Annotated in this window: 114 protein-coding genes, 1 rRNA gene and 2 riboswitches (1 of these 117 running past the window's edge); of the genes, 85 read left to right on the plus strand and 30 right to left on the minus strand. The window is 40.7% G+C overall.

The annotated features are described in order from the left end of the window. The 12 genes from rrf (at position 1) to ung (ending at position 9,816) form a co-directional block, all read left to right on the plus strand. A 5S ribosomal RNA gene (rrf, locus tag PAARA_RS17135) occupies positions 1-115 on the plus strand. Positions 116-621: 506 nt separating this feature from the next. Further along, a complete protein-coding gene (locus tag PAARA_RS17140; RefSeq protein ID WP_062570223.1) occupies positions 622-1,050 on the plus strand; it encodes an FKBP-type peptidyl-prolyl cis-trans isomerase in 429 nt (142 codons plus the stop codon). Between the two features lie 83 nt (positions 1,051-1,133). Continuing rightward, the gene (locus tag PAARA_RS17145) at positions 1,134-1,751 is read left to right on the plus strand and encodes a histidine phosphatase family protein (protein WP_062570224.1); all 618 of its coding nucleotides are present in this window, start codon (positions 1,134-1,136) and stop codon (positions 1,749-1,751) included. A 45-nt stretch (positions 1,752-1,796) separates the two neighbouring features. Further along, a riboswitch (adenosylcobalamin-variant (AdoCbl-variant) riboswitch) is annotated at positions 1,797-1,887 on the plus strand. A 96-nt stretch (positions 1,888-1,983) separates the two neighbouring features. Continuing rightward, positions 1,984-2,814, plus strand: a complete 831-nt coding sequence (locus PAARA_RS17150) for an ABC transporter ATP-binding protein (RefSeq protein ID WP_062570780.1) — start codon at positions 1,984-1,986, stop codon at positions 2,812-2,814. Next, positions 2,807-3,796, plus strand: coding sequence for a FecCD family ABC transporter permease (locus tag PAARA_RS17155; RefSeq protein WP_245219989.1), 990 nt, complete (start codon positions 2,807-2,809; stop codon positions 3,794-3,796). The genes PAARA_RS17150 and PAARA_RS17155 overlap by 8 nt, the downstream gene beginning before the upstream one ends. Before the next feature lie 3 nt (positions 3,797-3,799). Further along, positions 3,800-4,861: a nicotinate-nucleotide--dimethylbenzimidazole phosphoribosyltransferase gene (cobT, locus tag PAARA_RS17160; RefSeq protein WP_062570226.1), complete on the plus strand. Its 1,062-nt coding sequence runs from the start codon at positions 3,800-3,802 to the stop codon at positions 4,859-4,861. 1 nt (position 4,862) lies between these two features. Next, positions 4,863-5,669, plus strand: a complete 807-nt coding sequence (locus PAARA_RS17165; protein ID WP_062570227.1) for an adenosylcobinamide-GDP ribazoletransferase — start codon at positions 4,863-4,865, stop codon at positions 5,667-5,669. After that, the gene (gene cobU, locus PAARA_RS17170; protein WP_062570228.1) at positions 5,666-6,196 is read left to right on the plus strand and encodes a bifunctional adenosylcobinamide kinase/adenosylcobinamide-phosphate guanylyltransferase; all 531 of its coding nucleotides are present in this window, start codon (positions 5,666-5,668) and stop codon (positions 6,194-6,196) included. The genes PAARA_RS17165 and cobU overlap by 4 nt, the downstream gene beginning before the upstream one ends. Continuing rightward, positions 6,193-7,677 carry a cobyric acid synthase gene (locus tag PAARA_RS17175; protein ID WP_062570229.1) on the plus strand — a complete coding sequence of 495 codons (1,485 nt, stop codon included), beginning with the start codon at positions 6,193-6,195 and terminating at the stop codon, positions 7,675-7,677. The genes cobU and PAARA_RS17175 overlap by 4 nt, the downstream gene beginning before the upstream one ends. 9 nt (positions 7,678-7,686) lie before the next feature. Beyond that, positions 7,687-8,286 (plus strand): cob(I)yrinic acid a,c-diamide adenosyltransferase, encoded by a 600-nt coding sequence (gene cobO / locus PAARA_RS17180; RefSeq protein ID WP_062570230.1) that lies wholly within the window; start codon positions 7,687-7,689, stop codon positions 8,284-8,286. Position 8,287: 1 nt separating this feature from the next. After that, positions 8,288-9,145: a cobalamin-binding protein gene (locus PAARA_RS17185; RefSeq protein ID WP_062570231.1), complete on the plus strand. Its 858-nt coding sequence runs from the start codon at positions 8,288-8,290 to the stop codon at positions 9,143-9,145. Continuing rightward, complete coding sequence (ung, locus tag PAARA_RS17190; RefSeq protein ID WP_062570232.1) at positions 9,142-9,816, plus strand: uracil-DNA glycosylase; 675 nt, start codon at positions 9,142-9,144, stop codon at positions 9,814-9,816. Before PAARA_RS17185 ends, ung begins: the two co-directional genes overlap by 4 nt. 34 nt (positions 9,817-9,850) lie before the next feature. Here the strand turns inward: ung and PAARA_RS17195 are convergent, their stop codons facing one another. Beyond that, positions 9,851-10,042, minus strand: coding sequence for a DUF3545 family protein (locus PAARA_RS17195; RefSeq protein ID WP_062570233.1), 192 nt, complete (start codon positions 10,040-10,042; stop codon positions 9,851-9,853). Between the two features lie 187 nt (positions 10,043-10,229). Beyond that, positions 10,230-11,180: a transaldolase gene (gene tal, locus PAARA_RS17200; RefSeq protein ID WP_062570234.1), complete on the minus strand. Its 951-nt coding sequence runs from the start codon at positions 11,178-11,180 to the stop codon at positions 10,230-10,232. 221 nt (positions 11,181-11,401) lie between these two features. On the opposite strand from tal, the gene yaaA reads away from it, so the two are divergent. Together yaaA and PAARA_RS17210 are read left to right on the plus strand one after the other, a co-directional pair. After that, positions 11,402-12,181 (plus strand): peroxide stress protein YaaA, encoded by a 780-nt coding sequence (gene yaaA / locus PAARA_RS17205; protein WP_062570235.1) that lies wholly within the window; start codon positions 11,402-11,404, stop codon positions 12,179-12,181. Between the two features lie 128 nt (positions 12,182-12,309). Then, positions 12,310-13,245 (plus strand): mechanosensitive ion channel family protein, encoded by a 936-nt coding sequence (locus tag PAARA_RS17210; protein ID WP_062570236.1) that lies wholly within the window; start codon positions 12,310-12,312, stop codon positions 13,243-13,245. A gap of 268 nt (positions 13,246-13,513) precedes the next feature. Here PAARA_RS17210 and PAARA_RS17215 read toward each other — a convergent pair whose 3' ends face one another. Next, positions 13,514-14,068 (minus strand): AAA family ATPase, encoded by a 555-nt coding sequence (locus tag PAARA_RS17215; RefSeq protein ID WP_062570237.1) that lies wholly within the window; start codon positions 14,066-14,068, stop codon positions 13,514-13,516. Between the two features lie 12 nt (positions 14,069-14,080). Next, complete coding sequence (locus tag PAARA_RS17220; protein WP_062570238.1) at positions 14,081-14,827, minus strand: hypothetical protein; 747 nt, start codon at positions 14,825-14,827, stop codon at positions 14,081-14,083. A gap of 765 nt (positions 14,828-15,592) precedes the next feature. Between PAARA_RS17220 and PAARA_RS17225 the strand changes: the two genes are divergently transcribed. From PAARA_RS17225 to PAARA_RS17235, 3 genes are all read left to right on the plus strand, one after another. Then, complete coding sequence (locus PAARA_RS17225; protein ID WP_062570239.1) at positions 15,593-16,240, plus strand: hypothetical protein; 648 nt, start codon at positions 15,593-15,595, stop codon at positions 16,238-16,240. A 27-nt stretch (positions 16,241-16,267) separates the two neighbouring features. Further along, positions 16,268-16,651: a hypothetical protein gene (locus PAARA_RS17230; protein WP_062570240.1), complete on the plus strand. Its 384-nt coding sequence runs from the start codon at positions 16,268-16,270 to the stop codon at positions 16,649-16,651. 68 nt (positions 16,652-16,719) lie between these two features. Then, positions 16,720-17,385: a dTMP kinase gene (locus PAARA_RS17235; RefSeq protein WP_062570241.1), complete on the plus strand. Its 666-nt coding sequence runs from the start codon at positions 16,720-16,722 to the stop codon at positions 17,383-17,385. A 539-nt stretch (positions 17,386-17,924) separates the two neighbouring features. On the opposite strand, the gene serA is transcribed toward PAARA_RS17235, so the two are convergent. The 5 genes from serA to PAARA_RS17260 form a co-directional block, all read right to left on the minus strand. Next, complete coding sequence (serA, locus tag PAARA_RS17240; RefSeq protein ID WP_062570242.1) at positions 17,925-19,154, minus strand: phosphoglycerate dehydrogenase; 1,230 nt, start codon at positions 19,152-19,154, stop codon at positions 17,925-17,927. Positions 19,155-19,168: 14 nt separating this feature from the next. Then, positions 19,169-19,822: a ribose-5-phosphate isomerase RpiA gene (gene rpiA, locus PAARA_RS17245; protein ID WP_062570243.1), complete on the minus strand. Its 654-nt coding sequence runs from the start codon at positions 19,820-19,822 to the stop codon at positions 19,169-19,171. 54 nt (positions 19,823-19,876) lie between these two features. Continuing rightward, positions 19,877-20,473, minus strand: coding sequence for a 5-formyltetrahydrofolate cyclo-ligase (locus PAARA_RS17250; RefSeq protein ID WP_062570244.1), 597 nt, complete (start codon positions 20,471-20,473; stop codon positions 19,877-19,879). 13 nt (positions 20,474-20,486) lie between these two features. Further along, positions 20,487-21,050, minus strand: coding sequence for a hypothetical protein (locus PAARA_RS17255; RefSeq protein WP_062570245.1), 564 nt, complete (start codon positions 21,048-21,050; stop codon positions 20,487-20,489). A 116-nt stretch (positions 21,051-21,166) separates the two neighbouring features. Beyond that, a complete protein-coding gene (locus PAARA_RS17260; protein WP_062570246.1) occupies positions 21,167-22,684 on the minus strand; it encodes a S10 family peptidase in 1,518 nt (505 codons plus the stop codon). A 241-nt stretch (positions 22,685-22,925) separates the two neighbouring features. On the opposite strand from PAARA_RS17260, the gene PAARA_RS17265 reads away from it, so the two are divergent. The 5 genes from PAARA_RS17265 to mrcB all read left to right on the plus strand — a co-directional run bounded on the left by PAARA_RS17265 (position 22,926) and on the right by mrcB (position 28,796). Next, positions 22,926-24,155 carry a response regulator gene (locus tag PAARA_RS17265; protein WP_062570247.1) on the plus strand — a complete coding sequence of 410 codons (1,230 nt, stop codon included), beginning with the start codon at positions 22,926-22,928 and terminating at the stop codon, positions 24,153-24,155. 331 nt (positions 24,156-24,486) lie between these two features. Continuing rightward, the gene (locus PAARA_RS17270; RefSeq protein WP_054554260.1) at positions 24,487-24,825 is read left to right on the plus strand and encodes a P-II family nitrogen regulator; all 339 of its coding nucleotides are present in this window, start codon (positions 24,487-24,489) and stop codon (positions 24,823-24,825) included. 9 nt (positions 24,826-24,834) lie between these two features. Then, a complete protein-coding gene (locus tag PAARA_RS17275; protein ID WP_062570248.1) occupies positions 24,835-26,064 on the plus strand; it encodes an ammonium transporter in 1,230 nt (409 codons plus the stop codon). A 160-nt stretch (positions 26,065-26,224) separates the two neighbouring features. Then, on the plus strand, positions 26,225-26,386 hold the full coding sequence (locus PAARA_RS20460) for a YqaE/Pmp3 family membrane protein (protein ID WP_083515349.1): 162 nt from the start codon (positions 26,225-26,227) through the stop codon (positions 26,384-26,386). An 85-nt stretch (positions 26,387-26,471) separates the two neighbouring features. Continuing rightward, positions 26,472-28,796, plus strand: coding sequence for a penicillin-binding protein 1B (gene mrcB / locus PAARA_RS17280; protein ID WP_062570249.1), 2,325 nt, complete (start codon positions 26,472-26,474; stop codon positions 28,794-28,796). On the opposite strand, the gene PAARA_RS17285 is transcribed toward mrcB, so the two are convergent. The 6 genes from PAARA_RS17285 to PAARA_RS17310 form a co-directional block, all read right to left on the minus strand. Further along, entirely contained in the window at positions 28,759-30,618 is a 1,860-nt protein-coding gene (locus PAARA_RS17285) for a methyl-accepting chemotaxis protein (RefSeq protein WP_062570250.1), read from the minus strand. The genes mrcB and PAARA_RS17285 overlap by 38 nt on opposite strands. 99 nt (positions 30,619-30,717) lie before the next feature. Further along, positions 30,718-31,998, minus strand: coding sequence for a glutamate-1-semialdehyde 2,1-aminomutase (hemL, locus tag PAARA_RS17290; RefSeq protein WP_062570251.1), 1,281 nt, complete (start codon positions 31,996-31,998; stop codon positions 30,718-30,720). Positions 31,999-32,070: 72 nt separating this feature from the next. Next, positions 32,071-33,087: an aspartate carbamoyltransferase gene (locus tag PAARA_RS17295; protein WP_062570252.1), complete on the minus strand. Its 1,017-nt coding sequence runs from the start codon at positions 33,085-33,087 to the stop codon at positions 32,071-32,073. 104 nt (positions 33,088-33,191) lie between these two features. Further along, the gene (locus tag PAARA_RS17300; protein WP_062570253.1) at positions 33,192-33,626 is read right to left on the minus strand and encodes a CopD family protein; all 435 of its coding nucleotides are present in this window, start codon (positions 33,624-33,626) and stop codon (positions 33,192-33,194) included. A 21-nt stretch (positions 33,627-33,647) separates the two neighbouring features. Further along, positions 33,648-35,330, minus strand: a complete 1,683-nt coding sequence (locus PAARA_RS17305; protein ID WP_062570254.1) for a chloride channel protein — start codon at positions 35,328-35,330, stop codon at positions 33,648-33,650. 102 nt (positions 35,331-35,432) lie between these two features. Beyond that, entirely contained in the window at positions 35,433-37,814 is a 2,382-nt protein-coding gene (locus PAARA_RS17310) for a diguanylate cyclase domain-containing protein (protein WP_062570255.1), read from the minus strand. 178 nt (positions 37,815-37,992) lie between these two features. On the opposite strand from PAARA_RS17310, the gene erpA reads away from it, so the two are divergent. Together erpA and PAARA_RS17320 are read left to right on the plus strand one after the other, a co-directional pair. Continuing rightward, positions 37,993-38,331 carry an iron-sulfur cluster insertion protein ErpA gene (erpA, locus tag PAARA_RS17315; protein ID WP_062570256.1) on the plus strand — a complete coding sequence of 113 codons (339 nt, stop codon included), beginning with the start codon at positions 37,993-37,995 and terminating at the stop codon, positions 38,329-38,331. 718 nt (positions 38,332-39,049) lie between these two features. Next, entirely contained in the window at positions 39,050-39,289 is a 240-nt protein-coding gene (locus PAARA_RS17320; RefSeq protein ID WP_054562310.1) for a helix-turn-helix domain-containing protein, read from the plus strand. A gap of 104 nt (positions 39,290-39,393) precedes the next feature. Here the strand turns inward: PAARA_RS17320 and PAARA_RS17325 are convergent, their stop codons facing one another. The 4 genes from PAARA_RS17325 to PAARA_RS17340 are packed head-to-tail and all read right to left on the minus strand — an operon-like array spanning position 39,394 to position 43,137. Further along, positions 39,394-40,773, minus strand: coding sequence for an AmpG family muropeptide MFS transporter (locus PAARA_RS17325; protein WP_062570257.1), 1,380 nt, complete (start codon positions 40,771-40,773; stop codon positions 39,394-39,396). Positions 40,774-40,815: 42 nt separating this feature from the next. Further along, the gene (locus PAARA_RS17330; protein WP_062570258.1) at positions 40,816-41,436 is read right to left on the minus strand and encodes a peptidylprolyl isomerase; all 621 of its coding nucleotides are present in this window, start codon (positions 41,434-41,436) and stop codon (positions 40,816-40,818) included. Positions 41,437-41,438: 2 nt separating this feature from the next. Then, positions 41,439-41,990, minus strand: coding sequence for a YajG family lipoprotein (locus tag PAARA_RS17335; protein WP_062570259.1), 552 nt, complete (start codon positions 41,988-41,990; stop codon positions 41,439-41,441). 13 nt (positions 41,991-42,003) lie between these two features. After that, on the minus strand, positions 42,004-43,137 hold the full coding sequence (locus PAARA_RS17340) for a methyltransferase (protein ID WP_062570781.1): 1,134 nt from the start codon (positions 43,135-43,137) through the stop codon (positions 42,004-42,006). Between the two features lie 42 nt (positions 43,138-43,179). Between PAARA_RS17340 and PAARA_RS17345 the strand changes: the two genes are divergently transcribed. The 11 genes from PAARA_RS17345 (at position 43,180) to nqrM (ending at position 53,033) form a co-directional block, all read left to right on the plus strand. Then, the gene (locus PAARA_RS17345) at positions 43,180-43,767 is read left to right on the plus strand and encodes an alpha-ketoglutarate-dependent dioxygenase AlkB family protein (protein WP_062570260.1); all 588 of its coding nucleotides are present in this window, start codon (positions 43,180-43,182) and stop codon (positions 43,765-43,767) included. Positions 43,768-43,840: 73 nt separating this feature from the next. Continuing rightward, the gene (locus PAARA_RS17350) at positions 43,841-44,152 is read left to right on the plus strand and encodes a BolA family protein (RefSeq protein WP_062570261.1); all 312 of its coding nucleotides are present in this window, start codon (positions 43,841-43,843) and stop codon (positions 44,150-44,152) included. Between the two features lie 110 nt (positions 44,153-44,262). Beyond that, entirely contained in the window at positions 44,263-45,456 is a 1,194-nt protein-coding gene (gene fabV, locus PAARA_RS17355; protein WP_062570262.1) for an enoyl-ACP reductase FabV, read from the plus strand. Positions 45,457-45,805: 349 nt separating this feature from the next. After that, positions 45,806-47,149: a Na(+)-translocating NADH-quinone reductase subunit A gene (locus PAARA_RS17360; RefSeq protein WP_062570782.1), complete on the plus strand. Its 1,344-nt coding sequence runs from the start codon at positions 45,806-45,808 to the stop codon at positions 47,147-47,149. A 4-nt stretch (positions 47,150-47,153) separates the two neighbouring features. Beyond that, complete coding sequence (locus tag PAARA_RS17365) at positions 47,154-48,356, plus strand: NADH:ubiquinone reductase (Na(+)-transporting) subunit B (RefSeq protein WP_062570263.1); 1,203 nt, start codon at positions 47,154-47,156, stop codon at positions 48,354-48,356. Further along, the gene (locus PAARA_RS17370) at positions 48,349-49,101 is read left to right on the plus strand and encodes a Na(+)-translocating NADH-quinone reductase subunit C (protein WP_062570264.1); all 753 of its coding nucleotides are present in this window, start codon (positions 48,349-48,351) and stop codon (positions 49,099-49,101) included. Before PAARA_RS17365 ends, PAARA_RS17370 begins: the two co-directional genes overlap by 8 nt. Beyond that, a complete protein-coding gene (locus PAARA_RS17375; RefSeq protein WP_054554281.1) occupies positions 49,101-49,733 on the plus strand; it encodes an NADH:ubiquinone reductase (Na(+)-transporting) subunit D in 633 nt (210 codons plus the stop codon). Before PAARA_RS17370 ends, PAARA_RS17375 begins: the two co-directional genes overlap by 1 nt. A gap of 10 nt (positions 49,734-49,743) precedes the next feature. Continuing rightward, the gene (gene nqrE, locus PAARA_RS17380; protein WP_016708692.1) at positions 49,744-50,352 is read left to right on the plus strand and encodes an NADH:ubiquinone reductase (Na(+)-transporting) subunit E; all 609 of its coding nucleotides are present in this window, start codon (positions 49,744-49,746) and stop codon (positions 50,350-50,352) included. A gap of 19 nt (positions 50,353-50,371) precedes the next feature. Next, positions 50,372-51,598, plus strand: a complete 1,227-nt coding sequence (gene nqrF, locus PAARA_RS17385; RefSeq protein WP_062570265.1) for an NADH:ubiquinone reductase (Na(+)-transporting) subunit F — start codon at positions 50,372-50,374, stop codon at positions 51,596-51,598. Positions 51,599-51,709: 111 nt separating this feature from the next. After that, on the plus strand, positions 51,710-52,741 hold the full coding sequence (locus PAARA_RS17390; RefSeq protein WP_062570266.1) for an FAD:protein FMN transferase: 1,032 nt from the start codon (positions 51,710-51,712) through the stop codon (positions 52,739-52,741). A gap of 79 nt (positions 52,742-52,820) precedes the next feature. Further along, positions 52,821-53,033, plus strand: coding sequence for a (Na+)-NQR maturation NqrM (gene nqrM, locus PAARA_RS17395; RefSeq protein WP_055020649.1), 213 nt, complete (start codon positions 52,821-52,823; stop codon positions 53,031-53,033). A gap of 39 nt (positions 53,034-53,072) precedes the next feature. Here nqrM and PAARA_RS17400 read toward each other — a convergent pair whose 3' ends face one another. Then, positions 53,073-54,425, minus strand: coding sequence for a M14 family metallopeptidase (locus PAARA_RS17400; protein ID WP_062570267.1), 1,353 nt, complete (start codon positions 54,423-54,425; stop codon positions 53,073-53,075). 412 nt (positions 54,426-54,837) lie between these two features. Here PAARA_RS17400 and PAARA_RS17405 point away from each other — a divergent pair, with 412 nt between their 5' ends. From PAARA_RS17405 to PAARA_RS17440, 8 genes are all read left to right on the plus strand, one after another. Beyond that, positions 54,838-55,257 (plus strand): hypothetical protein, encoded by a 420-nt coding sequence (locus PAARA_RS17405; RefSeq protein ID WP_062570268.1) that lies wholly within the window; start codon positions 54,838-54,840, stop codon positions 55,255-55,257. A gap of 237 nt (positions 55,258-55,494) precedes the next feature. Then, on the plus strand, positions 55,495-56,409 hold the full coding sequence (gene cyoA, locus PAARA_RS17410) for a ubiquinol oxidase subunit II (protein ID WP_062570269.1): 915 nt from the start codon (positions 55,495-55,497) through the stop codon (positions 56,407-56,409). Positions 56,410-56,411: 2 nt separating this feature from the next. After that, complete coding sequence (gene cyoB / locus PAARA_RS17415; protein ID WP_062570270.1) at positions 56,412-58,400, plus strand: cytochrome o ubiquinol oxidase subunit I; 1,989 nt, start codon at positions 56,412-56,414, stop codon at positions 58,398-58,400. Next, a complete protein-coding gene (gene cyoC, locus PAARA_RS17420; RefSeq protein WP_062570271.1) occupies positions 58,397-59,032 on the plus strand; it encodes a cytochrome o ubiquinol oxidase subunit III in 636 nt (211 codons plus the stop codon). Before cyoB ends, cyoC begins: the two co-directional genes overlap by 4 nt. Further along, positions 59,032-59,391 carry a cytochrome o ubiquinol oxidase subunit IV gene (gene cyoD / locus PAARA_RS17425; protein WP_062570272.1) on the plus strand — a complete coding sequence of 120 codons (360 nt, stop codon included), beginning with the start codon at positions 59,032-59,034 and terminating at the stop codon, positions 59,389-59,391. Before cyoC ends, cyoD begins: the two co-directional genes overlap by 1 nt. Positions 59,392-59,533: 142 nt before the next feature. Next, the gene (gene cyoE, locus PAARA_RS17430; RefSeq protein WP_062570273.1) at positions 59,534-60,418 is read left to right on the plus strand and encodes a heme o synthase; all 885 of its coding nucleotides are present in this window, start codon (positions 59,534-59,536) and stop codon (positions 60,416-60,418) included. Between the two features lie 624 nt (positions 60,419-61,042). Then, positions 61,043-68,356, plus strand: a complete 7,314-nt coding sequence (locus tag PAARA_RS17435; RefSeq protein ID WP_062570274.1) for an RHS repeat-associated core domain-containing protein — start codon at positions 61,043-61,045, stop codon at positions 68,354-68,356. Positions 68,357-68,370: 14 nt separating this feature from the next. Continuing rightward, entirely contained in the window at positions 68,371-68,964 is a 594-nt protein-coding gene (locus tag PAARA_RS17440; RefSeq protein WP_062570275.1) for a hypothetical protein, read from the plus strand. A gap of 733 nt (positions 68,965-69,697) precedes the next feature. On the opposite strand, the gene PAARA_RS20465 is transcribed toward PAARA_RS17440, so the two are convergent. Then, positions 69,698-70,658, minus strand: a protein-coding gene (locus PAARA_RS20465) for an IS630 family transposase (protein WP_420806961.1) whose coding sequence is annotated in 2 segments (ribosomal slippage) — positions 69,698-70,258 and positions 70,260-70,658 — 960 coding nt in all. Because the reading frame shifts where the segments join, the coding sequence is not laid out codon by codon here. 352 nt (positions 70,659-71,010) lie between these two features. Between PAARA_RS20465 and PAARA_RS17455 the strand changes: the two genes are divergently transcribed. The 3 genes from PAARA_RS17455 to PAARA_RS17465 all read left to right on the plus strand — a co-directional run bounded on the left by PAARA_RS17455 (position 71,011) and on the right by PAARA_RS17465 (position 72,969). After that, a complete protein-coding gene (locus PAARA_RS17455) occupies positions 71,011-71,658 on the plus strand; it encodes a hypothetical protein (RefSeq protein WP_157066231.1) in 648 nt (215 codons plus the stop codon). A 2-nt stretch (positions 71,659-71,660) separates the two neighbouring features. Beyond that, positions 71,661-72,065 carry a hypothetical protein gene (locus tag PAARA_RS17460; protein WP_062570278.1) on the plus strand — a complete coding sequence of 135 codons (405 nt, stop codon included), beginning with the start codon at positions 71,661-71,663 and terminating at the stop codon, positions 72,063-72,065. A 391-nt stretch (positions 72,066-72,456) separates the two neighbouring features. Continuing rightward, positions 72,457-72,969 carry a hypothetical protein gene (locus PAARA_RS17465; protein ID WP_157066232.1) on the plus strand — a complete coding sequence of 171 codons (513 nt, stop codon included), beginning with the start codon at positions 72,457-72,459 and terminating at the stop codon, positions 72,967-72,969. Positions 72,970-73,019: 50 nt separating this feature from the next. On the opposite strand, the gene PAARA_RS17470 is transcribed toward PAARA_RS17465, so the two are convergent. The 4 genes from PAARA_RS17470 to ettA form a co-directional block, all read right to left on the minus strand. After that, a complete protein-coding gene (locus PAARA_RS17470) occupies positions 73,020-73,928 on the minus strand; it encodes a histone deacetylase family protein (protein ID WP_062570280.1) in 909 nt (302 codons plus the stop codon). A gap of 53 nt (positions 73,929-73,981) precedes the next feature. Beyond that, entirely contained in the window at positions 73,982-74,347 is a 366-nt protein-coding gene (locus PAARA_RS17475) for a PilZ domain-containing protein (protein WP_062570281.1), read from the minus strand. Between the two features lie 35 nt (positions 74,348-74,382). Beyond that, on the minus strand, positions 74,383-74,874 hold the full coding sequence (locus tag PAARA_RS17480; RefSeq protein WP_062570282.1) for a TlpA disulfide reductase family protein: 492 nt from the start codon (positions 74,872-74,874) through the stop codon (positions 74,383-74,385). A 116-nt stretch (positions 74,875-74,990) separates the two neighbouring features. Beyond that, complete coding sequence (gene ettA, locus PAARA_RS17485) at positions 74,991-76,664, minus strand: energy-dependent translational throttle protein EttA (protein ID WP_062570283.1); 1,674 nt, start codon at positions 76,662-76,664, stop codon at positions 74,991-74,993. 383 nt (positions 76,665-77,047) lie between these two features. Between ettA and PAARA_RS17490 the strand changes: the two genes are divergently transcribed. Genes PAARA_RS17490 through metH form a run of 3 tightly spaced genes read left to right on the plus strand, consistent with a single transcriptional unit; the run spans position 77,048 to position 81,692 of the window. Beyond that, positions 77,048-77,995, plus strand: a complete 948-nt coding sequence (locus tag PAARA_RS17490) for a homoserine O-succinyltransferase (RefSeq protein WP_062570284.1) — start codon at positions 77,048-77,050, stop codon at positions 77,993-77,995. Beyond that, a complete protein-coding gene (locus PAARA_RS17495; protein WP_062570285.1) occupies positions 77,985-79,052 on the plus strand; it encodes a homocysteine S-methyltransferase family protein in 1,068 nt (355 codons plus the stop codon). The genes PAARA_RS17490 and PAARA_RS17495 overlap by 11 nt, the downstream gene beginning before the upstream one ends. 9 nt (positions 79,053-79,061) lie before the next feature. After that, entirely contained in the window at positions 79,062-81,692 is a 2,631-nt protein-coding gene (gene metH, locus PAARA_RS17500) for a methionine synthase (protein ID WP_062570286.1), read from the plus strand. A 112-nt stretch (positions 81,693-81,804) separates the two neighbouring features. On the opposite strand, the gene PAARA_RS17505 is transcribed toward metH, so the two are convergent. The 5 genes from PAARA_RS17505 to flgA form a co-directional block, all read right to left on the minus strand. Then, positions 81,805-82,155 (minus strand): 5-carboxymethyl-2-hydroxymuconate Delta-isomerase, encoded by a 351-nt coding sequence (locus PAARA_RS17505; protein ID WP_245219991.1) that lies wholly within the window; start codon positions 82,153-82,155, stop codon positions 81,805-81,807. A 124-nt stretch (positions 82,156-82,279) separates the two neighbouring features. After that, positions 82,280-82,549, minus strand: coding sequence for a hypothetical protein (locus PAARA_RS17510; protein WP_062570287.1), 270 nt, complete (start codon positions 82,547-82,549; stop codon positions 82,280-82,282). 309 nt (positions 82,550-82,858) lie between these two features. After that, positions 82,859-83,287 (minus strand): flagellar export chaperone FlgN, encoded by a 429-nt coding sequence (gene flgN, locus PAARA_RS17515; protein WP_245219993.1) that lies wholly within the window; start codon positions 83,285-83,287, stop codon positions 82,859-82,861. Continuing rightward, positions 83,284-83,586: a flagellar biosynthesis anti-sigma factor FlgM gene (gene flgM, locus PAARA_RS17520; RefSeq protein WP_062570288.1), complete on the minus strand. Its 303-nt coding sequence runs from the start codon at positions 83,584-83,586 to the stop codon at positions 83,284-83,286. The genes flgN and flgM overlap by 4 nt, the downstream gene beginning before the upstream one ends. A gap of 76 nt (positions 83,587-83,662) precedes the next feature. Next, the gene (flgA, locus tag PAARA_RS17525) at positions 83,663-84,325 is read right to left on the minus strand and encodes a flagellar basal body P-ring formation chaperone FlgA (RefSeq protein WP_062570289.1); all 663 of its coding nucleotides are present in this window, start codon (positions 84,323-84,325) and stop codon (positions 83,663-83,665) included. A 203-nt stretch (positions 84,326-84,528) separates the two neighbouring features. On the opposite strand from flgA, the gene flgB reads away from it, so the two are divergent. The 36 genes from flgB to PAARA_RS17705 all read left to right on the plus strand — a co-directional run. Beyond that, positions 84,529-84,900 (plus strand): flagellar basal body rod protein FlgB, encoded by a 372-nt coding sequence (gene flgB / locus PAARA_RS17530; RefSeq protein ID WP_062570290.1) that lies wholly within the window; start codon positions 84,529-84,531, stop codon positions 84,898-84,900. Between the two features lie 2 nt (positions 84,901-84,902). Beyond that, positions 84,903-85,319, plus strand: coding sequence for a flagellar basal body rod protein FlgC (gene flgC / locus PAARA_RS17535; protein WP_062570291.1), 417 nt, complete (start codon positions 84,903-84,905; stop codon positions 85,317-85,319). A 4-nt stretch (positions 85,320-85,323) separates the two neighbouring features. Next, a complete protein-coding gene (locus PAARA_RS17540) occupies positions 85,324-85,980 on the plus strand; it encodes a flagellar hook assembly protein FlgD (protein WP_062570292.1) in 657 nt (218 codons plus the stop codon). Positions 85,981-85,997: 17 nt separating this feature from the next. Beyond that, positions 85,998-87,359 (plus strand): flagellar hook protein FlgE, encoded by a 1,362-nt coding sequence (locus tag PAARA_RS17545; protein ID WP_062570293.1) that lies wholly within the window; start codon positions 85,998-86,000, stop codon positions 87,357-87,359. Between the two features lie 11 nt (positions 87,360-87,370). Then, entirely contained in the window at positions 87,371-88,111 is a 741-nt protein-coding gene (locus PAARA_RS17550) for a flagellar basal body rod protein FlgF (protein WP_062570294.1), read from the plus strand. Positions 88,112-88,126: 15 nt separating this feature from the next. Beyond that, positions 88,127-88,912, plus strand: a complete 786-nt coding sequence (gene flgG / locus PAARA_RS17555; protein WP_062570295.1) for a flagellar basal-body rod protein FlgG — start codon at positions 88,127-88,129, stop codon at positions 88,910-88,912. Between the two features lie 5 nt (positions 88,913-88,917). Next, positions 88,918-89,637 carry a flagellar basal body L-ring protein FlgH gene (locus PAARA_RS17560; protein ID WP_062570786.1) on the plus strand — a complete coding sequence of 240 codons (720 nt, stop codon included), beginning with the start codon at positions 88,918-88,920 and terminating at the stop codon, positions 89,635-89,637. A 9-nt stretch (positions 89,638-89,646) separates the two neighbouring features. Then, positions 89,647-90,756 (plus strand): flagellar basal body P-ring protein FlgI, encoded by a 1,110-nt coding sequence (locus PAARA_RS17565; protein WP_062570296.1) that lies wholly within the window; start codon positions 89,647-89,649, stop codon positions 90,754-90,756. A 15-nt stretch (positions 90,757-90,771) separates the two neighbouring features. Further along, positions 90,772-91,248, plus strand: coding sequence for a rod-binding protein (locus tag PAARA_RS17570; RefSeq protein WP_062570297.1), 477 nt, complete (start codon positions 90,772-90,774; stop codon positions 91,246-91,248). 5 nt (positions 91,249-91,253) lie between these two features. Continuing rightward, positions 91,254-92,588, plus strand: coding sequence for a flagellar hook-associated protein FlgK (flgK, locus tag PAARA_RS17575; RefSeq protein ID WP_062570298.1), 1,335 nt, complete (start codon positions 91,254-91,256; stop codon positions 92,586-92,588). A gap of 9 nt (positions 92,589-92,597) precedes the next feature. Beyond that, a complete protein-coding gene (flgL, locus tag PAARA_RS17580; RefSeq protein WP_062570299.1) occupies positions 92,598-93,497 on the plus strand; it encodes a flagellar hook-associated protein FlgL in 900 nt (299 codons plus the stop codon). Between the two features lie 24 nt (positions 93,498-93,521). Continuing rightward, positions 93,522-94,550 (plus strand): hypothetical protein, encoded by a 1,029-nt coding sequence (locus PAARA_RS17585; protein WP_062570300.1) that lies wholly within the window; start codon positions 93,522-93,524, stop codon positions 94,548-94,550. A gap of 188 nt (positions 94,551-94,738) precedes the next feature. Beyond that, positions 94,739-95,578 (plus strand): flagellin N-terminal helical domain-containing protein, encoded by an 840-nt coding sequence (locus tag PAARA_RS17590; protein ID WP_062570301.1) that lies wholly within the window; start codon positions 94,739-94,741, stop codon positions 95,576-95,578. A 100-nt stretch (positions 95,579-95,678) separates the two neighbouring features. After that, entirely contained in the window at positions 95,679-96,971 is a 1,293-nt protein-coding gene (gene fliD / locus PAARA_RS17595; RefSeq protein ID WP_062570302.1) for a flagellar filament capping protein FliD, read from the plus strand. A gap of 11 nt (positions 96,972-96,982) precedes the next feature. Further along, entirely contained in the window at positions 96,983-97,375 is a 393-nt protein-coding gene (gene fliS, locus PAARA_RS17600) for a flagellar export chaperone FliS (protein ID WP_062570303.1), read from the plus strand. Positions 97,376-97,642: 267 nt separating this feature from the next. Then, a complete protein-coding gene (locus tag PAARA_RS17605; RefSeq protein WP_130151052.1) occupies positions 97,643-97,954 on the plus strand; it encodes a hypothetical protein in 312 nt (103 codons plus the stop codon). Then, the gene (locus tag PAARA_RS17610) at positions 97,954-99,369 is read left to right on the plus strand and encodes a flagellar hook-length control protein FliK (RefSeq protein ID WP_062570305.1); all 1,416 of its coding nucleotides are present in this window, start codon (positions 97,954-97,956) and stop codon (positions 99,367-99,369) included. Before PAARA_RS17605 ends, PAARA_RS17610 begins: the two co-directional genes overlap by 1 nt. A gap of 16 nt (positions 99,370-99,385) precedes the next feature. Further along, on the plus strand, positions 99,386-99,823 hold the full coding sequence (locus PAARA_RS17615; protein WP_062570306.1) for a flagellar basal body-associated FliL family protein: 438 nt from the start codon (positions 99,386-99,388) through the stop codon (positions 99,821-99,823). A gap of 9 nt (positions 99,824-99,832) precedes the next feature. Then, positions 99,833-100,555, plus strand: a complete 723-nt coding sequence (locus PAARA_RS17620) for a FliA/WhiG family RNA polymerase sigma factor (RefSeq protein WP_062570307.1) — start codon at positions 99,833-99,835, stop codon at positions 100,553-100,555. A gap of 18 nt (positions 100,556-100,573) precedes the next feature. Further along, the gene (gene motA, locus PAARA_RS17625) at positions 100,574-101,437 is read left to right on the plus strand and encodes a flagellar motor stator protein MotA (RefSeq protein WP_062570308.1); all 864 of its coding nucleotides are present in this window, start codon (positions 100,574-100,576) and stop codon (positions 101,435-101,437) included. Next, on the plus strand, positions 101,438-102,430 hold the full coding sequence (locus PAARA_RS17630; RefSeq protein ID WP_062570309.1) for a flagellar motor protein MotB: 993 nt from the start codon (positions 101,438-101,440) through the stop codon (positions 102,428-102,430). Continuing rightward, entirely contained in the window at positions 102,423-102,812 is a 390-nt protein-coding gene (locus PAARA_RS17635) for a PilZ domain-containing protein (RefSeq protein ID WP_062570310.1), read from the plus strand. Before PAARA_RS17630 ends, PAARA_RS17635 begins: the two co-directional genes overlap by 8 nt. A gap of 27 nt (positions 102,813-102,839) precedes the next feature. Continuing rightward, positions 102,840-103,724, plus strand: coding sequence for a FliM/FliN family flagellar motor C-terminal domain-containing protein (locus tag PAARA_RS17640; protein WP_062570311.1), 885 nt, complete (start codon positions 102,840-102,842; stop codon positions 103,722-103,724). A 7-nt stretch (positions 103,725-103,731) separates the two neighbouring features. Beyond that, entirely contained in the window at positions 103,732-104,061 is a 330-nt protein-coding gene (locus tag PAARA_RS17645) for a FliM/FliN family flagellar motor switch protein (RefSeq protein WP_062570312.1), read from the plus strand. Between the two features lie 3 nt (positions 104,062-104,064). Then, positions 104,065-104,817 carry a flagellar type III secretion system pore protein FliP gene (gene fliP / locus PAARA_RS17650; RefSeq protein ID WP_062570313.1) on the plus strand — a complete coding sequence of 251 codons (753 nt, stop codon included), beginning with the start codon at positions 104,065-104,067 and terminating at the stop codon, positions 104,815-104,817. Then, a complete protein-coding gene (locus PAARA_RS17655; protein ID WP_062570314.1) occupies positions 104,814-105,083 on the plus strand; it encodes a flagellar biosynthetic protein FliQ in 270 nt (89 codons plus the stop codon). Before fliP ends, PAARA_RS17655 begins: the two co-directional genes overlap by 4 nt. Beyond that, positions 105,080-105,862 carry a flagellar biosynthetic protein FliR gene (gene fliR / locus PAARA_RS17660; protein WP_062570315.1) on the plus strand — a complete coding sequence of 261 codons (783 nt, stop codon included), beginning with the start codon at positions 105,080-105,082 and terminating at the stop codon, positions 105,860-105,862. The genes PAARA_RS17655 and fliR overlap by 4 nt, the downstream gene beginning before the upstream one ends. Continuing rightward, a complete protein-coding gene (gene flhB / locus PAARA_RS17665) occupies positions 105,863-106,993 on the plus strand; it encodes a flagellar biosynthesis protein FlhB (protein WP_062570316.1) in 1,131 nt (376 codons plus the stop codon). Between the two features lie 15 nt (positions 106,994-107,008). Then, positions 107,009-109,081 carry a flagellar biosynthesis protein FlhA gene (gene flhA, locus PAARA_RS17670; RefSeq protein WP_062570787.1) on the plus strand — a complete coding sequence of 691 codons (2,073 nt, stop codon included), beginning with the start codon at positions 107,009-107,011 and terminating at the stop codon, positions 109,079-109,081. A 132-nt stretch (positions 109,082-109,213) separates the two neighbouring features. Continuing rightward, a riboswitch (cyclic di-GMP riboswitch) is annotated at positions 109,214-109,299 on the plus strand. Between the two features lie 98 nt (positions 109,300-109,397). Beyond that, the gene (locus tag PAARA_RS17675; protein WP_062570788.1) at positions 109,398-110,282 is read left to right on the plus strand and encodes a MotY family protein; all 885 of its coding nucleotides are present in this window, start codon (positions 109,398-109,400) and stop codon (positions 110,280-110,282) included. 15 nt (positions 110,283-110,297) lie between these two features. After that, positions 110,298-111,608, plus strand: coding sequence for a sigma-54-dependent transcriptional regulator (locus tag PAARA_RS17680; RefSeq protein WP_062570317.1), 1,311 nt, complete (start codon positions 110,298-110,300; stop codon positions 111,606-111,608). A gap of 16 nt (positions 111,609-111,624) precedes the next feature. Then, entirely contained in the window at positions 111,625-111,948 is a 324-nt protein-coding gene (fliE, locus tag PAARA_RS17685; protein WP_062570318.1) for a flagellar hook-basal body complex protein FliE, read from the plus strand. Positions 111,949-111,956: 8 nt separating this feature from the next. Next, positions 111,957-113,684 carry a flagellar basal-body MS-ring/collar protein FliF gene (gene fliF / locus PAARA_RS17690; protein ID WP_062570319.1) on the plus strand — a complete coding sequence of 576 codons (1,728 nt, stop codon included), beginning with the start codon at positions 111,957-111,959 and terminating at the stop codon, positions 113,682-113,684. Next, positions 113,662-114,693 carry a FliG C-terminal domain-containing protein gene (locus PAARA_RS17695; protein WP_228074418.1) on the plus strand — a complete coding sequence of 344 codons (1,032 nt, stop codon included), beginning with the start codon at positions 113,662-113,664 and terminating at the stop codon, positions 114,691-114,693. Before fliF ends, PAARA_RS17695 begins: the two co-directional genes overlap by 23 nt. Before the next feature lie 5 nt (positions 114,694-114,698). Further along, positions 114,699-115,331: a FliH/SctL family protein gene (locus PAARA_RS17700; protein WP_062570320.1), complete on the plus strand. Its 633-nt coding sequence runs from the start codon at positions 114,699-114,701 to the stop codon at positions 115,329-115,331. Further along, on the plus strand, positions 115,324-115,343 hold the beginning of the coding sequence (locus tag PAARA_RS17705) for a FliI/YscN family ATPase (protein ID WP_062570321.1). It continues 1,336 nt past the right edge of the window; only the first 20 of its 1,356 coding nucleotides appear in the window; it begins with the start codon at positions 115,324-115,326; its stop codon lies beyond the right edge, outside the window. The genes PAARA_RS17700 and PAARA_RS17705 overlap by 8 nt, the downstream gene beginning before the upstream one ends.

Consider the following 115,343-nt stretch of genomic DNA (forward strand, 5'->3'; position numbering starts at 1 on the left):
CTTGGTGACAATAGCGTTTTGGACCCACCTGACCCCATGCCGAACTCAGTAGTGAAACGAAACAGCGCCGATGATAGTGTGGCATTTGCCATGTGAAAGTAGGACATCGCCAGGCTCCTAATTAGAGAAACCCGATTCGAAAGAGTCGGGTTTTTTGTTGCCTGTAGAAAAATAAAACACCCAACCAAGACCCTACTACTTCTATCCTTGTAGGCATAGTGTGGCATTTGCCATGTGAAAGTAGGACATCCTACTGCGTAGCGCACCATGGCTCCTAATTAGAGAAACCCGTTGCAGTAATGCAACGGGTTTTTTCGTGTGTGGCGCGCTTTTACATCGCGCGCCACCCGCGAATAGACACCCCATGACACGGAATAAACCCGCTGCTACGCGATAAGCTCGCCCCAACACGTGTGTCGTCGCGATTTTACATCGCGTGATAGACTTTTAGCCGCAGGCTATCAGCCGAAACACAGAGACATTAAGTGTCAGCTGACCTGTGTGGGTGTTAGGTGCTGAGTCTCTCAGCACTTGCCCTGCTCATTCTTCACACCTCCACTTGCTTCAGTTACGTTGTTATGCGATAAAGCGTTTATATTTGTAATACAATTTAGGTTTGCTGTGTCTCGTAAGAAAACTACTAAGTCAAAAGGCTCCTCAGGTTTAAACCGTAAAAATAGTGAAGCATTCATCGTTAAGTTCTCATCTCATCCAGATACGCATCAGTGCCCATCGGGTTTAATGTATAAAGTGATTGATGATGTTGAGGGGGAGCGCATAACGGAGTTTGATACTGTGGTGATTAATCAGCGCATTATGCTTGCTGATGGCAGTGTGATTGCCGATAGTTACAAAGCGGGTATGCCAGAGGTGTTCGCTTTATCTGAAGCAATTGAAGGATTAAAAGAAGGCTTGTTGCTAATGAATATTGGTTCTCGCTATGAATTTGTGGTCCCCCCAGAGCTTGCTTGGGGTAAAAAAGGTAACGGTGGCAAGATTGGCGCAAACGCAGTGCTGCATTTTGATGTTCGATTAATGCGTTTAGCTTAACTCTCTTCGCATGAGTTCCTTAGCATAAGTCGACAGTGTATTTAAAACGCGTTAACGTTGACTATTGGTTACTGAGGAATATTATGGACGCATTTACTTCACGAGTTTACTTTCTTCGCCATGGCGAGATAGCTACGCTAGGCATTCTTGCTGGGCAAATCGATATTGTTTTATCTGAGCAAGGCCTTGAACAAATGCGCCAAGCCTCTGCTGAGCTTATAAATTTAAATGCCATATATAGCTCACCGCTAAAACGTTGCTCAGTCCATGCAGATTATTTAGCCAACCAACATAACTTGAATGTACAGTACAATAACGCGCTGAAAGAGTTTAATTTCGGTGATTGGGACGGCCAAGACTATCAGCAACTTTGGCAGCAAACTAGTAAACCTCATATCGGTGATTTTTGGCAGCATCCTTGGCAAGTAAAAGTACCTAATGGTGAGTCTATGGCAGACTTTTATGCACGAGTAGAGGCATGGTGGCAAACGTTTTTACAATCATTGTGCGAATCTAAGCATGAACAGTCATTGGTAATTAGTCACGCAGGTGTGATTAAACAAATCCTTGCTATTGTTTGCCTGATGCCAAAACAATCAGCTACGCATTTAAATGTTTTCCATCTCCCTTATGCAGGGCTAATTACACTCGATGTATATATAGATGAACAAGGGCAAGCTTGGCCAAAAATTGTTTTTTAGCCATCTAGAGCGATATTCATTGAATTATTTACTTAGCCCGCCATAATACTCATATGCTATGGAATGGAGTGAAATTCTCCAGCTGTTCCCGCAACTGTAATCCATATAAATATATGGTCAGCCAGATACTTAGTACTAACAATTAATCATCGAGCGGGTCAACTCACGTCATTTTCTGGTACTTAGCAGTACTTTCTTGTGCGTTGTGCTTACTCGCCAAGAGAGAAAAAGCTTGCAACAAAATAGCCTTAGCGCTGCGCCATTGATATCAGTGTCTGATTTAAGTTGGGGTACTGCGAATAAAACCATACTTGAATCAATTAACCTTGAGTTAAAGGCAGGGCAGTTTATAGGTTTACTCGGCCCTAATGGGGCTGGTAAATCAAGCCTGCTGCGTTGTCTTTATCGTTACTTGAAACCTCAGCAAGGAGCTGTGCTGCTAAGCGGTCAAGATATCTGGCAAATCAGTGCTGATGAGTATGCAAAGCAGGTTGCTGTGGTTTTACAAGAATCACCATCGCAGTTTAATTTGTCTTTATTCGATGTGGTGAGTTTAGGCTTAACACCTCATAAGCGACTTTTTAGCGGTACGTCTGCCAATGATAAGCAACGAATATATCAAGCGATAGAGCAGGTTGGTTTATCTCATCATAGTGAACAAGCATTTGATTCGCTTTCAGGCGGCGAAAAGCAAAGAGCGCTCATTGCACGCTCTATTGTACAGCAGCCTAAGTTGCTCATCATGGATGAGCCAACTAGCCATCTTGATGTTAAATACCAAATTCAAATTATGGAATTAGCGAAGTCCCTCGATGTAACTGTGCTTGCCTCTTTCCATGATCTAAATCTCGCAGCGAGTTTATGTGATGAGCTACTGGTGATTGATGAAGGTCGCTTGGTTTGTCAGGGGCAACCAAAAGCGGTGCTAACAGAGCAGCTGTTGAGCGATGTATTTGACGTCTGTGCAGCGGTATCTGCTCATCCGCAATCAAGCACTGAAAAGTTTATTCCGCATATAACTTATTTCTATGGTTATCAGACACAGGAGCATCAACATGACTGATACAATGCGTTTAAGTATATGTGTTGTCGTTGGAGTTATTAGTTGCTTTTTAGCACTGAGCTTTGGTGCTGCAAATACACCGCTGAGTGAGGTTTTCAATGGCTTGTTTAGCCAAGGTAGCGATGAATTTGTGCAGCGCATTATTTGGCAGTTGCGTATGCCAAGAACAGTGCTGGCATTTTTAGCGGGATCTGGACTTGCTCTCGCGGGATTAATTTTGCAGACCGTAACCCGAAACCCACTTGCTGATCCTTACTTGTTTGGTATTTCTTCCGGGGCTTCATTTGGTGTGGTGTGCTTTATAGCCCTAACAGGTGTGAGTTTTGGCTTTAGTATGTCAGTTGCAGCATTTGCCGGAAGCTTACTTTCTATGCTGTTGCTTATTGCTATTGCAGGGCGTCGCCATGTTGGCCAAGTTGAAGCCATGTTACTTGCTGGTGTTGCTCTATCTTTTTTATTTAGTGCTCTGACTAGTCTGCTGCTTTATTTTAGCGATCCTCAAGCCATAACCGCTATTTTGTTTTGGACTATGGGCAGTTTTTCTCGTGCCCAGTGGGACACTCTTTGGTTGCCATTTGCCGTTATTATTGCCTGCATGACGCTGATGATTGCATTTCGTCGTCAGCTCAATGCAATGCTGCTTGGTGATGAAAGTGCTGCGACCTTGGGGATTCATGTACAGCGCTTTCGAATCATGATGCTGCTGCTAAGCTCATTAATTACAGCAGTGCTTGTTGCCATGTGTGGGGGCGTTGGTTTTGTCGGCCTGATGATCCCACATATTGTGCGCTACTTTTCACCGCAAGGCAGCAGCCATAACTTAGTTATGACATCCTTGGTCGGTGGTATTTTTATGGTGTGGGTAGATGTGTTATGCCGAACCCTATTGAATACCCAAGAACTACCCGTTGGTGTGATCACCGCAGCTATCGGTAGCGTGTTCTTTTTATTTTTACTTTACTTTCGTAAACAGAGCAGGTAGCTGATGTTTAATATCATGCCAATTAACCAACAATTTTCAGCTGTTATTCAACAAAAAATAGACCTTAAAACAAAGCCGCTTGGTGCCTTAGGTCAGCTTGAGAATTGTGCTAAACAATTAACGCTTATTTTTTCAAAGCAGCTTGATAGTGAGCAGGCACTAGTTGCCTTTAAACCGGTTATTTCAACCCCCTCTTTGGTTGTATTTGCAGGCGACCATGGTGTGGCAAGCCAAGGGGTGTCAATTGCTCCTAGCAGTGTTACATCACAAATGGTGGCAAACTTTGCAGCAGGAGGTGCAGCGATCAATGTTTTTTGTCGCCAGCTTGGCTGGCAGCTAGAAGTTGTTGATGCTGGAACACTCACTACGGCACACGATAAAAGTGTGCATAACCAGCGTTTAGGTGAAATCACTGCACCACTGCATACTGAAATGGCTATGTCACTTAATCAGGTTGAAAAAGGGTTTGAATTAGCCAAGCAGCGAGTTCATTCACTCTATGAGCAAGGCTGCAATACCATCGCCTTTGGTGAGATGGGCATTGGCAATACCACAAGTGCTGCAGCACTAATGGCTGCTTTGTTGTCTTTACCTGCCAGCCAATGTGTTGGTAAAGGCACTGGTGTGAGTGACGAGGTTATTGCTAAAAAAATCAAGGTTGTTGAGCTAGCCCTTCAATTACATCAAGCCCATTTTGACGACCCTTTAATGACGCTAGCGGCATTAGGTGGGTTTGAAATTGTACAGATCACCGGTGCCATTTTAGCTGCTGCTGAGCTTGGTATGGCTGTGATCGTTGATGGCTTTATTTGTACCGCAGGGGCGCTTGTTGCAACTCGTATTAATGCAAACGCTCGTGATTACATGTTATTTGCCCATGTCTCTGATGAGCAAGGACACAAAATAATGCTCAATGCCTTGCATGCATCACCTTTATTACAGCTCGATTTACGTTTAGGAGAGGGCACTGGGGCTGCGCTTGCCTTACCTTTACTGCAAGCATCTTTGGCGTTTTACAATGACATGGCAAGTTTTGCCGATGCTAATGTTAAGCAAGTAGTTTGATATGAGCGTTGAACATCACACTTCAAACACGACCCCAAGCCAGCTTCAGTTATTTTTGCTGGCGCTTAGTTTTCTAACGCGTATCCCCGTTAAATTAAACTTTGAGGTATCGAGCACGGCACTCAATCAGGCCAGCCGTTATTTTGCATTAGTTGGAGTGTTATTAGGTGTACTTTTAGCGCTGAGCTTTTTACTGCTAAGTTGGTTATTCCCTGTAGCCATTGCAGTCGCGTTAGTTATGGCGTTTAGCTTGGTAATCACAGGGGCCTTTCATGAAGATGGTCTAGCTGATGTGTGGGATGGCTTTGGTGGCGGTTGGCAAGTTGCAGATAAGCTGAGCATTATGAAAGATAGTCGCTTAGGTACCTATGGTGCTGCGGCGTTAATGATGGCCTTATTAATTAAGTACCAAACACTCGTCGCACTTAGTGAAGTAACCAGTACTCTGATTATTGCACTTGTTTTAGGGCAAAGCTTAAGCCGTGTTGTCGCAACAAGTTTAATTGCAGACATGGACTATGTAAGTCAGGACGCCACATCTAAAGTAAAACCAATAGCGATGCATTTAAGCACGCAAAGTTATCAAATACTGCTAGCAACGGGCGGTGCGGTGTTAGCAATTGCATGGTTGTTTTTTGGCTACACCCTAGGGCAAATATTAATACTCGTCAGTGTGCTTTTTGTTACTCGTTTACTATTAAAGCGCTGGTTTGAAAAACAGTTATCTGGCTATACCGGTGATTGCTTAGGAGCAGCCCAGCAAGTGTCAGAGCTTGCTACCTACCTTTACTTGGTGAGTTTATTATGAGCCAACAACATACTTTAATTTTAGGTGGTGCGCGCAGCGGTAAAAGCCGTTTTGCTGAGCAGCAGGCAATAAATTCAAACAAGCCGCTTATCTACATTGCCACAGCAAATGCAGGTGATGAAGAAATGACAGCCCGAATTAATAGGCATCAAGCAGAGCGTGCTAAGCATTGGCAACTTGTTGAAGAGCCTTTGTATTTAGCCAAAGCATTACAACAGTATAGCCAAGCTGAAAACTGTATTTTAGTGGACTGTTTAACCCTGTGGTTGAGTAATTGCTTATGCCAGCATGGTGAAACATTTTGGCTTGAGCAAAAAGCGGCCTTACTTGATGTGCAAGCAAAATTGCTTGGTGAAGTGATTTTTGTTAGTAACGAAGTAGGTCATGGTATTGTGCCGCTCGGTGAATTAAGTCGTCAGTTTGTTGATCATTCTGGCTGGTTGCATCAAGCCTTAGCACAGCAAGTTACACGTGTTGAGTTTGTGATTGCAGGCCTTGCACAAACCTTAAAAAGTGAAAAATCATGAAAACAATAATGGTGCAAGGCACGACCTCAGATGCAGGTAAAAGTACTCTTGTCGCAGCACTTTGCCGAATCTTTGCTGAGCGAGGCGTTAAGGTTGCGCCCCTTAAGCCACAAAATATGGCATTAAATAGCGCTGTAACCGCCGATGGTGGCGAGATAGGTCGAGCACAAGCTCTACAAGCTATAGCAGCAAAAGTGCCCGCAGAAGTCGATTTTAACCCTATCTTATTAAAACCTAACAGCGATACCGGGGCGCAGGTCATTGTTCATGGTAAAGCGCTGTCGAATATGGAAGCGGGCAGTTATCATGACTACAAAAAAGTGGCGATGGATGCGGTTCTTACTTCGCAGCAGCGCTTAAGTGAGCGTTTTGAATTACTTATTGTTGAAGGAGCAGGGAGCCCTGCAGAAATTAATCTGCGTGAAAATGATATTGCCAATATGGGCTACGCCGAGGCGGTAGATTGCCCAGTGATCATTATTGCCGATATCGACAAAGGTGGTGTGTTTGCCCATTTAGTCGGTACATTAGCGTTATTATCAGAATCAGAGCAAGCGCGAGTAAAAGGCTTTGTGATTAATCGTTTTCGGGGTGATATTGCGTTATTGCAAGGTGGCCTTGATTGGTTAGAGCAATACACCAATAAGCCAGTGCTTGGGGTGTTACCTTATTTACATGACTTAGCACTAGATGCTGAAGATGCCGTTGCTATAACTAATCAGGTCGATAAACCGCAATTACGCATAGCAGTGCCGTTACTCCCTCATATTAGTAATCACACAGATTTTGATGCTTTGCGATTACAACCCGAAATCGATTTACAGTATGTACGTCATACTCAGGCTATTCCAAGTGTTGATCTGATTATTATTCCGGGTAGTAAAAATGTACTTAGCGACTTAGCGTTTTTAAAAAATGAAGGTTGGCATAAACAAATAACACGTCATCTACGCTATGGTGGCAAAGTGCTCGGAGTATGTGGTGGGCTGCAGATGTTAGGTAACTACCTTGCTGATCCACATGCTGTTGAATCTAATTTAGGTAGCGCAGAAGGACTAAGGCTTGCTGACTTTGAAACCCAATTAGGGCAACAAAAAGTACTAAGCCAAGTCTCTGGCACTCTTCATTTAAACAATAGCAATAAAGCAATTTCAGGTTATGAAATTCACGCAGGGATAAGCCAAGGGCCGGCATTTGAAAAGCCATTTTTGAGTTTTAATAATCACCCAAGTGGATTCAAAGTAGATGGCTTTATTAGTAATGATAACCAAATAGCAGGTACTTACTTACATGGCTTGTTCGATACCCCTGAGGGCGTATCTGAGCTAATAACTTGGCTTGCACCAAATAGCCAAATAAATCCCATTGATATTAATTTAAACCGTGAACAGCAGTTAAGCCGTTTAGCAAACGTGGTAGCAGAGAATCTCGATATTGAACAAATCATCAATATTTATGAGAATTTCAATTTAGAGGCATAAGGAACAATAATGAGCGAACAGAATCAAGATAAGCACCAACAACGCCAGCAAAAAGTTAAAGAAAAAGTCGACGAACGGATTGCTGCTGCACAAAAAGAACAGGGTATTTTTCAGGTTATAACTGGCAATGGCAAGGGTAAATCGACTTCTGGGTTTGGTACTGTTGCACGTGCGGTTGGTCACGGAATGAAAGCGGCTGTGTGTCAGTTTATTAAAGGGACTTGGGAGTGCGGTGAGCGTAACCTATTGGAAAAAGCAGGGGTTGAATTTGTTATTATGAACACCGGTTTTACTTGGGAAACACAAAACAAAGAGTCAGATACCGCTGCTGCGCAGGTGACATGGCAAGAAGCAAAAAGAATGCTGAAGGATGACTCGATTAACCTCGTTATGCTAGACGAAATAACCTACATGATCACCTACGGCTATATTGATTTAGATGAAGTGCTAGAGGCAATTGGCTCTCGCCCTGCTATGCAATCGGTGATTATTACTGGGCGTGGAGCGCACCGAAAATTGACCGACTTAGCTGATACAGTCAGTGAAGTCAAAAATGTAAAACACGCTTTTGATGCAGGAATAAAAGCGCAAAAAGGGTTCGATTATTAACATGAAGGCCATCAAGTTTGCACTCTTAGGTGTTTTATTTTATTTACCAGCATTGGCTCAGGCTCATGAAATAAAACAGCCTCAGCGTATTGTTGCTTTAGCACCGCATATCGTTGAAAACCTATTTGCGATTGGTGCAGGAGAGCGCATTGTTGGTACCGTTGATTATGCAGACTTCCCTCAGCAAGCGAATGATATCGAACGGGTAGGCGGTTATTACGGCATCAACATGGAAAAACTGTTGTCGTTAAAACCAGACCTTGTTTTGGCTTGGAAAACGGGCAACAAAGCCGACGATCTTGCTTACATTGAAAAATTAGGCATTCCGGTAGCGTACAGCAACCCAAATCAGGTTGATAATGTTGCTGATGAACTACGTAAACTAGGCACGCTTACGCATTTGCAAACAAAGGCAAATAAAGTGGCTAAAGAGTTTGAAGCTAAGCTGAGTGCTATTCGTGCAGCCCAAGAGGGTAAAACGACCGTTTCGGTGTTTTATCAATTATGGCCAGAGCCGATGATGACAGTTGGCGGAAATACTTGGATCAATCAGCTATTAACCATTTGTCATGCGGATAATGTGTTTGCTAATAGCGATACAGACTACCCGCGCATTAGTATTGAAAATGTATTGGTAGCAGAGCCAGAAGTCATCATTATCCCAGATGAAAAATCGAAAAAGCCTCAGCCTAAAATTGATTGGCGACAATGGGCAGAAATGCCAGCGGTGCAGCATAACCAGTTTATTAGTGTGAATGCAGATTTATTGCACCGCTTTACAACCCGCATGCTTGATGGTTTGACTGATATGTGTGGTAAAATAGACGTTTCTCGTCAGCAAATACAGGCTTCAAAATGAACGATTGGCAAACACTTCTAGATACCGAGCTTGCTAAACCCTACATGCAAGAAACCTTGCAATATGTGGCAGATAGACGTGCAGCAGGCGTTAGCGTTTATCCAAAAGATGAACAGGTATTTTCAGCTTTTGATGCCACACCATTAAGTGAAATCAAAGTGGTTATTTTAGGGCAAGATCCTTACCACGGAGAAGGCCAAGCCCATGGTTTGTGCTTTTCTGTATTGCCTGAAGTTAAAAAGTTACCTCCCTCTTTGAAAAATATGTATAAAGAGTTGGCAACCGATATTGATGGTTTTGAAGTACCTCACCATGGCTATTTGCAAAGTTGGGCCGAGCAAGGTGTGTTTTTACTTAACACCGTACTGACGGTCGAGCAAGGGCAGGCTCATTCTCATAAGCACCTTGGCTGGGAGCAATTTACCGATGCAGTGATTGCGTTTATCAATCAGCATTGTGAGGGGGTGGTGTTTATATTATGGGGCGCACATGCTCAGAAAAAAGGTAAACATATTGATACCTCGCGTCATCATGTGATTCAAGGTCCGCATCCATCACCGCTTTCTGCTCACCGTGGCTTTTTTGGTTGTCAGCACTTTTCAAAAGCAAACCAGCTACTTAGCGATCAAAATAAAACGCCAGTAAATTGGTCTTTACCACAAATTCTATAACAGAAATGCAAAAGGCCCAATTGGGCCTTTGAATTTACAAAAAGTCTAGCTCATCAATAGCAATACTGTCTGTAAAGTAGTCTAACTCCTGTAGTTCTTTGCGTAATCTATGCTTATCTTTTAACGCTTCGATTTCACGCCATTTTCTCTTTTTATTTTTTGTAGAGGTCTTTCTTGTTTTATTAGGACCTTCTAATATTTCTAAAATATCGTCTAGGCTATCCATGAACTTCTCCTATTGATTTTTTGAACCTCGGAAATACCTATACCACAGGCTGCTTAAAAATAGAATAAAAAAGTGACAATACTGTTACAGAACTGTGATTGATAGATGAATAGATCAATGATTTAGTTATTTTAGAAACAAAAACGCCACCGAGCGGTGGCGTTTCAAAAAAATGCTGTTGTGCAAATTACATCGCTTTAAAGCGAGCTTCTAATTCAATTTGAGCTTGAGCGAACGAGCGGATACCTTCAGCTAGTTTCTCTGTTGCCATAGCATCTTGGTTGTGTAACCAACGGAACTGGCTTTCAGTTAGCGGTGCTGGTTTTTCTTCAACAGTAAAGTCGCTCTCTAGTAAGTACTCTTGTGCATCAGTTAATTGGCCTAACTCTTCTAAAAGAGCAGGGCTAATCGTTAACTTATCACAGCCTGTAAGCGCGATGATCTCGCCTGTGTTACGGAAGCTTGCGCCCATAACAACCGTTTTGTAACCGTGGCGTTTGTAGAATTCGTAAATACTACGTACTGATTGCACACCAGGATCGTTTAGCGGATCAGTTGGTTTTTCCATGCCATTAGCAACGTGCCAATCTAGAATACGGCCAACGAATGGTGAAATTAAAAATACATTTGCATCGGCACATGCGCGGGCTTGTGCTTCAGAGAATAACAGCGTTAAGTTACACTTAGTGCCTTCTTTTTCAAGCTGTTCTGCGGCTTTGATACCTTCCCACGTTGATGCAACTTTGATTAGAATTTTATCTTTGCTCACGCCTTCTTTTTCGTAAAGGCTCAGTAAAGTGTGAGCTTTGTCGATAGTCGCTTGGGTATCAAATGATAAACGAGCGTCTACTTCTGTTGAGATATAGCCCGGTACGATTTCGCTAATTTCTTTACCGATTAATACAGCGAAGTAATCACATGCTAACTCAAGTTGTTTAGCTGCATCTTGCTCGGTCTCTTTAGCGTATTGCCACGCTTTATCTAAATAAGGCTTATACGCTTCAATTTCACTGGCTTTTAAAAGTAAAGATGGGTTTGTTGTTGCATCTTCTGGTTGGTGCTTTTTGATAGCTTCGATATCACCTGTATCTGCAACAATAGATGAATGCTGTTTAAGCCTTTGTAGTGCTGAAGTCATTTGCTTTCCTCATTCCAAGCAAGTTAAAAGAAAATCCATTATAGCGGCCTTAATACTGCAACACTATGACAGTGTTTAATAGGTTATATGTCCTTAATTTAGAAAACCAAGGCATTAGGTGTAAAAATGCAGTGTATCAAGGCAGGATGAAACAAAACGTGCATTTTGATTCAATTAATGTTGAAATTGACATCAAACAAATTACAAGTCAATAGCTAACTATGATCACTGTTATTTCACCAGCAAAAAATTTAGATTACGAAACACCAGCCACGACCGATAAATTCACTCAACCTGAATTACTCGAGCACAGCGAAGAGTTAATGTCAGTTTGCCGTGATTTAACACCTGCGCAAATTGGTAGCTTGATGAAAATCAGCGATAAACTAGCTGGTTTAAACGCAGCACGATTCGCAGAGTGGTCACAGCCCTTTACTACCGATAACGCAAAACAAGCGGTGCTGGCTTTTAATGGTGATGTGTATGGTGGTTTAGATGCAGCAACATTGACGAGTTCAGAGCTAGATTATGCACAATCTCACTTACGTATTTTGTCTGGTCTTTACGGTGTGCTGAAGCCACTTGATTTAATGCAAGCTTATCGCCTTGAGATGGGCACCAAGCTTGAAAATCCACGTGGTAAAAACCTCTATGAATTTTGGGGCAGCGTGATTGCCGAAAAGCTTAATACTGTGCTTGCTGAGCAAGATAGCAAGTATTTAGTTAATCTTGCTTCTAATGAGTATTTTAAAGCGGTTGATAAAAAAGCCTTAAATGCACAAATTATCACGCCACACTTTAAGGACTGTAAAAACGGCCAATATAAAGTGATCAGCTTTTATGCGAAAAAGGCCCGCGGCATGATGGCGCGTTACATCATTGAAAATAAAGTTACCCAATTGAGTGATTTAAAAGATTTCACCGTTGCAGGTTATTACTTCAGCAGCGATGCAACAGCAAAAGAATTAGAGCCCGTTTTCTTACGCGAAGAGCAGAACTAATTTTTAGTAAAATGAATTAGAAGAGCCGTGCTAAGCACGGCTTTTTTATGGTTTTAATATACTAAATTAGAAATGGCGTTCATTTTGCTAAATACTTTGTTGAGCAATTAATTCAACAAGGTATAAAAATGTTAAAAATTCCGTCAGTAAGTGAAGCTGAAAAGCTGATAGAAGAAAAACTCGGTGGCTGGGTTGATATCATCATAAGCCATATTCCAAACTTTATTGTCGCAGTAATAATCACTATCGTGTTTTCATTGCTGGCGCGTATTGTTGGTTCAATGCTCAGAAAGCTATTACGCCGCTCGCTAGAGTCTTCGCAAATAGCCGATTTAATGTCGTCGATAGTAAAAGTCATCGTGTTATGTGTAGGCTTATTTGTAGCCCTTGATTTCTTGGGGCTTAGAGGTACTGTCACCTCATTACTCGCGGGTGCTGGTATAGTTGGCCTTGCCATTGGTTTTGCCTTTCAGGATATGACAGAGAACCTTATAGCAGGTATTGCTATGGGTATTCGCAAACCATTTAAAACAGGTGATGTAATTCGCACCGAAAGTGTGTTTGGTACCGTCAAGGCGATTAACCTTAGAAACACTCTTATCGAAAACTTTTATGGGCAACTTATCTTGGTGCCTAATAAGATTCTGTTTAGAAATATACTCAGCAATTACAGTACATTAGGTGTGCGTCGTATTGAAGTGCCTGTGGGTATTTCGTATGCTGACGACCCAGAGCAAGCGGCAGAAGTTATAGTTAAAAAAATCAATGAGTTTGATTTTGTCATTAAACAAGAAGAAACCGCTGTGTACGCCGAAAGTTTTGGTGATAGCAGCGTTAACTTATTGGTTTGGTTTTGGATTAAATACCCAGGCGAAGCAGATTTCATGACCGTTCGTCACAAGGCAGTTGTGGCAGTCAGAAGCGCGCTGAGCGAAGCTGACATGACCATCCCATTCCCAATCCGCACGTTAGATTTTGGTATCAAAGGCGGCGAGAAATTAAACGCCATGATAAGCGAAAAGCACCAAGATAAAGACGCTGAGGCACCGCAAACCGATGAGTAAAATTTACTGACTCACCGGCGTGATTTACACAGGGAAGTGTGTTTGAGTGGCTAGGGCGTTGCATGGTATTTGTTTCTAGTTTATTTTCGCCTAGATAAAATGAATCGCTTTTGCCTTTAGGAGGTGTTAACGTAAATGCTCTTAAGTTCTGCTTTAAGCGATCAAGAGATGGTCGTCAAACAGAACGTGTATTAAAATCTATATAGCAGATGTTCGCTAATATGAATCTAAAACAATGGTTAATTTTACTTGAACGCTATAGTTTTAATTATATTTCAAAAATGATTTCCAATATTTGAGTAAGTCTAGATTCATTATCTTCATCAAGTGGAATAAAGTATTTACCAGTGCTTTTTAAGTACTCAACATGAATATCCTCAAGACTCTTTTGATAACCAATATCATCGACTCGTATCTCATCTTCTTGAATGACGTATTTATCAGATCTCTTAGAAAGAAAAATATAATCAAAGTTTTCTAAGCTAACTTTACCTAAATCCTCTAGTTTTTTATAGAATAGAAGGTCATTGTTATCATTTTTTAACACTATCTTGGTATGGGCTATGATATCTGGTAATCCCCTATCATAAATGATGAAATCAAAATTTTCATTTGCATATTTTAGCTCATTTTCCATTTGTCTCATGATTAGCCACGACGTAGAAAAAGCGTTTTGTTCATGGTTCAATTTAAAAGGACATTCTCGAGCTACTTCGCTGATAGTTTTTACATTTTTATTAAGTGTTTTCAGTCGCTTTTCAACCATATTTATTAGGGTGGTTTTCCCCGTCCCAAAGACGCCGGTTACCAGTATTTTTTTCATTCTTAAACCTAATTAAATTGGTGATACTGTCTTGTCGTCATTCCATATATCTTCGAAATACTTCTTGTAATATTCATATCCAATACCACCTTGTTTATATTGATATGACATTGTTAGCTGGCTCTTCTTTTTTACCATAAAGGGACCTGTGAATAAGTTACTATCAATTCTCATTATGGAGTCTATAGGTAAGCAAGAATATTCTCTTATTTGAATTGTAGAATCTGATAGGTTCAGTTCTTTCTGGGTGCTTTCAACCCATTCAACTAAATCTGAAATAGCTTTTTTTATAGAACCTTCTTGAGCCATTTCATCTATTTCTCTTTGAACTATAAAGTTAGACTCTTTGTTTGGAATAAGAAATCTTATTTTTAATCCTTTTTTTAATCTTTCCTTCAATATATCTCCTTGATAATTAATAAAGCCACTTGCTCCTAATGCTGCGATGTCTAACTCTTCTGATTTCAACAATAATTTATTGGTTACTGTATTCATTTCCTGTCTCGTTTTGAATATTGAAACCAATTTCCAAGAGTTAATTACTTTCATGAAATTAACTTCTGGTAGTGTTATGTGATACTCTACAAAATTAATAATAACGACTGCTAATATTGAGCAACCAATACTTAGTAGTACTGTGTTAATGCTAATTTTCTCTATATTATCAATAGAAGAATTTGTGGGGTAAAAATTAGCAAATAGAATAAGGATTATACTGAGGAGCAGTATTAGTAATTGAACAATGTTTTCTCTTTTCATTTATATCGCCTTATTTGATAGGGGGTAATTTTATTAATGTTATATATCCACTTTTATTGGCAGTGTGGTTTTCAAAAATATAGTATACTCCTTGAGTATAGGTGTTTACACAACAAAAGTTTGCTTTACTCTCGGACTTGAGTGAACTAAATTTGAAAATTACGTTTAAGAACAGCCATATTCACTCACCAGCCTATTAGTCTATGCCAAAAAAAGCTATAAAACCACTAACCGGCACCATTACAATAACTTTCTGTTTTAACGTAGCTCGATTGCATTGAGAATTGACAAAGAAGTGCTCAAAAAGTGTAACTAATCTAATACGTGTCGTGTGAAGTAGCCACTTGGAGTCTTGTCAACTTGTGCGTCATGGTTAGGGTATTAAGCAAGCCGAAATGTCTCGGTATACTATATTTTTAAATCAATTGGTTACAGTTATTTAAAAGCGAATGTGGTAGTTTATCTTAAAGAAAATTGAACAATAGGAGATAGTTTCAAGAACTCATTTTAGTGATGTCGAACTGTGGAAGTTATCCTAACTAAGTGGTGAGAAACTTTAAATTTCTTTCAAGGAATGCAGAACTTACGGAAATCAAGTATCATCTCGAGAATACGTAACAAAAACTGATACTATAGGATAGCGAAACTGTGTATGTCTATGGATCCAAAAACAGATTATTCATAAACACGACATTAGGTTGCAGATCAAGATGTTCGTACTGTTATCTGCCATCACTTGATTATGAGCTGGGTGCATCAAATCTTATGATTAAGAACAGTGATTATGTAATTGGAATGGTTGAAGCTAGAACTGATTTTATTAAAGGTAAGAAAGGTACTATCATCTCTCTGGGGTGCTACTCAGAGTGTTGGGATGAGCCTGTTCGTGAATCGACTTTAGCATTGATAAAGTACTTTCTCCGAAAGGGTAACCCGGTTCAGTTCGCAACGAAGCGTTACGTAGCTTGTGAGGATATAGAACAAGTGAGCAAGCTAATATCTTGGAGAGGACAACTGAGCATTTTCATATCTTCAACTACTCTTACTAAGTGGAATTCGATAGAAAGGGGAACTGATTCTCCTGAAATTAGGTTTGGAAGCTTCGATTTGACAAAAAAAACTGGAGTGCCTGTGTATTTGTATATTAAGCCAATAATAAAATCCGTAACTATATCTGATTTGAATAAATATGTAGATATTGTAAAAAATAAAGATGTATCAGGTGTGATAGTTGGCAGTAAGTTTATTATGAATAATGATAATAATAGCAAGTTAGCTCCTATAAGTAATGGAAAGTTGAAATATAATGAAAAGAGCCTAGAAGAAGAGTACATGTATGTGACACTTTCCCAAGAGGTGCAGACTTTTACTGAAAGTGTTCAAGCTATAGATTATTGGAGAAATCATGCATAAGGAAAAATAGACGAGTTAAGTGAGCTATTGAATTCCAATGGTTTCTTGTCAACAACTCTTGTTGATACATTGGATATGAATCTGTCTAAAGAAATTATTAAAGATCTAGTTTTTGTTGTTGGATATAACTATATAGAACTAAATGAACAAGGTACTGGAGATATTATTATAACAGCGGGAGTAGTACCAGAAGATTTACGAGAAGTACTAACTATTCGAAATAAAAAGCTTAATGGTAAATTATCAAAAAGGGTTGAAACCACCTTCAACACTTTATTAGATATTAAAAGGCAATCAAATATTCTAGAACTTTATCCTAGAGAGATGAGGAAGAGCATTAATGAAAAAATTATGAATAATAATATTGATACTTTTTTCTTTAACCAAATCAAGTCAAGAATTATTTGTTGAAAAATTTTAAAAAAATCATGGTTTTTAACATGGTTTTATTGTTTGTAACTAAGTTGAGAATATAAAGAATGATTATCGCTATTGAAGGCATCGATGGGAGTGGTAAAAATACTCAGGCTAAGCTTTTGGCAAAAAAACTATCGGAAATCGGCCACGATGTCGTACTTTTTGGGTTTCCGTGTTACTCGGAAACTTTTTTTGGTGAAGAAGTAGGCCACTACTTAAATGGTGAGTTTGGAGGATTGGATGAGGTTCCACCTAAACTTGCCTCGATGCTCTATGCTGGTGATAGATTCGAAAAGAAAGGGGATATTCTGAAAGCCCTGAATAATGGTACAGTGATTATCATTGATAGATATGTATCTTCAAATATCGCACATCAGTCGGCAAAATTAGTAGGGGCTGAGAGAGTGAAGCTCCAGCACTGGATAGAAAAACTTGAATATGATGTATATGGATTACCAAAAGCCAATATCAATATCTTACTAAATCTAGATGCAGTGAATTCATCTAAGTTAGTTCAACTTAAAGACACTCGTGATTACACTGCGAAAAGTCATGACTTGCATGAGGAAAACTCTAGTTATTTAGAAGAGGTTGCAGTAGTTTATTACTCCATTGCAAAAAATGCTGGTGATTGGAAAGTTATTAATTGTTTAGAAGGGAATTCACTGAGATCTATCGAAGATATATCAAATGATGTTTTTTCAACAGTTTTGGAAACGTTAGATTAGTGCTAATTACATTCTCATTTTGTCTTTGATAGAGTCTTACTGTGTCAGAGATATCTAACTCTAAAAGAAATACAATATATACAACCCGTTAAGAAGATATTCAGTATTCTACCCCAGTTAGGGGTAGACCGCCTAATACATATGTCTTGTTTGAAGCGAATATACTGTACGGTTGTTAGTAGAGTGGCTAGGGTAAATTTTGTTGATTTCGTATTTCTGACCTCTTGATGTTTTTAACCTTATGCCTGAAATTATCCGTACTTTTCTAATCTACATAATTAATCTAAGAAGATTTTGTCTAAAAATCAGCTTACTCTCACGTCTGCTGTTTACTAAAAACAATGGTGTTGTGCTTTTAGATAACTTCTTCGTGCGTTCACGCGAAATAAATTTCACGCCTACGGTGAGGTATTTTTGACTTAGCGATCAAGCTTGATGCTGGTGGCTTTCGCTTTGCTTAGAGCAACCTACAAAGTTACAACAAAAAAGCGCAAGCAGTTTAACTGGTTGCGCTTTTTGATTATTTGATATGCCAATGATTAGTGGAGGATACGTGCTCTGATTGTACCTTCAACGGCACTTAGTTCTTTAAGGGCTACTTCAGAGTGATCGGTATCTACATCGATGACCACGTAACCAATCGCTTCGTCAGTTTGTAAGTACTGGGCAGCGATATTAATACCGTGCTGTGCAAACGCTTGGTTAATTTGCGTTAGAACACCTGGGCGGTTGTGGTGTACGTGTAATAGGCGGCTACGGTTTGCAAGCTCAGGTAGTGATACTTCAGGGAAGTTAACCGCAGTAATGGTTGAACCATTATCAGAGTATTTAGCGAGTTTACCTGCTACTTCAATACCGATATTTTCTTGTGCTTCTTGTGTTGAACCACCAATATGTGGAGTCAAAATTACGTTATCGAACTCGCGCAGTGGTGATACAAATTCTTCATCATTTGATTTTGGTTCGACAGGGAACACGTCGATTGCTGCGCCGCTTAGCTTTTTATCACGTAGTGATTCTGCTAGTGCATCGATATCAACAACCGTACCGCGAGACGCATTGATCAAGATGGCGCCTTGCTTCATTACTTCAAGCTCAGCCATACCAATTAGGTTCTTCGTTTGCGGTGTTTCTGGTACGTGTAAGCTAATAACGTCAGCACGTTGTAGTAACTGAGTAAGGTTATGAACTTGTGTTGCATTACCCAGTGTTAGCTTGTCTTCAATATCGTAAAACTCAACGTTCATACCGATATTTTCAGCCATGATCCCTAGCTGTGTACCGATGTGGCCGTAACCAATAATACCTAACGTTTTACCACGCGCTTCAAATGAACCGTTGGCAGATTTTAACCAACCGCCACGGTGCGCGAGAGCATTACGCGCTGGAATACCACGAAGTAATAATAAGATTTCACCAAGTACTAATTCTGCTACAGAGCGGGTGTTCGAGAATGGTGCGTTAAATACCGCAATACCACGTTCACGAGCACCTTGCAGGTCGACTTGGTTAGTACCGATACAGAAGCAGCCGATTGCGACTAGCTTTTCAGCTGCTTCTAATACCGCTTCATTAATATGAGTGCGAGAACGAAGGCCTACAAAGTGCACATCTTTAATGCGCTCAATGAGCTCGTCTTCAGGTAAGGATGTTTTTACGTAATCAATATTACTGTAGCCATTACGCTTAAGCGTTTCTACAGCACTTTGGTGCACGCCTTCCAGCAAGAGAATTTTAATTTTGTCTTTTGCTAACGATACCTTACTCATATCCTCATTCCTATTTACTTGATTTGCGGCCCATTTTTGGTGCCGATAATGACTTTATCTGCACCGCGATGGGCAAATAAGCCGTTTGTTACTACACCCACAATCTGGTTGATTGTTAGTTCTAATTCTTTGGCATTGCTGATATCTAAATTGTGTACGTCTAAAATAACGTTACCGTTATCTGTTACAACACCTTCACGGTAAACGGGGTCACCACCTAGTTTTACGAGTTCACGAGCTACATAGCTGCGTGCCATCGGGATCACTTCAACCGGCAGTGGAAAAGCCCCTAATGTTGCAACTTCTTTAGATTCGTCAACAATACAAACAAATTGTTTTGCGACTGCTGAAACGATTTTTTCACGTGTCAGCGCTGCACCACCGCCTTTGATCATTTCGTTGTGTGGGTTGATTTCGTCTGCACCATCAACATACACATCAAGACTTGATACCTCGTTAAGCTCGAATACTTCAATACCCAGTGCTTTTAGCTTTTCAGTTGAAGCCTCAGAGCTTGAAACCGCACCAACAAGGGTGTCTTTTACGGTACCCAGTGCATCAATAAAATGATTGACTGTTGAGCCTGTACCTACACCCACTATGGTGTTTTCATTTACAAACTCGAGTGCTGCCCAGGCAGCGGCTTTTTTTAATTCATCTTGCGTCATAATTATGTGCTCAGTTAGCTGTCAGAGAGGGCCCATAGTATACAAATAGTTTGCTTACCATTGGTAGATTTTCTCTGGGGTTATAATATGTTTTAACGGTACATCCCACGATTCAATCGGCAATGCTGAAACATGCTGACATTGATGGGCAAGGCCTATCAAAATCGGTTTTTGCCAGTTTTCTTGGTAATACCGTGCCAACGTTTTGTCATAAAACCCACCGCCCATTCCTAAACGGTTACCTTGATCATCAAATGCCACTAATGGCATAAGTAAAATATCAAGCTTGTCTAAAGGACATATTTGACTGCAATTCAACTTGGGCTCCAAGATACCATAGCGGTTTGCTGTCATGGGTGAATTTTCTTCATACCTCTGAAAGTACAAAGTTGTACCATTGAAGGGGTGAATTATAGGCAGGTATAAATGCTGTTCTTGCATCCATAATTCTTTAATTAACAATGAGGTGTCTAATTCGCCATCATTACTGAAATAAATACCGATGTGGGCGTTTTTAGTGGTTTTTAGTGATTTTAAGTGTTGAGTAAAATTCACTTTCAGCGCAATTGCTGCATTTTTTTGTTGCTCAACAGTCAGTGAATTGCGCTTTTTTCGAATGGATTGTCTAATTTCTGCTCGCGTGTTGCTCATGTCAATATAGGTGTTAACTTTCTAAAAAAGAGAAAAACTCAGGAAAAAGCTCTACAACGCCAAGAATAGCTAGTAACAAAATCACCATGGCGATGAGTGAATAAAGTAATGTATTAGAGCGTTTTTTAACGGGCTCTGTTAACTCTTCTTCCAGCAGTAAGTCATCTTCTTGCCAGCTATCTTCGTTATCTTGTGGATTGGTACTCTCACTTTCAGGCAAACGCTGTTCTAGATCATCAAGCTTTTCTTCAAGGCGAATGAGGCTACTTGTAATGTAATCTAAGGCATCAAAAATGCGTTCATCACGTTGTTTAGCCTCAAGACTTGCATTCGTTTGTTGATTAACTTGGTTTTGATTTACTGGCTGGAGCTTAGCTTTAATCCCCACGCTTGCCAACAGCTTTGCTTGCTTTAATGCTTTTTCTTGTTCGCTAGGTGCAAAGAGTGGTTTATGTTCAAAAAGAGTGGCTACTTTATCTGTATTTGTTTTTAATTTTGCTGCAAGTTGCTCAGTAGCGTGTGCTTGATCAACACCGGCTTCTAGCCCTGCAAACATCACACGAAATTTTTCAGCCATGTTGTGATTATCCAATTCCTTAAATCAATGACTTGAGTATATACCCAAATAGATTAGTGGATAAACAAAAGCCCGTATAAAACGGGCTTTTTCTTTATAAATGAGTCATCGTCTAGTTAGTACTTAGCTGCTTTGCCTTCAGCTGGTAGTGATTTAAGGATAAACTCACGTAAATCATTATTTGATGATTCAAGATCAGCATGACGTAAATACATCATGTGGCCACTGCGGTAGCCTTTAAAGCTTAGGCGGTCTTTCATTTTGCCGCTTGGGTCTAATTGCCACATTGTGTATTTAGCATCAAAGTAATTGGTTGCACCATCGTAGTAACCTGATTGGATCATCACGTTTAAGTATGGGTTTTGCGCCATCGCTAAACGTAAATTTTCACCTGTGTTATTACCAGTACGATCCCAAGGGTGAACATTACCAAATAGGTTGTATTTGATATCTGTTTTGTAGTTAAGCTCTTCACGTAGGTAATAGTTAATTGCTGGCGTGAATGAATGTAACCATGAGGTAAGCTCTGCCCAGTAATCAGGTGACTCACCTGCATCACGTTTATCAATACCTAAATAACGAGAATCCAAGCGACCCACTGTTTGACCGCGCTCGCGTAATAGTTCTTTCCAGAAGAAATTAGTAGGAATATCAAGGTTGTTTTGTTCAACAAACTTTTCAGATAAGCCTGCGTATTTTGCTGCTTGCTTGATGATTGCGCGTTTTTCATCGGCAGCTAAGAAGCCACCTTTAGCTATCGCTGGTAAGAACTTATTAACGGTAAACTCTTCAACTTCAGGCAGTAACTCATCTAAGTCTTTTGCTTGTAAGTCTGCACTGAGGGCTTTGTGGTACCAAGCCGTTGCGGCAAAGTAAGGTAGGCGATTTGCTGCTTCTACCGGGCCTTCGCGTTTAATACCAATTTCAGTTGGTGATACTAAAATAACACCGTTGATATACATCCACTGGCGGTTTTGTAATTCGTGAGCAAGGCCTGAAACGCGAGTTGTACCATAGCTTTCACCAATTAAGAACTTAGGTGAGCGCCAACGCTCGTTGCGCGACACAAAGGTATTTAACCACTCAGCCAAATATTTGATGTCGGCGTTTACACCAAAAAACATTTTTTGTTGGTCAGCTTTACTTGGTAACTCTCCTTTATCGTTTTCAAGAACGCGAGAGTAACCCGTGTTTACTGGATTGATGTAAACAATATCAGCCACGTCTAAAATTGAATATGGATTATCTTTTACGCCATAGGGCTGAATTGGGTAGCCTTCGTCATCAATTTTTAATACACGTGGTCCAGTATAAGCAAGGTGCATCCACACTGACGCAGAGCCAGGGCCGCCATTAAACGAAAAAACCAGTGGACGTTTTGTTCTATCGTCTACTTTATCGCGGGTATAATAAGTATATTGCAGCGTTGCAACCGCATTACCTTGCTCATCCCAAACTGGTTGGGTACCTGTTGTTGCAGTATAAGAGAAGCGCTCACCGTTAATACGTGCTTTATGTTCTGTAACAACACTGCTGTCAACGTCTATGCGTCGTTCATTATCAGCAAAGCTGGGGGTGCTGAAGGTCAGTGTTAGGGCTGTTACTGACAAGCCAATAAAACTAACTAGTTTCATGTTGATTCCTTATTATTCGAGTTGCTGCTATTAAAGAGAAAAGCTCGCTTGAAGACAAACTATTGAGACTAGTGACCAATAATAGCTGTTAAATAGGAAGATTCTCTAAACTGCGTGGTTAATTACTAAAAAGTACTTTTTAATAAAGATATTTTGCTTAATCATTTAGCTAGATTAAAAAATAACGTATATTTGGCATGTTGGTAATTTGTGTACATCTGCATAGAAAAGAGAAGTTGCAATGCAAAGAGTGTTAGTTGTTGAAGACAGTAAAGTAGTACAGCAAGTGTTACGCCACTTATCTGCCCACTATTTAGATGTGGATGTCGACTTTGCTTGGTCTTTGCAAGAGGGCATAGATTTAATCGCTGAGCATGACTACACCCTCGCTTTAGTCGACTTAACACTGCCCGATGCGATGAACGGTGAAGTGGCTAAATACACCTTATCAAAGAATATTCCTACCGTTGTGTTAACGTCTAAAATTGATGAATACATTCGTCAACAAATGCTAGAACTTGGTGTGGTTGATTATGTTGTTAAAGATAATCGTGACTCATACCACTATGCTATTAAGCTTGTTGCACAACTACTTAGAAACCATGGTTCAAAGGCACTTGTTGCCGATGATTCGGTATTAAGTCGCACCTTGATGAAGCAAATGTTAGAAAAGCAGCTTTTTAATGTAAGTGATGCCCACGATGGTGAGCAAGCATTGCAAATGCTCAAAGATGACCCTGAAATTAAGCTTCTACTCACTGACTATGCAATGCCAACGATGGATGGCTTTGAGCTTGTTAAAGCGGTGCGTAATTTTCGAGGCCGTGATGACTTAGCTATTATAGGTTTATCAGGTGCAGGTAAGCACGGTTTGTCGGCACGTTTTATCAAGTACGGCGCTAATGACTTTTTGACTAAGCCATTTATGAATGAAGAGTTTCATTGCCGTGTAATGCAGACGATGGAACAGCTTGCCCTAATCGCAGACATTAAAGAAAGCGCATACCGGGATCACTTAACCGGGCTTCATAATCGCCGTTATTTTTATCAATACGCTGAGAAAATCCTAAAGAAAACAGAACAAAAGAATGTACTGGCATTACTCGATATTGATTTTTTCAAAACGATTAATGATCAGTTTGGTCACGAAGCGGGTGATCATGCATTAAAGCAAGTAACCACCTTTTTAAAAACCAAGTTCGACGACTTCACAATTGCTCGCATTGGTGGGGAAGAATTTGCAGTTGTGTTAGACAACATGGACCTTGAAAAAGCAGAAGCAAGGTTAAATAGTTTCAGGGAACAACTTGCGGAGCACCAGTTTTCAATTAATGGCGAACCTTATTCACTCACCATGAGTATTGGCATGACCGCATTTCAACATGTCTCACTCACAGCCGCAATGCGCTTAGCTGATAAAGCTTTATATCAAGCTAAACAGCAACAACGTAACTGCGTGGTCCGTTTATAGTATCAATACGCAATAATACTTAATTATTTAAGGGATTAAAGCTGTTGCTAGCCGATTGAAAAATAATTGCTTTACGACTTCATGGATGCAAAGCAATAACCAAGTATAACTAAGTAACGAGATTTTTGCTTTGCTATAATCAAGGTTTAATTGCTTGAATTGCACCAGTGCTGGTTAATTGTTAAAAAAATGCACCCTTGTGGTGCATTTTTTTTGTTTGTAAGTGACTAATTGTATTTAACCAGTTGAAAATAAATAATAAAAAATAGTGGCACAAAGGTTGGATTGTTAAAGCCAACAGGATAACAATAAGCGTCCGAAGGGGGCCACTATGAAAATGATTAGTGCAATAATAAAGCCATTCAAACTTGATGATGTGCGTGAAGCACTGGCTGATTTAGGCATTGAGGGGATGACAGTTGTCGACGTTAAAGGCTTTGGCCGCCAACGTGGTCATACTGAGCTATACCGTGGAGCTGAATACCAAGTCGATTTTATTCCTAAAATTAAACTTGAAATTGCAACTCGTAGCGAAAATTGTCAACGCGTTGTTGAAACCATCACGAAAATTGCTTCAACAGGCAAAATTGGTGACGGCAAAATTTTTGTTTACGACCTAGACCAAATCGTCCGTATTCGTACCGGCGAACTTGATGAAGAAGCAATTTAAGGGGGATTTATGGAAAACACGATTGTAGAGTTGAAGTTCTCACTCGACACTTTTTACTTTTTGATGTCGGGTGTTTTAGTCATGTGGATGGCTGCCGGTTTTGCGATGCTAGAGGCGGGTTTAGTTCGTGCAAAAAATACAACAGAAATACTGACTAAAAACGTAGCACTTTTCTCGATCGCCTGCACCATGTTCTTACTTGTGGGTTATAACATCATGTATGTTGATAACGCTGAAGGCGGTTTTGTTCCTTCTTTTGGTGCTTTAATTGGTACACAAGCAGCTGATGCAAATCACTCATTAGAGTCTGATTTCTTCTTCCAAGTTGTATTTGTAGCTACGGCTATGTCTATTGTATCTGGTGCTGTTGCTGAGCGTATGAAGTTATGGGCATTTTTGATCTTTACTGTTGTTATGACAGGTTTCATTTACCCGATTGAAGGCTATTGGACTTGGGGCGCAGGCTTTTTATCTGAAATGGGCTTTGTTGACTTTGCAGGTTCTGCAATTGTTCACGGGGCAGGTGCTGCGGCAGCGCTAGCAGGTGTACTTTTCCTTGGTGCTCGTAAAGGTAAATACGGTAAAAACGGTGAAATTTACCCAATTCCTGGTTCTAACTTACCACTTGCCACACTAGGCACATTAATCCTTTGGATGGGGTGGTTTGGCTTTAACGGTGGTTCCCAGCTGCTTGTTTCTGACGCTGAAAATGCAACAGCAGTGGGTAAAATCTTCTTAAACACTAACGCAGCAGCGGCATGTGGTGCTATTGCAGCACTGTTCGTATGTAAAGTGCTTTGGGGGAAAGCTGATTTAACTATGGTACTAAACGGTGCATTAGCAGGCCTTGTCACTATTACGGCTGAGCCAGCATCACCCACACCATTACTTGCTTGTCTATTAGGTCTACTCGGCGGTTCACTGGTTGTATTTAGTATTGTTGCACTTGATAAAGCAAAAATCGATGACCCTGTCGGTGCGATTTCTGTACACGGTGTGTGTGGTGCATTAGGCATTATGCTAGTACCACTTTCAAACTCAGATGCAACCTTCGTTAATCAATTAATTGGCTTAGTGTGTATCTTAGGATTTGTGTTTATCGCGTCATCAATTGTATGGGCAATTCTGAAAAATACCATGGGTATCCGTGTTACCGAAGAAGAAGAATTAAACGGTATGGATCAACATGACTGTGGTATTGATGCTTACCCTGAGTTTGTATCAGTTCGCAGTAACTAATTTTAGTGCGTGCTTCAGCACGCACATACAATAATCATTGTGTGTTCAAATCAAAGCTCTACTCAGGTAGGGCTTTTTTGCATTCAAAATAAGTGTTTTCTTATAGGCGATTTCAACAATATTGACTATGCTCAAATAACTTAATCAACAAGGGAATACTATGGATAACAAACTGTTATTAATTATTTTGTCATTGTTTTTACCACCTGTGGCTGTGTTTTTAAAAGCCGGTGTTGGTAAAGATTTGGTTATTAATATTATTTTATGCTTTATATTTTTTATACCTGCGGTTATTCACTCGCTTTGGTTATGTACCCGCTAATCGAGTTTAAGTGACTGTTAATTTTACAGGTGATAGAATTGCGGCTGATTACACCTGTAAAATTAACTGACCAATAGCGAACTCAATGGCTAATAAAAAAACTCCTGCTAAAAAAACGCCAGCAAAGAAAACGGCGTCCACGAAACGAACCACTAAAAAACGCAAAACCTCTTCGAATACGACAGTAAAGTCGCGTATTTTTCGTAAAACGTGGTCAATTTTTTGGAAGTTATCCTTAGCTGTTGTGATTGCGATGGTGCTGTATCTTATTTATTTAGATGCAAAAATAACGCGTCAATTTGAGGGCAATAAGTGGCAGTTACCTGCGCAGGTATACGCGCGAGCAATGAGCTTTTACCCTGGGCAGTTTTTATCACAACAAGAAGTTCTTTGGGAGCTTAACAGATTAAACTACTCTTCAGTTAATAAGCTTAGTCGTACAGGGCAGTATGTTAAGTCATCTAACAGTATTAAAGTGTATCGCCGCGAATTTGAATTTTACGATGGGCTCGAAGATGCTCGTGTTATTGAGCTTCGTTTTTCAGGGAAAAAATTAGCAACTATTAAGGATAAATTCGGTCGACGCTTAAATTCTGCGCGTTTGGAGCCTGTGCAAATTGCGCGAATTGGTAATGATTCGAATCAAGATCGTGAGTTTGTGCCGCTTGATAAGTTTCCTGCAATGTTAAAAGACACCTTGCTGGTGGTTGAAGACAGAGATTTTTATCAGCACCACGGTGTGTCGGTATGGTCTATTATGCGTGCCCTATACAGCAATATTAAAGCGGGAAGAACAGTGCAGGGTGGAAGTACCTTAACACAACAGCTCGCTAAAAATATTTATTTAACACGTGAACGCTCTCTTGTACGTAAGTTTAATGAAGCACTTATCGCATTGATATTAGACTACCGCTATAGCAAAGATGAAATTTTAGAAGCCTACTTAAATGAAGTATACCTAGGGCAATCATACAATCAGGGTGTTCACGGTATGGGGCTTGCCGCTGAATTCTACTTTTCTAAACCTGTGGACGAGCTAGAGTATGACCAAATTGCGTTACTGGTTGCTATGGTTAAAGGCCCATCGTACTACAACCCACGCCGTTACAGTGAACGTGCGATGGAGCGTCGCGATTTAGTACTGCGCTTAATGGTCGAAAATAACTTAATAAATACACGTGAGTATCGCGCATCGTTAAAGCGTCCAATTGATATTTCACCTATGAAAGATAGCCTACAGAAGTCGTATCCTGGTTATTTAGAGTTAGTTAATCGCGAATTAAAGCGTTTGTTACCTGACCAGCAAGTATTGGATGCTGGTGTGCGTGTCTTTACTTATTTCGACTTACAAAAACAAACTGCAATGGAAAAATCGGTTGAGGCAAGCTTACCTTACCTTGAAAGACGTCCTAAAACCGAAGAATTAGAAGCCGCTATGATCTCGGTTAACGTTGAAAAAGGTGGCGTCTCAGCCTTAGTTGCCGGTCGTGATGTTCGCTATTTTGGTTTTAATCGAGTATTAGATACCAAGCGTAATATAGGCTCATTAGTAAAACCGGCTGTTTATTTGAGTGCCTTTGAAAGCGGCAAGTTTAACCTTGCATCTTTGGTTGATGACTCTCCTCTAAGAGTAACGAATGAGCAAGGAAAAATATGGCAGCCAGAGAATTTTGATAGGCAATTTAGAGGCATGATGCCGCTTTATAAAGCATTTAGTAATAGTATCAATATACCTGCGGTAAATACTGGGTTAGATGTAGGGGTCGACACTGTCGCAACGACCTTGAAGCGATTAGGAGTTGAAGGAAGCATCGATGAATACCCATCACTGCTACTTGGGGCATTGGAGTTGTCTAGCTTTGAGGTCGCTCAACTTTATACAACACTTGCTGCTGACGGACAGTATCGTGAACTAACATCAATTTCTGCACTGACTGATTCAGTAGGTAAAGTACTTTATAAGCATAATGTTGAGTCACAAAAGCGATTCGATGAAGCATCAGTTTATATGACTAAATATGCGATGAAGCGAGTAACTAAAGATGGCACAGCAAAACGTTTAAATGCCCACTTTCCATCGATTCAGTTAGCGGGTAAAACGGGCACAAGTAATGACTTACGAGATAGCTGGTTTGCAGGTTTTGACCAAAATACAGTTACCGTTGCTTGGATTGGTCGAGACGATAATAAAAATACCGGCCTAACGGGGAGTGTTGGTGCGTTAGAAACCTATATTCGTTATCTAAAACCGCTTAACCCTGAAGCCATTGCAGATACTCGCCCAGCTTCTATTCGCTGGGCGTTCATAAATGAAGAAACAGGTCTGCAAGCACCACCTGGCTGCGGCAAAGTGGTGCAACTGCCTATTCGAGCTAGTGAGTTTGAGCCTCGTCCGAGTTGTCGACGCTAAATGCTTTCATTGCATCGTTAAGTTGCTCAGCAAGCGCGGTTAAATCGTGTGCGCTTGCTGAGGCATTTTTTGATGATTTAAGCGTCTCTTCGGCTAAACAGCTTACCCGCTTGGCATCATTTAAAGCATCTTGTGTTGCACTCGTTTGCTCAGCAACTAACTGCGCGATTTGTTCACCATGTTGACTGATTTCATCCATCGTATTTACGGCTTCAACTAAACTTGCTTTTGTTTGGTTAGCGGATGCTGCCCCTTGCTCCATTTTTTCGACACTTTGCTGCATTTTCTGCTGTGTTAACTGCAATGCATTTTGTAATGAAGCGATAATATCGTGTATTTCCTTTGTTTGTAGCTGAGTTCGCCCTGCCAATGTTCTAACCTCATCAGCGACAACAGCAAACCCTCGTCCTTGCTCGCCGGCTCTTGCAGCTTCGATTGCAGCATTTAAGGCTAAAAGATTTGTTTGTTCAGCTATGTCGCTAATTCCTTTGCTTACTTGGCTAATATTTGAGGTGTCTTGCGCTAATGAATCCAGCGCTTTTAACCCTTGGTTAAACTCTTGTTGTAACTGTGCGATATGTTGCGCTAACTCCTCACTATTTTTTGCGCTGTTTTGGACCTGTTTGGCGGCACTATTAGCGAGAAAAACAGCATGCGAGGCTGTTTTTTCAACATGCTCTGCCGATTGGCTCATGTTATCTAGCGAGTCATTAATAGCGCTAATGCTTTGTTGCTGCTCAGTAACATCATTGGTTGTTTTATTGCGGCTTTCAAATACGTGCTGAGTGGTACTTCTTACTGAGTGAGTGGTTTTTTGAGCATTTTTGATAAGCGTCGTAAACGATTTTAGTAAATCATTGAATAGTAGGCTTATTGAGTTGAGCTCGTCTTTGCCTTTTAAATCTAATCGCACGCCTAAATTACCTGTTGCAGCCTCTGTTGCTGCGTTAGAAAACTGCTTTAAAGTATCAACTAATGAGCGGTAAAACCCCATCATCAAATAACTTGCTATAAATAGACTGATTAAAGCGGCAATGATGACCACAACACGGGTCATACGTTGCTGTTTTAATTGCGTTAAGATCATCAATGATAAAGCTGGCTCACTGTTGCTAATAAAGTGATTAATCTTACTGTTAATATTTATTTTTAAATTTGCAAGCTGCTGCTGTGTAAGCGCAATTTCATCTGGCTCGAGTAGATCTTGGTTTAATGCTAGAAAAAGCGCATTAATACTGCTTGAAAGTTGCGTTGCGGGTTCTGTTAGGGTGTTTTTAAGTTTCTCGTTTGCAGTTAAAGATGTATTCAAACTCATTAAAAACTGTGACTCTAACTGCGGCAGAGCTTTAACTTGGTTTGATAAAGTAATAAATGTACTCGGTGAAAACTGCCCGCTAGATAAAACGGTTTCTGCACTTTGTATGGTTTTATTTAAATGTGTGATAAGAGGCGGTAGAGCGGTCACTAATGTGCGATTTAAGTAGCTACTACTGAGCTCGTTTACAATAGCAAGCTGTGACTCAATCGAGACTATCTCTAAAATGTTGTCGTCATCAGTGGCTGTATTCGCAAAACCCGCTTGTTGGGCAATACTGATATTATCAGCTTGATTTGCAGTGAGTAAATTAGCGAGTAATTGAGGATATATTTGGACCCCTTGATTTTGTTTTTGTGATATTTCAATTCCTTTACTTAGAACGCTTAGTAAAAAAAATAAACTTAAACAAAGAGGAAAAATTAAAATGCCAAACATTAGCGACATTTTTGCTTTGTAACTTAATTGTCTCATTAAGAAAACAGCAGGTTTAATTAGATTATTCACAGATACACCCAGTTAGAAATTATATTAGGAGTAGACCTGTGGTTACGTTGTTTTTATTCATAAAAAAAGCCCTTACGGGCTTTTTTTTCTAATTATATTTTATAGCTTCGCAAAGGCGCGTTCTGCCGCTGCTATGGTGTCGCTAATTTCTTGCTCTGAATGCTCTGCACATACAAAGCCTGCTTCGAATGCTGAAGGAGCAAGGTAAACACCTTCTTCAAGCATTAAGTGGAAGAACTTTTTGAAGCGCTCTAAATCACACTCAGTGGCTTGTTGGTAGCTAGTTACTTTTTCTTTGTCAGTAAAGAAGAAGCCGTACATACCACCTGCGTAGTTTGTTGTAAGTGCAATGCCAGCTTTTTTCGCAGCGGCTTCAAAGCCTTCACAAATTGCTTTGCTCTTTGCTTCTAATTGATCGTGTAAGCCTTCAGCACTTAAAAGCTCTAAAGATTTTAAGCCTGCAGCCATGGCAATAGGGTTACCTGATAATGTGCCCGCTTGGTAAACCGGCCCGACTGGTGCGATGTAATCCATGATTTCTTTTTTACCACCAAACGCACCCACAGGCATACCGCCACCGATTACTTTACCCAAACACGTTAGGTCTGGTTTGATGTTGTAGTACGCTTGCGCGCCGCCTAAAGCAACACGGAAACCTGTCATTACTTCATCAAAAATAAGCACTGATTTGTATTCATCACACACTTCACGCAAACCTTCTAAGAAGCCAGGTACAGGTGGAATACAGTTCATGTTGCCAGCAACTGGCTCAACGATAATACAAGCAATGTCGTCAGCGTATTTGGCAAAAATGGCTTTTACTTCATCAAGGTTGTTAAATGACACAGTTAATGTGTGTTTAGCAAAATCTTCAGGAATACCTGGTGAGTTCGGTACGCCCATAGTCAGCGCACCTGAGCCTGCTTTAACTAGGAGTGAATCTGCATGGCCGTGGTAACAGCCTTCAAATTTTAAGATTTTGTCACGGCCAGTGAAGCCACGCGCTAAGCGAATTGCACTCATTGTCGCTTCAGTACCTGAGCTTACCATACGTACTTTTTCGATTGATGGTACCAGTTCTTTTACTTTTTCGGCCATGAGGATTTCAGTTTCAGTTGGCGCACCATAGCTTAGGCCATTTTCAACGGCTTCTAAGACTGCTTGTTTAATAGCAGGGTGGTTATGCCCCATGATCATGGGTCCCCATGAACCAACGTAATCAATGTAGCGGTTGCCATCAGCATCAAAGGTAAAAGGACCTTCTGCTTTAGTGATGAATAAAGGAGTACCGCCAACGCCATTGAAGGCACGAACTGGTGAGTTAACACCGCCTGGGATTGATTCTTGCGCGCGATTAAAAAGGTCTTGGCTAATTGTCATGAATAGTCCTATTGGGTTGTCACGTTAAATGAGTTGGTTTGCAAGGGCTCAAAGAGCCCAAAATGAAGCGTATTAGCTATTACGCTTACGGCTAAACCAAGGCACGTCGACTTCATATTGCTCAACTTTGTCGGCAACATCTAAGGTTAGAGCAAACAACGCCATGCGAATTAACACACCGTTTTGTACTTGGCGGAAAATGGCTAGGTTGTCGTTGCTATTTAAATCGTTATCTAGCTCGTTTGCTTCTAAACGGCTGTCACGAGGCAGTGGGTGCATCAGTACTGAGTTTGGCTTACAGTGTGCATTGTAAATTGCTTGGCTGATACGAAAACCACCGCGATATTTGTTAGCTTCTTCTTGTGAAGGGAAGCGCTCTTCCTGGATACGGGTTTGATAAACAATATCTGCCGCTAAGTTGCCTTCCATTTTATTCACTACTTGAATTTTATGACCTGCGTTATCAACAGCATCTAAAATGTAGTCCGGCATCTGTAAACCATCTGGTGCCACCATAGAGAACTTAACGTCTTTATAATGACACAGTAATTTAGATAAAGAGTGCACAGTACGGCCATATTTTAAATCGCCCACTAGGGCAATATGCATACCGTCGATACCTTGGTTGAAGCGAGAAAGTTCACGTTCAATGGTTAGTAAGTCAAGTAAGGCTTGGGTTGGGTGTTCATTTGCGCCGTCACCACCATTGATGACAGGTACATCACAACCGGTTGCAAACTCTGCAACTGATCCTGAATCAGGATGACGCATTGCAACGGCATCAGCATACGCTGAGATAACGCGTGCGGTGTCATAAAGAGATTCGCCTTTGGCTAAAGCTGAGCTTTGCATGCCTGTTGTTTCGCGAACTAAACCACCCAGTAAGTTAAATGCTGTACCAAAGCTTACGCGAGTACGTGTACTTGGTTCAAAGAATAAGTTTGCTAAAATTGCGCCTTCTAATACATTGGTGCGCTTTTGCTTTTTAGCATAAGGCTCCATTTTTTTAGCAACTGCAAAAATACGTTCAATACAATCGCGGTCAAGTTGATTAACCGACAGAATATTTTCACCTTGGAAACTTAACATGGGGTTGTTCCTAATTACATTTATTAAGGCGCCGGCTCTCTGTATAGGAGGCCGCATAAATTTGCGCCGTACTATAGCAAATTTTTAGCGTACACAGCAGCAAATTATAAGCTAGGTTTAATAATAGCGAGTGCAACTATTGCTAATAGAATAAGTACTGGGACTTCATTAAAAATACGATAAAAACGATCACTGCGAGTATTACGATCATGTTTAAAGTCAGCCAGTAATTTGAAACAGTAGCCATGATAGATATAAAGAATAATCACTAACACGAGTTTGTAGTGCAGCCACATGCTGTATCTAAACCAATCTCGACCATATTCAAAAATGGTCAGTACGCCAAACACGAGTGTTAAAACGGCAAACGGCGTCACAAAAAACAGTAAACGGCGTTCCATTACTTTTAGCATCGAGTTGCAGGCTTTTTCTTCACTCATTGCGTGGTATACAAACAAGCGAGGAAGATAAAAAATCCCCGCAAACCAAGCAATCATAAAAAATACATGAAAGGTTTTGTATACTAATAGCGCGCTCATTGTTGTGTCCATTTTTAGTTGTTATAGCAAGCTGTTACGTATGGTAAGGATATGCCTGATTTGATCCCAACGCAAAAGCCCCATAATTTGCTGGTTATCCAGTAGGTTATAAATATATACAGCACCACTTCGTTTATCTTTTAATAGATCAAATGCATCGGCAAGTGTTGCTTGGCTACTTAAACCATTCAAACTGACATACTTTATATTACTACTTTGGTCAGACATTAGGCTTAAGTCATACTCTGCAAGGCGATAGCCATTTTCATCATCATGAACAATCAATGGCGTTTGACTATCTAAAGCGTCTAATGACTCTTTTATTTGTTCTTTATCGTCGCTGTATAGCAGTTTAAATTGTTCATCCATTTCTTCCATCACTCCAACCTTCTGTAATGCTTCGGTTGCAGGGGATATTTGATATTCAAGCCCTTGAAAGTCTAGTTGCTGCATAAAGATAGAACGATTGCCAAAAAATTGCAGAGCAGTAACATACGCAGAAGAAATAACTAACATGGCAGGAACAATAATTTCAGGACTGGATGTTAGCTCCATTACCGTTGTTAGTGCTGCAAGAGGGGCGTGCAGGGTGGCCGCTAATAAGCCTGCCATGCCAAGCATGCTATAGGTGCCCGCAATATCTGTTCCTGGGCTAATAAATTGAGCAAAAAATGCCATTAAGGTACCCATTAATACGCCCAAACCAATCACGGGGCCAATAATACCGCCGGGGATCCCTAGACCAATAGCAAAGAGTGTGGCAAGTAATTTAGCGATTAAAATCGTTGTTAAAAATTGCACATCATCAGGGGATTCAATGGCAATGGTGATGGCACTCATACCAGAGCCCATTGCATGAGGCACCATATAGGCAATTAGCCCTGCAATTAAGCCTGCGAGTAATAAGCGAGGAAACATACTTAGCGGTTTAAAGGTACGAATAATCAACATTAAATTTTGATTAAATGCATAAGCGACTGCGCCTAGCGCCATGCCAAAAATAATTAAAAAAGGATAGTGCCAGCCACTTAGAGGGTTCATAGTGATAAGTGCAAGTTCAGATGCGTCACCAAAGACAAATTGAGTGGCTAAGGCGCCTGTAACCGCTGCGAGCATAATAGGCACAAAAATATGTACTTTGTATTCTCTCAGTACTACTTCCATTACAAAAATAACGGCAGCAAGCGGGGTATTAAACGAGGCGGCAATGCCTGCAGCCACACCACAACCGCTGAGTGTGCGCATGGCATTATGGGGTAAATGTAGTTTATCTGCTAACAAGCTTGCACCGGTTGCGCCCATATGCACAGAAGGACCTTCTCGGCCAACAGAAAAACCACTGATTAAAGCGAGCGCACCACCAACAAATTGATTGACCGTGTTATACAGTGGCATATGACCATAATGCTTTTTTATCCGATGGATAACGAAAGGAATACCTAAACGGTAATGCTTAAAACCTGTTAGTGCTGCAAATAAAGCGATGACTAAGGCAGCACCAATCGGGAGAAGTACACGCTCTAGCGTGTCTAAGGTAGAGAAGTCATCGGGCTTTTCCAAAAAAAGACTTTGAAAAAACATAATTGTGAGGCGGAATAATATAATCAGTACTGCCGCAATTAATCCTGCGCAAACTCCTAGTAAGCACAATTGCACAGATGTTTTAGGCTTTGCTAGACGACGCCTCAGCGTTTCAAGCCACATGCATTTTTCCTCACAGCACTTTAGAGACGCAAGTTTAGCAAATCAAATTCACTAAGTCCTTGTGATTTTGCAAAATTATCTGCTTTAAACAAGTGCACAGAGTCACTGGGTTTTTATTCTTGTTGTTTTAAGCGAGCAATCTCGTTTTTGCTTATACATTTGCTCGTCGGCTTTTTTAAGAAGTTCGTCGAGAGACTTAGCATTATCAGGATAGACTGCATAACCCACACTTGCACTTATGTTTAACATACCCACTTCACTGATTATCGGCGCTTCTATCGCATTAATTAACCGCGTTAGAGCACGCTTTATATGTTCTTTATTTTCAACATCCGTTATCACAACAACAAATTCATCACCACCGATACGCGCCGTACAATCTGTTTTTCGTGCGGTTTCTTGCAATCGTTTTGCGATTTCTACAAGCACAAAGTCACCCATCAAATGGCCATAGGTATCGTTAATGGGTTTAAATTTATCAAGGTCAAAGTATAAGCAAGCTACTTTTGTTCCTGTTCGCTCTACACGAGCAAACTCATGCTTAAGGAATTTACTTAGTGCACTGCGGTTAGCTAAACCTGTGAGGTGATCTGTTTGGGCAAGCTGTCTGATCTTTTGCTCTGCTAAAACCCGTTTGGTGATATCAAAATTAACACCAATCATCCTATTTCCGTAGATTCTACCATCGGCATTTATGAAGCGTACTTGCCCGCTGGGGAGAACAATTTGAAATTCGGCATGAAAATCCTCGTTATTGAGAACTGCTAGTTTGAGTTTGTTTGTCACGGCTTCGTATTCATCAGGATGAAGCGTATTAGCCCATGCGGCATAATTACCATTAAACTGAGATTTGGGGATCTCAAATAAGGTATGCATCCAATCATCCCAAATAAGTTCGTTGCTTTCAAAGTTCCACTCCCAAATTCCTATTTGGGCTGCATCGGCGGCCATTGACATTCTTTGATGTAAATTATCAAGCTCTGTTTTGGCTTGCTTAAGCTCTGTTATATCCTCTGAAACATCGAGCAGGTACTGTGCTTTACCATGGCTATCTTTAATAGGGAGTTTACGGGTACGAAGGTAGTGAGTTCGGCCGTCAATTGTAATAGGCTTTTCATCCAGTGTCAGAATATCGTTACTTGCAAGCACATCACGGTCTGTTTGCGCATAACCAAGCGCATCTTCATCATTAAAAATGTCAAAGTCGTTAAGGCCGATCAGTTGTTCTTTAGTTTTCCCTAATAGTTGCTCGCCGGCCTTATTTACGTGGCTAAATGTTAAGTGCTCAGCTTCTTTTACAAACAACATAATAGGTAGGTTATCGAATATGGTTTGAGTAAATGCTTCTTGATTGTGGATATCACTCAAATCTTTAATCGTGGCAACGTATGGGCCTATCTCCTTGTTACCTATTGAGCTGATTGTCATGGTAATTGGAAATGAGTTTTGGTTCGCTCTATGAGCATTTAATAACTTGCTTTTACAAAAGCAACTTGATTGCTGGGATGTCGTTGATGAGGTATTTAAGATTAGCTCAAGTTCGGTTGATTTATCAGGGATGAGCGTATAGATATGCTTACCGATTACTTCATTAGGCTTATAGCCAAAAACAGGCAAAACAGCAGGGTTAGCAAACTCGATGATACCCGTGTTATCAAAACTAATAACGACATCTTGCACAGTATTCAGTACGGCTTTTAGTTTAGCGGAAAGTAAGCTTCTTGCTCTAAGCTCTACTACACTCAGTACTAAAAGACTTAACGCCAGTAGTACAGAAATGACAAGCTGAGCCAGCGTTGAGCTATCGTGACTCGTAGTATAAACGGTTTGCTCGGTTGCATAGACCGACATAGCAATCATACCGATGTAATGCATACCTGAAATAGCACTACCCATCACAATAGCCACTAACATATTCATGCGTACTTGATGTATTTTTTGGGCTTGTCGGAGGTCATTTATTTTTAGGGCAATGCCAGAAAGAATGATTGCCACAAAAATTGATAATGAAAACAGCTTTGGCTCATAAGCCATATGAGCGGGCATCATCATTGCCATCATACCGACAAAGTGCATACTGCCAATTCCTGCTCCCATTAGAACGCTTCGAAAAATAAGCCCTTTTATATGGCTGAGTGAAGTTGAAAGTACAATATAACTGGCAAACACACTTGGCAGTACAGATACTAAGGTTATTGTGGTGTTGTACTCTACATTTATCGGTAATGTATAAGCAAGCATACCGATAAAGTGCATACCCCAAATACCGATACCCAAAAAGCAGGCTGCCATTACAGTCCATACCAAGCTTTCATTTTTAAGGTGAGAACTTTTGATTCGTGCCGATAGTAAAAAAGAAATATAAGAGGCGAATACGGCGGTAAGTACTGAGGCTATGACAAGCAAAGTATCATATTGTGCGGGGATTATTTGCGCACTATTTAAGTCAGAGCTAATAAAATGAAGCCTCAAATGGTCAAACACTGTGATACTCTCTCACCGCTTACTTTAATTAATTAAAAAGTTGTATAAATTAAACTTAGTTCAATGCAAATGACTTGGCTAATACGTACTTGCAAATACTTATGAGTCTATGTCGATACTTGATTAAAATACTCGGGTATTAGATAATTACAGCATTATAGATTTTGAGGGGTTTGGTATGTCTGAAGAGTTGCCAATTAAGTTCAGTGATGCAGCTGCTGTTCGCGTTAAACAGTTAATTGAAGAAGAAGAGAATCCAGATCTAAAACTACGTGTTTATGTGACAGGTGGTGGATGTTCGGGTTTTCAATATGGTTTTACCTTTGATGAAAAGGCCAACCCTGGCGATTTAGAAATTGTAAAAAATGGCGTTACCTTAGTGATTGACCCTATGAGTATTCAATACCTCGTTGATGGAACGGTCGATTACACCGAAGGACTCGAAGGGGCACGCTTTTTTGTAAACAACCCCAACGCTACCACAACCTGTGGTTGCGGAGCTAGCTTCAGCGTTTAACGGATTTTATGAAAAGCCATGTGATATGGCTTTTTTATTGCTTTAATTTCTACATCATCCTGCCTTTATTCTTAGTGCTGATCTTAGCAATGGCTTTTCGCTTAGAAAAAATTTTGAAAATGAAAACAGCGTTAATAGAAACGCTTGCCTTTCGTATATGATTATACCGCGAAGCTGAGCTTCGTTAATAAGTACCATTCACCAAGTAGTTATTATAAATGTTAGCGCTACTAGCTTTGGGTAACCTGAATCATTAACAGGAAAAACCCTAATACCAGTGCTGAGGCGATTAAAATATAGATAAATCCTCGTTTGCCTTGCTTAATAGGTATACGATTTTGCTTTAGAAATAGGTACCAGATGACACACAGTACAATTGGCAACAAAAATAATATTCGAAACATTTTCTAGCCTTTTTCAGTATTTACGTACACTTTAAGCATAAGTATGCAATTTTAAAAGCTATATTTATAGTTAACACGGTTCCAATTGATCGATTTTTTGGTACAGTTAAGCAACTAATAATAGAGCATCTGCTTTAATTTTAGCTTTAAAACTAGACTTGCTAAGCAAAGCAGTCTATACCTGAAACGTGGACATTTGTATAATTATTAATTCACAGAAAAAATTATTAGTATATAATGTATCCAAGAGTGAGACGGGCAAAATTTCACTCTTAATTAATTAACTTAAATCATCTAGTAGGAGATGTATTTTTATGATGGGTAAAACAGTTTCTTCTGAAGAAAACTCAAAACTAACGAAATGGCTTAAAACAAAACGCCATGAGAAAGGCCATACAATGCGCAGCCTTGCTCAAGTTTTAGGAACGCCACATTCATTCATTGGTAAAATTGAAAACCAAGAACGTCGTTTAGACGTTATTGAATTTATGCGTTACTGTGATGCTTTGGAAGTAGACCCATACGAAGGTCTTAATCTATTAAAAGACGCTTAATTTGCTGTTACTAATACATTTTTAGTAATACAATTAGTGCATGGATGCACTAAACAGTCATCCTCACTTTTCTGTCTATTTCAATTACATCTTTATATTTTTTGTTAATTATCTCGGTGATAATTGTTCTCTAACGCATAAAGTTTGTGGCGGATTAAGAATAAAAATACCAGCGAAGGGATAACCATGAGTGCTGTTAGTACAAAAAACAGTGCCCAGTTACCTAAAAGCCAATCATCTATCACAACACCACTGTAGCTGGACAAGAGTGTTCTGCCTAAGTTTCCAAGTGACGCTAAAAGTGCATAATGAGTTGCGCTAAAGGCGCGATCACATAGCATAGAAATAAAGGCGACCATTGCCACCAGTGACCAAGCCTGTGTAAAGCCGTCAATGATAATTGCAAAAGCATAGAGGCTTAATTTAGGGCCTGCAATCGCAATCCAAGCAAATGCAAGGTTAGATGCTGCCATAGCAATGCCGCTAATGAATAAGCCTTTTACGATACCGTAGCGTTGATTGAATAGGCTCCCGACGAAAGTAAAAGCGATGGTAAGAATCGCAGTGCCTACTTTTGAGAAGGTGGCAATATCACTGTTGCTAAAGCCCACTTCTTTATAAAACACAATCGACATTCGCCCAAGAAAGGCTTCGCCAATTTTAAATAGGAAGATAAACGCTAAAAGTGCGAGCGCTGTTTTTACACCATTGCGTGCAAAAAAGGTTCTAAATGGATCAAACACGGTGACCGCTAACCAAGCAATTACTTTTGCAAATCGCGTTTGTTCTACACCGACAAGTTTTTGCTGATAGGTAGACTCAAGTTCAGCCTGAATAACTTCACGATTAGATTCGGGCTCTTTTGCCCAAAGTACACTACCCATTAATAGCAACATGATAACGGATAAGAAAAAGTAAACTTGAGGCCAATCAATAGAGGGGATATCAGCCATGTAGAAGGGGAGTGCCCCTAGCAAAGCATAACCACTCCACCAACCTGATGTTGCCATGGCTGCAGCCGCCGTGGCTTTATGGCTTTCATTTTCACTTAAAGTATCGATACGAAACGCATCAATGGCGATGTCTTGAGTCGCAGAGGCAACCGCAATGACTAAGCACAGCGCGGCGGCAAACCAAAGGTTCGCTTTGATATCGAGCCCTGCAAGTGAAAAGGTGCCTATAAAAATTATTGATTGGCATAGTAAAATCCAGCTGCGGCGCTGACCAAGCCAGTTAAATAAAATTGGCAGTTTTACGCGGTCAACCAAAGGTGACCATAAAAAGTTAATACTGTACGCCCCAAATACAATGCCAAATAGGCCGATCATACTTCGGCTGAGGCCTTCATCTTTTAGCCACGCAGACATGACAGAACCAATGAGTACCCACGGAAAGCCACTGCTGATCCCAAACAGAAAAATATTGATTAAGCGTTTGTCTTTAAAGTACGAAAAATACTCTGAAACAGAAAGCGTCTTTGTCATAGTACTGCCATATGAGTGGGGCGATGAGCTCGCTTGTTATTTTTATAGTGCAGTGGGTTCAATCATTTTTACATTTAAGATAACCACAGGCGTTTTGGGTACGAAGCTGTAACCTATTTTTTCGTTATAAGCCGTTTCCACACGCATAATTTTATCCAGTGTTTCATAGCCATCCATAACCATGCCAAATACAGCAAATCCCCAGTCACGACCGGGGTTTAAATGATCATTGTCATCCATATTAAAAAAGAATTGGCGTGTCCCTGAGTGTGGTTGTCTGTCTTGATAAGCCATGGCGATACTATACATATCATTTTTTAAACCATTCCCGCTCTCATTAAAAATAGGATCGTACTCGTGTAGGCCATCGTAATCTTTATCGTAGCCACCGCCTTGAATAACGAAATCTCGTTCGTTGTCTTCATCACGTTCTACACGATGAAATACACTCCCTTTGTAGCTACCATCAGCGACATAAGTTAAGAAGTTGTTGACTGTGATAGGGGCGCGAGAACGGTCCATTTCTACTATGATGCTACCGAGTGTGGTGACAATTTCGACACGAGGAAACATGTTGTCTTTTTGGATGAACTTACCCTCAGTTGCACTGAAGGTGTTCTGGCTGAACAGTAAGATAAAACTAAGTATAAAAATGCGCTTCATAGTTAACCTTCCAAATAAGCGATTAATTCTGGGTCAGATACAATGCGGGTAATTAGTTGTTCAGTCAACTTATTAAGCTGACTCTCAATTTTTGCTCTATCGTGTCTTAATGGCCCTTCAAGGTTTGCATTACCACGGTAAACTTTACTAAAGTTACTGTTACTTCTTATTACGCGAATACCCAGCTCAATATTGGCATGACTCGTGTGTGTCATCATTTTTTCGGTGACGATCGCTTGTAATGCATGAATATCTAATTCAAATCGTGTTGTCGCAAGGTTAGAGATACTGGCACCATTTCGGCTAAGGGCGCTATCAAGAGTGCTTTTTACCGATTCAGTCAGGCCTGGACTTGCCAATGTTTTTACTTTATCTGATTCAATAATTTTTAGGGTTACATTATCACCACGCAAATCAATGACGCTAGTACTGATATTTGCATTGATGGATGCAACCTTACCGCCTTTATAAACAGGGTTTAAGATCAGTTGGTTAGGTTGGTTACTACACGCTGTTAGCGCAACTAACATGCTTAAAAGAAGTATTTTTTTCATTTATATTGCTCCATTAAGTTGTCTTTTTTGCACTTAAAACAACAAACTTTTTATTTGAACCCAATAGTTTACAGTTGCCGAACATGCGTTTTAGTTTTTCATGATAATCGAGGTGACGATTACCTATTATTCTTAATTCACCACCTTGTTTAAGTGCCTGCTTAGCTTGTTTAAACATCTGCCAAGCAATGTGATCGGTCACAGCTTGCGCTTGATGAAAAGGGGGGTTGCACAAAACAAGATCTGCACTTTGCGGCTCAAAATCTGTTAAACAATCATTTTGAATAAATTCACAGTTAGCTAATTGCTCAGGTAAATTACTTTGTATATTTAGGCGTGCAGATTCAACTGCCATGTATGATTCATCAACAAAGGTGACATGTGCTTTGGGGCAGCGTTTGAGTGTCATCAGTCCAATCACGCCATTGCCACAGCCCAAATCAATGATGTGGCGTGCTTTACTGGTTTGTGGCAAGTAGTTAAAGAAAAAGCGAGCGCCAATATCTAAAGAATCACGAGAGAAAACATTGGCGTGATTTTGAATCTCAAACTCACTGCCTTCAAGTGGCCAGCTTACAGGAAATGCAGCTTGTTTATTGAGTTGGCTCGTTTTACTGATGATTAAGCGAGATTTCTTAACGGCTAAACTTGTTGATGTTTCGCCAATGAATTGGCTAAACGCTTTAATTGTCGAGTTATGAATGTCTTTGGTTTTGCCTGCTGCAATTATGTCAACATCTTTAGGTAGCGCGGCACTGATTGCAGCAAGTTGATGTTGTAAATAGCCTAAATTTCGTGGCACTTTTAAGATCACTAAATCAACCTTGTTTGGTAATGCCTCTAAAGAGTTTAATTGCGTCAATGAGCTTGTTTCTAAGCCATTTGCTTGTAAATTGTAATATGTTGCTTGATGACTAATATACGAATCATTAACTGAATAAGTGGTTAATTGATTAAACGCACAAGCCAATGCACCAAAGCTGTCATTTAAAATCAGGATTGAATTTGCCTGCGCATGATGCTCCCGTACATAAGTGACAAGGTACTCATCGGCAGAGTCCCAAGCTTGTAGGCTGCGATTTTTTTGATCTAATGGAAAACGTTCTAGGGTATAGGTATTATCGCCGAGTTGTACTTGGGTGGTCATCATGGTTTTAGGGTAAGTATTTAAGTATGGGTAAATTCTAACATGCAACAGCCAAACGCCAAGCCTAATCATTTACCTGAAGGGTTTTATTATCAACAGAAAGCGTTGAGTGCTCAAAAAAGTCTCGATTTGTTTTATTTTTTACAGCAACATTTAAATTGGCAACAGCCCAATATCACTGTTTTTGGTAAAACCCATCCTATTCCTCGTTTGCAGTGCTTTATCGCTGATGAGCAGATTAACTATGCTTATTCAGGCACACAGCTTGTGGTTGAACCTTGGCCTGAGGTGCTTGATGCAATGCGAAAGCGCTTATCCCAACAATTACGCATTCCATTTAATGCGTTGTTGGTAAATTTATATCGTGACGGTCAAGATTGTATGGGATGGCATAGTGATGATGAAAAAGAGCTTGGTGAGCAGCCGACTATTGCGTCTATTTCACTGGGGGCTGAGCGGATATTTAAAATTAAGCACAAACACAGTAATGAAAAACAGAGTATCGTGCTGCAAAGTGGTAGCTGCTTAATAATGAATGGCTTTAGTCAACGTGACTATCAACACAGCTTGCCAAAGCAGCAAAAGCTAATGCATCCCCGTATTAATTTAACCTTTCGCTCGATAATATAAAATTATTGGTAAAATGAGTCATCCCCTTGATATAGTGACGACCAATTATTTTGCTATTAAAGGTCTATGACACATGTCAATGCAACAACAAATTGAGGAAAAGCTCGCAGCGGGTATTGAATGTAAGCACCTAAATGTTGTTAATGAAAGCCATATGCATAGTCGTGGCACAGAATCACACTTTAAGGTAATTGTGGTGAGCGAAGAGTTCGCTGGTAAGCGTTTACTTGCACGCCACCGTCAAATTAATGAATTATTACAAGATGAATTAGCTAATCATATACATGCATTGGCGATTCATACTTTTACGCCCGATGAGTTTTCTGCACAGCAAGGGCAGGCTCCTGAATCACCAACATGTTTGGGTGGTTCAAAGTTCGATTAATCGTATGGTTTGATTAGTAATTTATACTTATATTACTGATCAGACCTGTATTTTAACTATTAGCCTTTAAACTAGCGCTAATTTTTATTGTGATAGATATAGGATGATCAATGGTCATTAAGCCTAAAATTCGTGGATTTATCTGCACTAACGCGCATCCAGTAGGGTGTGCTGAGCATGTACAAGAACAAATTAATTATGTGAAAGCACAGGGGCCACTGAGCAATGCGCCTAAAAATGTATTAGTGATTGGTGCCTCTACTGGTTATGGTTTGGCATCGCGTATTACAGCTGCATTCGGTGGTGGCGCTAAGACTTTAGGCATCTTCTTTGAAAAAGAAGGTAGCGAGCGTAAAACAGGCTCAGCAGGTTGGTATAATACTGCGGCATTCCAAGCAGCTGCTGAAGAAGCGGGTTTATGGTCTAAAAATATCAATGGCGATGCGTTTTCTAATGAAATCAAGCAAAAAGCAATTGATACGATTAAAGCTGACTTAGGTAAAATTGATTTAGTTATCTACAGCTTAGCGTCTCCTCGTCGTACTGACCCAAATACAGGTGAGACATACTCATCAACGCTTAAGCCAATTGGCTCAGATATCACAACGAAAAACTTAAATACGTCTAAGCGTGTGATTGATGAAGTAACAGTTGAAGCGGCAAGCCAAGAAGACATCGACAATACAATTAAAGTAATGGGCGGTGAAGATTGGGAAATGTGGATTGATGCATTAAAAGCAGCCGATGTCCTTGCTGATAACTTCAAAACGACGGCTTATACCTACATTGGTAAAGAGTTAACATGGCCAATTTACGGTCACGCAACGATTGGTAAAGCAAAAGAAGACCTTGATCGCGCAACACAAGCAATCAAAGAATCTACAAAAGGCTTAAATGGTGAAGCGTATGTTTCTTCATTAAATGCAGTTGTGACACAGGCAAGTTCAGCAATTCCTATCATGCCTTTATATATCTCTGCGTTATTCAAAGTAATGAAAGCAGACGGTACATATGAAGGTACGATTGAACAAATCCATGCGCTATTCACTGAAAACCTTTACGGCGAAACGCCACGTTTCGATGACGGCGGTCATTTATTCCAAAACTACAAAGAGTTAGAAGACGATGTTCAAGCTCGTGTTCAAAAAGTGTGGGATACGGTAGACACAGACACCATTGACGAATTAACGGATTATGTGGGTTACCACAATGAGTTTTTACGTTTATTCGGTTTTGGTATTGATAGCGTAGATTACGAGCAAGATGTGAATCCTAATGTGGCGATTTCACAGCTGATTGACTAGTGATTAAATAACGCTGGTTTTGGAAAAGTCGCTTTTTTAAGCGGCTTTTTTGTTTTTAAGAGAAAATAAAACGGCATCAATAGCACTTTGGTCTATATTGAAATTAATTCAAATGGTTTTTTGTAGTCTAAATAACCACATCAGTCGTATAAATTTCATATTTGCTCTCGCATAGTCACCCTGATTGATGTTAAAATTCGGGCAATATATGTGAGGAGTTTACTGCGTTGCTTGTTTGGGTGTGAAACAAGCTGTTTTTAGACACTAAGAACTTAACTTGAGCATATCAAGAAGCGACGTGGTTGGTACGATTTTTCAGTTTCTTTCCGTTAATGTAATGCAAGTGCGTATGATCAACATAAAAAAAGGTCTGGATTTACCCATAGAGGGCGCACCTCAGCAAGTTATTCATGATGGTTCTGCCGTCAAACGTGTAGCTGTGCTAGGTGAAGAATTTATTGGTATGCGTCCAACCATGCATGTTCGTGTGGATGACCAAGTCAAAAAAGGCCAGGTACTTTTTGAAGACAAAAAGAACCCAGGCGTCTTATTTACTGCACCAGCTTCTGGGGTAGTTAAAGAAATTAATCGTGGTGCTAAACGTGTGCTGCAATCTGTTGTTATTGAAGTTAATGGCAGTGAGCAAATCACCTTTGACTCTTTCAAGGCCGACGAGCTTTCAAGCTTAGACCGTGAAAAAGTGAAAGAAGTACTAGTTCAGTCAGGTCAATGGACAGCACTACGTGCTCGCCCATTCAGCAGAGTAGCTGCTTTGGATGCAAATCCTAGCTCTATCTTTGTAACGGCTATCGACACTAACCCGCTAGCTGCAGATCCTGCAGTCATCATTGCTGAAAACACTCCAGCATTTGAAGCCGGTTTAGCTGTGGTATCTCGTTTAACTGACGGCAAAGTATTTGTTTGTAAACAAGCTGGTAGTCAAGTGCCTAGTTCATCAATCCCTCAAGTAGAAGTACATGAGTTTGGTGGCAAACACCCGGCTGGCCTTGTTGGTACACACATTCATCATTTAGACCCAGTTTCTGCTAGCAAACAGGTTTGGCACTTAGGCTACCAAGACGTTATTGCGTTTGGTAACTTATTCCTGACAGGTGAAATCTTCACAGACCGTGTTGTTTCGCTTGCTGGTCCGCGTGTTAAAAACCCACGCTTAGTGAAAACTCAATTAGGTGCATCATTAGATGATTTAGTTGCTGGCGAATTAGAAGACGGTGATAACCGTGTAATTTCTGGTTCTGTGCTGTCAGGCGCTACTTCACAAGGTCCACATGCTTTCTTAGGTCGTTACCATGTTCAAGTATCTGTATTACTTGAAGGTCGCGAAAAAGAATTCTTTGGTTGGATTGCGCCTGGTGCTAATAAGTTCTCTGTAACACGTACCTTCTTATCTCACCTGACTCCGAGCCGTCTATTTAACATGACGACTTCTACAGGTGGTTCGAACCGTGCCATGGTACCAATTGGTAGCTATGAGCGTGTTATGCCTTTAGACATCTTACCTACACTATTATTACGTGATTTAATCGCACGTGATCTTGATGGTGCAATTTCGTTAGGTGCGCTAGAGCTTGATGAAGAAGATTTAGCGTTATGTACTTTCGTTTGTCCAGGTAAATACGAGTACGGTTCAATCCTGCGCGATTGCTTGACTACGATCGAGAAGGAAGGCTAGAGAGATGGGTTTAAAGAAATTTCTAGAAGATATTGAGCCGCATTTTGAACCGGGTGGTAAACATGAAAAGTGGTATGCGCTTTACGAAGCTGCTGCGACTATTTTCTACACGCCTGGTTATGTAAATAAAGGCAAAACACACGTTCGCGATAACATCGACCTAAAACGTATGATGATTTTAGTGTGGATGGCGACGTTCCCTGCAATGTTCTTTGGTATGTTCAACATCGGTCATCAGGCCGCGGGTGCATTAGCACAAGGTTTTGAATTAGCAAACACATGGCAAGTTGGTCTGTTCCAATTATTTGGCGGTGAATTAACTGCTGACTCTGGTTGGGGCGCGAAAATGTTTTACGGGGCCTGCTTCTTCCTACCAATATACGCAGTAACGTTTGCTGTGGGTGGTTTCTGGGAAGTACTATTCGCTTCTGTGCGTAAGCACGAAGTAAATGAAGGTTTCTTCGTAACATCTGTACTATTCGCACTCATTCTGCCGGCAACAATTCCTTTATGGCAAGTTGCATTAGGTATTACGTTTGGTGTTGTAATCGCTAAAGAAATCTTTGGTGGTACAGGTCGTAACTTCCTTAACCCTGCGCTTGCTGGTCGTGCGTTCTTATTCTTCGCATACCCTGCGCAAATTTCAGGTGACACAGTATGGACTGCGGTAGATTCATTCTCTGGCGCAACTATGCTAGGCCAAGCATTCGTTGGTTCACTTGATTACAGCAACATGGAACTATGGTGGAATGCGTTTTACGGTTTCATTCAAGGTTCTGTAGGTGAAACGTCAACATTAGCATTATTAATCGGTGGTTTATTCCTGATTTATGTGCGTATTGCTTCATGGCGTATCGTGCTAGGTGTATTCCTAGGTATGGTTGCAACGGCATTCTTACTAAATACAGTTGGTTCTGAAACTAACGCAGTATTTGCGATGCCTTGGCACTGGCACTTAGTGCTTGGTGGTTTTGCATTTGGTATGTTCTTTATGGCAACAGACCCAGTATCTGCATCATTCACTGACAAAGGTAAGTTCGCTTACGGTGCGTTAATCGGCTTTATGGTTGTAATGATCCGTGTTGTTAACCCGGCATTCCCAGAAGGTATGATGCTAGCAATCTTATTTGCTAACTTATTTGCACCATTATTCGATCACTTTGTAGTGCAAGCTAATATCAAGCGGAGGTTGGCACGTAATGTCTAGTAATAACGAATCAATCGGCAAAACGCTAACCGTTGTTGTTGCACTATGTTTAGTGTGTGCAGTCATCGTATCGTTTGCTTCAGTTCAGCTTCGTCCTTTACAGCAAGCTAACAAAACTCAAGATATTCAACGTAATATCCTAGCGGCAGCTGACATTGACGTTGAAGGCTCTGTATCAGAGACTTTCAATGGCAAAATTGAAGCGCGCGTTGTAGATATGGATACTGGTGAATTTGTTGAAGGCGCAGATCCTAACTCATTTGATTTCGAGAAAACTAAATTCGACCAAGCGCGTAGCTTTGCGTTGAAAGAAGAGGGAATTAAAGACATCGCGGGTATTCAACGCATGACTAAGAATTCACCTGTTTATATCTCGAAAAAAGCAGATGGTTCTACTGATGCAATCATTCTACCTATCCAAGGTTATGGCCTTTGGGGTGTAATGTATGGCTTCTTAGCGCTTGAGAGTGATGGTGAAACTGTTAAGAACATCAATTTCTTCAAGCACAACGAAACGCCAGGTCTAGGTGGTGAAATTCAAAATCCACAGTGGACTGCTAAATGGCAAGGTAAAGAGTTACCAATCAACATCGTGAAAAGTGGTGCAAGCAATGAACATCAAATCGATGGTCTTTCTGGCGCAACATTAACTTCAAATGGTGTTGATCATACAGTTGACTTCTGGACTGGCGAAAACGGCTTTGGTCCTTTCCTTGCGAAAGTACGTGAAGGAGCGTTGAAATAATGGCTGATACTAAAGAAATGAAGTCGGTCCTATTTGGTCCGGTATTCGCAAATAACCCAATCGCACTACAAGTACTTGGTATTTGTTCTGCGCTAGCGGTAACATCAAGCTTAAAAAATGCACTTATCATGTCAATCGCATTGACACTTGTAACAGCATTCTCAAGCTTGTTTATTTCGTCAATTCGTAACCACATCCCATCATCTGTGCGTATTATCGTGCAAATGACGATTATTGCATCATTAGTAATCGTGGTTGACCAAGTATTGCAAGCATTCTCTTATGCAACGGCAAAAGAGCTTTCAGTATTCGTTGGTCTAATCATTACTAACTGTATCGTAATGGGTCGTGCTGAAGCATACGCAATGAAGTCACCACCGTTAATGTCTTTCTTAGACGGTATCGGTAACGGTTTAGGCTACTCAGTAGTACTACTAACTGTTGGTTTCATCCGTGAGTTATTCGGTAAAGGTTCACTATTCGGTGTTGATATTATCCCACTTGTACAAAACGGTGGCTGGTATCAACCAATGGGTCTATTGATTTTACCACCGAGTGCATTCTTCATTATTGGTTTGTTCATCTGGGTACTTCGTACCTTCAAGAAAGACCAAGTAGAAGCAAAAGCGTAAGGGGCGAGCAGTGGAACATTATATTAGTTTATTTGTAAAAGCAGTTTTCATTGAAAACTTAGCTTTAGCCTTCTTCCTAGGTATGTGTACTTTCCTTGCGGTATCAAAGAAAGTAACAACATCAATCGGCCTAGGTGTGGCAGTTATCGTGGTACTAGGTATCTCTGTACCTGTAAATAACTTGGTTTATCACGCTGTTCTTGCACCAGGTGCATTAGAGTGGCTTGGCTACCCAGAAGCAGACCTTAGCTTCTTACGCTTCTTGACATTCATCGGTGTTATTGCAGCACTGGTACAAATTCTTGAAATGGCATTAGATAAGTTCTTCCCTGCACTATACAACGCGTTAGGTATCTTCTTACCACTGATCACAGTTAACTGTGCAATCTTCGGTGCGGTATCTTTCATGGTTGAGCGTAACTATAACTTCGGCGAGTCTGTTGTTTATGGTATCGGTTCAGGTGTGGGCTGGGCGCTAGCAATTACTTTACTTGCTGGTATCCGTGAGAAAATGAAGTATTCAGACGTTCCTGATGGCTTACGTGGTTTAGGTATTACTTTCATCACTGTTGGTCTTATGGGTCTTGGCTTTATGTCATTCTCTGGTATTTCACTTTAATAGGTAGCGAGGATAAATCATGAATGAGATTTTCTTAGGCGTTGGTGTTTTCATCGCTATCGTTGTTATTTTAGTTTTAGTTATCATTGGTGCTAAATCTAAATTAGTAGCAAGCGGCGATATCATCATCGGAATTAATGGCGACCCAGATAAAGCTATTAAAACATCAGCAGGTAGCAAGCTATTAGGTGCCCTAGCTGATTCAGGTATCTTCGTTTCATCTGCATGTGGTGGCGGTGGCTCTTGTGGTCAGTGTCGTGTACACATCAAAGAAGGTGGCGGCGATATCTTACCAACAGAACTTGATCACATCTCTAAAGGTGAAGCGCGTGAAGGCTGCCGTTTAGCGTGTCAGGTAAATGTTAAAAACGACATGGAAATTGAACTTGAAGAGTCAATTTTCGGTGTTAAGAAGTGGGACTGTACAGTTATCTCTAACGATAACAAGGCAACTTTCATCAAGGAACTTAAATTACAAATTCCTGATGGCGAGTCAGTACCGTTCCGTGCCGGTGGTTATATTCAAATTGAAGCACCAGCTCACCACGTTAAATACGCTGATTTCGATATTCCAGAAGAGTATCGTGGCGACTGGAACCACTTCGGTTTCTTCGATCTGGAGTCTAAAGTGGATGACGAAACAATTCGTGCATACTCAATGGCTAACTATCCAGAAGAAGAAGGCATTATCATGCTTAACGTGCGTATCGCTACGCCGCCGCCAAGAGACCTAAGCCTTCCATGTGGTAAAATGTCTTCGTACATTTGGTCACTAAAAGAAGGTGATAAAGTGACTATTTCTGGCCCATTCGGTGAGTTCTTCGCGAAAGACACTGATGCAGAAATGGTATTCGTAGGTGGTGGTGCAGGTATGGCACCAATGCGTTCACATATCTTTGACCAACTTAAGCGTTTAAATTCTAAGCGTAAGATGAGCTTCTGGTATGGTGCGCGTTCTAAGCGTGAAATGTTCTACGTAGAAGATTTCGACGGCTTAGCTGCAGAAAACGATAACTTTGTATGGCACACAGCACTGTCTGATCCACAACCAGAAGATAACTGGGAAGGTTATACAGGCTTCATCCATAACGTACTTTATGAAAACTACTTGAAAGATCATGAAGCGCCGGAAGATTGTGAGTTCTACATGTGTGGTCCTCCAATGATGAACGCGGCTGTTATCAACATGCTTAAAGATCTTGGTGTAGAAGACGAAAACATCTTATTAGATGACTTCGGTGGCTAACACCATACACAAAACAATAAGTTTTGGTTAGAATACAAGCCTCGTAGCACAATGTGTTACGAGGCTTTTTTATTTTTATATCAACGTCACGGTATCCTAAAGGTGAGTGCTATGAATAGAGTGTTTTATCGCCAAGGCTTGATGGCCTTTTTTCTACTAACTATTACTTTACTCATGGCAGGTTGTAGCCAAGCAGATAAAGCTGAGGAGCATTATTTCGAAGGCAAAACCATGGGAACGACTTATCACATCAAGGTATTTGCTGAACCTTCTAAACTAGAAGGGGCTGATTTACATTCTGAAATTAAGCAAGCACTCAAAGATGTAAACCAATCTATGTCGACTTACATTGCTGATTCAGAAATTAACCAGTTCAACCAGTTACCAGCAGGGCAGGTTATGCCGATTAGTGATGATTTCCGTAAGGTTGTGGCTGAGTCAATTCGCCTTGGTGAATCAACAAAAACCCTTGATGTGACAATGGGGCCACTTATTGACTTATGGGGCTTTGGCCCAGATAAAAAGCCGACTAAACGCCCGACTGATGAAGCCTTAGCGGCGATGATTGAAAAGATTGGTGTTGATAAGATTGAATTAACAGATTCAGGCCTTATGAAAACGATAGACGGTTTAGAACTGTCGTTTTCGGCTACGGCAAAAGGCTACGGCATAGATAAAGTTGCAGAGGTTATTGAAAGCCACGGCTTAACAAATTATATGGTTGAGATAGGTGGTGAGCTACGTGTATCGGGTATTAAGCCAGACAACATCACGTGGAAAATTGCAATTGAGCAGCCAGATGCAGAGCCTGGCGTGCGCAAAGTACATAAAGTAATTGAACCAGGTACCAATGGTATTGCCACATCAGGTGACTACAGAATTTTTTATGAAATGGATGGTGTGACATATAGTCACTTAATTGATCCTGTAACAGGCATGCCAAGTCGTCATGACTTAGTGTCGGTCACAGTATTGCATCCTTCAGCAATGACGGCTGATGGCTTAGCAACAGCATTGACAGTTATGGGAATGAAGCGTGCGCAAAAATATGCTGAAGAACATAATCTGCCGGTATATTTAATTGGTAAGTCAGACAATGGCTTAGTCACTTATTCAAGCCCTGCTTTTAAACCTTATTTGTAGCAGGGCAAGAAGCAGTTTATAATGCATACAGCCCAACAGGTTGGGCTCAATTTTATTGCTGAACAATAGGGGCAAAGCAATGTCACTTTTTCTTCTTACATTTGGTCTACTTATTTTAATTGTGGCAGCGATGGCTGTTGGTATGATTGTGCAAAAGAAATCTATGGCCAGTAGTTGTGGCGGCCTAGGTGCTGTTGGTATCGACAAAGCCTGCGACTGCGACGACCCGTGTGACAAGCGCAAAAAGCGCATGGCAAAAGAACAAGTCTGGAAAGAGAATCAAATTCTTTAACCACAAAAAAAGCGCCTTTAGGCGCTTTTTTAATGTTTATTAATTGAGTTTTATGAGTTCTGAACCTAGTACTGCGTATTTTATGGTTTGTCCTTGGTAAAGTAAGAATGCCGCTGAGGCGTGCAATTTAGGTTGTGAATCAAATGCGCCTTGGCACCGGTAAACTGGCCAGTGTGAACGGTTATCTAGTTTCGCGAAATCCCCTGAAAAGCAGCTATAACCTTGCTTTAATAGCTCTTTATAATGCCTCTTATTAAGCTTAATTGGTTCTGTTAAAGAAAAACCTTTACCTGGGTTATAAACGAGCTTGTTGGCATCTATTTGAGTGTAGCCACGGCGAATGCTACTTATATCTCCCAGCTCTTTGATACGTGGTGCATTGCCTTTGTTATTAATGGCTATATCTATTTTGTAATCACCGTAATGGCTCTGTACATTCACATCATCAATAAGTAGATCGACCCAGTTATTACTAGCATTAAAAGGAATTGCATTGTATTGGTTAATGCTGGCTGCTTTCCACGTGCCATTTTGTAGTGTATCGATTATCTCTTTATAAAGTACACGATTTACTTTTCGCGCAACTTGGCGATGAGGGTCGTTCGGATAAGCACCTGATTCAATTAATATAGTGCGAATACCCATTTCGGAAAATGTATCACCAAAGCTTCGATACGAGTAACTGTCGTTATACTTTGCTAGGTGCCCTGGGATCATTGTCTCAATTGTTTTAGCTAAGTGAGCGATAAGCTGCATGGCTTCGCCACGGCTAGTATTAATCTCTCTTGCATCATTATAGGCAGGGGCGAGTACAGAAATAGTAGCTTGATTCCCTTTTTTTCCTGCACCGTAATACGCGTTCTGATCATGCAAGTTAAAGCCAAAGTCAGGTTTAAACTCCTTAGCGGCACGCATGAGTGTTTGCCCCTCTGGGGTCCTCAATGCTTTTGCATCACGGTTTAGATCAATACCTTGTGCATTGTGACGCGTTTGAGCTTTGGCACCGTCAGGATTAATCATGGGAATAATCCTGAGCGTTAGTTTGTCTTGCCAGCTTTGTAGCCAGTTAGCGTTTTCGGGCAAAGTTATAAAATCAAGAAAATCCATAAGTGCAGCGGTTGCCGTGTTTTCATCACCATGCATTTGACTCCACATCATCACTTTTGTGGTGCCAGAGCCTATATCAAGAGCGTAAATGGGTTGACTGTGGTACGATCTACCGAGTTGCTGTAGTGTAATTGCAGGATGCTTGGCTATGCGGTTTAAAACAGGTTTTATATCTGTGAGATTAATCGCTGCTTTATCAAAACCATCAACCTCGTTATTTTCAATTTCAGTGGCAATTATTGGTGTACTGATTAGCAAAGTCATGGCAAGTATACAGCCCCGCATAAGATATCCTTTATTCCTTTTTTTTTTAATGCTAAGAATATTATATTTACATTCGTTTGGCTAACTTTTGTTCACTATTCAAGCTTAAGATAATACTAATTTTGTATACTCTTAAATCAATTTTTTATACTGTTTTCTTTTTGTTTACTTATTTTTGTAATATAAAATCCCCTAATTTTTTAGGTGGTTATCTAAGTTAGCGTTGGGTGTTTACATTTTTTTATAGCTTAATTAAATACTGGTTAACTGAGCACTGTTAATTTTTTCTTGTATGATAAGTTGACTTTGTTATACTCCACATCGAAATTTCAGTAATTACTGAAACTTTATTGATGAAGATCATGTTACCGCATTAAAAAATAGGGTAGAGCAACTACCTTAAATGTGGTGAAAGTTTTAAAAGGCGTGAGTTTTGCGAGCAATTAATCAGTCACAAGGTGTCAAACAGTCTAGTTTAGCTAGATTGCAATTGGCTGCGCGTGCGTTTTTTGCTGGTAAAGAACTAATGTCAGTTTTAGCCTTATTGCTGATTAATTCAGCCATGCTAATCAACGGTACATTAGAAGATGCTCACGGGCTAAGAAGTTTATTAAGCGAAGGTGCTTTATACGAAACACCATTACTTAATGTGTTGAGTTTTTTAGCTTACCCAGTGGTGTCTTGCCAATTACTTATTGGTTTATGCTGGTTGGTCTTCCATTTCTTCCCTGCGCGTCGTGCAGGTGTCATTTTACGTAAAGCGGCCTTCGCAGCGCGTGAAACGATAAAGTCTTTAGTAGTACACAGCGCTCATGGCTGTCGTGCTCCTCCTCGTGTAAATGGTTGTCTGTAAATAAGCTTTGTTGCTTAAGTTCAGCCATTTTAGTCATTTGCTAAGTTGTCTTTACTAAGCACCAAGTGGGCCTTCTGCGTCCAAATTTCAGTCAGCTAACCTAATTATTCCCACATTTTAGCGTGCCGATTTTCTGTGCTCGTTACTTGGCTGGGGATGTCTGTGGCCGTTTTTTGCTACAGAAAAGCGTCGTGTACTTATCGGCAAGTGTTAACTTTTAGGTTGTAGGATATTCCTTTGTCAATTCGTAACCTTTGTAATATTGCTCTAGCGTCTTTAGTGCTGGCTTTGTCTGGCTGTAAAGGCGGGGTACTTGATCCAAAAGGTCAAATTGGGGCTGACGAAAAGTATTTAATTATCGTAGCGACGGTATTAATGCTGATTGTTGTAATCCCAGTTATTGCCATGACAATTTATTTTGCATGGAAATACCGTGATGGACGAGACCAAGAAATTTATGCTCCTAAGTGGGCTCACTCAAACAAGATTGAAGCGGTTGTATGGACCATTCCGATTATTATCGTGGTTATTTTAGGGGTGATCACTTGGCAATCAACGCAAGAGCTTGACCCTTATAAACCACTTGAAGGGAAGGGTGAGCACCTTACTGTAGAAGTGGTGTCTTTAAACTGGAAATGGTTATTTATTTACCCAGAGCAAGGCATAGCAACAGTGAATGAGTTGGTTTTTCCGGCTAACGTGCCTGTTCAATACAAGATCACCTCAGAAAGCACCATGAATTCGTTTTTCATACCTCAGCTTGGTAGCCAAATTTACTCAATGGCAGGCATGGAAACCAAACTTCACTTGATAGCTGATGAACCAGGAACTTTTAAAGGTTTCTCTGCAAATTACAGTGGTGCTGGTTTCACGGGTATGAAGTTTAATGCCATTGCTACCCCAACCCAAGCTGATTTCGATGCATGGGTAAATAAGGTTAAAAATACAGGCTCTGCGCTTACTAAACAGACCTATGTTGAACTTGCTAAGCCAAGTGAGTACGACCCAGTTAAATACTACGCCAGTGTTGATAAAGATATGTTCCATTCAATCGTAATGAAATATATGCAAGCGCATGGCTCACACGGTGCAATGCAACACGCAATGCCAGAGCACTCAGCTCATAAAGGGCATAGCGAGGACGAGGAATAATCATGTCGTTGTTAGGTAAATTAACATTAGACGCAATCCCGTTTCATGAACCAATTATCATGGTTACCATGACGGTGGTCGCTGTCTTAGGCTTGCTAGTGGCAGGCTTAGTAACAAAATATAAAAAATGGGGCGTGCTTTGGCACGACTGGATCACCTCAATTGATCACAAGCGCTTAGGTGTGATGTACATCATTCTTGCGCTTATCATGCTTTTTCGTGGTTTCGCGGATGCCATTATGATGCGTCTACAATTAGCAATGGCTACTGGCGGTGCAAGTGGTTACTTACCACCTGAACATTACGACCAAATTTTTACGGCGCACGGGGTGATTATGATCATCTTTATGGCGATGCCGTTCATGATTGGTTTAATGAACATCATTTTACCGCTGCAAATTGGTGCCCGTGATGTTGCATTCCCATTCTTGAATAATCTAAGTTTTTGGTTAACTGCTGGTGGTGCGATACTCATTAATATTTCACTGTTTTTCGGTGAATTTGCTAAAACGGGTTGGGTTGCTTATCCGCCATTATCTGAGCTGTCGTTTAGTCCGGGTGTGGGGGTCGATTATTATATCTGGGCCTTGCAAATATCCGGTTTGGGTACTTTGTTAACGTCAGTTAACTTCTTAGCGACTGTATTCAAAATGCGTGCTCCTGGCATGACATTAATGAAAATGCCTATTTTTACGTGGGCTTGTACGTGGGCAAATATCTTAATTGCAGCATCGTTCCCAATTTTAACGGCTGTACTGGCAATGCTAACGCTTGATCGTTATCTTGATTTCCACTTCTTCACGAATGAATTAGGTGGTAATGCGATGATGTACATCAACTTATTCTGGGCATGGGGTCACCCTGAAGTTTACATTCTGATCTTACCTGCGTTTGGTATTTTCTCAGAAGTTATCTCAACGTTTGCTGGTAAACGCCTGTTTGGTTATAAGTCGATGGTTTACGCAAGCGGTGCGATTTCTATTTTAGGGTTCATCGTTTGGCTTCACCACTTCTTTACTATGGGCTCAAGCGCTAATGTGAATGCCTTCTTTGGTGTGATGACCATGGTCATTGCAGTACCGACGGGTGTGAAACTCTTCAACTGGTTATTCACTATGTATCGTGGTCGTTTACGTATTACGGTGCCAGTTCTTTGGACTTTAGGTTTCATGGTGACTTTCACTATCGGCGGTATGACCGGTGTGTTACTTGCCATTCCTGGTGCTGACTACGTATTACACAATAGCTTATTCTTAATCGCTCACTTCCATAACACCATTATTGGTGGCGCAGTGTTTGGCTATTTAGCTGGTTTTGCATTTTGGTTCCCTAAAGCAATGGGCTTCAAACTTGATGAAAGCTGGGGCAGAAGATCTTTCTGGTGTTGGTTAATTGGTTTCTTCGTGGCATTTATGCCGTTATACGTGCTTGGTTTCTTAGGTATGACACGTCGCTTAAACCACACAAACAACCCTGATTGGAACATTTGGTTATACATTGCAGCTGGTGGTGCGGTGATCATTATGTTCGGTATCTTGTTCCAAGTAGTGCAACTGGTAGTGAGCTTCAAAAACCGCGAGCAACTCGATGATACAACGGGCGATCCGTGGAACGGTCATACCCTAGAGTGGGCATCTGCATCACCTCCGCAGTACTACAACTTTGCAAAAATCCCCCATGTTGATGACATTGATGCATGGACTGACATGAAAGAAAAAGGCCTAGCTTACAAGCAAGAAGCCTCTTATAGCCCAATTCACATGCCAAAAAATACATCGGCAGGTGTATTAATGAGCGCAGCTTTAACAACTTCCTGTTTTGCCATGATTTGGCATATTTGGTGGCTTGCAGCCTTTGGTTTACTGGGCGCTATCGCGGTATTTATCAAACGTTGTTATACGGCGGATGTTGATTACTACGTGCAACCAGATGAAATTGTTGAACTTGAAACGGCGCACAATACCGCCGCGACTAAAGGGGTGAATGCATGAGTTCTATCACTGCTGATTTAAACACCTTAGATAATACTCATGATCATGTTGATGCACATGACCATGAGCATCACGATACGGGTGGCAACACGGTTTTCGGTTTTTGGTTGTACTTAATGACCGACTGCTTATTGTTTGCTTCTTTCTTTGCAACCTATGCCGTACTGTTTATGAACACAGCCGGTGGCGTGTCTGGCAAAGATATTTTTGAACTTGATTTTGTTGCGGTTGAAACCGCGGCACTCCTACTTAGTAGTATTACCTTTGGTTTTGCGATGATCTCTGCGCATTCGCAGAAGAAGGCCGCTACGTTAACTTGGTTGCTGGTTACCTTTGCCTTTGGTGCCGTGTTTATTGGTATGGAAGTATATGAATTCCATCACCTAATTGCGCATGGTAATGGCCCACAACAAAGTGCCTTTTTAACCTCGTTTTTCTCTTTAGTGGGCTTACACGGTCTGCATGTGACGGCAGGTTTGATTTGGATGACAATCATGATGATCGAAGTTTTACGTCGTGGTTTAAACCCGCAAACAGTGACACGCCTAAGTTGTTTAAGCTTATTCTGGCATTTCTTAGATGTGGTGTGGATCTGTGTATTTACCGTTGTTTATTTAATGGGAGCAATGTAATGAGTCACAGTGAATCACATGTCATTAATAATCTAGAAGTACACGCACATAACGCGCAATCACATAGCAGTATCAAAGACTATTTAGTTGGCTTTCTACTGTCAGTGGTTTTAACGGCTATTCCATTTTGGGCTGTAATTAGTGGGTCGCTTTCAAAACCAGCCACCGTATGGTGCATTGTAACGATGGCTGTTGTGCAAATTTGGGTGCATTTAAAGTACTTCTTGCATTTAAGTTTTAAAACTGAAGACGGCAAGGCCAGCTCATTGTCATTTATCTTCAGCGCTATCATTATCGTAATGGTGGTTGGTTTGTCGGTGTGGATCATCTACGAATCGAACGCCATGATGATGTACTAATAACAATTACTTTGTAATTGATTAAAGAGTTTACGAAAGGAGCTGGTTAGTTTGAGGTTGTGTCTCCAGTTCTTACAGTCTGTTACTAGCTAGTTTCTTTCGTAATTTTGCGTTTGTGCGAAATATTAGAGGAGTCGAGGAAGTGTTTCGACGTTATTTAAATGTCACTAAACCTGGCATTATCATGGGCAACTTAATCTCCGTCGCGGGAGGATTCTTGCTAGCCTCTCGTGGTGATGTTGACCCATGGTTAATGATCGCGACCTTGCTAGGGTTATCTTTAGTCGTAGCATCTGGATGCGCAATCAATAATGTCATTGATCGTGATATTGATGTTGCTATGGCGCGCACTCGCAAACGCGTCACAGTCACTGGCGAAATGTCAGCAAAGGCGGCTATGACACATGGCATCGTGCTTGGTGTTTTTGGTTTCACATTATTAGCAGTGTATACCAACGTAGTGGCACTCTTATTTGCTACGTTTGGTTACGTCATTTATGTTGGTGTATACAGCTTATATATGAAACGTCGTTCTGTGTACGGCACCTTTGTAGGGAGTTTATCGGGCGCAGTTCCACCTGTGGTGGGCTATTGTGCGGTAACTGGGCAGTTTGATGCTGGTGCTGTGATTTTATTGGTAATGTTCAGTTTATGGCAAATGCCTCATTCATATGCAATTGCAATCTTTCGTTATAACGACTACCAAGCGGCCAGAATTCCTGTGCTACCTGTAGCGCAAGGGATTGAGAAGGCAAAGCATCACATTGTTTTATATATCGCCGTGTATGCGTTGGTTGTGATGTTATTAACCATTAGTGGTTATACAGGTTTAGCTTTTATGGCTGTGGCTTGTACAACGAGTTTTTGGTGGTTGCTAATGGCGCTCCGTGGCTATCGTCGCAATATTGATGTAAGCGGCTGGGCGCGCCAAGTGTTTGCTTTTTCAATTGTAAACATCACGGTTTTGAGTATAGCGATGGCTTTAGATTACCATTCGGTAGCTCCACAGCTACTTGTTTTAACTTAGAAAAAAGTTGCTAACATATCCCAATGTTACAGTAGCAAAGGCCCGGTTCTTTTCTCCACCGGGCCTTTTTTCGTTATTGTAACCCTAATAATTGATTAACTTCAGCATACTGAGCTTCCCCACCAACCTTAAGCTTTTTATAGCAATGCGTATTTTTTCAGGTTTATTTTGACTCAGCTTTCAACTGTGTATCGGCCGTCTTTTTGACACACTTGTAAGTATAACTAATCACCTAGGTAATTACCTAATTATATGATAAATCAATTAGCAGTAACGAATTGGACGAAAAGAGGGAGGTGCTTTTTATAGCATATAACTTATAGCATATAACAAAACCTGTAAAAATGCTTTGAGGCTACAGGTTGTTATACCTTATTAAAGATACGAGCTGTAGGCGATCTAATTGATAAAACAGAACTCTGCGGTGATATTCGGTGAATTACGTAAAGCAGCTTAATTTAGCAAGTGGTGCACTTCGAACTTGAATTCGCGTATAGTAAATAATTTAGAACAAAAATATGGAAGCAGATTATAAATGAAATATGTTAATTAATTGCTTTTACTGATTCCAATGAGTTATTTTTTATGGATAATGTATAAAAAATAACACATAGAAATAATAACATGAATGGATTCAAGCTTTTTTTTCTTTTAGCTTTACTTTTTATTTGTCCTTTAAGTTTCGCTGCAGCTGAAAAACCAGCCGTTTATGAAGATAATGATGGCAATATCTACTTCCAATCTGATAAGCACACGATAATAATAGCTAGCAAAATTAATATTCCTTTGCACATTTATCCCAACAATGGATTGATAAAACTCAGCTATATTAATGGTAAGTGGCAAGCAATATCGATTGCCGAGAGCGAATGGTTAAAAATCAAAAATAGCTTACATTTGGCTTCTGATTTATATGAAAGGTTACGATGGCAGGATCTTGATGGTGATGGGATCAAGGATATTACACTTTTCACCGATAGCTATGGCGCAACTCCTTCAAGTATAGTGTCAATTAATAGGAAAGCTCTAAAAACATCTTCACTAAATATTCCTACGAACTCTAATATTGAAAATAACTATACGTTAAGTGATATCAATAATGATGGTTATTTTGATATTAGTTCGAATGATAACGTATATTTAGGAAATAGAAATGGAACATTCATTTATGCAGCAGCCCAGCAAGATGAGAGTCCGTCATATGTATCCCTAACAGCGGGGCAATTTAATGTTGATGAAACTGGGCAGGCAACTTATCAAATCCCTATAAATTTACCTAAAGGGCCTGGTGGAGTTAAGCCCAATATTGTTATTGGCTACAGCTCGGCAGCCGGTCAAGGTAATGCTGGTTATGGTTGGAATGTATCAGCTACATCAGCAATAACACGTTGTAATAAAAATATAGCGACAGACTTTGCACAACAAGCGGTTAGGTTTGAAAAAAGTGATGGGTACTGCATTGATGGACAAAGATTGTTACTTACATCAGGAGAATACGGCAAAAGTGGTAGTAAATATCACACTGAATTGGCTGACTTCAGAGTAATCGAAGCGGTAGGGCAAGATGCTTCAAATACGGGACCTAAAGGCTTTATTGTTTACAGTAAAGATGGTGATATTAAACATTATGGTGATACTAACCTAAGTGCTGATAGTGATGCCTATATTACTCCTGCTCCTTATAAGCGCCTAGGTGCGCACTCGTGGATGTTGAAGCAAGTTTCTGATATTCATGGAAATAAAATAAAATATCACTATATAAATAATATATTAAATGGCGAAAACTTATTAAATAAAATAACTTATGGACAAGTAAGTATATCTCTTGATTACACCAAGAGTAATTCTCAGCACTTTGGTTTTCAATTTGGTGGCATCGTTGCAAGCACAAAGCGGATAAAAGGCATTGAAGTTACGCGTGGTGGTGAAGCATTACGTTATTATGCGGTGAATAGCGATGGCTCAAAGAAAGATTATATAGATACAATTCAAGAGTGTACTTCAAGTGCGGCTGATAAATCATGTAAACCATCTACTAAATTTTCATATCATAAAAATACAAGTGATGTATCGTTTGTAAATGGAGACAATGTTTCAAGTAAGTTAAGAACAACTACTTTGTTTGCAGATTTTAATGGTGATGGAAAATCTGATGTTGTATATACAGACAAACTAGGAAAAGTATTAACGGTTAAAATTACTGGGGGCGACTCAGATATAATAACTAGTTCGCTTACAAATGCATCTGCTTTTAAGCTTACTGATTTTAACGGTGATGGATATACAGATATTCTCTATGCGCAGGACAATAAATGGTACGCCAAAGCTTATCAGCCAGCTAAAGTTTCTCGGGAAGAACTCGATTGTGAAGATCTTTATCAATATAGATCAAGAGAGTTAAGATATAGAGAACCATGTACACCAATAGAGTATACAGAAACACTTTCGTTCAGTAATCGATTGGATCTTGGCATTACCTATAGCCCCAAGAAAACTCCTCTAGCTGATGCAAATGGCGATGGGCTAAGCGATTGGATCTTCTTTCAAGGTTTTGGAGTTAAGTTTAAAGCGAATATAGAAGCTGATAATAGTATTGGTCGAGCTTTTTCATCAAACAATGAAATATTGTATACATTTGCAAAAAGTGATTTCCCCGCAGATATACCAGTATGCACATCTAATCAAAAGACTTTAGAAGGTTTTAGTACACAAAGTGCAGATATAAATGGTGATGGTGTCTCTGATTTTATTTTAAAATTAATTAATACTCCTAGGCATTATACAAACAATCATCCGGCATGCGGACCAAAAGAATACCGTTACAAATTGCTTTTAAGTAAAGGCTCAGCAGATTATCAACAATACGATGTTGAAATGGATGGTGTTAATGACTTGCGTTTTATCGATTTAAATGCCGATGGGTTAAATGATCTCGTTTATATTAAAGCAAATAAATGGAAGTACCGTTTATCAACAGGTGATCCTACGAATCCATTACTGGGCGAGCTAGATGTACCTAATATACCCTCAAGCCTTGCGGAAGCTGACTTTAGAGGTAATGTACATTTTACCGACCTAAATAATGACAATATTACTGATATTGTTGCTTTTCAGAAGGTGTCTGTTCAAATAAGGGCTGGGTTTTGTCGTAAAATACGAGGTGATGGTCAAGAGCCTTATTTTGGTGCTAATCAAACATCACAAAACGCAGGACAATGTAGGTTTGATGAAGTATGGGTTGAACCTCTGACCGTGGCCGGCGCTCAATTAAAGTATTGGCTTGGTAATCGCACTTCTGCAACTGAGTTATCCTATACTGAAGTTGCTCTAGAAGAAAGTGGACGTATCGGTATTGACCATTCCATCAAAGTTGCAGACATTAATGGTGATGGCCTAGTCGATATACTTACAAGCAGCTCAAAGCTTGATGTTAATGCTGTTTGGAATACATATAAAAACACACTCAACAATAACAATCTTGCTGTCAATAAATTACACACAGTCGAAAATGGTTTTGGTGTGAAAACCAATATTTCATACAAACCACTACATGACGCTACTGTCTATAAACATTTACCTGCATTTAATACTTTAGGTAAAGTGAATGCTGATTTCTATTCACCAAAATCAGGTATGTGGTTGGTTAATAAAGTTGAAACAGATAGCAATGTGGAGAATGGAATCACTGAAAAAGTCGCAGTTGAGTATTTATATGCGGGAATGAAAATCCACAAGCAAGGCAGAGGACCACAAGGGTTTTATCAAGTTACTTCCAAAGATTTACAAACAGACATAACCACGACTACTCAATATCACCAAGCATGGCCACTAACAGGGCGACCTGAGTGGACTAAAGCTTATGTAGGAGATGAGTTAATAACTGAAGCTGAAAGTACTTGGCAAGTAACTGAAACCGAGCAGGGAAATATACATGTTTTCCTTGAATCAAATACTGAACAAGGTTGGCAAATTGGTAGTGACGGTGTTAGACGTTTTACGGGTCGCAAAGTCACAGAAAACCAATATGATACAGGCATCGCATCTAAGTGGGGGAATTTGACCCAAACTGAGCTGAAAACTTACTCTACTATGAGTGGCTCAAGTAGTGGCTTAGTGCATAAAACAGTAAATGTAAATACATACTTTAATGATGAAGATTCATTACGTTATGGTAGGTTAAAATCAAGCACTGTTGAGCAAATTCAATATGCTGTTGCAAATGAGCAACAAGCATCTACCGTGAAGCGAAAAACTGAATTTACATACTTAGCTAACCTTATGCTAGATACAGAAACTGTTGCGGGAGACTGTATTACCTCAGTTAATTTTGCTACGAGAGCAGCCACAAATCACTGTGATGTTAGTAATCAATACGTCAAACAATATTCTTATGATGCGTTTGGTAATACAACAAGAGTAAGTGTTACATCTGGTGGTGAAACACGAACTACTAAAACTGAATATGACGCCACAGGAGAATTTGTAATATCAAAAAGTAACGCCTTAGGGGACACTGAGCATTACTTATACAACGGCCAACAGTCACCTTGGGGAGTTATTTATAGCACAACTGTTACGGGCCCAAATGGTCTTGCAACAACGACTCGATTTAACCGCTGGGGTGAGTCATACCAGACTCTGTACGCTGATGGAAACGAAAAAAACACATTCACAAGTTTATGTGGTTCATCTACGTTATGCGCCGGTGTAAAAGGATATTACTATAACTCACTCTCTGAGTCAGGTATGCCAACCACCTACAGTGTTTATGATAAATTTGGACGAAATGTTAGAAATACCAGTGTCTTAGTTGATGGTAGTACGGTATATGAAGATATAGTTTATGATAAGCAGAACAATCCGATTAAAAAGTCTCTGCCGTATAAAGTTGGTGACACGGTACAATACACTGAGTTTCAATACGATACTTTTAGCCGCCTGAAAAAAAGTATTCTAGCGCACGGTAAAACGACTTCTGTCTCCTATAGAGGCCGTGTAACTACAACAGCCGATCATGGTGGCACCTATAGTGGCGTGTACAGAAGTACATTCTATCGTGATGAAAAGCTGGATTGGCTAGGACGAACACTATACACAACTGATCCCTATAAATCGCAAAATAGTAACACTAACCGTGTTGTGTTTTCATACAATGCTTTTGGTGATGTAGTGAAAACGACCAATAAGGTTTATAACACTGCTCGAAACTCATTTGAAGAAACAGCGACACACACATATTACGACCGTTATGGCCGAAAAATAAAAGTATCAGATCCTACAAAAGGGACATGGAAAACTTATTATAACGGCTTTAATGAAGTGATCCGCGAGTTAAATGCGCGAGGAGAGATAAAGTATAATCAATATGATGTTTTGGGCCGATTAATTCGCTCTCAACAACGTGATAAAGCGAGTAATGGCGCACTAGTGCATTGCAATGTCTATGGGACGAGTAAAAATGAAAGGAACATAGGGAAGCTCACCAACACATATCAATTTAGAGTAGCGACTAATAATGCGAGTCAATCTTGTCATAGTTTAATCACTCAAAATAATGCCAGTGTAAGTAAAACATTTAGCTTTGATGACTTAGGCCGTCCTGAACAACAAAGCATAAAAAATGCAGGTGGTACGTTTAAGACTGTGACGGCTTATAATAATTTTGGGCAACCAAGCTCTGTAGCACTACCTAATGGTATGATGGTTAATACTCATTATCGTTATGGTCAAGCCTATAGCACTTATAACAGTTTAACTGGCATGTTGCTAAGCCGAATAGATGCTGTCAATGCGCAAGGGCAAGTTACCAAGCAAACATTAGCGGGCAATGTTACTCGCGATCAATCATTTGATGATAGCACTGGCTTTATCACGAGTATTAGCGTTAAAAATACCCAACAAACCTTATACAGTGTTAGCTATAAGCACGATATTCGCGGTACTACATCACAACGCGATAGTCATTATTATGAACCAGGCTATACAAATGATTCAATCCAATTCTTGGAAGAGTTTAGCTATGAAGATAATGGCTTGCAAAGGCTTACTGGCCGTGCAGTAACAAATACTGTAACACGCTACAACACAGCTGTACGGCTAGATAACCAAACTTATACATATGATGCTTACGGTAATATTAAAACAAATAGCAACACAGGGACTTATAACTATACCAATGCCGCCAATCCTTACCAACTAACGGGTATTTCAGGGAGAAATGGCAAGCGTAATTATACAATGAGTTATGATGACCATGGGAATATTTATAACGATGGTCAGCGTCGGTTTGACTACACACAATTTGATAAACCTTATAAAATTACTAAAAGTTCAACAACGTATACCGAGTTTAAATATGACGAGCAAGGCAGTCGTTATTATCGTAAAGATGTACGTAATATCAATGGTGCACAACAAACTAAACAGACTTATTATGTAGGTAAAGCTTATGAGTTAACTCGCCGCTCCGGTGGTAAAGACTCACAGGGATCACAATTGCCAGATCAAATAGAACATCGTTGGTATGTCGGTGGTGTAGTACTGAGTCAAATTGAAGGACAAGCACAAAAAGTACAAGTAGCTCATACAGATATGCTTGGTTCTACAGTACTTATTACAGATCATCAAGGTAAAGGTATTGGTCAGTATATTTATGATCCGTGGGGCAAACAGCAACAAGTTTATACAAGTCAAGCGCTAACTAATAGTGCTATGTTATTGTCGCAAATGCGCAGTTTTACTGGCCACGAACAAATGGATGAGCTGGAAGTCATCCATATGAATGGGCGAATTTACGATGCCAACATAGGCCGTTTTTTACAAGCAGATCCATTTTTACAGTTCCCTAATTTAACGCAAAGCCATAACCGCTATAGTTATGTGTTAAATAACCCTCTGACTTATAACGACCCCAGCGGCTATTTCCTGAAAAAGTTGCTGAAAGTAACAGGGCTTTCTTCAATACTTAAAGCCATTGCCAGTATTCCTATATTAGATGCAGCCGTAAGTATAGTGATAGGGGTTTATGCACCTTGGGCATTACCGTTATATCAAAGTTTAAAAACCTATGCAGTTACAGGTAGCTTTGGTGCAGCGTTGAAATCTTATGTAATTTCATATGCGACGGTAGGGGTGTCTCAATATATCGGTGCCAGCTTAGATTTTTCAGCTGGGGGCCTGGATGCTGTTGCGAATGTAGCTGCTCACTCTGCTGTAGGGGGAGTCACTTCAGTGCTTCAAGGTGGCAAATTTGGGCATGGGTTTGTTAGTTCTTTAGTTACCACGAGTATGAAAGGGTTTATGAATCCAAAAACAGGTACTTATGCAGACGCAGTTAGAAGAACTGCGATTGCAGGGGTTGTTGGTGGCACGGTATCAAAACTGACGGGTGGCAAGTTTGCCAATGGTGCAGTCACCTCAGCAATGCAATGGTGGTATAATGCAGAAGGAGCCGCTGAATTTGCAAAGAGAAACCATGGTTCAATTAATGCTATAAAAGATGAGTTACAGAATATAGGACGTTTAAATAGAAGCGCAGTAACAAGAGATGAAGCGAGATTAAGGTTGGCAACTTTGGAAGAAATACTTAACGGAAGAGAGTATTCTGGTAAAGAGCTTTCAGTTAAAATGAGTAGAAATCGATCTAGAATAAATTTCGCAGTAACAGAAATTCAAAGTGGAGTTAACCAAGGTTTTCTTTCTACTGCACTCGAAACTACCTCCGGTCTTGTAGTTAACAAGCACACTGATTTTTTTGGTGCTATAGGTAAAACAGTAAGTGGAATGATAATCGGTAATACACAAGCTGTTATAGGTGTCGTATCTTTATCTGGCACTGGGAATAATAGTAATCAATTTAAAGCTAGTTTTAATGAGGCGATGTCAAGCAATACTGCACAACTTATTTCTTATGAGCTAAATAGAAGAGTTTCAAATTAAATGATGGAGATACAATGAAAAATATTATTTTTATTTTTTTATTCCAAAGTAGCGTATGTATGTCGATGCAACCTATCTCTGAATATTGTGAAGACTCTAACTTGTTAAGCAGCTTTGCTGGTGATACCTTTGCAGCAACAAATTGCTTGGCTTATGGGTTTAATGCGGAGAATGCGTACTTTTCTAAAAGTCGTAATACAAGTATTAGATTTGATAAAATCAAGCCTGCAATTGATACATTTGTCAAAATTGTCAATACCGCTGGAGGGTCATCCTTTGACAAACAAGAAGCTTTTTATAAATACGTTGGGGAAATAGATAGTTTCTCAGTGCCTCTATTTGCGAGCTATGATGAATTCGAAGATGCTAAAGCTTCATTAGTATTTTCGGTTAACTATACAACAAGTTGTAACATATCAGTGTTAGATTACAGTGGAGGTGATAAATTTATGATTGGGTATAAACTTAATCGAATGACTGATGAAGGTAAGTATAACTATGATTATTTGCATATAGAGCTCCCTGAAGAAGCAAAAATAAATAAAGCAGACAGTGACGGTTTAATCGATGCTTTTTGTCATAATGATCTAAGTTTCAAAAGGAAATAATAATTGGCATGATTTTATATATGTTAAAGTAATTGATGATGTTTTTATAATGATAAGAAAAGTGACTCCATTAGAAAATGCAGGGTAAGTATGGAGCTCTATTTTATCGGTTTTTAAGCTGAAAACCGAATGTTATCACTTTTAAGCTTAATTTAAATATGGCTGCCCGTGTAGTAATGATGTTGATTAGTGGAATAAAACGAACAGCTCGAGTTTTACTTATTACCATTTTTAAATAAAGCTAAAGGTTGGCGTGGTAACTTGTATTATCTTTACTTCAAAATATGTTAGGTATTGACCTGATTTTATAAGGATATTTTAATGAAAATTTTATTATTATGTTTAGTGCTTTTATTGACAGTAAAATAAACAGAAGCAAAGTACATTACGGAATTAAACGGTAAGGGCGTTTTAATAGAAAGAGTATTTGTACATGAAAGTGGCGCAATATCAATTTACATTGCTGGAGACTTGAAAAATTTAGATAATTGTACAGCTACTTTTAGGGTATATATACCACCTACAGCGACTGCAAAAGATGAAATGCTATCACTCGCTTTATTTGCATATGCCTCTGGGAAACCTGTTGGATTTCATGGTTCTGGGTGTAGTACTACATCATTTTTGGGGGGGGACTCAAGATGTTCCTGTAGTCAATAATATGTGGGTTCATTAAATCAACAGCATTTAAAATCGGAGAAGTATAATTATACTTCTCCGCATAAAGATTAAATCAATTTAATCCATTCCCGATTGACATTATCTTCACTCGAGATGGTATTGAAATAAAAGGATTCCATGCCTTTGAAACTTCATCAACAATCTCCTCATAGCCCGAAAACACTCTATTGGATAAACAGTGTTGTCGTATCCAGCTCCATACTTGCTCTATTGGGTTTAGCTCTGGTGAATAAGGGGGGAGCTTTATTAGCGTTAGGTTCTTAAATTCTGCAGCAGTATCATCTGTATGCCAGCCTGCACCATCTACTATCACGACAGCATGCCTTCCAACTGATGTGGCTTGTGATATCTGATGCATGTGCTGCGTCATCGCTTCTTTATTTACGAATGGGCTAACTAACGCCTCTGTTTGGCCTGTGGCTGGACATACTGCACCAAATAAATAGCCATACTCAAATTGCTGCTGTTTTACAATGCGTGGTCGAGTGCCTGTTTCAGCCCAAATGCGCGTCGTCGGATTTTGCTGGCCAAAGCGTGCTTCGTCCTGAAACCATACGTCGATACGGTCAAGAGGAAGATGACCTGGTGTGTGAAGGATCGTTTCCAGTTGGAAGTTTTTTAAAAGCGTTTTGGCGCTGTAATGATTGTTTTGGGTGTTTAGAGCGACTTGTGATCCAACTAAAGCCAAGTTGCTTTAGTATTTTATAGACATGATTTAAGTGGTAATGAACACCAAATTCAGTGTGAATGTAATGCACAATGTCTTCACCGGTAAGACGGCCACCACGACGTTCTGTGTTCGTGCGCTTTATAAATTCAGAGAGTTGCTCAAGCTGTCGCTGTTGCAATCTTGATGGACGTCCCTGAATAGGCTTATTTTCTAAACCATCCAGCCCATATTCTAGGTAACTAGAAACCCATTTATTAACACTACTTCGTGCTGTGTTAAGACGTTTTGCAATATCGGTTCTGCTATTACCCTCATAAAATAATGACACTGCGAGCAATCGCATGCGCTTTCGTGCGTTTGGTTCTTTTCGAGAAAGCGTTAGAAGCTGTTCAGATAAGTTTGAATTCAATGTTATTAACCAGTGGTTTTATATAGCCTATATTAGATCAGATATTTAAGCGGAATGTTATTACAGGTAGCTTTGGTGCAGCGTTAAAATCTTATGTAATTTCATATGCGACGGTAGGGGGTCTCAATATATTGGTGCCGAGTTAAATTTTGATCTTGGTGGGTGGACTGCTGTTCAAAATGTTGCAGCCCATGCTGCTGTAGGGGGAGTTACTTCAGTGCTTCAAGGTGGCAAATTTGGGCATGGGTTTGTTAGTTCTTTAGTTACCACGAGTATGAAAGGGTTTATGAATCCAAAAACAGGTACTTATGCAGACGCAGTTAGAAGAACTGCGATTGCAGGGGTTGTTGGTGGCACGGTATCAAAACTGACGGGTGGCAAGTTTGCCAATGGTGCAGTCATCTCAGCAATGCAATGGTGGTATAATGCAGAGCAAGGTGGTGAGGTTGAGAAAAGGAAACGAGTTATGAAGCAGTTAGGTTCACTAAGGGATAAACTAAGAAGTATTAACCCTAATAGTGATCTTGGTCGAGTTGAAATAGCAGTAGTAAAGAAAATGACTTTTGGAATCATTAGTCAAAAAGAGTTTAACAATATTGTTAATAGCCGCTCAATTGCGCAAGTTACAAGGTGGGAATTAGATAATTTTTTGACAGGAGCACTTGTTAGTGACTCTTTTCCTAAAGCGTTAGGTGCTGCAGATCCGACAAGTGCTCTTGCACAAGTCGGCTTGGTTTCAGATATTGTTTCGAGCGCTACTTCATCTTTTCCAATAGCCTACGGGACAGCTACACTTGGGGCTGTTATACAAATAAATACGATGTGGGATATTCAGTCAGTTCAAAGTTTTTATTGGTCTGAACCTACAAAATTTGAACAAAGCTTCTCAGATAATAGGTTTTTATTGATTAACTCGCATTACTCAGGAAAGTAAATATGAAATGGTTTAAAGTTTTAATACTAAGTTTTGGCTTTATAGCACCAGATATAGCTGCTAAAAGTTTTCAAGAATTGAATGAATGCAAAGATGAATTGAAAACCAATTTGGGTACAATGCATATGGACTGTTTGGGGTTCGAAGTTTTTTCCGAAAAGCTCTTTGACTCTGATTTAAGCTTTGAATCTGCAGTAGCACAATTGAAAATTATAAAAAATGGTCCTAGAGAGACTGATATCTCTACAGATGATAGAGTATTAATCAGCTTTTATTCTATTCATGGTATAGAAGGTATAAAAAGTTTTTTTTTACTAAATGATAGTATTGTGTTGTTCTTTGATGATGGTATTCAATTATACTTTTTTCAAGGAAAAAATTGGAAAGTTTTAACGTTGTCTAATTAGTTCAGAGTTATCAAAAATGATAGGTTTATTAGTGCATACTGTGATTACTAAAGTTTATTGTTAAGGAATAAATAGAATAATTTTGGCTGTTGCAGTTATATCAAGCTTTAAAAGCCTGTCGTTTACAAGCATACTGATTTTTTTGCTGCTATCGGTAAAACTATAGTTGGTAATGCACAATCTTTGACAGGTGTTGTATCTTTTTTATAAAGCTAGTTTTAATGAGGCGATGTCAAGCAATACTACACAACTTATTTCTTACGAGCTAAATAGAAGAGTTTCAAATTAAATGATGGAGATACAATGAAAAAAATTATTTTTATTTTTTTTATTCCAAAGTAGCGTATGTATGGCGGTGCAGCCTATCTCTGAATACTGTGAAGACTTTTACTTGGCAAGCCGTATTGGTGGTGATACTTTTGCAGCAAACAAATGCTTAGTTTATGGTTATCCAACTGAAGATATGACTTTTTCTAGGGATGGCAATACAAGTATTGCATTTGATGGCGTTAAGCCTGCGATAGAAAAGTTTATCAATATTCTTAATGCTGATGGAGGCTCATTTTTAGATAAGCAAAAAGTTTTCTATGAATATGCAGGAGAGATAGATAGTTTCTCAGTGCCATTATTTTCGAGCTATGATGAATTCGAAGATGTTAAAGCTTCATTAGTATTTTCGATTAACTATACAACAGGTTGTAATATATCAGTGTTAGATTACATTGGAGGTGAAAAGTTTTTTCTTGGGTATAAGCTCAATCGAATAACTGATGAGGGGAAGTATAATTATAATTACTTGTTTATAGTGCTCCCTAAAGAAGCAAAAATAAATAAAGCAGACAGTGACGGTTTAATCGATGCTTTTTGCCATAATGAGCTAAGTTTTAAAAAAGAGGTTAATTAATTTCACTTTATTATGATTAAAGTCATCGTTAATATCTTTTTATAGTGTACTTAAAACTGCGCTGCTTGCTCAACTACAATGCCATGACGCGCGGCAAGACGACGGTGATCTTTGTCATAGCCACCACCAATTACCGTTGCGACAGGTACATTCCGCTCTATGCAACGCTTAAGGACTAAATGATCGCGTTGCTCAATGCCTTGCCAGCTTATATCAAGTTTTCCTAAGCCATCCTCTCGCCATACATCAACACCTGCATCATAAAGCACTAAATCTGGGTTAAGGGTGTTTAATAAATAACTCAGCGTATCGTCAACAACGCCTAGGTATTCACTATCCGCCACATTGGGTGCTAATCCTATGTCTAAATCGCTGGCTGATTTGCGAAACGGAAAATTCTTTTCGCAGTGGATAGAGCAGGTATAGGCATAGGGCTGATGCGCGAGCATTGCTGCGGTACCATCACCTTGGTGAACGTCTAAATCAAAAATAAGTATATTGGTGACTTCACCACTTTTTATTAGGGTTTCGCTGGTAAACGCTAAGTCGTTTACCATGCAGTAGCCGGATCCAAAGTCAGTATGAGCATGGTGGGTGCCTCCTGCTAGATGGCAAGCTATACCATGCTTCAAGGCAAGACGCGCCGTTTGCAAGGTGCCAAGTGGGGCGGTAAAAGTACGCGCCATGAGTTGCTCAGACCACGGCAGGCCGATACGGCGCATTGCTTTTTCGTCAAGGCGGTTATGCCAAAGGTCATAAATATAATTATCGCAATGTACTAGCTCGAGAGGTTCTGGCGTGCCTAACTTTGGTTGGACTAAATTACTATTAATAAGACCAAGGCTTTTTACATGTTCATATAAGTATGCAAATTTGCTCATTACAAAGCGATGCTTCGGATCGAAGTTAAATGAGTAATTAGGATGATAGACGATAGGTAAATGTGGATTTAAATTCATTGAATACAGCACAGCCAGTTTTTAACTATGGTAATAAAGTTACCTTTAATAGTCTATTCGGGTGTATGTATTAGCATAGTTAGCTCTCGGTGTAATAGGTCATCGTCTCCTAGGTTTAGCTCTACTAACCGCTTTAAGTGAGTGATGCTATCAATATCGATATGGACACAGTGTAAGCCTAAATGAAACGGCTCAATATGCCTGATTTCAACAGACATATTAATAGTGATTTGGCTTTCTGGCAGCGAGAAAGTAAGTTCTGCCAGCGCATTTTTATCAGCCAAGAGCTTATCAGGAAGGCTTATCAGTGCCCCATTTAAAGATATATCGAGTAATTCACAATTGTATGTGTGTTCATTCATAACCAATGTTGCTGGTGTAGAAAACAAGATACGCGAATACTTACGGCGATTTTTCATAATAACCCTTAGCGATGCTTAAGCTTAGAGTATAGTCAATCACTCACGAGTTTGGCGGCATTGTCATGAAGTTTTTTATCGTCAGGGTCTGATGTGGTGGTTAGCCAAATAACTTGGCCTTGTTTATTGATAAAAAGCGTTGTGGGTGTTCCTTTTACGCCAAGTTGTTGCGCAATCAGATCTGCCTTTATTGCTGTTTTAAAATGATGCCCTCTGTTTATTAAAGATTGTTGAGGTGTTGCATCATCGTCTTCACGAAAGCTAACACCTATCACGCGAAGGCCGTGACGTTTATATTGTTGATGAATTTTCTCAAGTCCAGGTTGAAGCTTTTTACAGTATGGGCACCACGTTGCCCAAAAGTGAAGAATATAAGGCGTGCCAAGTAATTCAGCCGTTTTAAGCTGGCTCCCATCAGCCATTTCAAGCGTGAGAGGAGGAAGTTGTATGGGGTTTTCAAGTTCAGATGCAAAGGTGCTATTTATAAAGCATGAGAAGAGTAGAATAAGTGCTAGCAGGTGTTTCATGAGATTAGTTCTTTTTTAAAGTTGGTACTTTAATAAGAACTAAATGCAAACATTTTTCTTTCAAAATAAAAAGCCCTGCGTGTGCAGGGCTCTGATAATGATAGCTTAAGTATCAATTAACCTATTTTTTTGTATTTAATACGCTTAGGTTGCGCCGCTTCTGCGCCTAGCGTTTTCTTCAACCACTCTTCATATTCTGTGTAGTTACCATCGAAGAAGTTAATTTGGCCTTCGTCACGGTAATCAAGAATATGTGTAGCAATACGGTCAAGGAACCAACGGTCATGCGAGATACACATCACACAGCCAGGGAACTCTAAAATAGCGTTCTCAAGTGCACGAAGTGTTTCAACGTCTAGGTCATTGGTTGGCTCATCCAGTAGTAATACGTTACCACCTGCTTTTAATAGCTTAGCTAGGTGTAAGCGGTTGCGCTCACCACCTGATAAGTCTTTCACGAATTTTTGTTGGTCGTTACCTTTGAAGTTAAAGCGGCCAACATAGGCACGGCTTGGGAATTCAAAGTTACCAATTTTTAATACGTCTTGGCCGTTAGAGATTTCTTGGAAAACCGTGTTGCTCTCGTCCATGTCGCCGCGGAACTGATCAACCGTTGCAAGCTCAACCGTGTCACCCACAAGGATCTCGCCGCTATCTGGCGTTTCTTCACCGCTTAGCATTTTGAATAGGGTTGATTTACCCGCACCATTGGCACCGATGATACCTACGATAGCGCCTTTAGGCATTGCAAAGTTTAAGTCATCGATTAATACGCGATCGCCAAAGCTCTTCTTCAGGCCTTTCACTTCGATAACTTGGTCACCTAAGCGTGGACCCGGTGGAATGAATAGTTCATTCGTTTCGTTACGCTTTTGGTAATCGTTTTGCTGAAGCTCAGAGAACTGTGCCATACGTGCTTTAGACTTAGCTTGACGGCCTTTCGGGTTTGAACGAACCCATTCAAGTTCTTGTGCGATTGATTTTTGACGTGCTTTTTCAGATTTCTGTTCTTGTTGTAAACGTAAATCTTTTTGCTCAAGCCACGATGAGTAGTTACCTTCCCAAGGAATACCTTCACCACGGTCAAGCTCTAAAATCCAACCTGCTACGTTATCTAAGAAGTAACGGTCGTGGGTTACAGCAACCACGGTACCTTCGTAGTCGTGTAAGAAGCGCTCTAACCAAGCAACTGACTCAGCGTCTAAGTGGTTGGTCGGTTCGTCAAGAATAAGCATATCTGGTTTTTCAAGTAGTAAACGACAGATCGCAACACGGCGACGCTCACCACCCGAAAGGTGTTCAATTTTTGCATCCCAAGGTGGTAGGCGTAATGCATCAGCTGCACGCTCTAACACGTTGTCGATATTGTGACCGTCGTGCGCTTGGATGATAGCTTCTAGTTCGCCTTGCTCTTTAGCAAGTGCATCGAAGTCAGCACCGTCTATTGCATACTCGTTGTATACTTCATCAAGGCGGTTTAGTGCATTTTTAACTTCGCTTACAGCTTCTTCTACTGTTTCGCGAACTGTTTTGCTTTCGTCAAGCACTGGCTCTTGCGGTAAGTAACCGATTTTAGTGCCTGGTTGAGGGCGTGCTTCACCTTCAAAGTCTTGGTCAACACCAGCCATAATGCGAAGTAACGTTGATTTACCTGCACCGTTAAGACCTAGCACACCAATTTTTGCGCCTGGGAAAAAGTGTAAAGAAATATCTTTTAAGATAGTGCGCTTAGGTGGCACAACCTTAGAAACTCGACTCATCGAGAATATAAACTTATCTGGTAACACCATGAAAGGAGCCTTCAATTTATAAGAAAAATTAACAGCCACCATTGTATACCCAAACCACCTCAAAATACAGAATTCAGCGTTTATCAGGGGCTTAATATTATGGCACTCCTTTGCAAAAATATCGCACGCATTTAAGGGGCATAAATGCAGAGTAAGCTCCTTAAATGCATTGTACAAAGGCTTAAAAGTCATTAAACACGACTGTCATTCGCAGAGGCGCTGCTTTTGGCAATTTAAGGGCCTGCGCATCAACAAAACTGGCTTCCCAAGAGGTTGCTTTAGCACAAATAAAAAATTCATTTGGACATCTAAACATCTAGAGGTTGAAATTTCTAACTATCCGTTCATAATTAGCAATCAGATAAGTATGCTCGGAGCCAGCTATGCCCATTACAGTAAAAGATGAATTGCCTGCTATTGCAAAGTTACGTCAAGAAAACGTGTTTGTAATGCCAAAAAGTCGCGCGAAAACGCAAGAAATACGCCCAATGCGTTTGGCCATCTTAAACTTAATGCCAAACAAAGTTGAAACCGAAGTGCAGTTTATTCGTTTGCTCGCTAACTCACCGCTGCAAGTTAATGTTGAGCTGTTGCGCTTAGATACCCATCGCACGAGTAGTAACTCTGAACAGCACATGGATACGTTTTATCGTTATTTTTCAGAAGTGAAAGATAATAACTACGATGCCATGATCATAACAGGCGCGCCGCTTGCTCATTTAGAGTATGACGAAGTTGCTTACTGGGATGAACTAAAAGTTATTTTAGATTGGGCTGAGCAGCATGTTACGTCGACGTTGTTTTCGTGTTGGGCGGCCCATGCGGGGCTTTATCATCACTATGGCCTTAAGCGTGAACTTAAACCAAATAAACTGAGCGGGGTATTTACCCATAAAAGTTATTTTGACCACGCAGCACTCACTCGTGGCTTTGATGATACCTTTTTAGTGCCACATTCTCGTTATGGTCATATTGATATCGATAAGATCACTGCCTGTGATGAGCTCGTAGTGTTAGCTGGATCTGAGCGAGTAGGTGCCTACTTAATTAAAAATAAATCGGGCAGCCAAGTGTATATTACTGGTCATCCAGAGTACGATGCGCATACCTTAAAAGGGGAGTATTTGCGTGACCAAGAAAAATCAGCGGATGCGCCTAAGCCAGAAAACTACTTCCCAGACGAAAACCCAGACAACGAACCGTCGAAAACGTGGCAAAGTCATGCCTTTTTATTGTTTTCGAATTGGTTAAACTATTATGTGTACCAAACTACACCGTATGATATTAACTTAGTTAGCCAAGACGTAAGGACTAACAACTATGCCGAGTAATGCAGTGAATAAACGCGAACAATTAACCGAGGCGCTAAAACAGCGAATTTTAATCCTCGATGGCGCGATGGGCACCATGATCCAAGAACATAAATTAGAAGAACAGGATTATCGCGGTGAGCGCTTTAAAGACTGGCATGTCCTTATTAAAGGCAATAACGATTTATTAAGTCTAACTCAGCCAAAAATCATTGCTGATATTCACCGTGCTTACTTAGAAGCCGGTGCCGATATCATCGAAACGAATACCTTTAATGCCACGACTATTTCGATGGAAGATTACGATATGGCGAGTCTTAGCCGCGAAATCAACCTCGAGTCAGCGAAACTTGCACGCGGTGTGTGTGATGAGTTTGAAGCAAACGACCCAAGTAAGCCGCGTTATGTAGCCGGTGTGCTTGGGCCAACATCAAAAACCTGCTCTATTTCACCAGATGTAAATGACCCTGGTTATCGTAATATCAACTTTGATAAGCTGGTGGCTGCGTATGTTGAGTCAACACTGGCATTAATGGAAGGTGGTGCTGACCTTATTTTAATAGAAACCATCTTTGATACGCTTAATGCAAAAGCGGCTTCGTTTGCCGTTGAGGAAGCATTCGAGCAAGCTGGCCGTAGTTTGCCTGTGATGATCTCAGGCACCATTACCGATGCCTCTGGTCGTACTTTATCAGGACAAACAACCGAAGCATTTTATAACTCAATTCGCCATATTAAACCGCTCTCAATCGGCCTTAACTGCGCCCTTGGCCCTGACTTACTGCGTCAATATGTTGAAGAGTTATCCCGTGTTTGTGAAACCTTTACCTCGGTGCATCCCAATGCAGGTTTACCGAATGAGTTTGGTGAATATGATTTAGAAGCCCCTGAGATGGCCAAAGAAATTATCGATTGGGGCAAGTCTGGCTTTATCAATATTGTAGGTGGTTGTTGTGGCACCACACCGGCTCATATTAAGGCGTTTGCGAAAGGCCTTGAGGGTGTTAAACCTCGCCAATTACCTGAGCTTGAAGTGCGTATGCGCTTATCGGGCCTTGAAGCGTGTAACTTAAACTAGGAAACCGACATGACTGACCAAATTGCTGTATTTACTAACGTCGGTGAGCGTACCAATGTAACAGGCTCGGCTAAGTTTAAGCGCTTGATCATGGAAGAAGATTACGAGACCGCTCTCGATGTTGCCCGTGAACAAGTTGAAAATGGCGCGCAAGTGATTGATATCAACATGGATGAAGCCATGTTGGACTCAAAAGCGGCGATGGTAAAGTTTTTAAACTTAATTGCCTCAGAGCCTGATATCTCAAAAGTACCTATCATGGTCGACTCATCTAAATGGGAGGTGATTGAAGCGGGCTTAAAATGTATTCAAGGCAAAGCCATTGTTAACTCAATTTCACTTAAAGAAGGTGAAGAGCCATTTATTCGCCAAGCTAAGCTAATTAAGCGCTTTGGTGCTGCTGCGGTGGTTATGGCGTTTGATGAAACCGGGCAAGCTGAAACCGCTGATCGTAAGTTCGAGATTTGTCAGCGTAGCTACAAAATTCTTGTTGAAGATATTGGCTTTCCGCCAGAAGACATTATTTTTGACCCGAACATTTTTGCTGTTGCAACGGGCATTGAAGAGCACGATAACTACGCGGTTGAGTTTATCGAAGGTACGCGTCGAATTAAGCAAGGCTTACCGCACTGTAAAGTGTCGGGCGGTGTATCGAATGTGTCGTTCTCGTTCCGTGGTAATAACCCAGTACGTGAAGCGATTCACTCAGTGTTTTTATATCACGCGATTAAAGCGGGTATGGATATGGGCATTGTAAATGCTGGCCAATTAGCGGTTTACGACGATATCCCCGAAGAGCTGCGCAAAGCAGTGGAAGATGTAATCCTCAATACCGACCCAGGTGCTGGTGAGCGACTTGTTGAACTTGCACCAAAATACTCAGGTATGGCGCAAGCAGAAAAAGTTGAAGATTTAGAGTGGCGTACTTGGCCTGTTGAAAAGCGCCTTGAACATGCGTTAGTAAAAGGCATTACCGAGTATATTGACGAAGATACTGAAGAGTGCCGTAAGAGCAAAGCTAAGCCTATCGAAGTGATCGAAGGCCCGCTTATGGACGGCATGAACGTAGTAGGCGACTTATTCGGCGCGGGTAAAATGTTCTTACCGCAGGTTGTTAAATCTGCTCGTGTAATGAAGCGCGCCGTTGCCTATCTTGACCCTTTCATTGAAGCCGAAAAAGAAGAGGGCGCAACCAACGGTAAAGTGGTTATGGCAACCGTTAAGGGCGACGTACACGACATTGGTAAGAATATCGTAGGCGTTGTACTGCAGTGTAATAACTACGAGGTTATCGACCTTGGTGTTATGGTGCCGGCAGAGAAAATCTTGCAAACCGCCATTGACGAAAAAGCCGACATTATTGGTTTATCAGGGCTGATTACCCCATCGCTTGATGAAATGGTGCATGTGGCGAAAGAAATGACCCGTCGTGGTTTTGAATTACCGCTACTGATTGGCGGTGCAACAACCTCTAAAGCGCATACCGCGGTTAAAATTGAGCCTCAGTATGATAAAGGTGTGGTTTACGTCAATAACGCCAGCCGCGCAGTGGGTGTGGTTTCTAATTTATTGTCGAAAGAGTTAAAACCGGCATTTTTAGAGAAAACCAAGGCTGAGTATGAAAAAGTACGTGAACAACAAGCACGTAAAAAGCCTCGCTCAAAACCCGTTACTTTACAGCGTGCTCGCGACAACGCAGTCAAACTTGATTGGGACAACTACACGCCACCTGTGCCGAAAAAGCTGGGTGTCACTGAGTTTAAAGATGTTTCGATTGCGACGTTAAGACAGTACATCGACTGGACACCTTATTTCATGACGTGGTCAATCGCTGGTAAGTACCCACGTATTCTTGAAGATGAAATTGTTGGTGAACAAGCTAAAAGCTTATTCGCTGATGCTAATGCAATGCTTGATGAGCTAGAGCAATCAGGTGCGTTACAACCACTTGGTGTCATTGGTTTATTCCCTGCAAACCGTGTAGGGGATGACATTGAGATTTACACCGATGAGTCGCGTACAACGCTTTTAACTACATCGTGTCATTTACGCCAGCAAACTGAAAAAACCGACTTTGCTAACTACTGTTTAGCTGATTATATCGCGCCTAAAGGCACCCCTGATTACTTTGGTGCGTTTGCGGTTACCGGTGGTCTTGAAGAAGATGACCTTGCCGATGCCTTTGATGCTAAGCAAGATGACTACAATAAGATTATGGTTAAAGCCGTAGCAGACCGTTTAGCTGAAGCATTTGCAGAGTACTTACATGAGCAAGTGCGTAAAGAGTATTGGGGCTATGCGGTAGATGAAAATCTATCGAACGATGAGCTTATTCGTGAAAACTACCAAGGTATTCGTCCAGCGCCAGGTTATCCTGCTTGTCCTGAGCATACAGAGAAGAAGAAAATCTGGCAGTTACTAGATACCGAGCAGCGTATTGGCATGAAACTAACCAGTTCATACGCAATGTGGCCTGGGGCGGCGGTATCAGGTTGGTATTTCTCTCATCCTGAAGCTAAGTACTATGCGGTGGCACAAATTCAACAAGATCAGGTTGAAGATTACGCTAAGCGCACCAACATGACTCTTGCCGAAGCTGAGCGTTGGCTATCACCGAACTTAGGCTACGAGCCAGAATAGTAAACAGCCGAGTATGTAAATACTCGGCTTTTTTTATTGTGCTTAGATTTGCATGATAAAGTCTTAATTTGAGAGAGTGGTGCTAGAAGCCACTTACTATATAAAAACTGCACTACACCATAGCGCGATTACAATAGGTCGCTTTCTCAAAATCACTGATGTTCATTGCAATGTTGGGAACATCTGGAAACAAATTAACAAGCTTACTAACAATTAACTTTGATAAGTTTGCCTTTTGCTCTGTTGTTCTTCCTTGCATTATATGCGCAAATACGTGAATAAAATCCTCTCGCTTATTTCCGACCGAATGAACGTTAAATGGATTCACTCTCACTTTTATATCACTTTCATCGAATAAGCCTGTAGAGTTAGCTTGATGATGGATCTGTTCGATAAGATATTCTTCGTTGTTGGTTTTTAGAACCATCGCTGAACAATCTATTATAAAGTGTGGTATATGCATCTCCTTATGATGATCTGTATTACTGACGTTTGTTGAATTCCAGCTTAGCGATAATATGCAAATTTTTTATATTTATCGTAATAACGGCCAAAAGTAATTAGATCTCACTCTACCACGAAAACCTTTAGGAGCTTTTAATTAACTTTTCTGGCTCTTTAGCAAACCACATTATAAAACTGCACTTTTTACATGATAACAAGGAAGCTGTGCTGTTAGCCCAATCTAAATTTAGAAAAGTCATGCCAGCTGTGTTTAATTGAGCGTCACCTAACTCAAACCGATTATGGCTGCAATGAATACATGTCACTTTTACACCGTTCACTTGATACTCATCAGAATTGACTGCGTTAATTGCTCCCTTGAGGCCTTTACCTAATTTAGAAATGAATGACATTTTAAATCTCCATATAAGTATAGTGAGTCTTAAAGCTACTCGTTTAGTTGTGTATTTAATAATACTAGCAAGATAAATTAATCACTGATTTAATTCAATTTATACTAAATAACAATATAAATAAGAGTGGTATTGTTGCTAAAACAAGTAGAAGCCAACCCTTTCTTACTATCAAATCCCGTAGGGAGACAATTGATAGTTATATTCTAGTGCGTTGCTTCTAATCGCTTGATTATCCCAACTTAACTATACGTAAAATAGAAAGCACCACACCAATGAACTGATGTGATGCTAGGGGAGGCATAAAAATTAAAAAGGTGATTCAGGGTAAGCGGTTTTGCTTTGTGTGCCTGTTAGTCTGTGCAGTAACTGTTTTTGTCGGGCTAATAATAAACCTGAACGTTCGTTAAGTGCCTGACAATGCTTTGATTTAATGACTAACTGCTGCATTAATGTTTGTGTTGTTTGTTTAATTTCTTTTGGCAACTTTTCAACTAACATCATTAAGCCTTCTTTACCTTGTGCAAGCCCTAAACTTTGTAAATAGCTTTCACGGCTTAGATGGTTTTTATCTAAAGACTGTAAAACAGCAGACATCTTGGCGTTGTGCTGTTGTAATGTTGTATCTCGTTCGCTTAGAAGCACATACTGTTGTTCAAGTGCACTAATGAGTGAATCAAGCTTGCGTACATCGTGTTGTAGGCTTTCAATAAACTGCTTAATGCTGTTTATGGTCATTTTTTATGAAACTCTAGTAGGGCATTGATTAATGTATCTTGGTCAAGCGACAGCTCACCATTAGCAATAGCGGCTTTTACTTTTGCTACTTTTTCAAGGTCAACATCAGGCTTTGACGCTAAGTCTTCAAAGGTATTATCGATTGTTTTACTAAGCGAACTAATTTGTTCTGCGCTTGCTTGCTTGTTCGCCGCTGTGTGAGATTTTTTACTGATATCTTGATTGCCCGCATCAATAAAGTTGTTCACTTTTGCAGCTTGCTCAACATGACTACTGCTACCTTTGTTGTTTATGTTCATTATCAATCCCCAATTAATTTTCTACTAATTTTGTAAAGCGACCCAATTTATCGATTTCTTAAATTTATTTTTAAATTTATAAAAGTGTTGCTTTTACAACCCCTTTATCAATCACTTGGCCTTCAACAATTTTACCAGAACTGAGGTTTTTTACTTTGATCATTTGGCCTTTAATCCCTTCCTCAAGTGCAATTGCTTTTACGCTTGCAGTAAAGGAGCTTGTGCTGATGAGAAGTTTTATATGCTGCTCTTTATTGACTAGGTAGTTATTTTCGAGCTGTCTGCGAGTGATTAAATCGCCTTGCTTGATGTTTCTTTTAACTGTCATTCCAATCAATTCATTTGTGCTCGTTTCCATACCGTAAACGTGTTTTGCAATATTAATCGAATCATAGTTTAGTAACTCATTACTTAACACTTCGCCGCGTTGTAAGTCGCGTTTAGCAACGACTAAATTGAGCCACAGATCCACTTTTGCGGTGGCTCTAAATTGCCAAATAGGATCTGCACAGCTGACGGTCAGACGAATTCTGCCTGCGGGAATGGAATTGGGTTTTACTCTGTTTATTGATAACTGATCACAGCTAAGCTCTTTTGCTGCAGCTGGTATGTATAACGCAATTTTTTTTTGCTGACTTTGCTTGTTTATGCTGCCCAAGTAATGAGTTATTTCGTTATTTATATACCGTTTAATCTCTTTTTTAAAGTTGCTTGCTAAGACATTGGCTGAAAATAACAAGGAAATAATTCCAAAAAAGAGGAAAAAAGCACCATTCCGTATCGGAAGTATTGCTTCCGCTTTGGCGTGCCTTAGATTGAATTTATTACAGTAACTCATTGAAAAATATGTCTTATAAAATTTGGCACAAAGGTTGTTAATAGCCTTATACCGAATTCAAAATGTGCAAACGAGCATACAAGACGTAGTCAGTTGAGGCAACAATGGCATTATTTGATAAAGCGTTAGGCGTACACCCATTTGCTATGCAGTTGAGAATAGACAGAGCTGAGGTGATCGCAAGTAACCTAGCAAATGTTGATACCCCAAATTTTAAAGCCAGAGATGTGGATTACCAGCAAATTTTGGGCGATGTCGCAGCGAGTATGGAGCATAACAATGATGTAGGCTTTGCGGGAATCACTGCCAATGAGCTGATGTATCGTGTGCCGTATCAAGCATCCAGTGATGGTAATACCGTAGAGCTCAATGTCGAGCAGGCAAAATTCTCTAACAACAGCATGGATTTTCAGACCAGTATGACCTTTCTAAACATGAAAATCAGTGGCCTGCATAAAGTAATCAAAGGAAATTAATAATGTCTTTTAATTCTATTTATGACATTAGCGGCAGTGCAATGCGTGCTCAAGTGATGCGCTTAGATACCATTGCTTCTAACCTTGCTAATGCTGACACAGCGGCGTCTACCGAAGAGGGCGCATATAAGGCGCTTAAACCGGTTTTTTCTGCCATGTATAAAGACTCTTTTGATCAGCAAAATGTTGCGGCTGCTGTTAATACCATGGGTGTGACAGAGTCTAATCGTACTGTTGAGCAACGTTATGAGCCTAACAACCCACTTGCCAATGATGATGGCTATGTCTTCTATTCAAACGTCAATGTACTTGAAGAAATGGCAGACATGATGTCAGCAAGTCGTAGTTATCAAACATCCGTTGATGTTATGTCGCGTGTTAACAGCATGCAGCAAAGCATTCTTAAATTAGGACAGTAGCACCATGGATATCGCAAATACCACACATAGCAATAATAATGCTGCCAATGTAAGCTCAAGTATTTCAGGGAATGTTAACTCGGCAGAAGAAATGTCGACCATGTTTTTAGAGTTGCTAGTGGCACAGATCAGTAATCAGAACCCGTTACAACCTATGGACGGAACCGAATATGTTAGCCAACTAGCTGAATTCTCAAATGTTGAATCATTACAAAGTATAAAAAATAACACCAGTGCGAGTTTAGATAACAGTAGCAGCATGTTAGTCCTTGAAGCGACCAACTTAGTTGGTGAAACAGTGACAGTGCCAGCGGATGTGGTGGCTTTAGAAAAAGAGGGCAAAGTGTCGGGTCTTGTTAACTTATCAACACCTGCTGATTCAGTCACTGTGCAACTTTATGACAGTAATGGCCAGTTAGTTGAAGAAAAACAGTTGGCATACAGTGGTGTGGGTTCTTTGAATTTCGAATTTGATGAACAAGATGCGGGTGGCTATTCGATTAATGCTTTTTCGACTACCAATGGTGTTTCACAACGCCTAACACCTTGGCTAAATGGTGAAGTAGAACGCGTTTCTGTGGGTAGCAGCAGCGACGATATTTTATTGCAAGTTGATGGCTTAGGTAATTTTGCCTTAACCGATATTAATCAAGTTGCTTAGACTGAAGAGGAATAATTATGTCTATGTTTAATATAGGTTTAAGCGGCCTTAAAAGCACTCAAACAGGGTTAGAAGTAACAAGTAATAATATCGCTAACTCATCAACTTCTGGTTATAAAACAGGTAATACAGAATTTGCCGCGGTTTACAATGGTGGTAGTCGTGGTGGTGTACGTGTTTCAGATATCAAAGAAGACTTTGTAACCGGTGGTGATATTGTTAGAACAGGTAACGCACTTGATATTGCAATTGATGGTCAAGGTTTCTTTGCTATCTCTGAAGGTAACCGTATTGCTTATACGCAAGCAGGGCAATTTACCCTAGATAATGAGCTTAATATTGTTAATGCAAATGGGGCAAAGCTGCAAGGTTATGGCGTGAGTGATGCTGATGCGGCTGGCGAAGCTGAGATCATCCCAGGTGTGTTAACGGATCTTAAAGTACAAGGCGCGAACATCCCAGCTGTCGCAACTGATGCAATCGATTTTCATGGCAACTTAAGCTCTGCCAGCGACATTATTTCTTATCCTGTAGCACCGAATAACTTTGATCCTACCGATGGCACACAGTATAACTTTTCGCAGCTAACAGAAGTATTCGATTCGCAAGGTAACAGCCATGTATTGACTCAATACTTCAATCACACAGCTGATAACCAATGGCAAGTAATGTACTTTATGGATGGTTCACCACTACCAGCAAGTGCACTTGGTACCCCCGCAGGGGCTGTGACTGATACTCAGGATGTTGTTGTTGATGGCAATGTTGTCACAGCAGGTGTTGTTAATATTACCTTTGATGCCGACGGTCAAATGCAACCGCTTGATCCTGGCTTTACGCCTCCTGCGCCGCCAGCACAAGAAGATGACAACGTACTTGACCCTTACAATCAACGTGAAATTACCATGTCTTTCCCTGTTGGGGGCGGTGCTGCGCCAATGTCTTTAACGCTGGATATGGCAAAAACAACGCAGTTTGGTACTAATTTTAATATTCTTGAAAATGATGCTAGTGGCTATTCAGCAGGCACTTTCTCAGGTTTATCAGTCGAAGAAGATGGCAAAATTTTCGCCACATTCACTAACGGAGAATCTAAGCTTCAAGGGCAGGTTGTACTTGCTTCGTTTGCAAACACAAATGGTTTAGAAGCGGGTGATAATACGGTTTGGTATGAAACCCGTGACTCTGGTGGTGCCTCATACAGTGAGCCAGACAGCGGCACAGTTGGCGGATTAATCGCAGGTGCGTATGTCGGCTCTAATGTTGATATCAGTGAGCAGTTAGTCGGCTTAATGTCGTTCCAACAGAACTACCAAGCAAATGCGAAAACCATCAGCAGTGCTGATGAAATGATGCAAATTTTATTTAGTAATACTTAAGGTTTCATCTTATGGAAAAGTTAATTTATACCGCTGTCTCAGGGGCTGAACTAAACAATACAGCCTTAAAAGTAACAGCCAATAACTTAGCCAATGTAAGCACTGCAGGTTTTAAGGCTGATTTAGAGCAAGCGCAATCAATGCAAGTTACAGGCAGTGGGTTTCGCACTCGTTATCACGCACAAATGTTGCCTGTCACTACCGATTTATCAGCGGGTCCTATGATGGACACTGGCAGAAAACTGGATGTTGCTCTTAGCGATGGTGGTTTTTTAGAAGTGATTGATGACAATGGCGAACCTGCTTATACGCGCTCTGGTAACCTTGAAATTGATGCGGATGGTTTCTTAACCGTAAATAATCGCCGTGTGCAAAGCAATATCGGTGATATTCAGCTAGGGGATTTTGCAGAGTTAGAAATTGCCCCTGACGGTATCATTAATGTGGTTCCGCTCGGTGGTGGTGTTATCGCTGAAGAAGCACAAATTAAACTTGCTAGTACCGGTGATGAAGGTGCGGTGATGGTTAAAGGGCGTGATGGTTTATTTCGTGCTGAGAACCTTGAGCCGCTAGACATGGACGAAGCTATTCGTTTGCGTACAGGTGTACTGGAAGGGTCGAATGTGAATGCGGTTCAAGAAATGATTAAAACAATGAATATCAGCCGCCAATTTGAAATGAATATCAACATGATGAAAGCAGCTGATGAACTGGCAAACAGTGGCAATAAGCTGGTTAGCGGTCGCGGTTAGGATGTGGAGTGAATAATGAATTCAGCATTATGGGTAAGTAAAACAGGGTTAGCAGCGCAAGATTTGCGTATGACCACAATTTCAAACAACTTAGCGAATGTGAGCACGGCCGGTTTCAAAAAAGACCGTGCCGTATTTGAAGATCTATTCTACCAAGTACAGAAGCAACCAGGCGCACAAGCAGATGACTTGAATCAGTTACCGTCGGGTATTCAGGTGGGAACAGGGGTGCGTATTAATGGTACGCAAAAGCAATTTACTGAAGGAAGCTTTGAGACAAGTAGCAATCAATTAGATGTTGCGATTGCAGGGCAAGGCTTTTTTCAAATTGAAAGCCCAGATGGTGAGTTACTATACACACGTAATGGTCAATTCCAATTAAATTCAGAGTCTTTATTGGTGAATGGTAACGGCTTACCGCTTGCGCAAAATATCGCTCTACCAGAGGGGACAACTAAAGTCACCATCGGTCGCGATGGTACAGTGAGTGCGGTTGTTGATAATGGCGTTGAGCCAATTGAGTTGGGTCAGTTACTAACGGTTAATTTTGCGAACCCTGCTGGTTTAGAGAGCTTAGGTGGTAACCTTTACCGTGAAACAGCAGCCTCAGGTGAAGCTATTGAAGGTGTGCCAGGTGAAGAAGCATTTGGTGAATTACAGCAATTTACCATTGAAGGTTCGAATGTCAGTGTTGTTGATGAAATGGTAAGTATGATTGCGGTACAGCGCGCGTACGAAATGAACGCTAAGGTCGTATCTGCAGCTGACGAAATGTTGCGTTTCATTAATCAGAATGTGTGATTGCTATGATTAAGTTAAGTGCTACTGTTTTATTGGTTATGCTGCTAGCAGGATGCAGCACTACCGATCATGAACAATATGTGCAATGTAAAGTTGTTCATGGTGAACCCAAGTGCCCGATTCAAAAACAATCTAGAGCACGCGAAGACTATGAAGTCGCTAAAGATGCGTATCAAGTAGGCTTAAATTATGAAAACGGTAGCCTTTACAGTGACAGCTATATGTTTTCTCTGTATTCCGATAAACGTGCTTATCGAGTGGGTGACATTTTAACGGTTGTTTTAAATGAGCGTACACAGTCGAGCAAAAGTGCTGATAGTAACTTAGAAAAAAATACTGATGTTGATGTGTCGGTGCCTTTTGCGGGTAACTTGAATGTCGCTGATTTTAATTTAGGAATTGGTTCAAGCACTGAATTTGATGGTGGTAGTAGCGCAAGTCAGCAAAACTTTTTAAGCGGTGCAATCACAGTCCGCGTTATTCATGTGCTGTCAAATGGCACATTAGTGATTAAAGGGCGCAAACAAATTCAGCTAAATCAAGGTGATGAATACATTGAAATGGAAGGTCTCGTTCGCCCAGATGATATTGACGTAGCTAACCGCATTTCATCATTAAGAGTTGCCGAAGCACAAATTAGCTATACAGGTAGCGGCACACTAGCCGATGCATCAAGCCCAGGTTGGTTTACTTCTTTATTTAGCCGTTATTTAAATCCATTTTAGAGCGTAGATATGAAACAGATACTTTTACTATTGCTTGTTCTTAGTAGTTGCTTTACGCCAGTGCAAGCAGAGCCGTCTTCACGCCAGCTTCTTGAGCTGGTTGATGTCTTAGGAGTAAGAGACAATCAGCTTGTAGGTTACGGCTTAGTGGTTGGTCTAGCTGGTTCAGGCGATAAGGCACAAGTAAAGTTTTCTGCGCAATCTTTGAATAATATGCTTAAACAGTTCGGCGTCACAATGGATGAAAGCCGTCTGCCGAAATCAAAGAATATTGCTGCGGTTGCTGTGCATGCAACACTTCCTCCTATGGCCAACCCTGGCCAAGCAATTGATGTAACGGTCAACTCTTTAGGTGATGCCAAAAGCCTTCATGGGGGAAGTTTAATGCTTACTCCTTTAAAGGGCATTGATGGCAAAGTGTATGCGCTGGCACAAGGTAATCTTGTTGTAGGTGGTACTAATGCCAGTGGCCGTAATGGTTCATCTGTCACAGTAAACGTACCCACGTCGGGGATTATTCCTGACGGTGCGATTATTGAACGTAATACGGCTGATATGTTCAAGTTGCAACCTGATGTCATTTTGAATTTAAAAGAACCCAATTACCAAACCGCTCGAAACATTGTTAAAGCGATCAATAAAGTTTTTGGGCCATCGGTTGCAAGTGCTGAAAACTGGGGGCGTTTAAAAGTCAGTGCGCCAATCGACCCTGATAGCCGCAACACTTTTATGTCAATGCTTCAAGATATTCGTGTTGAACAGGGCTCTAAACAGCCTCGTGTTATTTTTAATAGTCGTACTGGTACGGTCGTGATGAACGAGTTGGTAAAAGTGAATCAAGCTGCGGTAAGTCATGGCAACTTGACCATTACGATTACTGAAATGGAAGGGGCTTCACAGCCTAACGCATTTTCGAATGGCAGAACGATGCCATTGCAATCGAGTAATATCGATGTGCAGGAGCAACACAATGGCATGTTACTGATGCCGGCAGGGACTTCGCTGGATGAAATTGTAAAAGCAATTAATGCGCTTGGTGCTACACCGAGTGAGTTAATGTCAATTCTAATTGCGCTCGATAAGGCTGGCGCCTTAGAAGCTGAACTACTCGTGATTTAATAAGGGGTCAATATAGTGACTATTGAGTTAACCAAGCCGGATTTTAATACCTTACAATCGCTTGCTATCGATCCTGGTCAAGTTCAGCAGCTTATAGCTAATAATACGCAAGAGGAAGGAATTCAAAAGGCCGCGGAGCAATTTGAAGCTATTTTCTTACAGTTAGTATTGAAAAACATGCATGCAGCAACCGAGGCCGTGTCATCACAAAATGGCTTTTTTGCAAGTAAAGAGCAACAGCAATTTCGTGATATGTATGATGCCCAAACAGCTCAGGAGCTAGCTGCAAATAACCAGTTAGGTTTAGCTGAGGCTATTGTCCGTCAATTTAGCGAAAAGTTTACACCGGTTGAAAATAAATTTAAGGAAATGGCACAGGTTGTCGCTGAACATAGTAAAGAGGTGAATGAAATTGAGGCAGCGCCTGCGCCTGTTGAGCGTTTAAGTGGCCCTGCATTCGCTCAATCACTTAATATTATTCCGATTAGGTAATTGCTATGTCAATGATAAGTAACGCCATGAGTGGCTTAAATGCGGCTAATGTCGCTATGACGGTTGCAGGTCAAAATGTTGCAAATGCAGCGGTTGATGGCTACTCACGTCAAGCTGCAAGTTTTGCTACGAGCAACTCGCCGTTAGGCGGTGTTTATGTTAATTCAGTCGATCGTATTGTCGATGCATTTTTAAATGATGATATTTGGCGCACGCAGTCTGACTTGTCTTATTATCAAAGCAAGCAAACATATTTAGGTTATGTAGAAGAAATTGTTGGTACAGACTCGTTAAATTTTAATGATGCTGTTGGACAGATAACAAATGCCTTTAATGCTGCGGCAAGTAGCCCTGATTCAAACGCATATAGACAGCAAATTATTTCTTCATCGGAAGGATTGATACAAGATTTAGCACAAATGAATGGTGCGCTTTCGGCACAAATAGATAAGTTGAGCCTAGAGATGACGAACCTAGCAAGTAACACAAGTTCAACAGCTCAACAGATCGCGGACGTGAATCAGAGTATAGTGCAAGCTATAGCAAACAAGCAGCCTACCGCAGAACTCAAAGACAAGCGCGAACAATTAATAACAGAACTATCATCGCAGATAGGCATTGCCATCACTGAACGTGATGATGGCAGCCTTGATATTAGTACCCTAAGTGGCGCGCCTTTAGTTATTGGGACTTCTGCTGCAACAGTGTCAGTTGCGGGAACTGAGGTTAGCACGTCATTAAAGGGGCAATCATTTACACTTAATGACCAAGTCGGTGGTAAGTTTGGTGGCTTAATTAGTGCTGACTCACAGGTTATTCAACCAACACTTGAAAAGCTAAGTGATTTGGTCAAGGACTTTGCCGATGATGTGAATACTGCTTTATCTGAAGGATTTGACTTAAATGGTGATGCTGGTATTCCTTTATTTACTTACAACGTTGCAAATCCTCTATCGTCAATTGAAATTAATCCTGCAATTGCCCCAGAAAAAATAGCGTTAATAGGGGGGGAGTTTGACGCAGGAGGAAATTGGGTTGCAGCAGGCGGGCGTGGCGATAATGCCAATGTCGCCAATATTATTGCGGCAATTCAAAGTAATGATGATGATTTCTCTGTATTGGTTGGGGATTTGGGAATTGCAAGTAAACAAAATCAAAACAGTGCGACAACCTCTGAAGTGTTAAATAGCAATGCGGTACTTGCTCGAGATAGCCGAAGCGGCGTTAATTTAGATGAAGAAGCTGCTAATTTGCTGCATTTTCAACAAATGTACAGCGCTAATGCCAAAGTGATTACTACGGCTGATCAAGTATTCAATACTTTACTAACCATGTTTTAGGAGTGAGTCATGCGTATTAGTAGTCACCAATTTCATCTTAATTCAATTAAAAATATCCAACATAACACTGCAGAATTTAATAAAGCATCGGTTCAATTGTCGACCAATGATCGTATTTCGAAACCATCGGATGACCCTTTAGGTGCTGTAATGCTGCTAAAGCTTGAGAGTGAAATCGAGTCTTTATCGCAATATCAAAGCAACATGGATGCAGTCAATTACGCTTTAGGTCAGCAAGAAGTACAGCTAACAGGCATTGTAAATCAGAGCTACTCATTACAAGAGCTCATTACGACTGCAGCAGATGGTTCAATGGGCACTGAGCAATTAAAAGCACTTGGACAAGAAATGCGGGTGATTTTTCAAGGAATGCTCGATTTAATGAATGCTCAGGATGGCGAAGGGCGTTATTTATTTTCTGGTAGCGAAACTAATAATAAGCCTTTTATTCAAGATGCAGCGGGAGATTACATTTATAACGGTGATGAACGTATTCGCGAAGTGGCAGTGTCACCAGACTCTAACGTATTAACAAATATTATCGGTAGTGATTTAGACCCTAATGCTGATTTTTTAAACGCTATGAAAGATTATTTGGATTTAATTGACAACCCACCTGCTGCGGGTGTTGGTAATGAATCGCGCACCATGATTAATAATTTATCTGATTATTTAGGGCATATTACCGGCGAAATAACAGTGATCGGTGGCACGATGGCATCAATGGATTCGTTGGCAACCAGCAACCAAGACATCAATACGTTTACGACTAACCTGCGTGATGATATTAGTGCAGTTGACTACCCTGAAGCCTATATTCGCATGAACGAATCAATGGCCGCTTATGAGTCTTCGATGCAAGTGTATGCAAATGTTACACAGCTATCATTGTTTTCATATATTAAGTAGTTATTGTTTAAGGAATAATTAATCATGCTTGTTCAAGGTAGCGAGAAGCCAACGCAGATTGAATCAGTTAAGTCGAGCAAAGCATCTGTTGTTGAGCAGCAGAGCCCGGTGTCGGCGAGTGATGTAAAGCAATCAGCTAAACATACAGCTCCTGAACAAGGCCAAGTTGCCGTATTATCTCGATGGGCTAAAAAGGGCCAGTTGAGCCAAGCTATGGCGCAAGTTGAACATCGTGAAATGACCATAAAACAGTTATATTCAGGTCTTGAAAAACTCGCGCAACAGTTAAAATCAATGCCTAGTAGTGCACCGGTTTCTGCTTTACAAAGCCACAGTATGACGCAGCAAATTACTCAACTGCAGCAACAAGCAAGCGCACAAAGTTCAGGTCTAAATTCGCAACTTAAAGTGCAGCAGCCAAATGCTCAAGTTGTGCGTCAGTTAAATAGTAAAGTCGATTTGATATCACAACGTCCGCACGATGAAAGTATTCATTTGCTGCTAGGACGAAGCGGTAAAGCTGTACATTTACAGCTACCGGCTAATCAAAGTGAAGCTGAAAACTTAAATACGATTGCTGAAGCATTCGCCAAGCAGCAAATAAATGTTGAGGTTAACCGCGATAACCGTCTACTGTTCACTACATCCCCTGAGCACAGTGATGCACTTAAAGAAAATTGGGTCATTACCGGCCAGGGAGTACGGGTGGCAGCGGGTAACCCTATTTCACTTCAACTTTCAGAGCTCGCCAGTCCGCTTGATCAACTAGAAGAGTCGGTAAAAAAACAGCAAGATGTTAGCGCACATTTAGATTTTATAAATCGTGCTCAGCGTCAGCTAAAGGCTAATTTATTACAAATCCAAGCCCAGCACCGTGAGCTTACAGCCCAATTACAGCAAATAGAAAAAAGTGCAGATGTCTCTGGTGAGCAAATGACGCAACTTAGCCAATCATTAAAATCAAAAATGCTTACGCCAAATGTTGATAACATTGCTGTGATAACAGCACAAGCAAACATGACCCGTAGCATGGTGAAATACGCTTTAGCTTAAAAGATAAATTAGTTTTTAAATTCGTACAGCGTGCCTTGAAGCACGCTGTTGCGTTTTTAATAACAGGCAGTTTTGAACAGATTTAAAAATAAATGAAAAAAATAGAAAAAAAATTTTAGTTTTTACAATAGGTGGTCGCTCTTAATAAATGAAAGTTAAATAAATAGAATTCACAGGAGAATTTAAAAATGGCTTTATCAATTCAATCAAACATGGCGTCACTTTCTATTCAAAACCAACTTAACCGCAGCAACAACGATCTTTCTGTTGCACTTGAGCGTTTAGGTTCTGGTTTTAAAATTAACTCAGCAAAAGATGATGCTGCGGGTCTGCAAATCGCAACACGTCTTAATGCTCAGGTTCGTGGTCAAGAAGCTGGTCTTTATAACGGTAACAATGCAATGTCTATGATGCAAACAGCTGAAGGCGCGTTTGAAGAAATGACCAATATTGCATACCGCATGAAAGAACTTGCAACGCAAGGTGCAAGTGACACAAATGGTGCAGGTGAGTGGACAGCACAAAGTGCAGAGTACACAGCTCTTGCAGCAGAGCTAACTAACATCATGGATAACACGTCGTTTGGTGACGGTACAACACTACTTGATGCAGCGGGTAAATTTGGTGCTGGTCAAGTTGATTTCCAAGTAGGTGCAAGTGCAGCAGAAACACTCGGTGTGGATATCTCAACTGAGCTTGGCAACGTAACTACTGCAATTGGTAACGCAGCAGCGTTTACTGATGTTGCAACAGCTCAAGCTCAAATCGCATTTGTTGACACTATCATTGATGAGATTGGTACAGCGCGTTCTGGTTTAGGTGCAACAATGAACCGCCTTGAGCACACAATGAACAACGTTACAAACATGAAAGAGAACACGCAAGCTTCTGCGGGTCAATTAATGGATGCTGATTTTGCACAAGAAACGTCAAACATGACTAAGCAACAGCTACTTATGAATTCTGGTATTTCAGTACTAAGTACAGCAAACAGCACAACACAAATGATTGGTTCACTATTACGTTAATCTAATCATTATAATAAGCACCGCCAATTAAGCGGTGCTTTGCAATAACGAAAGCGCTTTTTTGTAAAGTGCTTTCGTTATCGTTAATTGGAGAGCCAATATGACATCAGCGCTAAGCATTGATCCCGCTAATTTAGCGAGTCAATACACGCAAATTGAGCGACAAGCAAAAGATCAGATTTTATCTACGCAATATGCAAAATATAATAATCAAATTAAAGCATTTACTCAGCTTAAGAATGATTTATCAGATTTTTTTGATGCATTAGAAGATTACCAAGACCCTGATACAGGTTTGCTTACTAATACAGCGTCTGTTAGTAGCGAAACAAATATGAATGTGACAGCCTCAGCTGATGCAGTCAGCGGTGACTACGATATTTTTGTTGAGCAGTTAGCACAAGCACACCAGATAGCATTAAGTTTTGATCCAAGCCAACCCTTATCGACCGATGGCGAATTGGCTGTTAGCCTTGGCACGGACAGCTTCTCTGTTGACTTAGCGGGTTTGCCTGCGGGGGCAACGCTTACTGACTTGGCCAGTGCAATCAACAATCATGCTGACAATAGTGGCGTAAAAGCGACGTTGATGCGCTCAGGGAGTGAAACATTTTTAGTGCTGACCAGTGAAGAGTCTGGTGTTGCAAATACTGTATCAACAACATTTACACCCGGTGCAGACGCAAATGGTGCAAATATTAGTAATGCCATTGCATCACAGCAAGAACTAACCAGTGCGCAAGATGCTATTGTAAAGCTAGGTGCAAATTCAAATATTACGGTGACCTCAACCAGTAACCAACTAGATAATGTTATTGATGGTGTGAGTATTAACCTTACTCAAGCCCAGCAGGCTGGAGAGACACCCATTAAAGTGTCTGTTGCACAAGATAATGAGAAAAGCGTTGAGAATATTCAGCAATTTGTTGATAAATTCAATACATTATTAAGCTCAATAAACGATAACGATGCATTAAAAAGAGATGTTATGGCATCGGGAATAGGGCGTTCATTACGCAATGACTTTCAAGGTGAATTTGCAGGGAAAACCTTATTTTCCATTGGTATTGAATTTGACCGTTATGGCAAGCTATCTATTGATAAAGGTAAGTTAGAAGATGCAATTGCCACTCAACCTGAGCAACTAACACACATGTTAACAGGTGCTGATGGTTTGATGGCGAAACTCGAGCAGCGTGTTGAGCCATACACAAAAAGCTATGGCTTAATTAATGATAAGAAAAATACTCTGCAAGCGAGTTTAAACCTAGTGACAGATAAACAACAGCGCCATGAATATTCTATGGAGCAGGTTTACAACCGCTACTTATCACAATTTACGCAAATGCAAATAACGATTTCTAAATTAGAGTCATCAATGGGACAATTTTAAGGGGATTAATTATGTATGATTTAAATGATGGCTTTTCAGCTTATAAAAATACTTCAGTAGAAAGCCGTGCGGCTGGCGCTGATATTCATAAGTTAGTTTTAATGTTATTCGATGGGTTTTTAGATGAACTTGAGCGGGTAGCTGGTCATATACAGCAAAAGCGTTTTGATAAAAAAGCTCAGGGCATCGAAAAAATGATGCGTATTCTTGGTGGTTTAGATGCCTCTTTAGATACAGAAAAAGGCGGCGAAGTCGTTGTTAATATGCAGCAGCTTTATGAGTACTGTGGTGGTGCTTTAATGACTGCAAGTCTTCAAAATGATTTATCTGCATTGTCATCTGTACGTGAAGTTATGCAAAACCTACAGCAGGGCTGGGCAGGATTAGGCTCTCAAGCTGCTTAATCACACCTTATTTATAAGTAATGTTATTTGTTCTGAATCCAAAGCCAGCACTTTTAGCTGGCTTTTTTTGTAACTCAACAAACGCTTAAGTTCCTCTTTACTTCCTACCTTTCCGATAAGCGGAAATTAAACTTCCGTTCAGCATTTTGTAAATTAATTTTTCCTTTATATATCAATACCTTGTGTTTTGGAATGCTTTTTGCTCGTTAAGCTGGTGTTAATGCAGCTCTGAATTGTTTACGGCTGCTCGCTTTAATTGAAATGATCATGATGAATAAACAGCAAACAGACCAGAAAATTCAAACCCTATTGCAAGCTATGGCGAAAGCGATAGAAGAGCAGCAGTGGCAACATATTCGTCATTTTGATCAGCAATTAATGCAGATCCTTAATGAGGCGAAGTTAGCACCTTGGTATCCAAGTTGGCAGTCTAGAGTGAGTGAGTTGAAAGGTGAATATTCACACTTTCTAGCATTAATTAATGCGCAAAAAAACGAATTACAAACACGTATGCAGCAACATCAAAAAGATCGCGACGGCATTATTGCATACAAACAATTTACTGATGGTGCGCGTTAATGAAAGAATTAATCATACACCCACATGTTTCAGGGAATAGAGCCGGTGCTGAAAAGGTGCAAGCAAACTTTACTGACCCTGAAACAAGCCAATTCGATTTAACCGAACATGAAGAACACGCGCAATCTACTAGTGAGCTTCGCTCTGAGCTTGAGCAAGTAGAGACAGAAAAGCAATTTGAGCTACCGTCTCAATGGCGCTCAGGTGTATATACACAGTTTAAAGCTGAAAATGAGTCAAGCATGTTAGCGCCAGGTATAACTGCATTATCTGAAACATCGCTGCAACAAGGTGCTGAAGCGACAGTTCAAGAACAAATCAATATGGAGCAAGTTGATTCAGCCCTGCCTATTCAACCCGCTTCTCAGGGAGTTACAGAACCACAAGCTTTGGGCTCGCTTCCTGTGCAGGATAGCCTTACTTTAGCTATGCAGACTGCTGCTGAAAATGAAGCTATATCAGAAAAAATACGCGTGAATGAGCAAAGCCCTACTACACAGGGTGAATCAGCCTCGAAAACCTTGCTTGGTGGTTTATCTACTCAGTCGATAGCAAATGCTACAGAGCAGGAACAGTTACAAGTAACGAGTGCTTCGAACGCTAAAGAGTTATTACAGGCTAGCCCTAATAGCGCTCAAGCTATACCGGCAGCTAATCAATTATTAAACAATGAAACTGTTGAGTTAACTAAAAAGCAAGTACCTTTATTTAATGCATCAAGTTTGAATACGGCTATTGTATCACCGAGTAAAGAATACCCACTTAGCAGCCAACAACAGCACATGCCCCCAGTGGCTGAGTTGGAAACGTTGCGCTCAAGTGAAACTAAAGTAGGACCGGCTTTAATGGTGGAAACAAGCCCTACACAGCCCACTAAGGTTAAGACAGCGCTTGAGCAGCCCAATTTTGCGACGACAGAATTAAGTCGTTCATTTTCTTTTTCTTCTGCTGCTAGTTCAGAGCAAGCCACACAGGTGCAGCAGTGGCGGACTGAGTCGTTACCGACAAATAGTAGTGAATGGGGCCAACGCTTACTGAATGTGCTGCATGACAAGGTGCAGTTGCAAATAGGCCAACAGGTTCAACGCGCGCAAATCCGCCTTGATCCTCCCCAGTTAGGCAGTATTGACATAAGTATTAGTGTTGAGGGAGAAAAAACCACAGTACACATTGTTGCGAGTAATCCACAAATACGTGAAGCCATGCAACAAACGCTTGAGCAACTTCGCCAATCACTCACTCATGCCGAGCAAAGTACTGTTGATGTTGATATTAGCGATAAACATCAACAGCACAAACAAACACACGAATTTACACAAGAGCAAGATATTGCAGCTAATCAGTTAAATGATTTGCCTACCTCCGTTGAGCCTAGGCAAGCGCAGCAACAAGATTGGTTGAATAGACTGATATAGAAATGGGAGCGGAACTTTGAAAAAAATACAATTAGCAGTACTTGCTGTCGGATTATTAGCACTTGGTTTTTTTGGTGCAAGCTATTTTCAAGAATCAAAAACAGAGCAAGCCCCAGTGGCCTCTGTTGATAAACCAGACGTTAAATATATGGCAATGGATCGCTTTATTATCAGTGTTGCTGACGATGAATATGCTCGCTATTTAGTGCTTGATTTGAGCCTTGGTTTTGCACCAACCTTACAAAACGAAACAGATGCAGAAACCTTTATGCCAGTACTACGCAATGTGCTTGTAAAAAACTTTGCGAATATGGAGCACGCTACTGTGCGAAGCACATTTACTGATGTAGAGAAAGTTCAAACAGACCTACTTAGTCAGTTTAATAAGGTGTTGGCTAATAAGTCATCGCTTGAATTGGCTGATGTATTAATAACCAATGTTTTCATTCAGTAGAGAACGCGTATGTTAGTTGAACAACAATGGCCATCTTCGGATGAGCAGCAAGCAGGTTTAATGAGTACACATACCGAGGGGGAACTACTCGAACGGTATGCATACTTAGTGAAGCGTGCAGCTTCCCACATGCGAACGCAATTGGGTGTTGTTGTCGACATGGACGATATTCAGCAAATAGGTTTAGTGGCACTGCTTTCGTCAATTCGTCGTTATGGTCGAAATGTCGACGAACAATTTTCGGCATTTGCTTTTAAGCGTATTCGGGGCGCGATGCTAGATGAGTTTCGTCGAATAGATTGGCGAGGACGACAACTAAGACAACAGTCGCATCAATTGCGTGATGCTTCGCGCAAGTTATTGAAGCAACTAGGCAGAGAGCCAAGTGATAGTGAGCTATGCCAAGCATTGGATATTGATTTAGACCAGCTGTTGAAACTGCATTATGCAAGTCAAGCTGAAGCAATTGATAGCCTCGAAGCATTGCTCGGTCACGATGATTCGTTTACTGATGCAGGCAGCCAGTTATCACATACAGAAACGGCTTTAATGCTACAAAAAGCACTCGCCAGCCTACCAGAAAGAAACAAGTTGTTACTGCATCTTTACTACAGCCATGAAATGAACATGAAAGAAATAGCCCTTGCCCTTGATTTAACCGAAGCACGGGTCTGCCAACTACATAAATTGGCAATAGAATCTTTAACAAGAAAACTTCAACAAAGTGAATAACCAACCGGGAAAACAATTATGCAAAGAATATTAGGTTTAGTCGTTGTGCTGGCCGCCGTACTAGGTGGCTTTGCTATTGCTGGTGGTAACTTAGCGAGTATGTGGCAGCCTGCAGAGTTTGTAATCATTTTTGGTGCGGGCTTAGGAGCACTTATTGTTGGTAATTCACGTCATGTTTTAACTGAAATGTTAAGTCAGTTAAAATATCAATTCTTTGGCAATAAAAATCAAAATAACAAAGACTTGTATCATGACTTGCTCATGGTGGTATACACCTTACTTGAACTGGCTCGCCTAAAAGGGATTAAAGAGTTAGATGATCATGTAGAAAACCCTGATACTAGCTCAATTTTTTTAGCCTACCCACAGGTCACAGCCTTTCCTGAGTTAGTAACATTTATTTGTGACAACCTACGCTTATACAGCATGGGAAAAATTAGCCCACATGATTTCGATGCTATGTTAGAGCAAGAGATCTTTTCCATTGAAGAGCAAAAAATGAAGCCGTCAAATGCGTTAGGCGACATTGCCGAAGCAATGCCCGGTTTCGGTATTTTAGCTGCGGTAGGTGGCATTATTATCACGATGCAGCACTTAGATGGACCATTGAGCGAAATTGGCTATCACGTTGCGGCAGCACTGGTGGGAACCTTTGTTGGTATTTTTGGTTGTTACTGCCTATTAGCACCTCTGTCATCGGCTATGCAGCAGTATGTAAAGAAACAAATGACTATGCTTGAGTGTGTTCGAGCTATGTTGGTTGCCCACGCAAAAGGCCATGTAGCTATTGTGGCGACTGACTCTGGTCGAAAACTGATAACACAAGAAAGTAAACCTTCTTTTACCACGATGGAACAGTGGATCAATAACCGAGCAGCTTAAATGAATAATTCTAACCCAGTAATTATTAAACGTGGTCGCCGCTCAGCAAAGAGTGGCAAGCATGGTGGTGCTTGGAAAGTCGCCTTTGCTGATTTCACATTAGCGATGATGGCGTTCTTCATGGTGCTATGGATCATGGCTATTACCAATGAGCAAGAGCGAAAAGATATTGCTCATTATATGCGTACACATTCAATCTTTGATGGTAGCCCCGCATTATTTGAACCAGGCAATAGCCCTTTTCCTGTCGATTTAGGGGGGTCACCTTCCGTTGTTGATCATAAAGCATCAAATCGCTTGCCACCTGATAATCCTCGCCCAGGCATGAGTGAATATTTAAAAGTACCTAAAGGCGATCATGCGCCTTTAGCGGGTAAAGGCGATAAGCTTAATTCAGTGATTGACAGTGAATTTGCAGCATCAAGTGAGCTGAGTTTATTACTAAGTAGCTTTCAAGATTTAGCCAAAGAAGAGCTATTACAGAACAATCTGCAGGTTGAGAAAGTCAGTTCTGGGCTCAGAGTAATTATTCAAGATGACAAAAATCATCAAATGTTTGCGCGTTCAGAGCAAACTATGTCGCCATTTTTTGAAGACTTATTTTTACACTTAGGTGGCCTGTTCAGAAGTATTGAAAACAAAATCATTATTTCGGGTCACAGTGATGCCAGTGCATTCAAAGGAACTCAGTCGAATAACTGGGACTTATCAGGTGCACGTGCATTTCAAGCAAGAAAAATCATGGCAGCAGGTGGGATGCCAACAAACCAAGTTATGCAAGTTAATGCTTTTTCTTCTAATAGACCGATTAATCAAAAAGATAGATTTGCGAGTGAAAATAGACGTGTCGAGATCCTGATTCTGACCAAAAAGGCAGAATCAGAGTTAGAGGCGTTATTCGCTGAGGATAACATCAATAATCCTGTTAAAAAGGCCGCTAGTGCTGCAACAGCAAATCAGCCAGTATTACGCTCGCAGGAGTTATATGAATAAGTCAGAAGAGTCGAAACGAACTCACCCTCGCTGGCCGCTTTGTGAGCAAGATACTCAACTTCCTGCGGCAATGCAACAAGGTGGCATTGCCGTTAAGCTGCATCATTCATGGTTGTTTAACTACTTTATATGCCGTGCTGTGGTTAAAGATATTAGCGTAGGTGGGGCTGGAATGTTGGTGCCTAATGAGCATAAGTTACCGGGCAAGGTCCGTGTAGCATTTAATGATAGTAATGCTTTTATTGGCACAATTCGTTATACGTATCCCGTTACAGAAAAACTGAACTTTGTTGGTATTGAATGGCAAAAGAAAGATGAATTAAGGCGTATAGAGTTAGTTGCTGAGTTACAAAAGCAGGCTAATTACACAACGACTTTATAGCCACACTTTTGGATATTGGAAAATTTTATGAAGCAATTTGTTAAGCCAAAAATAAAGCTCTTCAAGGCTGAACAAGGTAAAGAGTTTAGGCCGTATGCGATCACACAGCAACAACGTCAATACGAAATTGCCCATCAGCGAGCGGGTGAGTTTAGTTTGCATAAAGCCATCGAGTTTGAGTTAGGACAGCTATTTAATGATAGTCAGTTTGCTGTTGATATTAACTTATGTTCACACAGCACCTTGCAAAGCTGGCTGGCTGAAGCGAAACGCGTTTTCTTTAAAAGTTCTGTTTTTGAGCCAATAGACGCTGATGCTTATATCGCATTGGATTACACAAGTGCTCACAGAATGGCTGATTTATGCCTAGGTGGTGATTTAAGCCAAGCTAATAAGGCTGTAGCAGAAGAGCCGCCAGCAGAGTTAACACGCACAGAAAGCCGCATTTGTGCACGGTTATTACAAAAACAAGTTCAGGGTATTCAAGAGCTTATTTTTAAAGAGCGGGCATGCTTACTCGCTGAGCCATGTAGCACTAACAACTTACCGAGCGCGGTCAATTACCTTGCATTTAAAGTACGGTTAATTCTTGATAACGATGTGATCAGCTGGTTCATTTGGTTGCCAGTGGCTTTCTTTAGTCAACCGCAAAGCGAGCATGACGAACAACAAACACACTTATTAAATATGGAAAAAAGCAGCCAATTTTTAGTGAGAGGACATGTTGAAATGGCGCGCAAAAAAGTCACGTTAAGGCAGTTAAAAGCGGCATTAAATGGTGAGGTATTGCCTATTCAACTTAGTGAGCCTGCTTCTTTCAAGTTAGGTAATAAAACCTTCTTTACAGGTCAAATTGTACAACAAGATGCCAGTTTGACTTTCCAAATTACAGATAACACAAATAAAGAGTAAATGAATTATGACTGACAACCTTGATGATGCATTAGCAGGTTTAGAGCTTGATGGCTTAGACAACTTAAGCGCTGAGCCAAGCAATGAGAATGATATGTCTGTATTTGCTGATGTGCCGTTAACTATTACGCTAGAAGTCGCGAGCACAGAATTAACGTTAGGTGAGTTATCACAAGCCAAACACGGCGATGTTTTACGCTTAGACAAAGCCGCAGGTGAGCCGATGGATGTGAAAGTGAACGGTGTATACTTTGCGAAAGCTGAAGTTGTACTGGTTGATGGCCAATATGGCATTAAGTTTATCAGCCAAGATGAGCAAGAAAAGGCGGATAGTTAAGTAATGAATTTACGCAGTGCATTCAACGTCGGGTTTGGTTTACTTATCCTTCTTTTACCAACTTGGTTAAACGCGCAAGAATTAACATTGTTCTCGTTGCAAGACACAGAGCAAGGGCAAGACTATAACGTCAAGCTACAAATTTTGTTAATGATGACGGTGTTGAGTTTAATACCAGCGTTGTTAATGGTACTGACTTCCTTTACTCGGATCATTGTTGTGCTCGCGATTTTGCGCCAAGCAATGGGGCTACAGCAAAGTCCCCCAAATCGTGTCTTAATTGGTATTGCATTGATGCTCACCATGCTTATTATGCGTCCGGTTTGGCAAGATATATATCAAAATGCGTATAAGCCTTTTCAAGCAGAAGAGATGGGATTAGAGCAAGCACTTGCTCGAGCTGAACAGCCTCTACGTGCATTTATGCTTAAGCAAACACGTGAAAGCGAGCTACATCAAGTGCTTTTAATTGCTAATGAGCCCACCAACTTAAAAGCGGATGAAATTCCATTTGAAGTACTTATGCCTGCTTTTGTGCTTAGTGAGCTGACAACCGCTTTTCAAATCGGTTTTATGCTCTTTATTCCCTTCTTGATTATTGATTTAGTGGTTGCCAGCGTATTGATGTCGATGGGTATGATGATGCTATCCCCTTTGATTATCAGCTTACCATTTAAGCTGATGGTGTTCGTACTCGCTGATGGTTGGTCAATGGTGGCAGGAACGCTGGCTGCAACATTCGGAGGGCCAATATGAGTCCTGAGGTGGCCACGCAACTGATTGCCGATGCAGTCTATACCATTATAGAGATGATTTTGGTACTGATAGTACCAGGGCTTATCTTGGGTATTGTGGTGGCAGTTATACAAGGCGCCACCTCTATTCAAGAGCAAACGTTAACCTTTCTACCTCGTATGTTGCTAACACTGTTAATGGTGGTGTTTGCAGGGCATTGGTTAGTGCGCACCTTATTGACGTGGTTTGAAGACCTTAAGTTTATGATCCCAGGGGTTTTTGGTTGAACTCCTTAATTGCTTTAACCAGTAACGACATTGTTAGCTGGATGGGCACCATGTGGTGGCCATTTGTTCGGTTTTCGGCTTTGCTGTGGGCAATGCCAGTATTTGAAAACCCCGCAGTGACTCCACGCGCCCGAATCGCTGTGGCTATGATGCTGGCCTTTTTAGTGGCAGGGCAATTGCCACTCGCTCCAGCGGTTGATATTTTTTCGTTAGATGCTGTCGTGCTGACTGTTGAGCAGATCATTTTTGGTGTCTTAATGGGGCTTGCCTTGCGGTTGTTGTTTGAAGTGATGTCTCTGGTTGGTCTTGTGTTGTCGATGCAAATGGGTTTATCGATGGCTTTGGTAATGGACCCTGGCAGTGGTAATCAGGTTGCATTATTAGGGCAGTTATTCTGGATAATGGCTGCGCTTTTGTTTTTTGCCGCTGACGGTCATTTAATTACGTTGCACGTTATGGTCGAGAGTTTTACTGTTTGGCCTATAGGCAGCAGTATTTATAACTTGGACATTATGGCTGTCGTTAATTTATTTGCTTGGTTATTAGCCTCTACTCTACTACTTGCACTACCTGGCGTGATTGCCATGATGTTAGTCAATCTAACGTTTGGCGTAGCAAGTCGCGCAGCTCCTTCTTTGAATATCTTTGTTTTAGGCTTTCCGATGGCCTTAATAATGGGTTTCTTTTGTGTATTTATGACACTTAGTTACACAGGCAATGCATTTGCTAAATTGACCTACCATGTTTTAACCGTATTTAAAACGGCGATGGGAGGGTGAATGTCAGATAACAGTGCACAAGAAAAAACAGAACAGCCCAGTGAAAAGCGCCTCAAAAAAGCACGTGAAGATGGGCAGGTAGCCCGTTCTAAAGAACTTAATACGGCTATTTTATTGATGGTGAGTGTGGCAGGGCTATTGTTTTTCGCTAATTTATTTTATGACCTATTTATTGGCTTGATGCGCACAAGTATGCAACTGGATCATCGTATTATCGATAATACGAAACTCATGCCAAATGCCATTGCTCAAGCAATACTCGATATGCTGGCAACTTTAGTGCCGTTTTTATTGCTCGCGTTTTGCGCTATGTGGATCACGGGTGTGTTACCTGGTGGGTTTATTTTCTCAAAAAAATTACTCGCACCTAAGTTAAGTAAGCTAAATCCTCTTTCGGGTTTAGGAAGAATGTTTGGTAAACAGGTTTTGACTGAGCTGTTAAAGTCGATGATTAAAATTGCCTTGTTGGCTATTTGCTTATTTAGCTTTTTGACTCAGTTATGGCAGCAGTTAGTAGCCTTACAAAATCAAGACTTGCTGGTGGCTCTAAATCAAGGTATTAGCCTGCTATTTTTAGCTATGATGATCACTGTAACTTTGCTGTTATTTGTAGCTGTGATTGATGTGCCTATTCAGCAAAAACAAATTCTAGATAAAATTAAAATGACCCATCAAGAAGTCAAGGAAGAGCGCAAATCATCCGATGGTAACCCCGAGATCAAAAGCAAAATTAAGCAAATTCAATATCAGCAAGCAAATAGGCGTATCGAAGAGCGGATCCCCACAGCAGACGTGATTGTTACAAATCCAACACACTATGCGGTTGCGATTCGCTATAACGAAGAAAAAGCCAAAGCACCTTATGTTGTCGCTAAAGGCATGGATGAAATGGCACTTAGGATCAGAACATTAGGGCGTCAGCACAATAAAGAAGTTATTGAGTTACCTGCTTTAGCGCGGGCTATCTATTTTTCGACACGCATCGACCAAGAAGTACCTAATGGACTTTATAAAGCGGTTGCTTATGTACTTACTTATGTAATGCAGCTAAAGGCTTACAAGCAAGGGCGAGGTCAAGCGCCAGCGCCATTGCCTGAACTTGAAATTCCAAAAAATTTACAAAAACCATAATGGTGGAGAATGACTTTGAATTGGCGTAGTTTAACCCGACCTTATACTGCTATACCGGTATTGCTGTTAGCTGTTTTATCTATGGTTATTTTGCCATTACCCGCATGGCTACTGGATACCTTATTCACCTTTAATATTGTACTTTCTGTGATCGTGTTATTGGTTGCTGTTTCAAGTTCGAAACCACTCGATTTTTCTGTTTTCCCAACCATTCTGTTGGTTGCAACCTTAATGCGCCTTACCCTAAATATTGCATCGACTAGGGTTGTTTTACTACATGGTCATGAAGGCTCTGATGTGGCAGGGCGAGTCATTCAAGCATTTGGTGAGGTGGTGATTGGTGGCAACTATGTTGTTGGTATCGTCGTATTCATTATTCTGATGGTGATTAACTTTGTCGTAATCACCAAAGGTGGCGAGCGTATCTCTGAAGTTGCAGCACGTTTTACTCTTGATGCAATGCCAGGCAAGCAAATGGCAATTGATGCCGACTTAAATGCGGGACTAATTGGCCCAGAACAAGCTAAAGAACGACGTACTACCGTGGCACAAGAAGCTGATTTCTATGGTTCAATGGATGGTGCTTCTAAATTTGTACGCGGTGATGCAATAGCCGGTCTGATCATCTTAGTGATCAACTTACTGGGTGGTGTCAGCATTGGGGTATTTCAGCATGACTTGAGCATGGCTGAAGCATTTCAACGTTTCGCTCTTTTAACAATTGGTGACGGCTTAGTTGCACAAGTCCCTTCATTATTACTGGCTGTTGCTGCGGCAATTATTGTTACCAGAATGAACGATGAAGGTGACATGAGTGAAGCGGTGGGAAGCCAGTTACTTGCCTCACCAAGAGTGATTCTAACAGCCGCATTAGTCATGCTGGTGTTAGGTATTGTGCCAGGCATGCCAAGCCTTGCGTTTATTGGCTTTGCACTGCCTCTTTTGTATGTTGCTTGGCGACTTTACAAAAAGACACCACAAGGGCAGTTAGAAGAAGCGCAAAGTATTACAGATACAATTGCCCAAGAACAAGCAGCTCTGAGCTGGCAAGATATTCCGCATGTCGATACTTTAAGCGTTGAGCTTGGTTTTCGTTTAGTTTATTTGGCCGATAAGGAAAAAGGTGAGGAGCTAGCAAAAACAATACGTGGTATGCGTAAAAGCTTATCTGAACAACTTGGTTTCTTGTTACCTGAAATCAGAGTTAAAGATAATCTCAATCTTAATCCTCAAGAATATAAAATCAAACTAGCAGGAGTGGCCGTTGCGTCTGCTCAACTGAATGCCAAGCAGCTACTAGCTTTAAACACCGGCGATACTTACGGCCAGTTAGATGGTGAACTAACGACGGACCCAGCTTATGGTTTGGAAGCTGTGTGGGTTGATGAGCAAAATAAAGCCAAGGCACTGAATATGGGTTATTCAGTTGTCGACTTAGCCACGGTAATCGCAACGCATATGGGCAAAGTGATAAAAGAGCATTTAGATGAGCTGTTTAGTTATGAAGATATTCAAAACTTACACGAGAGATTAAAGACTGTATCACCTAGTTTGGCTGATGCGCTTGAAAAGTCTTTACCAATTAACCTGCAACTAAAAGTGATGAGAATGCTACTTAAGGAGCATGTCGCGATTGGTGATATCGTGACTATTGCAGGCACTTTAGTTGACAGTATCGAAGTCACAAAAGACCCTATTCTACTTGCTGCCGATGTACGCTGTGCACTAAAACGTGTGTTAGTAAAACAAGTGATGGGCAATCGTGACGAATTAGCTGCTTATAGCTTAGATGAAAAACTAGAGCAAACGATGCAAAGTTCGTTAGAACAAGCCATGCAAGCAGGGAAGGTAGCATTAGATAGTTTTGCTGTAGATCCTAATTTACTTGGCCAGTTCCAACGAGCCATGCCTGTGATTACTGATGAAATGAAATCTCAAGGTGTTAACCCTGTGTTGATTGTTATTCCGCAGCTAAGACCTTTACTGGCGCGCTATGCACGTTCATTTACGAAGGGAGGTTTATCAGTGCTTTCTTATAATGAAGTGCCTGATAATATTAAAGTTAGTATCGTTGGCTCTTTAGGATAGTGTAAGCGGTATGAATTTAATATGAATAAATACCCATAATGTTGCTTTTTGGTTTTTTTTATCTATAATCATTAAGAATTAGGTACTTGTTAACTGTTTTATAATAACAGTTACTTAGTTGGAAACACTAAGACAATTAAATGGCAAACTACACCGAAAGGGTAGGACGCAAAGCTTCCAGTCTAAAACCGCAAGGTCATGATAGTGGGGTTACATTAACTTAGCGGCACGTCTATTCGCCTCTTCAGGCAATTTGTTCCGCTTATTATATACGTTAAAGCCCTTAATTGGGCTGTTTATGATAATTGGAATACGAATGAACAACTCATATCAGCTTGTTAAGGCAACTTTTTTAATTGTTGTAGGCATTATAACTGCTTCTGCATTGCCTGTGAAAGCTGAACGCGTAATTACCCAAAATTATGAGCAGGCAACATGGTATGTCAGTGGCGATGCTTTTTATTGCCAACTTAGCCAAAAATTAGATAGTTATGCGCAATTATCGATTATTAGCGAGCCTGCAGAGCCACAGCACCTAGATTTTAAGTGGTTGTTAACCGAACGTGATATCACGGATGTACAAGTATTTGCCCGTACAGCGGATTGGCAAAACAAGCAAGCAATCGCCCCTTCTATACAATTCTTTTCAGCCAATATTGAGCAGCAACAGGTTACGTTTAAACAAGGTGTTGCACCTCTTTTAAGCGCCATTAAGCAAGGCTACTGGTTAGATACAATCGTCGGGTTTGGCGATGAGCAACTGAGACTGACCTTTCCTACAACTCATAGTGATAACGCGATTGATAAATACCAGCAATGCCGTGAAAAATTAGCACCTTTATCTTGGCGACAAGCGAGAGATTATGAAATTAATTTTGACTCAGGAGAGCGTGTTGTTAAACGTGCCGCAGACCTGAGTTATTTAGAGAAACTAGTTCGTTATATTCAACTCGATCCTAAAGTTAAGAAAGTCATGATTGATGGACATACAGATAATGTAGGTTCTCCACTTGCCAATCGTTTGTTATCGAAAGAAAGAGCCGATGATGTGGCATCCCGACTTATTGAGTACGGGATCGATGCAAAGTTAATTGAGATCAGGGCTCACGGAGGACGCTATCCCGTGGCAAGCAATTCAGATTCGAACGGTCAGTCTTCAAATAGGCGCGTCTTAATTCGTCTATTTCGTCAAAAAAGCTAAGGTGTGAGAAGGAATATGGATCAGAAACATCTACTATGGCTTGCGCCAGAACAACCATCACGTGAAATTGAATTGGCGATCAATGATGAGCAGTATCAACTTCTGTACACAGATTCGATCCCCGATGCTATTGGTTATTGTTTGAGTTATCAGCCTGAACTGGTATTAATTGATGCTCACCAAGCACAAATGAACTTGGTTGACTTGGTAAAACTAGTTAAAAGAACTCATCAAGGTGGACAAATTATCACGCTTGTGGAATCGAACCAAGGTGAGCTTGCTTCACAGTCACTCAATAATGGTGCTGTCGACTTTTTACTTAAACCGTTTTTTGCTGATCAACTCAAACTAACTATCCGTAACGCTGATTCTATGAAGCATGGTGTGAGTGACTTAATTGCTGTGTCACTGAAATCACAGCAAGTGCTGAGACTTGCCAATCGTGCAGCACAGACATCTGCAAGCGTACTCATTATGGGTGAGTCGGGTACAGGTAAAGAAAAGCTCGCTAACTTCATTCATCAATCTTCTCCACGTGCAGATAAGCCATTTATTGCGGTTAACTGCGCAGCTATTCCAGAAAATATGCTGGAGTCTATGTTATTTGGTTATAACAAAGGTGCATTTACGGGGGCGGTAGCACAGCAAGCGGGTAAGTTTGAGCTTGCAAATGGCGGCACTATTTTACTGGATGAGATAACTGAACTGCCTTTAGAGCTGCAAGCTAAATTACTTCGTGTCCTACAGGAGCGAGAGGTTGAGCGATTAGGCAGTCATCAACGCATTAAACTCGACATTCGTGTGATTGCAGCATGCAATAAGCCACTGCGTGAGCAAGTAGAGAAAGGCCTTTTTCGTGAAGACTTATTTTACCGCTTAGATGTATTGCCGTTAATGTGGCCAGCATTACGTGACCGAAGTGACGATATTTTACCATTAGCGAAGTATTTTATTGCTAAATACGGAGATGAGAAGTTTCACTTTAGTCAACAGGCAGAGCAGTTGATGCATAGCTATCACTGGCCAGGTAATGTTCGTGAGCTGGAAAATGTAGTGCAAAGGGCATTAGTGATGGCTCGCGGTGTCGAAATTCAAGCGGCAGATCTAAACCTACCCGAAAACGTTAAAGCACTCACGACAACCAGTGCGTCACAGTTAAAACATAGCAAGAAACAAGCTGAATTTGATTATATTTATGATTTACTTAGCCGTTTCAAAGGACACAGAACCCAAACCGCAGAGGCACTCGGTGTGAGTACCCGAGCTCTTCGATACAAAATAGCCGCCATGCGTGAGTATGGCATGGATATAGACGCAATCGCTTAATTTAAGGAACAGAGTAATGTCACCTATTGAAAGTCAACGCCTTCTGCTTGGAAAAATGACTGATATGCAGCAACTAGCTGCGGCAGAGAGCATTGCGCCTGCAGCAAGTAAATATCAAGACGCAGCAATTAGTACTGAATTCAAAACAGTTGTTCGCGCTGTTAATGAGCAACAAAATATCTCATCGCAAATGATGCATGCGGTAGATACGGGGCAAACGGATGATGTTGTGGGGGCAATGGTTGCAAGTCAAAAAGCCAGCCTAAGCTTCTCAATGTTAATGGAAGTACGCAATAAACTACTTAATGGCATTGATGATGTCATGCGTATGTCACTGTAGAGGTTGTTATGAAAGGCGAATTAACTAAAGCTGTACCGCCGATGTCTGGGGAGACAAACCTACGTGAAAAAGTCGTAAACTTCTCAAATAAAATAAACTTTTCAAATAAAAGCCATGATAGAAATGTCGCGACAATCGCTTTATTGGCGACGTTAGTAGCTGCAACTATCGTTGTTATTTTGTGGACATCAGCAAAGAACTACGTGCCACTCTACGGCAACCAAGAAAGTTATGATAAAGCCAATATTTTAGAAATATTGGATAAAGAACAAATTGTGTTTCGTATCGATAACGACACAGGCAATATTTTAGTTCCTCAAGAAAAATTAGCAGACGCACGAATCACTCTAGCTGCACGTGGTATTAAAGCTTCAATGCCTGAGGGCGTTGATAACCTAAGTGCTAAAGTGTCGATGGGCACAAGCCAGTTTATGGAATCGATGCAATATCAACATGCTTTGGAGGGAGAACTTGCTCGCACCATTATTAATATGCAAGGTGTTCGCAATGCGCGAGTACATTTAGCAATACCAAAGCGTAGCTTATTTATAGGCAGAGAAGAGCAAAAATCAGCTGCATCTGTAATGGTTGATTTAGCGCCAGGGCATGAGCTAAAAGCTGAACAAGTGGAAGCTATTATTTCACTCATCATTGGCTCGGTACCAGGTTTAAACCCGCGAGATGTATCAGTAGTCGATCAACGCGGTAAGTTACTGTCGGGTGATTTATTTGATACCACTCCCGTTGGTAAAGAAAGTGATAAGAAGCTCGCATTTATCGAAAAGGTTGAACGTAACATAGAACAACGCGCTGAAATTATGTTACTGCCTATTTTAGGCGAAGGAAATTTTCGAATTCAGGTCTCAACAGATGTTGATTTTAGCGTTGTTGAAGAAACACGTGAAGCGGTAGACCCACAAGGGGTGTTAAAGCAAGAATTGGTTAAATCAGATTCTCGACAAGACCAATTTGCCGGTGGTATTCCAGGTTCACTGGCTAATCAACCTCCATTGCCAGATCAAGAAGGTGAAGAGGCTGAAAATGAACGAGTGTCTGAACGCAGTGAAAGTAGCCGTGAATATGAAAATGGCCGCTCTGTTACCCATACTCGTTTTGAAGTTGGACGCTTAAGCTCAATGAGCGTATCGGTACTTGTTAATGAACAAGCCGCAGCCACAGCTGAAGGTTGGAGCCAAGAAGGCCTAAACTCTTTAGGCGAAATGGTTAAAACAGCCACCGGTTTTAATGAGCAGCGTGGCGATCAGTTCAATATCACCAGTTTTACATTTGTTGAAGCAAAACCTTTTGTACCGTCTGACGGATTACAATGGTGGCAAATGCCTGAAATTCGAGAGTATGCTCGTTACATTTTCGGTACTTTTATTAGCTTAATGCTTATTTTCTTTGCGGTAAGACCGCTGGTAAATCATTTGATTAAAGGCAAAACAACAGCTTCAACACCAAGTGAAAATGAGCAAGAAAAATTAGCCGCCGCTAAAAGCGATGCCTATGAAAGACAAAGTACACCTCTGGATGGCGCACTTGAGCGAGATAGCAAAAATGAGCAGCCTGAGCAGGAAGGTGAAAATATTTCGTTGCCTAAGATAGGCAGTGATTTTGAAGAGCAAATTGCACATATGCAGTTATTAGCAAGCCGAGAAACCGAGCGTGTAACTTCTGTTATTAAATATTGGGTAGAGCAAGGAGTTGAAGTTGAGTCAAGTAAATCAAGATAATGTGACAATGTCAGCACCTGCTCGTGCGTCACTCGATAGAGCTGCTATTTTACTGCTCAGTATGGGCGAAGAAAATGCAGCAAGTGTGATCCGTAAACTCGGTCGCCGTGAGGTACAGGCAATCTCAGAGCGAATGGCCAGTATTTCTAACATTACAAAAAATGATGTAGCTGACACGCTCACCAGTTTTTTCGATTGTTACCGTAACGAAAGTGGGGTTAATGGTGCATCAAGGCTGTATCTTGAAAGAGCACTTGATAAAGCCGTTGGACGTAAGCTTGCCCGTGGCATGTTAGATGATATTTATGGTGGCGCGATGAGTGACGATCTGCGTCGTTTAGAGTGGATCCCACCTGAGCTAATTGTCCGTTTCTTAGAGCATGAACATGTGCAAATGCAAGCGCTGTTTTTAGCGTTTTTACCAGCGGATCAAGCCGCTGCTGTCATTGCATTGTTTCCTCAAGCAAAGCATGAAGACCTATTATACCGTATTGCCAGCTTACGAGAAGTCAGTGAGCATGTGATGGATGATATTCGATTAACCATTGAAGCCTGTATTGAGTTTGTCGGCAAGCAAGTCGGCTCTCAGGTAAATGGTGTTGATAAAGTCGCTGATATTATGAGCCGTTATAACGGCAATAAAAGCCAAATTATTGAAGTTATTAAAAAGCATGATTTACAAGTGGCAGATGCAGTACAAGAGCGTATGTATGACTTTGCCAGTTTATTACTGCAAAGTGATGAGACCCTTTCTCAATTAATGAACGACGTACCTGACGAGCTTTGGTTGATGGCATTAAAAGGCGCAGATGAAAAAATTGTGGCGCGCCTTTTGGGGGCATTACCAAAACGCTTAGCGCAAGTGTATCAACAGCAGTTAGAAGCAACAACATCACAGCCGGTGAGTAAAGTGGATGCTGCACGTCGTGAAATCATGAGCATTGTACGTGATATGAGCAAGCGAGAAGAAATTACTTATCAGCTATACGAAGAAGAGACCGCGGGTTAAGTGCTATGCAAGCTTATCAATTTCCAACGTTAACAAAAGAACAACAGCACCAGAGTGTTCAACAGCGTATCGAGGCAGCTGAGCAGGCTGCTTGGCAAAAGGGTTATGATGAGGGATTAAAGCAAGGTCAAGCGGCGCTACAAGCTGATATAGAAAAGCGCGTCTCGCAGCAAGCTGAACTATTACTACAAGAGCGTGAACTAGAATTAAAGCAGCAAATGCTGGCACAATTCGATGTGCTAACACAGCAAACAAAGCAACAACTTAATCTGCTGTCTAATGAGGTACTAAAAGATCTTAGTGTGTTAGTTGCAAAGGTCGCGGAGCAGGTAATTGCCTGTGAGTTAACTTTGCAGCCTAATTGCTTAATTGATTTAGTCGAACAGGCCCTCAATTTATTAGCAGGGCGAGATGATGTTAACGAAATTGTTTTTTCTAGCGCTGATGCGGCCCTTTTTGACGATTCAAGCTTTGATAAAATACCCCTAACAGTGAGTTTTGAGCCTCAACTTGCAAGCGGCAGTGTAAAGCTTATTTCTAGTGAGCAAAGCCATAGCTTGTCTCTTTCAGAGCGTTTAGATGCTGTACTTGCTGATATAACGCCAGCCCTTCTAAACGGTCAAGTTATTCATGAGTAATACCGTGTTATC

This window comes from Pseudoalteromonas arabiensis, assembly GCF_001550155.1.
Taxonomy (GTDB): domain Bacteria; phylum Pseudomonadota; class Gammaproteobacteria; order Enterobacterales; family Alteromonadaceae; genus Pseudoalteromonas; species Pseudoalteromonas arabiensis.

Excerpts from the sequence above, each read along its gene's own strand:
- fliF (WP_062570319.1), top strand. The coding sequence starts at position 111,957 with ATGAAAGGCGAATTAACTAAAGCTGTACCGCCGATGTCTGGGGAGACA.
- PAARA_RS17590 (WP_062570301.1), top strand. The coding sequence starts at position 94,739 with ATGGCTTTATCAATTCAATCAAACATGGCGTCACTTTCTATTCAAAAC.
- PAARA_RS17585 (WP_062570300.1), top strand. The coding sequence starts at position 93,522 with ATGCTTGTTCAAGGTAGCGAGAAGCCAACGCAGATTGAATCAGTTAAG.
- PAARA_RS17680 (WP_062570317.1), top strand. The coding sequence starts at position 110,298 with ATGGATCAGAAACATCTACTATGGCTTGCGCCAGAACAACCATCACGT.
- fliE (WP_062570318.1), top strand. The coding sequence starts at position 111,625 with ATGTCACCTATTGAAAGTCAACGCCTTCTGCTTGGAAAAATGACTGAT.
- flhB (WP_062570316.1), top strand. The coding sequence starts at position 105,863 with ATGTCAGATAACAGTGCACAAGAAAAAACAGAACAGCCCAGTGAAAAG.
- PAARA_RS17645 (WP_062570312.1), top strand. The coding sequence starts at position 103,732 with ATGACTGACAACCTTGATGATGCATTAGCAGGTTTAGAGCTTGATGGC.
- PAARA_RS17300 (WP_062570253.1), bottom strand. The coding sequence starts at position 33,626 with ATGAGCGCGCTATTAGTATACAAAACCTTTCATGTATTTTTTATGATT.
- flgC (WP_062570291.1), top strand. The coding sequence starts at position 84,903 with ATGTCTTTTAATTCTATTTATGACATTAGCGGCAGTGCAATGCGTGCT.
- PAARA_RS17630 (WP_062570309.1), top strand. The coding sequence starts at position 101,438 with ATGAATAATTCTAACCCAGTAATTATTAAACGTGGTCGCCGCTCAGCA.
- ung (WP_062570232.1), top strand. The coding sequence starts at position 9,142 with ATGAACGATTGGCAAACACTTCTAGATACCGAGCTTGCTAAACCCTAC.
- PAARA_RS17475 (WP_062570281.1), bottom strand. The coding sequence starts at position 74,347 with ATGAAAAATCGCCGTAAGTATTCGCGTATCTTGTTTTCTACACCAGCA.
- metH (WP_062570286.1), top strand. The coding sequence starts at position 79,062 with ATGACTGACCAAATTGCTGTATTTACTAACGTCGGTGAGCGTACCAAT.
- PAARA_RS17635 (WP_062570310.1), top strand. The coding sequence starts at position 102,423 with ATGAATAAGTCAGAAGAGTCGAAACGAACTCACCCTCGCTGGCCGCTT.
- PAARA_RS17155 (WP_245219989.1), top strand. The coding sequence starts at position 2,807 with ATGACTGATACAATGCGTTTAAGTATATGTGTTGTCGTTGGAGTTATT.
- serA (WP_062570242.1), bottom strand. The coding sequence starts at position 19,154 with ATGAGTAAGGTATCGTTAGCAAAAGACAAAATTAAAATTCTCTTGCTG.
- PAARA_RS17210 (WP_062570236.1), top strand. The coding sequence starts at position 12,310 with ATGTTAAAAATTCCGTCAGTAAGTGAAGCTGAAAAGCTGATAGAAGAA.
- PAARA_RS17185 (WP_062570231.1), top strand. The coding sequence starts at position 8,288 with ATGAAGGCCATCAAGTTTGCACTCTTAGGTGTTTTATTTTATTTACCA.
- PAARA_RS17335 (WP_062570259.1), bottom strand. The coding sequence starts at position 41,990 with ATGAAAAAAATACTTCTTTTAAGCATGTTAGTTGCGCTAACAGCGTGT.
- PAARA_RS17145 (WP_062570224.1), top strand. The coding sequence starts at position 1,134 with ATGGACGCATTTACTTCACGAGTTTACTTTCTTCGCCATGGCGAGATA.
- PAARA_RS17350 (WP_062570261.1), top strand. The coding sequence starts at position 43,841 with ATGTCAATGCAACAACAAATTGAGGAAAAGCTCGCAGCGGGTATTGAA.
- PAARA_RS17275 (WP_062570248.1), top strand. The coding sequence starts at position 24,835 with ATGGAAAACACGATTGTAGAGTTGAAGTTCTCACTCGACACTTTTTAC.
- PAARA_RS17655 (WP_062570314.1), top strand. The coding sequence starts at position 104,814 with ATGAGTCCTGAGGTGGCCACGCAACTGATTGCCGATGCAGTCTATACC.
- PAARA_RS17435 (WP_062570274.1), top strand. The coding sequence starts at position 61,043 with ATGAATGGATTCAAGCTTTTTTTTCTTTTAGCTTTACTTTTTATTTGT.
- PAARA_RS17365 (WP_062570263.1), top strand. The coding sequence starts at position 47,154 with ATGGGTTTAAAGAAATTTCTAGAAGATATTGAGCCGCATTTTGAACCG.
- PAARA_RS17270 (WP_054554260.1), top strand. The coding sequence starts at position 24,487 with ATGAAAATGATTAGTGCAATAATAAAGCCATTCAAACTTGATGATGTG.
- PAARA_RS17540 (WP_062570292.1), top strand. The coding sequence starts at position 85,324 with ATGGATATCGCAAATACCACACATAGCAATAATAATGCTGCCAATGTA.
- PAARA_RS17235 (WP_062570241.1), top strand. The coding sequence starts at position 16,720 with ATGATTATCGCTATTGAAGGCATCGATGGGAGTGGTAAAAATACTCAG.
- PAARA_RS17390 (WP_062570266.1), top strand. The coding sequence starts at position 51,710 with ATGAATAGAGTGTTTTATCGCCAAGGCTTGATGGCCTTTTTTCTACTA.
- flgG (WP_062570295.1), top strand. The coding sequence starts at position 88,127 with ATGAATTCAGCATTATGGGTAAGTAAAACAGGGTTAGCAGCGCAAGAT.
- PAARA_RS17330 (WP_062570258.1), bottom strand. The coding sequence starts at position 41,436 with ATGAAGCGCATTTTTATACTTAGTTTTATCTTACTGTTCAGCCAGAAC.
- mrcB (WP_062570249.1), top strand. The coding sequence starts at position 26,472 with ATGGCTAATAAAAAAACTCCTGCTAAAAAAACGCCAGCAAAGAAAACG.
- PAARA_RS17400 (WP_062570267.1), bottom strand. The coding sequence starts at position 54,425 with ATGCGGGGCTGTATACTTGCCATGACTTTGCTAATCAGTACACCAATA.
- PAARA_RS17640 (WP_062570311.1), top strand. The coding sequence starts at position 102,840 with ATGAAGCAATTTGTTAAGCCAAAAATAAAGCTCTTCAAGGCTGAACAA.
- nqrM (WP_055020649.1), top strand. The coding sequence starts at position 52,821 with ATGTCACTTTTTCTTCTTACATTTGGTCTACTTATTTTAATTGTGGCA.
- rpiA (WP_062570243.1), bottom strand. The coding sequence starts at position 19,822 with ATGACGCAAGATGAATTAAAAAAAGCCGCTGCCTGGGCAGCACTCGAG.
- PAARA_RS20460 (WP_083515349.1), top strand. The coding sequence starts at position 26,225 with ATGGATAACAAACTGTTATTAATTATTTTGTCATTGTTTTTACCACCT.
- PAARA_RS17545 (WP_062570293.1), top strand. The coding sequence starts at position 85,998 with ATGTCTATGTTTAATATAGGTTTAAGCGGCCTTAAAAGCACTCAAACA.
- PAARA_RS17700 (WP_062570320.1), top strand. The coding sequence starts at position 114,699 with ATGCAAGCTTATCAATTTCCAACGTTAACAAAAGAACAACAGCACCAG.
- cobU (WP_062570228.1), top strand. The coding sequence starts at position 5,666 with ATGAGCCAACAACATACTTTAATTTTAGGTGGTGCGCGCAGCGGTAAA.
- cobO (WP_062570230.1), top strand. The coding sequence starts at position 7,687 with ATGAGCGAACAGAATCAAGATAAGCACCAACAACGCCAGCAAAAAGTT.
- yaaA (WP_062570235.1), top strand. The coding sequence starts at position 11,402 with ATGATCACTGTTATTTCACCAGCAAAAAATTTAGATTACGAAACACCA.
- PAARA_RS17260 (WP_062570246.1), bottom strand. The coding sequence starts at position 22,684 with ATGAAACTAGTTAGTTTTATTGGCTTGTCAGTAACAGCCCTAACACTG.
- PAARA_RS17215 (WP_062570237.1), bottom strand. The coding sequence starts at position 14,068 with ATGAAAAAAATACTGGTAACCGGCGTCTTTGGGACGGGGAAAACCACC.
- fliP (WP_062570313.1), top strand. The coding sequence starts at position 104,065 with ATGAATTTACGCAGTGCATTCAACGTCGGGTTTGGTTTACTTATCCTT.
- PAARA_RS17305 (WP_062570254.1), bottom strand. The coding sequence starts at position 35,330 with ATGTGGCTTGAAACGCTGAGGCGTCGTCTAGCAAAGCCTAAAACATCT.
- fliS (WP_062570303.1), top strand. The coding sequence starts at position 96,983 with ATGTATGATTTAAATGATGGCTTTTCAGCTTATAAAAATACTTCAGTA.
- PAARA_RS17675 (WP_062570788.1), top strand. The coding sequence starts at position 109,398 with ATGAACAACTCATATCAGCTTGTTAAGGCAACTTTTTTAATTGTTGTA.
- PAARA_RS17165 (WP_062570227.1), top strand. The coding sequence starts at position 4,863 with ATGAGCGTTGAACATCACACTTCAAACACGACCCCAAGCCAGCTTCAG.
- motA (WP_062570308.1), top strand. The coding sequence starts at position 100,574 with ATGCAAAGAATATTAGGTTTAGTCGTTGTGCTGGCCGCCGTACTAGGT.
- ettA (WP_062570283.1), bottom strand. The coding sequence starts at position 76,664 with ATGGTGTTACCAGATAAGTTTATATTCTCGATGAGTCGAGTTTCTAAG.
- cobT (WP_062570226.1), top strand. The coding sequence starts at position 3,800 with ATGTTTAATATCATGCCAATTAACCAACAATTTTCAGCTGTTATTCAA.
- PAARA_RS17490 (WP_062570284.1), top strand. The coding sequence starts at position 77,048 with ATGCCCATTACAGTAAAAGATGAATTGCCTGCTATTGCAAAGTTACGT.
- PAARA_RS17340 (WP_062570781.1), bottom strand. The coding sequence starts at position 43,137 with ATGACCACCCAAGTACAACTCGGCGATAATACCTATACCCTAGAACGT.
- cyoC (WP_062570271.1), top strand. The coding sequence starts at position 58,397 with ATGAGTTCTATCACTGCTGATTTAAACACCTTAGATAATACTCATGAT.
- PAARA_RS17375 (WP_054554281.1), top strand. The coding sequence starts at position 49,101 with ATGGCTGATACTAAAGAAATGAAGTCGGTCCTATTTGGTCCGGTATTC.
- PAARA_RS17225 (WP_062570239.1), top strand. The coding sequence starts at position 15,593 with ATGATTAAGAACAGTGATTATGTAATTGGAATGGTTGAAGCTAGAACT.
- PAARA_RS17620 (WP_062570307.1), top strand. The coding sequence starts at position 99,833 with ATGTTAGTTGAACAACAATGGCCATCTTCGGATGAGCAGCAAGCAGGT.
- PAARA_RS17455 (WP_157066231.1), top strand. The coding sequence starts at position 71,011 with ATGAATCCAAAAACAGGTACTTATGCAGACGCAGTTAGAAGAACTGCG.
- PAARA_RS17460 (WP_062570278.1), top strand. The coding sequence starts at position 71,661 with ATGAAATGGTTTAAAGTTTTAATACTAAGTTTTGGCTTTATAGCACCA.
- PAARA_RS17175 (WP_062570229.1), top strand. The coding sequence starts at position 6,193 with ATGAAAACAATAATGGTGCAAGGCACGACCTCAGATGCAGGTAAAAGT.
- PAARA_RS17325 (WP_062570257.1), bottom strand. The coding sequence starts at position 40,773 with ATGACAAAGACGCTTTCTGTTTCAGAGTATTTTTCGTACTTTAAAGAC.
- PAARA_RS17195 (WP_062570233.1), bottom strand. The coding sequence starts at position 10,042 with ATGGATAGCCTAGACGATATTTTAGAAATATTAGAAGGTCCTAATAAA.
- PAARA_RS17320 (WP_054562310.1), top strand. The coding sequence starts at position 39,050 with ATGATGGGTAAAACAGTTTCTTCTGAAGAAAACTCAAAACTAACGAAA.
- fliD (WP_062570302.1), top strand. The coding sequence starts at position 95,679 with ATGACATCAGCGCTAAGCATTGATCCCGCTAATTTAGCGAGTCAATAC.
- PAARA_RS17265 (WP_062570247.1), top strand. The coding sequence starts at position 22,926 with ATGCAAAGAGTGTTAGTTGTTGAAGACAGTAAAGTAGTACAGCAAGTG.
- PAARA_RS17470 (WP_062570280.1), bottom strand. The coding sequence starts at position 73,928 with ATGAATTTAAATCCACATTTACCTATCGTCTATCATCCTAATTACTCA.
- PAARA_RS17295 (WP_062570252.1), bottom strand. The coding sequence starts at position 33,087 with ATGTTAAGTTTCCAAGGTGAAAATATTCTGTCGGTTAATCAACTTGAC.
- PAARA_RS17220 (WP_062570238.1), bottom strand. The coding sequence starts at position 14,827 with ATGAAAAGAGAAAACATTGTTCAATTACTAATACTGCTCCTCAGTATA.
- PAARA_RS17250 (WP_062570244.1), bottom strand. The coding sequence starts at position 20,473 with ATGAGCAACACGCGAGCAGAAATTAGACAATCCATTCGAAAAAAGCGC.
- PAARA_RS17440 (WP_062570275.1), top strand. The coding sequence starts at position 68,371 with ATGAAAAATATTATTTTTATTTTTTTATTCCAAAGTAGCGTATGTATG.
- PAARA_RS17360 (WP_062570782.1), top strand. The coding sequence starts at position 45,806 with ATGATCAACATAAAAAAAGGTCTGGATTTACCCATAGAGGGCGCACCT.
- PAARA_RS17345 (WP_062570260.1), top strand. The coding sequence starts at position 43,180 with ATGCAACAGCCAAACGCCAAGCCTAATCATTTACCTGAAGGGTTTTAT.
- nqrF (WP_062570265.1), top strand. The coding sequence starts at position 50,372 with ATGAATGAGATTTTCTTAGGCGTTGGTGTTTTCATCGCTATCGTTGTT.
- PAARA_RS17495 (WP_062570285.1), top strand. The coding sequence starts at position 77,985 with ATGCCGAGTAATGCAGTGAATAAACGCGAACAATTAACCGAGGCGCTA.
- fabV (WP_062570262.1), top strand. The coding sequence starts at position 44,263 with ATGGTCATTAAGCCTAAAATTCGTGGATTTATCTGCACTAACGCGCAT.
- PAARA_RS17480 (WP_062570282.1), bottom strand. The coding sequence starts at position 74,874 with ATGAAACACCTGCTAGCACTTATTCTACTCTTCTCATGCTTTATAAAT.
- PAARA_RS17505 (WP_245219991.1), bottom strand. The coding sequence starts at position 82,155 with ATGCATATACCACACTTTATAATAGATTGTTCAGCGATGGTTCTAAAA.
- flgL (WP_062570299.1), top strand. The coding sequence starts at position 92,598 with ATGCGTATTAGTAGTCACCAATTTCATCTTAATTCAATTAAAAATATC.
- PAARA_RS17565 (WP_062570296.1), top strand. The coding sequence starts at position 89,647 with ATGAAACAGATACTTTTACTATTGCTTGTTCTTAGTAGTTGCTTTACG.
- flgM (WP_062570288.1), bottom strand. The coding sequence starts at position 83,586 with ATGAACATAAACAACAAAGGTAGCAGTAGTCATGTTGAGCAAGCTGCA.
- PAARA_RS17605 (WP_130151052.1), top strand. The coding sequence starts at position 97,643 with ATGATGAATAAACAGCAAACAGACCAGAAAATTCAAACCCTATTGCAA.
- cyoD (WP_062570272.1), top strand. The coding sequence starts at position 59,032 with ATGAGTCACAGTGAATCACATGTCATTAATAATCTAGAAGTACACGCA.
- flgB (WP_062570290.1), top strand. The coding sequence starts at position 84,529 with ATGGCATTATTTGATAAAGCGTTAGGCGTACACCCATTTGCTATGCAG.
- PAARA_RS17370 (WP_062570264.1), top strand. The coding sequence starts at position 48,349 with ATGTCTAGTAATAACGAATCAATCGGCAAAACGCTAACCGTTGTTGTT.
- tal (WP_062570234.1), bottom strand. The coding sequence starts at position 11,180 with ATGACTTCAGCACTACAAAGGCTTAAACAGCATTCATCTATTGTTGCA.
- PAARA_RS17560 (WP_062570786.1), top strand. The coding sequence starts at position 88,918 with ATGATTAAGTTAAGTGCTACTGTTTTATTGGTTATGCTGCTAGCAGGA.
- PAARA_RS17510 (WP_062570287.1), bottom strand. The coding sequence starts at position 82,549 with ATGTCATTCATTTCTAAATTAGGTAAAGGCCTCAAGGGAGCAATTAAC.
- PAARA_RS17255 (WP_062570245.1), bottom strand. The coding sequence starts at position 21,050 with ATGGCTGAAAAATTTCGTGTGATGTTTGCAGGGCTAGAAGCCGGTGTT.
- PAARA_RS17550 (WP_062570294.1), top strand. The coding sequence starts at position 87,371 with ATGGAAAAGTTAATTTATACCGCTGTCTCAGGGGCTGAACTAAACAAT.
- flgN (WP_245219993.1), bottom strand. The coding sequence starts at position 83,287 with ATGACCATAAACAGCATTAAGCAGTTTATTGAAAGCCTACAACACGAT.
- PAARA_RS17610 (WP_062570305.1), top strand. The coding sequence starts at position 97,954 with ATGAAAGAATTAATCATACACCCACATGTTTCAGGGAATAGAGCCGGT.
- cyoB (WP_062570270.1), top strand. The coding sequence starts at position 56,412 with ATGTCGTTGTTAGGTAAATTAACATTAGACGCAATCCCGTTTCATGAA.
- hemL (WP_062570251.1), bottom strand. The coding sequence starts at position 31,998 with ATGACAATTAGCCAAGACCTTTTTAATCGCGCGCAAGAATCAATCCCA.
- flgK (WP_062570298.1), top strand. The coding sequence starts at position 91,254 with ATGTCAATGATAAGTAACGCCATGAGTGGCTTAAATGCGGCTAATGTC.
- erpA (WP_062570256.1), top strand. The coding sequence starts at position 37,993 with ATGTCTGAAGAGTTGCCAATTAAGTTCAGTGATGCAGCTGCTGTTCGC.